The sequence below is a fragment of the Halosimplex amylolyticum genome, assembly GCF_051414035.1.
GTDB classification, from domain to species: Archaea; Halobacteriota; Halobacteria; order Halobacteriales; family Haloarculaceae; genus Halosimplex; species Halosimplex amylolyticum.
Genome location: NZ_JBLKNW010000004.1, coordinates 226,062 through 325,445 on the forward strand (window position 1 = coordinate 226,062; position 99,384 = coordinate 325,445).

Genomic DNA, 99,384 nt, shown 5'->3' on the forward strand with positions numbered 1-99,384 from the left:
GAGGGAGAGATTTGAACTCTCGAGTCCTTGCGGAGACCTGCTCTCGAAGCAGGCGCCTTGGCCAGGCTAGGCTACCTCGGCTCGTATACCCGTACACGGAAGCCGACTTTATCGGTTACGGTTTGCGGGAGGGCGTGGGGGTGAGTGTCGGGGTCCCCGATCGTGACGAGGAACGCCGAGTCGCGACCGCGCGGCGCCGGTCGTCTCGGCAACCAAACACCTAAAGTGTCGGCAGACTCACCGGAATCCATGGACGTCACCGAAGCGAGCGCGGAGTGCGAGCGGGTCCTCGACGAGATCGGCTCGGCCGTCATCGCCGACCGCGAGTTCCTCGAAACCGTGTTGCTGGGCTTCGTCGGCCGCGGCCACGTCCTCATGGAGGACGTCCCCGGGACCGGCAAGACGCTCACCGCCCGCAGCATGGCGACCGCCCTCGGCCTCGACTTCTCCCGCGTACAGTTCACGCCCGACCTGCTGCCCGCCGACATCACCGGCACCCACGTCTTCAACGAGCGCGAGCGCGAGTTCGAGTTCAACGAAGGTCCCCTGTTCGCCAACGTCGTGCTCGCCGACGAGATCAACCGCGCGCCCCCGAAGACCCAGTCCGCCCTCCTCGAAGCGATGGAGGAAGAGCAGGTCACCGTCGACGGCGACACCTACGACCTGCCCTCGCCCTTCTTCGTCCTCGCAACGCAGAACCCCGTCGAGATGGAGGGGACCTTCGAGCTCCCGGAGGCACAGGTCGACCGCTTCCTCGTCAAGACCTCCATCGGCTACCCCGACGAGGGCGGCGAGGAGGAACTGCTCCACCGCCGCCTCGCGCGCGACGAGCAGAGCCCGTCGGTCTCGCCCGTCCTCGACCAGGACCTAGTCACGAGCCTGCGCGCGTCGCCCGAGACGGTCCGCGTCGACGACGACCTGGTCACCTACGTCGCGGCCATCGCCCGCGCGACGCGACAGGACCGGCGCGTCGCCGTCGGCGTCTCACCGCGCGGGACCCAGCGCCTGCTGGAAGCGACCCGCGCCCGGGCCGCGATGGTCGGCCGGGAGTACGTCACCCCCGACGACGTGAAGCGGGTCGCCCAGCCGGTGCTGGCCCACCGCGTCGTCCTCACGCCGGACGCGCGCGTCGACGAGGTCCAGAAGTCGACCGTCGTCGAGGCCGTCCTCGACGAAGTGCCCGTCCCGACCGTCTGATCTGTCCCGTCTCAGTCACTCGGAGCCGCGCTCTCGCTCCTGCGCTTCGTTGTCTTCCTGCATCTCCCCCTGGTCGATGTCGTCCTGATCCGACCCGCCGCGGTCGGAGTAGCGCTGGCGGCCGACCGACTCGGCGGGCATCATGTTGAGCATCCCCTGCCTGAGTTCCTCGTCGGACTCGTAGGTCTGGTCGCCCATCCCCTCGAAGAGGTCGCGGATCGCGATCGGGTCGGCGCTTGTGCGCTCGATCTCCTCGTCGCCGTAGCGCTCGACGAGTTCGTCGGCCGAAACCGGATACGAGAGGTCGTCGAACACCGACTCGATAGACCCGAACTCGACGCCCATCTCGTGGTCGCTCTCGTCTTCGCTCATGGCAATGCTGGGGTCGGCCGGTGCAACTTCCTTGACCTTGCATTTCCCGGGCAGCGGACGGCGGCTGAGCCGCCCGCTCGGCGCTCGTCGGCGAGGGCGGATCGACAGCCCGCGAGTTCGAGCACCCCGTAAGAGTCGGGTGGTGTCGGGTCGGTCGCGTCGGCGGCTCGCGGTCGGTTACGGTCCGGCCCCGGCGTCGTCGGGCGCGTCCCCCAGGAGTTCCTCGGCCTGTTCCCGGAGCGAGTCGGGGATCGCGTCGCTCTCGTGGAGGGTCTCTAGCGTCGCTTCGCACTGCGGGCGGCCGAGCTTGGTCATCGCGAGTTCGCGGTACTGGCTCGCGACGTCGTCCCGGCGAACGACCTCCGCGAGCATGTCACACTCGTTGGCGGCCTGGAGCCCGTCGATCGCCTGCTCCCGGGATTCCGACTCCCGGGCGTCGTCGAGCGCGATTTCGAGGTTTTCTTCGGGTGTACTCATCTGCCGACGATTCGCCAGCCAGGCGCAAAGGCGGTCGGCTTTCAGTAGCGCCCCAGCGGTCGCCGGGTTCGCGACCAAAACAGTGATGTCGGGCGACTGGGAATCCGGGACAACCGATGGCCCCGAGCCGACCGGATCTCACTGGCGGATGGTGCTGGTTCCAGGAACCGAGAGTCGTCGCGACGCCGACTGACACGTTCGTCGGCTGGACCGAGTACGACGAGCAGGGAACGATAGGCGTCGCGCGGTTCGACCACGACGACATGACCTTCGCGGTCAACCGCGAGGTCGGTACCACGCCCGCGCTGGCGCCCGACGACCACAACTCCCCGGCGGTGTACGTCCGACGCGACGGGCGGATCGTCCTGTACTACACGGCGCACAACCGACCCGACGGCAACCGCTATCGCGTCTCCGACGAACCCTATCGCATCGACAGCTTCGGCGAGGAGCGGTCGGTCCCCGACCACAACCAGTCGACGTACCCGATGCCGTTCCGGCTCGCCGACCCGGAAGAGCTGTTCTACTTCTACCGGGACGCGCCCGACGACGGGAGCCCGAGCACGTTCTACTTCTATCGCTCGTCCGACGACGGCGAGACGTGGTCCGAGCGCGAGCGACTGTTCCAGATCGAGGGCGACGACTACTCCGGGTACATCAAGGTCGCCCGGAGCGACGAGCGGCTGGACATCTGTTACTCCCGGCACCCGCGACCGGCCCCGCTGGGCAAGTGCGACGTGCGCCACTTCTACTACGACGCCGCCGCCGACCAGTTCAGGGACAGCCAAGGCAACCCGATCGAGACGCCGATCCGCGAGGAGGAGATGACGAAGCTGTTCGACGCGGAGGACCGGGGCGAGCGCGGCTGGATCTGGGACGTGATGACCGACGGCGAGGAACCCGCCATCGTCTTCTCGTCGTTCACCGACGGCGACGAGGCCGACCAGCGCTTCTACTACGCCAAGTACGTCGACGCGTCGTGGCGGGTCAGCGAGGTCGTCGAGACCGACCACGTCTACGCGACGAACACCGACACCGCGGTGAACGAACAGGAGTACGCGCCGGGCATCTCCCTCGGGCACGTTCAGGGCGACGACGTGCTGTACCTCTCGCGGGGACCGAAGTCGAGGGAAGACAAGCAGCAGGGTCTCGACGTCGAGCGGTGGCGCGTCGGCGACGACCACGAGACGTTCGAGCGCGAGCGCGTGGTCGAGCGGGGGACCGAGAGCAACCAGTTCCGGCCGGTCGCGCCGCGGTCCGTCGGCACCGACGAGCACGACTCCCCGATCCGCGCCGTGTGGATGTGCGGCCAGTCCCGCGCGCCGTACAACTACCACGACGACGAGGAGACGCTCCAGCTGAAGGCGGAAATCGAGACGGAGAGCGGTCTGGAGACGGTGCGGATGGACGAGTGGGCGACGTACGAGGGGTAGCTCGCGGGGCCGGAAGGCGGATTTTTCACGGCCGGCGGTCGCCGTTACGGCTCCAGCGCGTAGAGCAACAGCGCGCTCCCGACCAGCAGGAAGACGAGGACGCTCGTGGGGAGCGAGGCCGAGGCGAACAGGTAGACGGCGAGCGCGAGCGTGCCCGCCGCGAGCGTCGTGACCATAGCGCCGCCCATGTGGACGAGCACCGAGCGACGGACCGGGGCGTCGCGGCCGAGGTGGCCGGCGAGGCCGACGACGTGCTGGGCGGTCGTCCACGTCACGAGCGTCGCGGCGGTGACCAGCAGCAGGACGGCCGGCGGCGCGCCCTGGGCGCCGGCGTACAGCAGCGCGCCGAAGATGAGGCCGCTCCCGAGCGTGACGCCCCGTCGCGAGGCGCGGTCGGTCGCGACGCCGACGATCGCGAGGCCCGCGAGCGCCGCTGCGGCGGCGACGAAGTTGACCGTCAGCCCGAGCACCGCGACGACGCCCGGGGCGACGGCCAGCCAGACCGAGTCCCGTGCCGGCCGGCGGACGACGCTCACGCCGACCACCTCCGATGGGCGGCGTCGAGCGCGGTTTCGAGCGGCCGGTCGGTGTCCCAGTCGACGACGCGCACGCCCGAGCGACGAAGGCGGGAGACGCGCATCGCGCGCTCGACGGCGGCGAGGCGCTGGCCCGTCGTCGCGCGGTCGGTCACGTCCGGGCTGATCACGGTGACGGGGAACCCGCGGGCGTGGAGCTGGCGGGCGATGGCGACGGCGCCGTCGTCACACAGCGGCGAGCAGAGGAGGAGTTGCGCGTCGCTCGGGAGCTCGCGGCGGAGCCTGCGCTCCTCGATCTCGCCGTGGAAGTCGCCGCTGGGCGGTCGGCCGTCGAAGGCCGCGTGCGTCTCCAGCAGTCGACGGGCGCGGGCGCCCTGGCCGGCGCCGCCGCGGGGTTCGAGCCAGCACCACTCCGGGGAGAGCGCGGCCAGCCCCACCGAGTCGCCGGCGCCGATCAGCGACGAGACGACCACGTCGGCGGCGGCGACGGAGTGCTCGACGGCGGAGCGGGCGTCGACGCGCGGGGCGGCGTAGGCCTGCTTCCGGGCGTCGACGAGGAGGACGACCGTCGCTGCGTGCTCCTCGCGGAAGAGGAGGGTGGCGAACTCGCCGGTGGCGGCGACGCGGTTCCAGTCGATCCGGCTCATCGGGTCGCCGCGCTGGTACTCCCGGACGGAGTGGAGTTCGACGCCGCTCCCGCCCGTGTCGGTGACGACGCGGCCGACCCGCCGGGCGGTGTGGGGGTGGACCGGGATCGATTCGTCGGCGGCGAGTTCGAGATCCGTCGCGAGGACGGCGCCGGACTCCGCGGCGACGTGGCGCTCGCGTTCGAGCGCGCCGCTGAAGTCGCGGACGACGACGTGGACGGGGTCGAAGGCGTGCTCGCCGCGGACCGCCTCCACGGTGTACGAAAAGGAGACCGTCTCGTCCGGCCGGAGTGCGGTCGCGAAGCGCGGGGAGCCGTCGACGACGCGGATCGCCGGCGGGACCCCGTCGACGAGCCGGAGGTCGGGCACGAGCGAGTCGCCGGTGTTGGTGACGCTGACGCTGACCGTCACCTCGTCGCCGGGCGCGGGGTCGTCGGGGACGAGGTTGCGCTCGACGGACAGCGAGACCGGGGGCGGCGAGGAGAGGTAGACGTAGCCGGCGGCACCGACGACGACGGCGGTGGCGACGACGAGCCCCGGCGGGACGTTCGCGTGGCTCGCCCAGAGGCCGACGCCGATGGTGAGCAGTCCGAGTCCCGCCAGGCCCGTCCAGCGGTCGGTGCGCCGGTCGACCTGGCGACGCGTCGGCGTGACCGTCCGGTGGATCGCCGGGCGGTCGCGCTCGGTGTCGTCGCGACCCGCGTCGTCGTCCGGGACGTTGCCGTCCGGGGCGTCGCCCCGGTCACCGTCGGTCGTCCCCGCGGTCAGGTCAGCGGCGGAGAGGCCCGGTGCGAGTTCGGTGAGTTCGGCGATCACGCGGTCGGCGTGGGCGGCGAGTTTCGACCCGCGGCCGACGAGCGTGCGGACCTGGTCGCTGGTCGACGAGACGCGTGACTCGCCGGTCAGGAATCGGGCGGCGACGGCGTCGTCGGTCCAGGTGCCGTCGTCGACGCGCTCGCGGGCCTCGCGCTCGGGGATCCGCTCGGCCTGGGCGTAGATGGAGATGGCGGCGTCGCGAAGCCGCTCGACGACGGTCTGACGAGCGGAGAGGCGCCGCCCGCCCATCCCGTGGACGGCGTCGTGGAGCAGCGTGTCGAACTCGGTCCCGGGGACGAACACCGACTGACGGTACTCCACGTCGGCGGTCTCCGCGGTGGACACCGCGGCGAACGCGCGGCGCACCAGGACGAACGCGCCGAGCGCGAGCGTCAACCCGGCGACGAAGGTCACGAGCGTCGCGTCGAAGGGGAGTTCGGGAACGGCGTCGGCGCCGACGACTGCCCCGAGTCCGAGGACCACCGCGACCAGGCCGAGCGCCGTTCGGATCGGGTGGTCCCGGATCGACGGCGCCTGCAGGTCGATGTCGCCGGAGACGGCCGCGTCGACGGCGTCCATCGCCGCGCTCGTCGCGTCGCCACGCTGGAGTCGCTGGTCCGTGACGCTCCCCGGATCCGGGTCGACGTCGTCGGGACTCACGCGTCGTCACCCCCATCGTCGTTCTCGTCAGCCGTCTGCACGCTTCCGTCGGGCGAGTCCGACCCCGCATCGCTCGCGTCGGGCGATTCAGCGGCGGCGGAGCCGGTGGCGGCCGCCTGGACGGGGTCGCTCGCCGCCGTCGCGTCGACGCCGTCGTAGTCGGCCTCGATGGCGCGGAGCGTCTCGGCCGCCTGGCGCTCGTGGGCCTCGGTGACGGGTTCGTGGCCGTAGCGGACGCGCTCGAAGAGGTCCGTCAGGTCGTCGACGCGGGCCTCGTCCATGCCGGCGGCGACGGCGGTGTCGGCGAACTCGCCGGGCGTGCTCGTCGCCGGGTCGGGAACCTGCAGGGCGGTCGTCATCTCCTCCCAGGCCGCGTAGACGGCGTTCGACGCGTCGCCCTCGTGGTCGTCGATGCGGTCGGCCGCCCGGCCCGCCGCCTCGGCGACGGCCGGCGAATCATCCGGGTCGGACTCCGCGGCCGGTTCGGGGTCGACCGACGCGTCGACGCCGGCGCTGGCGTAGTAGACCAGCCCGACCGCCATCGCCAGCGCGAGACCGATGATCCCGAACGTGAACACCGAGGGCATCTCCCGGTTCTGTTCCTGAGAGGACTCGTCGGCGCTCCCTAGCTCGCCCCCGCCCTGGAGCCCCTCCGAGACGTTCTCGACGGGGGACTGGACGGGCTGGAGGGCGTCCATGCCGGAGACGAAGTAGATGACGGCGAACAGGACGACGAAGAAACCGATACCGAGGAGCGCGCCGAGCAGGCGCGACCGCCCGAGGACGAGCACCCCCGGTATCGCGAGGACGACGAACGCCGCGATCAGGAGCTCGACCCAGTCGCCGTTCAACCCCAGCGGTTCGCCGCCCGTCTGGTTGGAGTCGACGGGCGGGCTCTGCGGCTGGTCGCTCGACCCCGGCCCGGACCCCTCGCCCGGCCCGCGCTCGATACCGCCCGTGGCCGCGAGCGTGGAGGCCGCGAGGGCGAGCGCGACCACGCAGAGGACCACCACCACCGCCGCCAGCGCTCTGTCTGCCATGAACTGAACGGTCAGTCAGCGCGAACTTAATCGTTGCCGTCGTCCGATTTCCCGCGGCCGTCGACCGCGTCGTCGCTGGCCGCGGACGACCGGGACGCCGCGGGTTCGCCGTGGCCGCCGCCGCCCGGCGTCTCGACGGTGACGGTCGTCCCGGCGTCGACCTCCCGTGTCACCTTGGACGGGACGCGCTCGCCGTCGATCCGGTTGATCCCGACCGCACCGTCTTCGCCGCCAGCGATCCCGCGCGGTGCGTGCCGACGCCGTTCGGTCAGCAGGGAGACCGTCGCTCCGAACTCGACGCGGATGGAGCGGACGAGGCCGTCGCCGCCGCGGTGTCGTCCGTCGCCCCCGCTGTCGCCGCGGAGCGCGTACCGCTCGACGCGGAGCGGGTAGGCGGCTTCGAGCGCCTCGACGGGCGTGTTGAGCGTGTTCGTCATCCCGACCTGGACACCCGAGAGGCCGTCGCCGTCGGGGTTCGCGCCCGCGCCGCCGCCGACCGTCTCGTAGTACGCGAAGTCGGCGTCGCCGACGACGACGTTGTTCATCGTCCCCTGCCCGCCCGCCGGCACCCGCCCGGGCGCCGCGTCGGCCAGCGCCGCGAAGACGACGTCCGTGACGCGCTGGCTCGTCTCGACGTTCCCGCCCACGACTGCGGCCGGCGGGTCGGGATTCAGGAGCGAGCCCTCGGGCGCGGTGACGCTGACCGGCTCGTAACAGCCGTGATTCGGCGGTATCTCCGGGTCCGTTATACACCTGATCACGAAGTATACGGCGCTCTTGGCGACCGTGAGCGGGGCGTTGACGTTGCCGGCGACCTGATCCGCGGTGCCCGAGAAGTCCACCTCCACGGTGGCGCCGTCGACGGTGACGGCGACTTCGATCGGGATATCCTCGTCGGTGACCCCGTCGCCCTCCATGGCGTCGCTGGCGCGGTAGGTGCCGTCCGGGAGGTCTCGGAGTTCCGCCGCGACGCGCTCGCGGGAGTAGTCGACGACCGCGTCGAAGGCGGCGAGCAGACGGTCGCCGTGGTCGGCGAGGAGGTCGGCGATCCGCGCTTCTGCTCGCTCGTTCGCGGCGATCTGTGCACGGAGGTCGGCCCGTCGTTCGTCCGGGTTCCGGACGTTCGCCAGGACCAGCGACTCGACGCCGTCGTCGATCTCGCCGCCGTCGACGAGTTTCGTCGGTGGGATGCGAAGCCCCTCCTGCTGGATGTCGCGGGCGCCGGCGGGCATGCTCCCCGGCGCCATCCCGCCCACGTCGGCGTGGTGGGCGCGCGAGACGGCGTAGCCGAGGACGGTGTCTTCGGCGGAATCGGGATCGACGTGATCGCCGTCAGCGTGGGTCGCGTCTGTGTCGGTTCCCGGTGCGATCGGCGAGACCAGCGTGACGTCCGGCAGGTGCGTCCCGCCGGCGAACGGGTCGTTGAGGACGAACACGTCGCCGGGTTCCGGGTCGTGGTCGAGGACTGCATCGACGGCCTCGGGCATCGCCCCGAGGTGGACCGGGATGTGCTCCGCCTGCGCGACCATTCGTCCGTCGGCGTCGAACAGCGCCGTCGAGCAGTCGCGGCGCTCCGTGATGTTCGGGGAATACGCGCCCCTGATGAGGACCTGCCCCATCTCCTCGGCGACGCTCTCCAGTTGGTTTCTGAGGATCTCCAGTTCGACCGGATCGAGATCGTGGTTCTGGGCGCTCATGTGTCGGTGAACTCGGATCTGGTTGTGTTCGAGTCGAGGTTGGTGTCGAGCAGGGCAACAGCGACGGCAACGAGAGGTGAAAGCCCCCGACTGCTGCGGTCCCGGGGCTCGCTGCGCTCCTCGGTCAGTCGCTTCGCTCCGTCCCTGCGGTGCTTGCTTCGCCCGGGTTCCCGCACCAGTCGGCCCCTTTCAGTCCCGCCCCGCGGACGGCACCGCCAGCAACCACACGCCTCCCCAACCGACTGCGGTGTCTGCGGGCGACCCGCGAGTCGCCCGCATGGCCCGAGGGACCGAAGGTCCCTCGCTGCTCGCTGCGCTGCGCTCCTCGTCCACCGGAAGACTCGCTCCGCTCGTCTTCCGAGCCTTCGCTCGTTCCACTCGCGAAGACCTCGCACGGCTACGTCGCGCACATGAAAGCGCGCTCCAGCGCGCGCCGTTCGGTTGGTCAGACTGCGGACAGTCATTCCTCGCTCGCCTCCAGCACGAGCGTCCCGTCAGCGTCCGCGTGGGCCGACCAGTCCGGGGGGAGGACGACGGTGCTCTCGCCGCCGGCGAATATCGCGGGACCGTCCACGTTCACGTCGACGGGCACCCGGGCGCGGTCGTACACCGGCGCGCGGTAGAACCCCGACGGGAAGAACACGTCGCGCTTGCCCAGCAACGGGTCGCCCGCTGGCTCGTAGACGATCTCGGGCGGCTCCCCCGGGACGGTCGCAGTCGCCCGACAGGTGATCAGGTCGACCGGTTCGTCCATGCGGTAGCCCCGGACGCGCTCGTGTTCGGCGTGAAACCGCTCGCTGACCGCCTCGGCGTCGAACGGGACGGGGGCGTCGACCGGGAGTTCGAAGCTCTGACCCTCGTACCGACACTCGACCTGCCGCTCGACGGCCGCGGCGTCGGGGTCGCTCGCCTCCGCGAGCACGTTCTCGGTCAACTCCTCGAAGACTCCCTCGACGGCCTCCGTGTCGACGTCCGCGAGCGACCCTCGGTGCGTGCGGGTCGCGTCGTGGCGCTCGTCGGCGGCGAGCAGGCCCAGCGCCGAGAGGACGCCGTTGCCGGGCGGGACGAGCACCGTCTCGATCCCCAGTTCGTCCGCCAGCGCCGCGGCGTGCATCGGCCCGGCGCCGCCGAAGGCCGCGAGCGCGAAGGCCCGGGGGTCGTGGCCCCGCTCGACCGTCACCCCCCGGATGGCGCGGGCCATCGTCGCGTTCGCCACCCGGTAGACGCCCTCTGCGGCGTCGATCACGGTGTCGAGCCCCGCCTCGTCGGCCAGATCCTCCATGACCGCTTCGGCGCTGTCCGGGTCGATCGCCAGGTCTTCCCCCAGCGTCGTGTCCGCGCCGAGATACCCGAGCACGGCCGCCGCGTCGGTGACGGTGGGTTCCTCGCCGCCCGTGCCGTAGCAGACGGGGCCGGGATCGGCCCCGGCCGACTTCGGCCCGACGCGGAGCGCCCCGCCCTCGTCGACCCAGGCGATCGACCCGCCGCCCGCACCGACCGTGTGCACGTCGACCATCGGGACGCCGACCGGGTGACCGCCGACCGTCGCGTCGGTCGTCCGCTCGACGCTCCCCTCGCGGACGAGACTCACGTCCGAGGAGGTCCCGCCCATGTCGAACGTGACGAGCCCGTCGTGGTCCGCTCGCTCGAAGCGCGCCGCACCGACGACGCCCGCCGCCGGCCCCGAAAGGAGCGTCGTGACCGCGCGATCGCGGACCGTCGCCGCGTCGGCGATGCCGCCGTTCGACTGCATCACGCGCGGCGCTGGGACGTCCATCTCCGCCGCCCGCTCGGCCAGCCGCGCGAGGTAGTCGTCGACGACGGGCGTCACGTATGCGTCCGCGACGGTCGTCGCCGTCCGCTCGTACTCGCGGAACTCGGCGAGCACCTCGTGGCTCGCCGAGACGGGTACGTCGAGCTCCTCGCGGAGTATCGCTGTCACCCGTCGTTCGTTCTCGGGATGGGCGTACGCGTGCAGCAGGGAGACGGCGACGCTCTCGCAGTCGCCGTCGAGCCGGTCGGCGAGGTCGCGGACCGAATCGGGGTCGACCGGCGTCTCGATCCCCTCGGTCGTCGCCCGCTCGGCGAGTTCGAAGCGCCGCTCGCGCGGGACCAGCGGATCCGGTTTCGTCGCCGAGAGGTCGTAGAGGTCGGGCCGGTCCTGGCGACCGATCTCCAGGGCGTCCCGGAAGCCCTCGGTCGTCACGAGCGCGGTCCGTGCCCCCTCGCCTTCGAGGACGGCGTTGACCGCGGCGGTCGTCGCGTGACGGAACCCCGCGACCGCCGACGGGTCCACGCCCGCCGCCTCGCAAGCGACGTCGATCCCCCGGACGACGCCGCGGCTCTGGTCCCCCGTAGTGGGGACCTTCGCGGTCGTCAGGTCGCCGTCGACCAGCAGCGCCACGTCGGTGAACGTCCCGCCGACGTCGACGCCGAGCCGAGCCCCCCGGTCTGCCGCGTCGTTCGCGTCCATAATCGACAGTGGACGGGCGCGCCGATAAACGTGCTCTGTCGCCGCCGCCGCGAGGACGCGCGTCCACCGCTCCCGGGCGACGGAAACTCGCGTCCTCCCCGGACACGTCCCATCGGGACCGACCGGGAGCGTAGACTTTTGCCGCTGGCTCCCGCAATTGGCCCGTGAGACTGACCGTCGCGGTCGTCGCGCTGGTCCTCGTCCTCGCCGGGTGCAACGCCCTCCCGACCGGCGGGAACGACCGCCCCGAGACGGCGACGCTGACGCCCGTCGAGGTCCCCGACGCCGAACCCGTCCGGACGGCGACCCCGACGCCGACCGACTGCCTGGCGCCGCGGGTGGCTCCCGCCGAGCGAACGCCCGAACCGACGCCCGCCACGCCGGTCCCCTTGCCGACCGAGAACGGGACCGTCGACGGGTCGGCGCTGGTCGCCCGCCACGCCGCGGCCCTCGAAAACCGGAGCTTCGCGGCCCGGATCGGCCCCACTCGCATCGAATCGATGCCGGGCGCGACGGCGTTCACCTACGAGGGCGTCTCCCTCGGCTTCGAATCCGTCCGCGTGTTCGCCGTCGCCGGGACGATCTACCGACTGCACGAGACGGAGGCGGGCGTGAGCGTCAGCCAGCAGCCCTACCGACCCGACTCGCCGGAGACCGACTGGTACCTCGACGCGCTCACCGGGCGCGACTGGCTGGCCGAGCGCCTCGGCCGTCTGGACTACAGACGGGTCGACACGCGAACGTGGAACGGGACGGAGGTACGCGTCTTCAACGACACCTTCGACGGGGAGGCGCTCGTGGGCGCCGGCGAGACCCTCTCGATCGACTCCACCGTGTTCGTCGACCGCCGCGGCGTCGTCCGGTACGTCCGTCACGTCCGTACCGTCCGCTCCGACGAAGGCGACGAGATCGTCGCCACTACCGATATCGAGACGTTCTCCGTGCCCGCGGTCGGGTCGGTCACCGTCACGCGACCAGACGCGTTCTGCGTCCCCAGTGCCGACGTGGTCGCCGTCTCGACGCCCGCGAGTGCGACCGCGAACGCCACCGCCGGCCCGTTCACCGCGATCCGCGATCCGACCGACTCGGGGACGGCCGGCGAGTCGGCGACGGTGACCCGGGACTCGCCCGCGGCGACCGTCGATCCGTCGACGGCGACGGCCAGCGGGTTCGCACTGACGATGGAGGAGCCACCGGAGGGAACCGACCTGTCCGGGCCGTCGAACGCGACGGGATGATCCCCGAACGTGGGTGATGACGCCCGACCGCTCCCGGCCCGGGACTACAGTCCGAGGAACCGCTCGGCGTTCTCCCAGAGCAGTTTCCGTTGGACGTCCTCGGGGAACTCGCAGTGGGTCTCGAACTGGTCGAGCCACGTCTCCGGCCGGATCATCGGGTAGTCGGTGCCGAACATCACCTTGTCCTGCAGCACCGTCTTCGCGTAGTGGAGCACCTGGTCGTCGACGTACTTCGGGAGCCACCCCGACAGGTCCATGTAGACGTTCCCCTTCTGCTGGCAGATAGCCAGTTGCTCTTTCTCCCACGGGAACGCCGGGTGGGCGATCAGGATGTCCATGTCCGGGTAGTGCGCGGCCACGTCGTCGATCAGCATCGGGTTCCCGTACTTGATCTGCAGGCCCCGCCCGCCCGGCGCGCCCGCGCCGAGCGTGGAGTTGCCGCCGTGGAAGACCACGGGGACGCCCAGGTCCTCGATAGTCGCCCACAGTTCGTCGTGGGCGGGGTCGCTCGGGTCGAACCCCTGGGCGATCTGCTGGAACTTGAACCCGGAGAGGGCCAGGCCCTCCACGCAGCGGCGGGCTTCGTCGACGCAGTCGTCCTTGAGCGGGTCGACGCTTCCGAACCCGACGAAGAAGTCGGGATACTCGTCGCGCACCTCGGCGACGTGCTCGTTCGGGACGGGCGGGTTCCCGGTGTTCGTCTCGGCGTCCCACCCCAGCAGGACGGCGCGACCGACCCCCGCCTCGCGGTACTCCGCGACCATCTCCTCGTAGCTCCAGGTCTCCAGGTCCGTCCCGAACTTCCCGGCCGCGTCGCGCATCAGCTGGCCGCCCGCGTCTTCGAGGAAGACCGACGTGGGCTGGTGGGCGTGCGTGTCGACGGCGCGGGCCTCGTCGGCGAGGATGTCGATGGGCATACGTGAACGTGACGCTCCAGCGACTTATCTGGGACGGCGGACCGACGGGTCACCGCAGGGTCGCTCCTCTCCGGAAGGTCACTCGTCGTCGACTGTCACTGCACTTCCCTCCCGTTCGCGCGGCGGGTCGACGACGGTCCGCTCGGGGATCGCTGGCGGCTGTGTCGGTTGCCGGGTGACGAGTCGTTCGAGCAGCGTCTCGTCGTTCGGGTCCGGTTTGTCGATAACCTCGTACTCGACGCGGACGCCGCCGCCGTCGGCCGCAGTGAGTCGGAAGTAGTTGAGACGGAACGACGAGTAGTACACGGGCGGGAGGACGCCGACGACCGGTTCGGCTCGATGGAGCCGTTTCAACCACGTCCCGGTGTTGACGACGAGCCGGTCGTTCACCTCGGTCGTCGAGGGTCGGTGCGTGTGGCCGTAGACGTACACGGCCACTGCGGGGTCCGCCCGGAAGACCTCCCGTGCGCGGTCGAGGTACTTCTCGACCGGGTCCTCGCCGGGCCCCTCCCGGACGAGTCCGAACCGCCGGAGCGTCTTTCGGACGTCCCTGAAGAAGACGTACAGCGGGACCGAGACGACGAGCAGTAGACCGACTATCACGAGGTTGGCCGCGAGGAGGAAGTCGGCGAGCCGGCCGACCGGTCCGAACAGCCCGAGCACGTCCTCGACGACCCGCATCGGCAGCGACCAGATGCCGGTCACGTCGAGCGCGAAGATGCCGACGGAGAGCACCCCGGCGTTGAACAGGAGGAGGAAGGGGACGACCGCGAACCTGAGCCACGCGCTCATCTCCCGGTAGAAGTAGTTCGACATCAACCAGTCCGGGATCTGCGTCATCGGCGTCACCGCCTGGATGTCCCTGAGCCAGTTGTACTTGCCGCGCCCGGACAGGCGCCCGGCGCGGCTCGTGATCTGTCGGTTCACGAAGTACCCAGGTGGGTTCGCGTAGGGGTTTCCGAAGTCGGGGATCCGGTTGTTCGGGTCCTCTTGCATCCCGTGTTCGACGTGGACGACGGCGTCGCCGACCTCGCGCGTGAGCGACACCGACTGGTCGAGCGTCACGTTGTACTCGGCGAGGCGGTCGACGTACTCCTCGTAGGCGGCGAGTTCGTAGTCGTGGTTTCCCGGGATGAGCGTGATCGAGACCCGCTCGCCCGTCGCCCGCAACTGCGCGAACAGGTCCGGATAGTCGGCCACCAGTGCGTCGAACTTCTCCGGCCCCTCCACTTCCGTGAACTCCCACAGTCCGAACGCGTCGCCGTTGATCAGCAGCTCCGCCTCCTCGTCGCTGTGCTCTAGCTCACGGAGGAAGTCGATTAGCTCCTCGCGGAAGTCGACGTGTCGTAACTGCTCGTCGCCGCCGATGTGGAGGTCGCTGACGAGATAGTACGCGTCGGTCACTCGCTCCCCCTCCTCCGCTCGACCGCCGGCCCGACGCCGGCCGCGAGGTGGTCGTCGAACCGACGCCGCACCGCCGCGCTCGCCGGCCTCCGGACCCCCGCGAGGCTCGGCGGCGACGAATCCCGTCCCATCTCGGTTCCGGGAGAGGGCCGGCCGCGACAAATCTGTTCTTCCCAGTTGGAACCCGGTCTGTAACCAGCCGCGCGAGCACCGGTCGACGGCAGCCCCGACCGGCCCGGCCCTCCGCAACGCACCGCGAGCGCGCCCCGTCCGCCGTCACCGAACGCCACCGCCGGCCGGGAAAGCCACGCTTTCTCGGGTAGCCGTATTCAACCCTCGGCAATACTGTTCGAACGGATAACAATATCACCACAGTATCACGAATACGGTTATGATGGGAGGTAACCTACGTGCTAGCGAGAGACAATGAGTACAGACACATCCTCGATGGTTACGGCGGACTCACAGCGGAGCTGGCGGTACCTGATGGGCGTCGGCGTCCTGATCACCGTTCTCGGCGTGTTGGCGATCGCGGCACCGTTCGTCACCGGCGTCACGGTCTCGATCCTGCTCGGCGCGTTGCTCGTCTTCGGCGCGCTCGGACACGTCGTCAACGCGTTCACGGTCGGCGGAGTAGCTGGGATGGCCTGGCAGCTCATGCTCGCGATCCTCTACGCGGTCGCGGGCATCTCGCTGCTGGCCAACCCCGTGCTCGGCCTCGCGACGGTGACGATCCTGCTTATCGCCTACTTCGCGGTCGAAGGCGTCATCGAGGTCGCGATGGGCGTCCAGCGACGGGCCGAGCCGCACTGGCTCTGGTACGTCGCGAGCGGCGCCGTCTCGCTGGTTCTGGCGGGTCTGCTCTGGGCGGGCTTCCCGAGCACCGCGGCGTGGGCCGTCGGGCTCCTGACCGGGCTCCACCTGCTGTCGACCGGCCTCCTGCTGGTGTACGTCGGCTACGTCGGCCGCCACGGCGGCGTCGCGAGCGGTGGCGAGGCGATGGGCGAGCCCAGGAGCGGGTGAGCGGGCTCGCACCGGGCGGTTTTTTCGGTCCGTGAAGTCTCGATAGCGCGAACGTACCGACGAGAACGCGCCCGTGCTCGGTTGCGTCTACTGGATGGCCCAAGCAGTGGCCGTCGACGAAAGCCCAACTTACGAGGTGACATTCCATTGTACACTCAATTACACTGATGTTTCTCGGCGGTGGCCTGTCTATTACTACGTGGGAACGACCCACACGGTCGACCGAATGAGTTCGCTCGTAGTACTGGCGTTCGACACCATGGACGGCGCAGAACAGATGCGCGAGAAGATGTACGACTTCCAGCGTCGCGAGCTGATCTCACTTGAGGACGCCGCGGTGGTGGTCCGGAAGGAGAACGGCCGCGCGAAGGTCAAACAGGCCCACAGTCTCGTCGGTTCGGGCGCCCTCGGGGGCGCCTTCTGGGGCATGCTGATCGGGCTTGTCTTTTTCGCCCCGTGGCTCGGGCTGCTCGCGGGCGCGGCGGGCGGAGCGCTCTCCGGGAAACTCGGGGACATCGGCATCGACGACTCGTTCATCACGGAGGTCAGTGAGACGGTCGAGCCGGGCCACTCGGCGCTGTTCCTCCTCACGCGTGACGCCAACCTGGATCGCATCGCCGAAGAGACGGAGGACACGGACTTCGAGATCATCGAGACGAACCTCTCGCCCGAGGACGAGACGCAGCTCCGCGAGACGTTCGCCGCCGAAGAGGTCGCGGGGTAACGCAACTTCGCCGCGGCGCGACCGGTCGAGCGCCGCCGTCCCTTCGGATCGCGACACACAGACTCCCGGCGGTCGTCGCCTGGGTACCCCCGCCCGAGGACCTCGACTCGGTCCGCCGACGATACCACCCCATATGGCCATGCGACTCGTCCAAGTCCTGATCCCGGAGGGGAATCGCTCGCCAGTCCTCGACGCGCTCGACGAGCAGGGTATCGACTACGCCGTCTTCGACGAGGTCGGCCGCGGCGACTTCGAGGCGATGGCACAGTTTCCCGTGCCGCCCAGCGGCGTCGAACCGGTGCTGGAGGAACTCGTGGCGGCCGGGATCCGGGAGGATTCGTATACGATCGTCGTCCCGACCGAGACCGTCATCTCCCAGCGGCTCTCGGCGCTTATCGAGCGGTTCCCCGGCCTCCGGATCTCCCGCGAGGAACTGTACGCCCGGGCGCAGGACCTCGCGCCCGCGAACTCCACCTTTTTCGCCTTCCTCCTGTTGAGCACCGTCATCGCGACGACGGGGCTGTTGCTCGACTCGTCGGCGACCATCATCGGCGCGATGGTCGTCGCCCCGCTGATGGGACCCGCCATCTCGGCGTCCGTCGGGACGATCCTCGACGAGCCCGGGATGGCCCGACGGGGCGCCGTGCTCCAGGCGACCGGGCTGGTGGCGGCGATCCTGACGGCGGCTGTCATGGGGTGGCTCCTGCAACAGACCATCCTCATCCCGCCGGAACTCGACATCACTGCGATACCGCAAATCGCCGAACGGACGAGCCCGAACTTCCTGTCGCTGATCCTCGCGCTCGGGTCCGGCATCGCGGGGTCGCTGAGCGTCATGCGCGGGTCGGGGTCGACGCTCGTCGGCGTCGCCATCGCCGTCGCGCTCGTCCCGCCCGCGGCGACCGCCGGGCTCGGCATCGCTTTCGGTCTCCCGGGCGTGGCGCTCGCCGCGTCCGTGCTCGTCGTCGTCAACCTGCTCGCAATCAACGTCTCGGCGCTGGTCCTGTTCTACTTCGCCGGGTTCAAACCGATCGACGCGGGACAGTTCGAGGGCGTTCGCGCGTCCGTGTTCTCCCGCGCCGTCACCCTCACCGTCGCCATCGCCGTCCTCTCGATCGCCCTCGGCCTCGTCACGTGGACGACGTTTCAGACCCAGTCGTTCGAAGAGCGGGTCACCGACGAACTCGAACAGGGCTTCGAGGAGGCCGACGTCGAGGGAGTCGAACTCCTCTCAGTCACCGTCGACTACGAGCCCATCGACACGCTCCTCGAGACGGAACCGCAGGTGAACGTGCTTGTGGGGCTCCAGCGGAACGAGACGGTCCCCCCCGACCTCGCCCAGCGGTGGGACGACCGGCTGACCGCGAAGTTCGACCGCGACGTGGTGGTCCGCGTCGGCTTCGTCGAGGAGCAACTCTCCGAGGGCACGTCGCCCGAGCGCGGACCGTCGGCAGGCGACGGGTCGGCGTTCGGGAGCGCGGTGGCACTGGGAGCCGACACGCCGAACGCCGGTCGCCACACGGTTTCTGCTGTCCCTCGTCCGGCGGACGGTTCCGCGTCGACGTCCGGTGAAACCAGGCGGACCGGGACCGCCTTCGGATGGCACTGGATAACAAAACAGGCCACGCCCGAAACGATCGGGCAGTGACGACCAAATGACCGACCGAACAGTGACAGGGAGATGACCGACGGAAACACCGGTTCGCGACCGTTCCTCCTGGCGCTCGCCCTCGTCGTCGGCGTATTGTCGGTCCTGATGATCGTCCCGTTCTTTCAGGCGGTCGTGCTTGGGGGGTTGCTGGCCTACCTCGTCGCCCCCGTCAACGCGCGGGTCTCGCGCCGACTGAACGCGACCGTCGCCGCGCTCGTCACGACGGTCGCGACCACCGCAGTCGTCGTCGCGCCGCTGGCGCTGTTGGTCGCCGTCGCCGTCCGGCAGGCGATCACGGTGGCCAGCGGCGTCGAGTTGCCGGACGCTGAGAGCCTCTCCGCCGTCCTCCGGCAGTGGTCCGGGACAGCCGCCCTGCCCACGATGCCGGCCGGTTCGGTCGGCGACGTCGTCAGGACCGTGATCGGCGGCCTCACCGGGCAAGTCACGGCGTTCGTCGGCCTGCTCCCGGCGGCCGCCATCGGCATCGTGGTCTTCCTGTTCACGTTCTTCTACCTCCTGCGCGACGGCGACGAACTGCTTTCGTGGCTCCGGACGACGAGTCCGCTCACCGAGGCCGACACCGAGGCGCTGTTCCGGCGCACGGACGACCTGCTGTGGGCGGCCGTCGTCGGCAACGTCATCGTCGCCGCCCTGCAGGCGGTCCTGACGGTCCTCGGCCTGCTGGTCGTCGGCTTCGACAACATCGTCTTCTGGGGGGTGCTCACGTTCGTGCTGTCGCTGCTGCCGCTCATCGGCGCGTCGCTGGTCTGGATCCCCGCGGTCGCGTACCTCGCGATCACGGGGCAGACGGTCGCGGCCGCGGGACTGGCAGTCTACGGCGCCGTCGTGGTGAGCGGGTCGGACAACGTGGTCAGGCCGCTGGCGATGCGCCGGGGGGCGCGGCTCAACCCGGCGCTGCTCGTCCTCGGCATCTTCGGCGGGATCGCCGTGTTCGGCTTTCTCGGCCTGTTCGTCGGCCCCGTCGTCCTCGGCCTGTTGAAGGCGATCGTGGAGCTGCTGGCCGCCGAGCGGGCCGACGCGGCCGGCGCCTGACGACCGTGGCTCGCGAGCGACCCACCGGTTCGGGCCTCGTTCATCTCCCGCAGGTGAATCTCGGGAGCCATCGGCGGTCTCGGGCGGCATCATCGCTCGGTAGGGCCGATCGCCATTGCCAACTTACTTGAGCCGAGGATCACTCTATAGAGATACACGTGTTTTCTCACCCATTCGGTCGGCAGCAACGGGCTCTCGCGACTGCATCGCTCGGAGACGGTTCGGGTGAACGGTGAATCCGAGCCGCGTCGACTCGATCGTCGACCTCGTGTACGGGCTGTTGATAGCGCTCTCCGTAGGCCTGATCGTGGTCGTCAACAACGCCGTCGGGCTGGCCTTCGGCTTCGGTGTCCTGCTATCGTACCTCATCCACGTCGTCTGGAAGATGGCCCGGTTCGACCCCGACTGGATGACCACCGCCGTCAAGGAAACGGTCGAGGAGACCGTCGACGAGACGGTCGAGCAGAAAGTCGGCGAAACCGTCGAAGAGACCGTGGAGGAGACCGTCGGCGAAACCGTCGAGGAAACCGTCGGTGAGACTGTCGAAGCGACCGTCGGCGAGACTGTCGAAGCGACCGTCGGCGAAACCGTCGACGAGACGGTCAGCGAAACCGTCGAGGAGACCGTCCAGGAATCGGTCGGCGAAGCGGTCGAGGAGAAGGTCGGTGAAACCGTCGAGGAGAAGGTCGGCGAAACCGTCGGTGAGACGGTCGAAGCGACCGTCGGCGAAACCGTCGAGGAGAAAGTCGAGGAAACTGTCGAAGAGAAGGTCGGCGAAACCGTCGAAGAGAAAGTCGGTGAAACCGTCGAGGAGACCGTCGGCGAGGCGGTCGAGGAAACGGTCGAAGAGAAGGTCGGCGAGACTGTCGAAGAAACCGTAGAGGAAACCGTCGGCGAGACGGTCGAGGAGACGGTGGAGGAAACCGTCGGCGAAACCGTCGAAGAGAAAGTCGGCGAAACCGTCGAGGAGACCGTCGAAGAGAAGGTCGAAGAGCAGATGGACGCGAAAACCGGGGACGAGTGGGAGGACAGGGACGAAGAAGAGGTGTGGGAAGACGAGAAGGCAGACGGTGAGTGGGAGGACGAAGCCGAGGAGGAAGTGTGGGACGACGAGACTGACGGGGACGACGAGACTGACGGGGACGACGCGACCGAGACGACCGGCGGGGGCGACTGATGGCTGAAATCCTGCTCGTGGTCGGAGTCCTCGTCGCGATGTTCGTCGCCTACAACATCGGCGGGTCGACGACCGGCCCGGCGTTCGGCCCGGCCGTCGGCGCGGACGCGATCTCGAAGACGGCCGCCGCGGGGCTGATGGGCGTGTTCTTCTTCCTCGGCGCCTGGACCATCGGGCGCAACGTCGTGACGAAACTCGGGTCGGAACTGGTGGTCGACAGCGGCGTGTTCACGCTCGAATCGTCCATCGTCGTCCTCTTTTTCATCGGCGTCGCGCTGTTGATGGGCAACATCTTCGGCGTGCCGGCGTCGACGTCGATGACCGCCGTCGGCGCCATCGCGGGGCTGGGCCTCGCCGGCGGCGTCCTCGACCTGGCCGTCATGGGCGAGATAGTCACCTGGTGGGTCGTCTCGCCGATCATCGGTTTCTGGGTGTCGCTGATCATCGGCCGGTACTTCTACGCACGACTCAACCGCCTGGTCGCGATGGAGCGCAGTACTGGCCCGCTGTTAGACGTCGATCGCTCTGGCCTCGTCCCGATCCCGAGCGTCCACAAGACCACCAACCGGCGCGAGCTCGGCGGAACGATCACGGTCGTCGCGATCGGGTGTCTGATGGCCTTCAGCTCCGGGACCTCGAACATCGCCAACGCCGTCGCGCCGCTGGTCGGCAGCGGCGAACTGAAGATGGACCCCGCCATCGTCCTCGGCGGCATCGCCGTCACTATCGGCGCGTTCACGATCGCCCGCCGGACGCTGGAGACGATGGGCAGCGACATCACGGAACTGCCGCTGACGGCCGCTATCGTCGTCGCCGCGGTCAGTTCCACGCTCGTCGTCTTCCTCTCCGCGCTCGGCATCCCCGCGAGCTTCGTCATCATCGCGACGATGAGCATCGTCGGCCTCGGCTGGGGGCGAGCGACCCGGCCGATGACCGTCCCCGAGGCGGTCTCCGCCGATGAGGCCCCGCCGGTCACCGTCAACGCGCTCGCCGCCGACGAAGCGGGCGAGGAGTTGCCCCCCATCGGCGAGGAGGACCCCGAGGACATCCCCGCCGCGGGCGACCTGTTCAACCCCGCGACGACCGCCCGGGTCGTATTCATGCAGAACGTCGTGCCGGCCATCGCGACGGTCGGCGCCTACCTCACCTTCCGGTTCGTCCCGATACCCGGCGTGTAAATCGCTCCGTCTCGGCCGCCCCGGCGGGTTCGAAGTCTACGCGTCGTCGCCGGATTCGAGGCGGCGGCGGAAGAACGCGGTGAGGCCGCCGACGTAGCCGGTCCCCCAGAGCGCGACCACGACCGCGCCGACGGCGTTGAAGATCATATCTGTCACGATGTCGTCGATACCGTACACGACCAGCGGTGCCGCCGATCCGAGCGCGCCGGCCAGGAGTTCGGACGCGAACTCCAGTAGTTCCCAGACCACGCCGACCGCGAGCACGAACACGACGATGAACACCGAACGGAACGCCTGCGGCACGTCGATCTCGTCGGAGTGCACCTCGAACGCGCGAAACGACGCGTAGCCGATCCCCGCGATGATCGTCGCCGAGACCGTGTGGGTGATCTCGTCGTACCACTGGTACTGCTCGTACAGCCCCAGGAATCCCAGGGCGTTCAGGAAGACCGCGATCACGATCCAGAGCACTAGCCCAGGGTCCATCGCGTAGTCGTACTCCCGGCGTATCAGCGCCGGGACGAACGTGATCGCGAGGGCGGAGGCGCCGTTGACGGCCGTCCCCCAGTTGGCGGTCGCGATGCCGTATCCCGCCAGCCCCACCAGTCCGGCCTGCAGCACCCGAGTGAGCAGTCGTTCCTGCGAATCGGACAGGCCGAGCGTCTCCCTCAGCGTCATGTCGATTCAGCCTTCCCCGGCGGTCGCCGGTGGGACCCGACGTGTTCGAATCGGCGGACGTACAGTTCGAACAGCGCGCCGAACGCGAGCGCGACGACCGTCACGACGACGAAGTCCCACTGGAGTTCGGTCTTCGACGTGATGTAATCCGTGGCCAGCAGGCGGTCAGAATAGAACTGCGCGACGGTCCAGACGGCCTGTACCGCCATCGCGGTCAACACGGCGAACGCGACGGCGAACCGTCGACTCAGGTCGACGGACGTGAACACGTCCAGTTCGACGACGACCACGAGCGCGACAGCCGAGACGGCGACGTAGCCCGCGATCTCGTCGGGCAGGCCCGCCAGCGGGCCGATCACCGCGACGGCCGCGAGCAGCGCCAGCGGCCAGGGGACCTGCGCCCGCCAGTCACGGGTCGCCAGCGCGGGCAGTCCGATCGCGACCGCGACGACCACTGCGAGCAGCGCCCAGAGGGCGTTCCCGCTGAGCGCGCTCACGACGGCGGCGAGCGCGAGGGCACCCACCGCCACCCAGCTGACGACGGCGTTGGTCCGCTCGTCGTGGAGGAGCGTCTCGAGGGGTGCCACGTCGGATGTTGGGACGTGAGACGGAAAAGTCGCGGGCCGGCGCGCTGGGTCGACCGGCGACGGTAGCTGCTAGCCGCACGCAACGACACCGAGCGTCCGATTCTCGATCGATATCACACGCGATTCGACCGCTCGCCTCACCGGTTCAGCGCGACGACGAGCAGGCTCGCGGCGACGAGGAGGACGAACAGCGTCGTGACGGGCTGGCGGGTCGGTCCCGCCTCGAAGAGCACGAGTCCCAGTCCCGCGGACACGAGGCCGACCAGCGCGCCCGAGACGGCGTGGAGCGTCTCCGCGCGGGCGGTGTCGGCTTCCGCCCCGAGCTGTCGGCCGAGCGAGACGGCGTTCCCGCCGGCGTCCCAGGCGACGACCGACGCCGCCGTCCCGACGAGGACGGCCGGTGCGGGCGCGTTCCCCAGCGCGGCGATGACCACGCCGAGGAACGCCAGCAGTCCTCCCGCGTCGACGGCGCGGTGATTCGCCGTCCGCACGCCCGCGAGCAAGACGACCGTCCCCACTGCGGTCACGACGGTGCCTGTCGCGCTCCCGGCCAGCCCCGTCGCCGCCGCCGTCGCGCCCGCCACGCCGGAGACGAGCAGCGAGTGCCCGCCCGGCCGGCGGGTGATCTCGGTTCCACTCACGGCCGCCACCTCCTGGCTCGGCGACCGGCCGGTCCGGCGATCACGCCGACCACCGCCTGCGCGCGCGTTCGAGCGCCTCGGCCAGTCGCTCGTTCGCGTCCCAGTCGACGACGCGGACGCTGCTCCCGCGCAGGTCGTTCAGCCGGTTCGAGCGCCCGATCGCCGCGAGCGTCCGCCCCGGCGTGTCGCGGAGCGTCGGGTCCGGACTCACGACGGTGACGGGGTGGCCCCGCACCTGGAGCGACCGGGCGACGAGCGCGCTCGTGTCGTCGGGCATCGGCGAGACGAACACCACCTGCGCGTCGTCGTCGAGGCGCCGTTGCAACCGACGCAGTTGCCACCGGACGTACACCCGCCCCTCGGGCGGCGTCGGCGACAGCGCGGGATGGGTCGTGAGCAACTCCCTGGCGCGCGCCTGGTGGGTCGCCCCTGCGCCCGGCGCCAGCCAGACGGTGTCGCTCGCGAACGCCGCGAGCCCGACGCGGTCGCCCGTGTCCAGCAGCGAGTTGAAGATCCGACGGGTCGCGTCGATGCCGCGGTCGACGGCGTGCAGCCCGTCGTCGCCGGCCTGAAGGTAGGCCGACTGCCGCAGGTCGAGGACGACCACGACCGTCGCCATGCGCTCCTCGCGGAACTCCATCGTCGCCAGGGTCCCGTCGCGAGCGTAGGTGTTCCAGTCGATTCGGCTCAGCGAGTCGCCGTGCTGGTACTCCCGGAGGGAGGCGAACTCGACGCCTTCCCCCGAGCTGTCCGTCGAGACCCGGCCGGTGTACGGCGACGTGAGCCCGCGGAGCGGGACCGCCGCCGTCGCGTCGATCGGCGCCATGCACGTGACCGACGCCGGCGCCGTCTCCAGGTCGAGTTCCCGCTCGCGACTCCCGCTCGCGTTGCGCGCGAGGACGGTCAGCCCGTCGAAGCGGTAGGCGCCCCGGCGCGCGAGCACCGTGTACGAGAAGGTCATCCGCGCGTCCGGCCGGAGCGCGGTCGCCGCCCGCGCCGGTCCGTCGGTGACCGCCAGCGCCTCGGGCACCTGCTCGACGACCCGCAGGTCCGGCAGGACGGCGTCGCCGACGTTCTCGACGACGACCGTCACCTCGACGCTGTCGCCCGGCTCCGGCCGGTCGGTCGAGAGCCGACGCTCGACGGCCAGCCGCGGCTCCGGCGCCTCGGTCGCGTTCGCGTAGGCGAGGTAGCCGACGCCGACGACCGCCGCGAGCAGGAGCGGGCGCGAACTGAGCGCGACGCCCAGGCCCGCGGACAGGAACGAGACCGCCGCGAACCCGGCCCAGTGATTCGTCGACCGTAGCGTCGACGACCGGACGGTCGTCGCCGTCGGACCCGCGGCGGCAGTCGTCGACTGCCCGTCGCCGGCCTGCGTCGGCTGGTCGTCGTCGACGCGGTCTGCCGCCGTGTCGTCGCAAGCAATCTCCGCGGAACGGTCCCGATCGACGCCGTCGCCGGCACCGCTGTCGTCGACGCCGGTCGACGGATCGACTGTCGTCCCGCCGTCGGGTCGCCCGGGTTCGTCGTCGGGCCGCCCGGATTCGTGGTGTGGTCGCCCGGATTCACCGTCCAGTTGCCGGCGCTCGCCGTCCGCCTCCCGGGATTCGCCGTCAGTCATCCTCGCCCTCCAGCAGGCGCTCGACTTCGCCGATGGCGCGGATCGCGCGGCGCTTGAACGGCGACTCCCGGTGGAGCAACTCGCGTACCCGGTCGCTCGCGCTGGCTTCCGGCGCCCGCCCGGTGAAAAACGCCGCCGCGAACGGGTCGTCGGTCCACGTCCCTTCGCTGAGGGCCCGCTCGGCCTCCTCGGCCGAGCAGCGCTCACGGCGCTGGAGCGTCGCCACTGCCACCTCGCCAACCTCGTCGCGGAGCCGGTGGCGCTCGGCTTCGTTGAACCGGGTCAGCGCCAGCCGGTTCAGTCGCCGGTCCAGGTCGTCCCCTGGCGTCGGCAGGTCGACCGCCAGTTCCGCGTCCGCCGTCTCCGCGTACCCGGGTTCGGTGGTCCGGCGCCGCTGGATCTGTCCGAGCGCACCCAGCAGCAGCACCGCGCCGACAGCGACGACGACCCCGTCGCCCGCCGGGAGCGGCGTCGTGATCCCAGGCGCGGCGACCGCGACCAGCCCGACGACGCCGAGGAGCGCGCCCAGCGTCGCGGTGACGTTCCGGCTCACGCCCCGCTCGCCCCCTCGCCGGATTCGTCGCCGTCCGCCGCGTAGGTCGATTCGATCCGCCGCAGCGTCTCGACGGCCGCCTCCTCGCGCTCGGCCGTCGGCTCCTCGCCGCCGTACCGGACGTCCTCGAAGATGCCGGTGAGTCGGGCGACGTCGTCGGCGTCCATCCCCGCGGCCGTCGCCGCCGTCGCGAACTCAGCCGGCGTGCTCGATTCGGGGTGGTCGACCGCGAGGTGGTCGGTCATCGCCGCCCACGCGCGGTAGACCTCGTTCTCGAACTCGTCGGTCTCCTCGATGCGATCGGCCGCCCGGCCCGCCGCCGCGCCGATGGCGCCGACGTCGGTCGCCGGTTCGGGCTCGGGTTCCTCCTCCTCCTCGTCGCCGGTCACCTGCTCGTCACGCTGGTCGTGGTTCCCGGTCAGCACCAGCGCCGCGACGGCGACGAGCGTCCCGACGACGAGCAGGAGCAAGAGTTTCGTCGACAGGCTCGGCGGCGCGATCGTCGTCTGGCCGCCCATCAGTCCGCCGCCCTCCTCGGCCGGTCGCCCCTGGTCGGAGAGACCCAGAAACCCGCGACTTCCGGTCTGGCACGACGTGAACAGCAGATAGAGGAAGAAGCCGGGGTAGCCGAGGATGAACACGACGGCCAGGCCCGTCGCCGCGTCGTCCAGCCAGCGCCCGACCGCGAATACACCGACGAGCCCGAACACGAGCAGCGCCTGGACCAGCGGCTGCTGGAGCCACTGTACGCAGAACTGGAACGGCGAACCGGGCTCGGTGTCCAGGTCGAGCGGAGAGTCGCGCCCCTCCTCGCTGTCGCCGGAGGGGTCGTCTGTCGGCGTCCGTTCGCCACCCAGGTCCTCGTCCGCCCCGAAGTACCCCGATCCGATCGCCGGGTTCGGGTTCGTCGTCGAGTCCAGCGTCGCCGCCGCGAACGCGATGACCGCGACGCAGAGGAGGGCGAGCGCGACCGTCCGCGGGCTCACACGTGACGGATCCACACACGTGTTTGGGAGGTCCGGACCTTATGGGTACCGCCCCCGGAGCGACTTCCCGACCTGCGCTCCCGCTCAGTCCGCCGTTTGCGGCGACTCCAGCGACGGATCGGGAAGGTCGGCCACCGAGAGGTCGACCCGCCGCAGGAGCTGGGCGTTGATAGCGACGATCACCGTGCTCAGAGACATGAGGAGGGCGCCCACGGCCGGCGACAGGAGGACGCCGACGGGAGCGAGTACCCCCGCCGCGAGCGGGATGGCGAAGACGTTGTACCCCGCCGCCCAGACGATGTTCTCCTGCATCTTCCGGTAGCTCGCCCGGCTCAACTCGACGAGCCTGACCACGTCCATCGGGTTGTTCCGGACGAGGATGACGTCCGCGGACTGGACGGCCACGTCGGTCCCGCTGCCGATGGCGATACCGACATCCGCCCGGACGAGCGCCGGCGCGTCGTTGACGCCGTCGCCCACCATCGCGACGAGTTTCCCCTGGTCACGAAGTTCCTGCACTTTCGCGTCCTTGTCCCCGGGCAGCACCTCGGCGAAGACGGTGTCGATCCCCAGTTCGTCGGCCACGGCGTTCGCCACGTCTTCCGAGTCGCCGGTCAACATGGCGACCTCGATACCCAGGTCGTGGAGCGCGTCGACGACCCGGTAGCTCTCCCCGCGGATGACGTCCGCCAGCGCGAAGGCACCGAGCAGTTCGGCCTCGCGGCTCGCGGTTTCACCGCTCGCTCCGTCCGAGGCCTCACCCCGTTCGGCCTCGCGGCTCGCGGTTTCACCGCTCGCTCCTTCCGAGGCCTCACTCCGTTCGGCCTCGCGGCTCGCGGTTTCACCGCTCGCTCCGTCCGAGGACTCATCCCGGTCGTCCTCGCGGCTCGCGGTTTCACCGCTCGCTCCTTCCGAGGCCTCACTCCGTTCGGCCTCGCGGACCAGATAGACGACAGTCTGTCCGTTTTCGCCGGCCTCGTCGGCGAACGACGCGATAGCCGGGGGAACCTCGCTGTCGAGGAGATCGAGCAGGTTCGGCCCGCCGACGTACGTCTCGGCACCGTCGACCGTGGCCCGGACCCCGCGCCCTTTCATCGCCTCGAAGTCGGTCGCGCCCGGTGCTTCGATCCCGCGTTCGGTCGCCGCCTCGCGGATGGCGCGGGCGATCATGTGCTCGGAGTCGCCCTCGACCGCCGCGGCCAGCGAGAGCGCCTCGTCCTCGTCGACCCCGTCGACCGTCGCCACGTCGACGACGCCGTGCTCCCCTTCGGTGAGCGTCCCCGTCTTGTCGAAGATTATCGTGTCCAGGTTGCGCGCCTCTTCCATCGCGATGCGGTCCCGGACCAGCATCCCGTTGCGAGCGGCCAGCGACGTGTTGATCGCGACCACGAGCGGGATGGCCAGCCCGAGCGCGTGCGGACAGGCGATCACGAGGACGGTGACGACCCGCTCGATCACCGTGGCGTCGAACGAGACGGCGACCGTCCACGCGATCGCGGTGACGACGGCCGCACCGAGCGCGACGTAGAACAGCCAGCCGGCCGCCCGGTCGGCCAGCACCTGCGTCCGCGACTCGCTCGACTGGGCCTCCTCGACCAGGCGCATGATCCCCGCGAGCGTCGTCTCCTCGCCCGTCGCGTCGATCCGGACGCGCAGACTCCCGTCGCCATTGACCGTCCCGCCGATGACTTCGTCGCCGGGCTCCTTCGACACCGGTTTCGACTCCCCGGTGATCATCGACTCGTTCACGTCGGAGTCGCCCTCGGCGACGACGCCGTCGGCGGGCACGCTCGCCCCCGGCCGGACGAGGACGAGATCACCCTCGACGAGGGCGCCGACGGGCACCTCTTCCGTGTCGCCCCCGTCCGTGATCCGCTCGGCCGTATCGGGCATGAGCTTCGCGAGTTCGTCGAGCGCGCTGGAGGCGCGGCGCACCGACCGCATCTCGATCCAGTGGCCCAGCAGCATGACGTCGATCAGCGTCACGAGCTCCCAGAAGAACGCCGCCGTCGTCGGGAAGACGACCCCCGCGAGGCTGTAGACGAACGCGACGGTGATCGCCATCGAGATGAGCGTCATCATCCCCGGCGACCGGTCTCGCAGTTCGGGCGCGGCCATCCGGAGGAACGGCACGCCCCCGTAGGCGAAGACTACCACCGCGAAGACCGGGTTGATCCACTCGCTCCCGGGGAACGACGGCGGCGCCGGGAACCCGATCCACGACCGGAGCGCCTCGCTGTAGAGCAAGACCGGGATCGACAGCAGCGTCGAGACGAAAAAGCGCCGCCGGAACATCGCCTCGTGACCGGCGTGCATTCCACCGCCGTCCCCGTGGCCGTCGTGGCCGTCGTGACCGTCGTGGCCGCCGTGCGTATCACCGTCGTCACCGTGGCCGGCGTGGCCGCCTCCGCCGTGTTCGGCGGTTTCCTCGGCCTGTCCGGTCACCGCCGCGTCTTCGAGCATGGCCTCTTCGACGCGATCCCCGTCGCTCGCCTCGCCGGCCTGCGACGCTCGGTGGTCGTCGCGGTCGTGGTCTGCCATCGTCGATACCCGTCGTTCGACCGCCGACACCTTGGACGTTTGGTAACATCTGACAGAACCGAGATCGGCGGAGACGGCCGCCGACACCGCCCCTGCCAGGGCAAGCACGTACCCTACCGCTTCGACGCCCCAAACCGCGCCAGAGACTATGGACCGCTGGAGATCGCTCGCCGTCGTCGTCGCCGCGCTGGTCGCGATCCTGGTCGCCGCCCAGCCGCTGTACGTGGTCGCGCTCACGCTGTTCGACTACGGGCAGACGCCCGACGGCGAGTACGCGACGATGCAGACCAAAGACGTGAGCCGCTTCCACGCGACCGATCCCGCGGCGTTGAGCGCCGACACCGCGCGGGCGGGGCGACCGCCGGGCGCGAATCTCTCCTACGACACCGTCGTTCGCGTCCCCGAGGACGACTGGCAGACCGGTTTCGCCGCGTCGCGGCTGCGCGCCGCCTCCGACGCCGTCGTCCTCGCCGGCGACGCCCCGCCACCGGGTGCCGACGCCAGTGGTGGCGAGAACGACACCGCCGCCGAGGGAGCGAGCGTCGAGACGGTGACGGTCTCGGGCGGGTCGCCCGCCGAGACGGCCGCCGAGATCGCCACGCGAGGGTCGGCGGCCGACGACGTGAGCCCGAACAACGTCGTCATCGTCGGCTCCGAATCGTCGGCGTGGGCCGCGCCCGCGGCCGCCTGGAGCGCCTACAGCGGCGACCCGCTGCTCTACGCGAACCAGAGCGGCGTCCCCGCGGCGACGCGCCAGGCCATCGCGGAGGTGAACGCCACCCACGCCTACGTGCTCGCGCCCGCGAGCCAGGTCCCCCAGGAGGCGCTCGCCGACCTCGACGTCTCGTGGACGCGCGTGGCCGGACGGACGCCCCAGGACCACGCCGTGCAGGTCGCGAAGTTCCGCGACGAGTCGCGCGACTTCGGCTGGGGGATGGACCAGCGCGACACGGTCGGCTACACGAACGTGATGCTCGTCAACCCCGACCGACCGGGCCACGCCGTCGCGACGAGCAACCTCCAGTGGGGGAAGGCCGGCCCGCTACTGCTCACGCACGCGGACGGCGGCCTCCCCGCGATCACCGAGAACTTCCTCTGGCGCAGCCAGTCGGCGTGGTTCTCGACGCCCGCGGAGGGGCCGTTCAACCACATCTTCGTCGCGGGCACGCTCGATCAGGTGTCCTGGGTGAGTCAGGCCCGCGGCGACTACGCCGTCGAGATCACCCCCTATCGCCTCCAGGGCGCCGGGATGAGTCCCCTCGACGCGCTCTCGGCCGTCTGGGCCGCCTTCGGCCTGCTCGGCGCCTCGTTCGTCTTCGTCCACGCGCGCCGCCGGCTCTCGCGGACGAACCGCTGGACGCGGATGGTGTGGCCGCTGTTGACGCTCGTGCTCGGGCCCGTCGGGCTGGCGCTCTACTGGTCCGCGTACCGGGGTCGGGAGGTGATACAGACGGAGAAGGGTCCCCGCGTCGTCAGGCCCTACTGGCTCCGTGCGGCCACCGCGACGGCGATGGGCGTCGGCTTCGCCGGGACCACGATGGTCGCGACGGCGTTCCTGCTGACGTACTTCGGGATGCCGATGGTCGTGTTCGGCGGGCGGCTGTTCGCGCTCGGGAGCCCGATGATACTCCAGATGGCCGTCGTCTACGTCGTCGCGTTCCTCGTCTCGTGGGTCGTCTTCCACATCCCGATGATCGCGGACTCGGCCGGCCTCGACCGCGGGAGTGCCGCCAGGCGCGGCCTGTTCGCGGTCGCCGTCAGCATGACCAGCGTCTCCGTGGGGATGATGACGATGATGTACGTGCTGATGATGGTCAACCTGCCGATGATGCCCGGCGACGACAGCATCCTCTGGTACGGCGTGATGGCGTTCTCGGTCCTGGTCGGCTTCGCCGTCGCGTGGCCGGTGAACGGGCTGCTCGTCCGCCGTAACGTCAAAACGGGAGGTGCGCTGTGACCGACCGCAGTCGGCGGTCGTTCCTCCGTGACGCGCTCGCGCTCCCGGTCGGTGCGAGCGTCGTCGGCGCCGGCGCCGCGCTCGCCCAGGAGGACGACGACGAGCGGAGCGGCCCGGCGACCGCCGACTACGACGAGTGGTCGGCGACGACGATGACCACCCGCCTCGCCGGCGAGTCGATGTACGAAACCGCTGCCGCCTTCTGCCAGAACGTCTACACCGCGGTCAACGAACACACTCGTCCCGGCGCCGTCATCCTCGTCAGCGACGAGGTGCTCGAAGCGTCGCTCCCCGGCGTCGGTCTCATCCACCACCCGATCGACGGTGCGGTCCTGCTCACCCGACGGGACTCGCTCCCACAGGCCACTCGCGACGAGATCGAACGCGCCCACCCCGAAGGCGTCGGCATGGACGGCAACGTCCAGGTGTACCTGATCGGCGGCGAGCGATACGTCGGTGAGAGCGTCCGCCGGGAGGTCGAGGCGATGGGCATGCGCGTCCGTCGCATCCCCGGCGAGGACCCGGTCAGCGTCGCCGCCAACGTCGACCAGTACGTCAGTTCGATGCACGGCAACCACGAGGACGAGGCGCTGATCGCGAGCGTCGACGACGCTCGACGGGCCGTCCCGGTGCAGTCGTGGAACGCCCACGCCGGCGACGGCTTCCTCTACGTCACCGAGGACGAGGTCCCCGAAGCGACCGCCGAGCAACTCGACGCCCGCTACGACAGCGCCTACATGTACCTGCTCGGCGACGAGGACGCCATCAGTTCCACCGTCGCCCGGGACCTCGGGCAGTTCGGCCACGTCACGCGCGTCCCCGACGCGACCGACCCTTACAGCCTCAGCGCCGCCTGGGCGGGCTACAAGGACCTCGGTCGCAACCAGGGCTGGTGGTTCGGCGAGTGGGCCAGGAACGTCGGCTGGGGCATCGCCGAGCCCGGCCACAACTTCATCGTCGCCGACGTCGACCGATGGCAGACCGCCCTCCCCGCCAGCGTCGAGAGCCACCGCGGCAAGCACGGGCCGATGCTCGCCGTCCGACCCGACGAGGTGCCGACGCCCGTCGAGAACTACCTCGACAAGTTCCTCGGCCCGACAGAGGCCGCGCCGTACGACAGCAAGTACAACCACGCCTGGATCGTCGGCCCGCCTGACTCGGTCAGCCGCGGCGTGCAGGCCGAGGTCCACGGACTCCTCGAAGGCGACCGGACCGAGGGGAGCGATGGGGGAGGCGGGGCGGGGAGCGGAGCGAACGGAGGTGAGGGTTCGTGAGGCGCGTCGTCGCCCGCTTCGACGACGAGGAGGCGGCGAGCGACGCGGAGCGGTCGCTCAGGGAGACCGACCGCGAGCCACACCGCCCGGAGATCGACGACGCCTTCTTCGACCCCTCGGCGCGCCCACCCGAGGCGCGCGGCCTGGCGTGGGGCGGCCTCGTCGGTGGCGTCCTCGGGGCCGCGCTCCTGTTGGCGATGGCGATGGACGTGGTCTGGCTCCCCCGGCTCAGTCCACTCATGACCGCGGGCCGCCTGACGCTCGTGGTCTTCGGCTTCGGCGCTGGCGCAGCCGTCGGCGGGTTCGTCGGCGGCCTCGCGGGCACCTATCGGGACGTGCCCGAACCCGACGGCCCCCGCGTCGCCGTCGCCGTCCCCGACCACCGCGTCGACGAGACGACGACGATGCTCCGCGGCCACGGCGCGACCGCCGTCGACCAGACCGTCCTCGTCCACGAACACCCCCACCGTGAGCAGATCCCGACCGTGTCGCCGGGTCGGCAGTCGGCATCGAAGTCGAGCCGGCCGGCCGGTCGTGCCGCGAACGGTGACTCGAATCCAGCGACTGCGGCCGACGCCGAGACCGACGCCAGCGGGACGGTGGACTCGGGGCCTCCGTCCGAGTCGGGACGGAAGTCGAACTCGGAGTGAAGACGGTCGCGGTCGGACGACGATCCGGTCGAACGACGACCCGGTCGAACCGCCGCCGCGAGACGCGCGGGTCAGCGGTTCGTCGACGGCTTCGGCGGCTGGTGGCGCTTGTGCCGGGTCGCCGCGCACCAGTCGGCGAGGCGGGTGACCACCGACCGGTCGATCCCGAGTCTGTCGGCGACCGCGGTCGCGTCGCGGCCCTCGTCGACGTGGAGCCTGAGCGCCCGGTCGACCGTCTCGGCCCCGACGTCGAGTCTGGCCGCGTCGTCGGGGTCGTGATGGCCCCTCCGCGGCGTCTCCTCGAGCATCTCGACCGGCAGGTCCATCGCCCGCGCGAGGGCGTGGACTTCCGTCCGGTAGAGGTCGCCGAAGAGGAAACAGTCGACGCCCGTCTCGCCGTACTTCGTCGCCGAGCCGAGCAGGCGGTCCGTTCGATTCACCGGCCCGACGACCAGCGCGTTTCGCCGGTTGGCGACGTAGTACGCCGTCGCCGTCCGGAAGCGCGCGACGGCGTTGTCCGTCGCGACGAGGTCGTCCGCGGGCCCGCCGGCCTCGCCGACCACTTCGTGGAAGGCCGCGACGACCGGCCGGAGCTGGAGCCGCCGGTGTTCGATCCCGAGCATCTCCGCGACCGCCTCGGCCGTACTCGCCGTCGCTTCGTCGGCCAGCCCCGCGGGCGTGATCAGTCCGAGCACGTCCTCGGTACCGACCGCGTCGACGGCCAGCGCGGCGGCCGCCGCGGCGTCGATCCCCCCGTCTAACGGGACGACGAGGCCGTCCGCGTCGGCGTCGGTCGCGAGGTCGACGAGGAACTCGGGCAGGAGTTCCTGTACTCGACGGAGGGCGACTCGCGTCGCCGCGAGTCCCCGCTCGTCGCGCGGGAGGTCCAGCACCCGCGGATGTCGCGCCGCGTCACTCACGGGCTACCGACCCCCGATCGTTCGATCCGCGTCGTTCGCGTGGCGTCGTGCGTTCACACTCGAATCGCGCGGCCGATTCCTGAAAGAGGTTGTCTATGTACCTATTAGGAGTCTGCCGTAGGCCTGATACACCTAATACGGGGTGCGGGCTGTCGAGGGACTACTCGATCGTGTCCGTGACGCGAATGTCCACGCCGCCGTCGCTCCAGACGCTGACGGTCACGTCGTCGAGGCGGATCTGGACCGACACGTCGACGTCGGCGTCGCTCCTGAAGAGGCCGTCGAGCGCGTCCGGGTCGACGTGCTCGTAGAGGTCCAGGTCGGCGGTGGACAGCGACGCCTCCTCGTGGGCCGCGATCGCCTCGCGGACGGCCTCGCTGAGAGGGACGTTCTCCGCCTCGGGGTAGTACCGCCGGCGCTCCGGATCCGTGGCCATTCGTATCTTCACCATCGACTCTTCGCACGGACGCCGCAACTCGATTCTGCATGAACCTGAAGGCCGGCCCGTCCGTGATCGGAACGCCCGTCGAGCGCCAGTCACCGCGCCCGCTACGTGTGCCGGCCACAGCGTTTTGGCGCCTGCGCCGCTAGAGATCCGCGGATCCCCGACGTCCGGAGACAGTCGGCCCGGAAAACCATGAGCAAGGCCCGCCAGCTTCACGACCGCCTCGTCGAGGGCGACGATCTCACGATCGTCTGTCACAACAACCCCGATCCGGACTGCCTCGCGAGCGCGCTCGCGCTGGGGCAGATCGCCGCCGCCGCCGGCATCGAGGAGCGGCGCATCCTCTACAGCGGCGATATCTCCCACCAGCAGAACCGGGCGTTCGTCACCCTCCTCGACATCGAACCCGAACCGTTCGACCCCGCGGTGGTCCGCGACCGACCCGACGGGGCACTGCTCGCGTTCGTCGACCACTCTATCCCCGGCCGAAACAATCGCGTCCCCGAGGGGACGCCCGTCGACATCGTCATCGACCACCATCCGGCCGAGGAGATCGACGCTGGCTTCGTCGACCACCGGGAGGCCATCGGCGCGACTGCCACCATCCTCACGGAGTACGTCCGCGACCTCGACATCGAGCCCGACGCCGTGCTCGCGACGGCGCTCCTGTTCGCTATCCGTCGGGAGACCCTGGAGTTCCTCCGCGGGACCACCCGCGCCGAGTACGACGCCGCCGGGTTCCTCCACGAGCACGCCGACCTCGACCTGCTCCGCCAGCTCTCCTCGTCGTCGGTCACGGGCGCGACCCTCGACGCCATCGGGACCGCCATCGAGAACCGGCGGACGCGCGGCGCGGTCCTCATCTCGCACGTCGGCCGGACGACCGAGCGCGACGCCCTCCCGCAGGCCGCCGACTACCTCTCGGCGCTTGAAGGCGTCGAGACCGCTATCGTCTTCGGGATCGTCGACGGGGCGATCCACCTCAGCGGCCGCTCGCCCGACCCGCGCGTCCATCTCGGCGACGTCCTCGACGACGCGTTCGGGGACGTCGGGGTCGCCGGCGGCCACTACGACATGGCCGGCGGCGAGATCTCGCTCGGCATCTTCGCCGAGTACACGGCCGACGACGAGCACCTGCTCGCCATGGTCGAACAGGTCATCTCAACGCGGCTCGCCGCCGCACTCAACCTCGGCGAGGAGTCCAACGGGTGAGCGCGCGCCGGGCGGGAGACGCCACCATCGGTTCCGGACGGCGCCACCGACCCGCCGCGTCGCCGAAGCCGCCGCGCGTGCGCTCGACGACGGGGCGGAGCCGACCGGCCACTCGCTCGCCGGCGTCCCGAGGCGACAGCCCGCGGCGGTCGCCGCGGGCGGACCTCAGAGCGGGAGATCCGGCGAGCCGTCGCCCGTCACCTCGTCGAGGTTCCCCCCGAGGAGGTTCCGGCAGAGTATCACGAGTTCGCTGTCGTCGCCTTCGCCCCAGACGGCGGTCTCCTCGAGCGTTCCTCCGTTCTCCCGCATGGACGCGAGCATCACCACCGATCGATCGGCCATCACCAGGCGACTCAGCTGAGAGCCGTCCGTCTCCAGCGTTTGCCAGTCCAGCGACGGACTCCAGATCGTCGCGTCCGGAAAGCGTTCCCGGAGGTCGACGCGGAGGCCCTCGTCGCTGGCGCCGAGCACGACACTGACCCCCCGGTCTATCGCGTACTGCGCCTGACGAAAACAGTCTCTGTCGAACGACGCGGCCGACGTGAAGAAACCGAACAGCTCGGTCTCGGCCCGCGCGGCCACGAACTGTCCCCGTTCTATCACATTCTGCTGCCCTTCGATCCGCCAGGGTCCGCTCGTGGAATCGCTCCGCTGAGGGGTCGCGACGGCCCGGAGCGCGTCGGCCGCGGATTCGAGGTGGTCGCTGTGTTCCCGCCGGAGTTTCTCGACGGCGATGTCGGGGTCGACGGCACGGAACTCGCGAGGACTGCCCTCACGGATCTCCACGAGCCCGCGATCCTGGAGTCGCTCCGCGAGGTCGTACACTCGGGTCCGCGGGAGATCGGAGACCTCGGCGGCGTCCTTCGCCGTCCCGGCCCCGAACCGCGACAGTGCGACGAAACACCTCGCCTCGTACTCCGTCAGTCCGGCTCTCTGAAACGCTTCGACCGCCTTCCGTCTGTCACCGGCGCCACCCATTTATCACAGCGTTAGCCTACATCGATATAAACCACACAGATGTGAACTCGCAGACGTTTGTTACGATAATAAACACAAAATTTCGGACGAATATAAATAATTTCCAGCGTATCAGGTGTTATAACTGGACACTGAACGTTATAACTACCAATTCCTCAGCATCGCCTATGTCACCGAACACGGGGCACTCCGGGAACGGCCCGGGGTCAGATCAGTTGCGCGAGCGGGACCTCGGAGAGACCGCTTCGAACGACCTGGACGACGTCGAAACGGACGTTGACGAGGACATCGACGTCGACCAGGAGTACGACCACGAGGCGGCGAACGACGTCCAGACGTCGATCGCGGAGCTGCACGAGTCGTCGATCGAGATCGCTCGTCGGCTGGGCGACATCCGCGACGGGACGGCCGAGCAGTACGAGGGGATGCAGCAGGTCTCCGACGAGATATCGAACCTCTCGGCGGCCGTCGAGGAGATCGCGTCGTCCTCGGAGGAGGTGTCCTCGGCCAGCCGGGAGGCGAAGGAACTCGCCGACGAGGGACAGGAGTCGGCCACGGAAGTGCGAGCGGCGATGGGAGAGATCCAGGACGCCGCCGGGGACGTCTCCCGGGACGTCCAGGAGATCCACGGGAGCGTCCAGGAGATCGACGAGATCGTCGAGGTGATCAACGACATCGCCGACCAGACGAACATGCTCGCGCTCAACGCCTCCATCGAGGCCGCTCGCGCGGGCGAGGCGGGCGAAGGGTTCGCCGTCGTCGCCGACGAGGTCAAGAGCCTCGCCGAGGAGTCCCAGAGCTACGCCAGCGAGATCGAGTCGGTGGTCGGCGCCATCAAGGACGATACGACGAGCGCCGTCGACTCGCTGGACGCGAACAACGAGCGGATCGACCGCGGCATCGAGTCGGTCGACGACGCCGTCGCGATCCTCGACGACATCCACGGCGCGGTCTCGGAAGTGAGTGACGGCATCACCGAGGTCGCGGCCGCGACCGACCAGCAGGCGGCCTCGACCGAGGAAGTCGCGAGCATGGTCGAACAGACCACGACCGCCGCCGACCAGATCGCGACCGAGACCGCGGTGATCGCCGAGGAACTCGACGCGCAGACGGACCGTATCGCCGACGCCGACGAGGCGATGAGCAGACTCGCCTCCGACCAGAACATCGCGGAGGCCGGGGGTGAGCGGTGAGTGTGGTCGGAGCGAACGTCGACGGGTAGACGCACCCGCTCCGGCGCGAGACCCGGTATCGAGAGTCCGAACAGCGATGGCGGCTTTGCCGGCGTCAGTCACCGCTCGGTCGCCGTTCGACACGGGTAACGAGACACGATGGCACTCCCAGACACCGAGTTCGACGGCGTGGACGAACCGCAGATAACCGTGCTTCACGTGGACGACGAACCGGAGTTCTCCGAACTGGTGGCGCTGCAGCTCGAACGTCTGGACGACTGCTTCACCGTCGTCACGGCGCGCAACGCTCGCGACGGGTTCGAGGCGCTCACCGACGGCGAGGTCGACGCCGTCGTGAGCGACTACCAGATGCCGGTCACGAACGGCATCGAGTTCCTCCGGACCGTCCGCGAAGACTACCCGAACTTGCCCTTCTTCCTCTTCACGGGACAGGGGAGCGAGGAGATCGCCACCGACGCGATAGACGCCGGCGTGACCTCGTACATCCAGAAAGGGGGGACGGAAGTGTACGAGCAACTCGTCAACCGCATCAGAAACGCGGTCGGTTACCGGCGATCAGTGCGCCGCGCGGAGATCACCCGCAACCGGCTGCTCGAGCTCTACGAGCAGACGGACGGCTTCTTCGTCGTCGATTCCGCGTGGACGATCACCTACTGGAACGAGCAGATGGTGCGGCGGACTGGCCGGACGGCCGACGAAGTCCTCGGTCGATCGCTGCTCGACGAGTTTCCGGAAGCGGACGGAACGGAGCTCTACGATAACTACCGGGAGGCGATGACTACCAGAGCGGACGTCGCCTTCGAGACCTACTTCGAGCCCCACGACTACTGGCTGCACGTTCGCGTCTATCCCGTCGACGAGGGGCTGTTCGTCCACTCGCGGGAGATCACCGGCGAGAAAGAACGCGAGCAGGAGCTCCAGCGTCGGAACCACATTCTCGAATCGTTCGCGAACACCGTCTCGCACGACCTCCGGAACCCGCTCAACATCGCCGAGGGGAAGGTGCAACTGGCCCAGAAGACGGGCGACTTCGAACACCTCGACGCGGTCGCCGAAGCCCACAACCGGATGCGCAACCTCATCGACGAGCTCCTGCAGGTCGCACGCGGCGAGGAGTCGGTGGCGACCGGCGTGTCGCTCGCGGGGAGCGCCGAACGGGCCTGGGCGACGGTGTCGTCCGAGGAGATGGACCTCGTCATCGAAGGCGACGCCGCGTTCGAATCGCGAGAGAGCCAGCTCCGCCGCCTGTTCGAGAACCTCTTCTGGAACGCGCTCGACCACGGCGGAGCCTCGACGGTACGCGTCGGCGTGACCGACGGTGACGGATTCTACGTCGCGGACGACGGCGTCGGCATCCCGCCGGCGGACCGCGAGTGCGTCTTCGAGTCGGGCTTCTCGACCGAGGACGGGAATCCCGGATACGGGCTCGCGATCGTCGACCGAATCTGCGAGACGCACGGCTGGGAGATCGGTGTCACGGAGGGCGTCGACGGCGCTCGCTTCGAGATCACGGACGTCGGGATGGAGTCGGTAGCGGCGAGCAGGTCCTGAATCCAGTTTCGTCCGTCCACCACTCGGCGGCGGTCTCCGACCGGGTACGGACGACGTCCCGCCCGAATCTCGACCGGATGGCGAGGTCGACTTCGACGCCGTCAACGAGCGCGCGACGCTCGTCGACCCGCCGGCCGACGACCGGACCCCGTCGCAGTCGGAGCAGTCTGCGTCTCCGGGCGAGTGAACCCCCCACGGGCAACTCACGCGGCGGTATCGGTCGGCAGCGACCCGTACCGCTACGTGCCCGGCGACCGTAGGGACGGTATGCCCGACCGGATCGAGCGGGCCGACGCCGTGGTGGTGGGGTGCGGGCCCGGCGGCGCCGTCCTCGCCTACCTCCTCGCCCGCAGCGGGGTCGACGTCGCGCTCGTCGAGCGGGCCGCGACCTTCGAGCGGGAGTATCGCGGTTTCGGCTGGAACCCGGGGGTCGTCCGCCTGTTCGACGAGATGGACGTGCTCGGCGACGTGCTCGACCTGGCTCACGAGACCGTCACCGACGGCGCGTTCTCGCTCTACGGCCGGCGGGTGACCGTCCTCGACTTCGATCTGCTCGACACCGACTACCCCTACGCGCTCATGATGGAACAGCCCGCGCTGCTCGAACGCCTCGTCGAGCGCGCCGGCGCGTACGACAACTTCTCCTTTCACCCCGCGACGACCGTCACCGGCCTCCGGACGGACGAGTCCGGGGTTATCCGGGGGGTGACGGCACGGGACCGAGCGCCCGACCGACGGGAGGGCGCGGACCGAGCGAGCGGTGAAACCGCGAGCCGCGAGGGCGAACGGTGTGAGGCCTCGGACCGAGCGAGCGGTGAAACCGCGAGCCACGAGGGCGAACGGAGTGAGGCCTCGGACCGAGCGAGCGGTGAAACCGCGAGCCGCGAGGGCGAACGGAGTGAGGCCTCGGACCGAACGAGCGGTGAAACCGCGAGCCGCGCGCCGGAGACGGTCGCGTTCGAGTGCCGCGTCGTGGTCGGCGCCGACGGCCGGTACTCGACGGTCCGTTCGAGCGCGGGCATCGACGCCGGCCTGTTCGACTCGCCGATCGACCTCGTCTGGTTCAAGCTGCCGCGCGGCGCCGTCGACGCCGCCACCCAGGGCCGGCTCGACCGCGACGGCGTCCTCGTCTACTTCGGGCTGGGCGGCGGCGACCTGCAGGTCGGCTACCTGGTCCGGACCGGCGAGTGGCGCGCGGTCCGCGACGCGGGATTCCGGGCGTTCCGCGATCGGGTCGCCGCTGTCGATCCGCAGCTCGGCCCCGCGATCGACGCGCACCTCGACGGGTTCCAGGACACCACGCTACTCGACGTGGCGCCGGGCCTCGCGGACGCGTGGACCCGCGACGGCCTCCTCCTCCTGGGGGACGCCGCCCACACCGCGAGCCCCATCGGCGCGCAGGGCAACCCCCTCGCGGTCGAGGATGCCGTCGTCGCCCACGACGTACTCGTCCGCGCGCTCTCGGACGGGGCGGAACCGATCCCGCGCGAGCGCCTCGACGCGTTCGAGCGGCGGCGGCGCCCGACTGTCGAGCACGTCGTCGCGCTCCAGCGGCGCGCCGCCCGGAACCTCGCGTTCTGGCTCGACTACGGGCAGTATCTCCCCGGATGGCTCGTCCGCGGGTCGGCGTCGGCGTTCGGATGGGCGGTCCCGCGCTCGCGGCTGATCCGCGGACTCGTCGAGTCGTTCGCGCTCGGCGACCGCTCGGTCTCCGTCGCGCGGTCGCACTTCGAGGACTGACGCGTCCGCGCTGGGAGGTCGTCCCGAGGTGGCCGACCGCGCCGGCGTCGCGTCAGCCCTCGCGCTTCCGCAGCACGCTCCGGTCCAGCCCCGCCGCGGACCGCTGGCCGGCGAGCCCGAGCGTCAGGTCGAAGTCCGCGAGGACGTTCTCGCAGACGGCGCGCACGCCGTCGGCGCCGTCGAGCGCCAGCCCGTAGACGTACGGCCGGCCGAGGAGCACGGCGTCCGCGCCGAGCGCGAGCGCGACCAGCGCGTCCGCCCCCCGGCGGATCCCGCTGTCGAACAGCACCGCGCCGTCCTCGCCGACGCGGTCGACGACGTCGGGCAGCGCTTCGAGCGCCGGGATCGCCCTATCGACCTGCCGGCCGCCGTGGTTGGAGACGACGACGCCGTCGGCGCCGCTGTCCATCGCCGCCCGCGCGTCGTCGGGGTGGAGGACCCCCTTCACCACCACCGGCAGGTCCGTCAGGTCCGTCAACCACGCGAGGTCGTCCCAGGTCAGCGACGGATCGCCGAAGATATCGACGAACTCCCGGACCGCCGCGAGTTCGTTCTCCGCGGGGTCGGCGTCGAGCCGGTCGAGGAAGGCGGGGTCCGACAGGTAGTTCGCGATGCCCTCGCCGTCGAGGAAGGGCAGGTAGGCGTCCGCGATGTCCCGCTCGCGCCAGCTCAAAAGCGGCGTGTCGACGGTCACGACCAGCGCTTCGAAGTCCGCCTCCTCGGCGCGTTCGACCATGCTCTCCGTGATCGCCCGGTCGCTCGACCAGTAGAGCTGGAACCAGCCCCGTCCGCCCGCGTCGTCGAGCGTCGCCGCCACGTCCTCCAGTCGCACCGACGACGCCGTGCTGAGGACCATCGGCAGGTCGAGGTCGGCCGCCGCCTCGGCGACCGCCGTCTCGGCGTCGGCGTGGACGATCGACAGCACGCCGATCGGCGCGAGCAAGAACGGTGCGGAGAGTTCCCGTCCCAGGAGTTCGACGGAGCGGTCGCGCTCGGCCACGTCGCGGAGCATCCGCGGGACGATGCGCCACTCCCGGAACGCCTCCCTGTTGGCAGTCATCGTCTCCTCGCCGCCCGCGCCGCCGGCGACGTAGCCCGCCGCGTCGTCGTCGAGCGCCTCCAGCGCCGCCGCTTCCAGGCCCTCGTAGCGGACCGGCAGGTCCGGCGTCACGTCGGCCAGCCCCTGCATGTACACGTCCCGCTGGCGGCTCGGCCCCGGCTGGTCGTCCGGCCCGTCGTCGGTCATGCCCCACGATACCGTCCCCCGCGGCAAAGTAGTTCGCCCCCCTCGCTCACAGCGTCGTGTACCGTTCCTCGTTCCAGGGGTTCGCGGTGTTGGAGTAGCCTCGTTTCTCCCAGTAACCCCGTTCGGCCTCGGTGAGGAAGGTGACGCTGTCCACCCACTTCGCGCCCTTGTACGCGTACTTGTGGGGGGTGACCACGCGGAGCGGTCCGCCGTGGTCCGAGGGGAGCGGGTTGCCGTCGAGGTCGAGCACGAACAGCACCTCCTGACGCATACACTCGTCCAGCGGCAGGTTGGTCGTATAGCCGTCCATCGCGCCGAACATGACGTGGACGGCGTCGTCCTCGACGCCCGCTCGCTCGGCGATCTCGGGGAAGGTGACGCCGCGGAACTCGTTGTCGAAGCGGCTCCAGCCGGTGACGCAGTGGAAGTCCTGGCGCTGCGTGTCGGTCGGTAGCTCCTGGAACTCCTCCCACGAGTAGCGCAGTGGTTCATCGACGGCACCGTGGACCGTGAACTCCCACTCGCCGGGGTCGAAGTCGGGAGTGTCTTTCAGCGAGAGGACGGGGAACCGCTCGGTCTTCCGCTGGCCCGGCGGCAGGCGCTCGCCGTCGAACTCCTCGTGGATGTCGGTCACGTCTCGGACGCCCATGGGTCGGGGTTGGGGCGGAACGTCCCTAAATGGCCGGATGCGTCGGAATCGGCGACGGCGACCGCCCCCTGCAGTGGCCGGGCGCCGATTTATTCCGGTGGCTCCGGTAGGACGTTCCAGAGTTCACGATGCCGGTCATCCGAATCGAAGCCGACTCCCCCGAGCGGACCCAGATCGGCGAGGGACTGGTCCGGTTCGCCGTCCAGGCCGGCCGCCTGGAGACGGGGCGAAAAGAGGGACGGTACTTCCTCAAGCACGCCGACGGCTGCGGCGTCGACGGCCGACGCATCCGCCCGGGCGACCCCTTCGCATTCGACACCGAGAGCGGCGATATCCTCTGCATCGAACACGCCCGAGAGCAGGCAGAGGGTGCATCGGCCGAGAGCGAGTAACCGAGTGCGGTTCCGCGCGGACAGTCACTCCAGCGTCCCGGCCACGGCGTCGAGCACGTCCAGCGCCGCCTCGATCTCGTCCGGCGATTCGACGAACACGAGCGTCCGCGGGGGCCGAACCGCCTTTGGCCGGACGCGCAGGTCGGCGTCCGCCGCCGCTCCGGCCGCACGGTCGGGGGCAGTCAGGAACTCGACGTGGATCCGGTCCGGGTGGACGGCCACCTCGGCGAGTCGGGTCTCGTCACGGTCGATCGCGTACGCGAACGCGCCGTCCGCGGTCGGTTCGACCCCCGTCGCCTCGTCGACGACCGCGAGCGCGTCGGTTTCGCGCTCGCCCGCCTCGACCCCCGCGGCGAGACGTAGCGCGAGCGCCATGCCGTCGGTGCCGTCGACGCGGTCGTCGCCGTCGTCGCTCATGCGCAACCGTCCGTCCGGGAACGGGAAAACTCGCCCGCTGTCCGGGGACACTCCGGAAGCACGGGACGCGAGGGCCACGCCTATATCGGCGGTCTCCGATTGCGGCCGTATGTCACGCGAGAACGTCGAGTTGCACAACGTCGCCGAGCCCCTCCCCGCGGACGACGGCGTCCGGCTGGATCGACTCCCGCCCGCAGTCACGGAGCCGTTCAACGACCGCTCGCAGGAGGAGTACGAGCGCCCCGACGGCGTCGAGATCCGCTTCGTCGGCGAGTCCGCCGAGATCACGCTGTCCTGCCCGGAGGGGTCCTGCGAAGCGACGCCGTTCTGGGGCCCCTTCCAGGGTCGGCCAGCGGAACACGTCACCCTCGGCGCCGAGCCGACGACTATCGAACTGTCGCTCCCGGAGCGCGTCGCGGCGGTCGACCGCGACCGCCTCGACGACCGCTACTTCGACCCGACGGTCGGCCGCCTCGTGCTCTTCGGCAACCCGGTCGTTCTCCACGACGTGTCGGGCGACGTCCGACCGCCGGAACCGGCCGAGCGCCCCGACGGGACGCTGCTCACCTACGGCACGTCGATCACCCAGGGCGCCTGCGCGAGTCGCTACCCGGTGACCTACGGGCACCAGGCCGCGCGACACCTCGGTGCCGACCACCTGAACCTCGGCTCCGGCGGGTCCGCCTTCTGCGAGAACGCCCTCGCGGACTACGTCGCCGGGCGTGACGACTGGGATTGGGCCGTGCTCGCCGTCTCGGTCAACATGATCGCCGCCGACTTCGACGCCGACGAGTTCGGCGAGCGCGTCCGCTACCTGGTCGACACCGTCGCGGGCGCCCATCCCGACAAACCCGTCGCCGCGGTGACGCTGTACCCCTTTTTCGCCGATCTGTGTCCCGATAGCAGCGACGGGGACGAGTGGCCGGCCACGCCGAGCGAGTACCGCCAGGAGCTGCGCGACGCCGTCGCGGCCGCCGACCGCGACAACCTCCACCTGATCGAGGGCCCCGACCTGCTCCAGGACCCGGGCGGCCTCTCGACCGACCTCCTGCACCCGATGGACCACGGCATGACCGAGATCGCCCACCGGCTGGCGGACCGGCTGCGCGAGCGCTGATCGAGGAACGCCAGAAAGCGGCCGGAGAGCAGGCTGTGGAGTCCTATTCGTCGCTGTCAGCGTCGGCCGCGACCATCGCTTCGAGCCGGTCGAGCCCGAGTTCGAGCCGGTCGCGACCGTTCGCGAAACTCAGGCGGAGGTGGCCCTCGCCGCCCGCTCCGAAGGCCGAACCGGGGGCGGTCACCACGCCGTGGTCCGCGAGGAGGCGCTTCGCGACGTCCTCGCTCGATCCAGCGAGCGCGCTCACGTCGACGAACGCGTAGAACGCGCCCTCCGGACGCGTGACCGAGATCCGGGGAATCCCCCGGATGCGGTCGACGACGTAGTCCCGCCGGTCGCGGAACGCCGCCTGCATCTCCGCGACCGGCTCCTGGGGCCCGGTCAGCGCCGCGATGGCCGCGTACTGGGCGGGCGTGTTGACGCAAGAGGTCGTGCTCTCGTGAATCTTCGTCACCTGGGAGAGCACGTCCGACGGCCCGGCGAGCCACCCGACGCGCCAGCCGGTCATCGCGTAGGCCTTCGAGACCGACCCGACCGTGAGCACCCACTCCTCGCGGTCGAGTCGGTCAGCCACCGCGGCGGTCCGCGGCGGGCGCTCGCCGTAGGTGAGGTCGCGGTACACCTCGTCGGCGAGGACGTACGCCCCATGGTCGGCCGCGGCAGCGACCACGCGCTCGACCGCGTCGGGCGAGAACACGCGTCCGGTCGGATTCGACGGCGAGGTCAGCAGGACGGCCGCGGTGTCCGGCCCGATGGCGTCGACGACCCGGTCGGCGTCGGGGGCGAACCCCTCCTCGGCAGGCATGGGCACCTCGACCGGCACGGCGTCGGAGAGTTTCGCCTGCGAGATCGGGTTCGGCCACGCCGGCGTGGGGACGACGACCTCCGCGCCGGGGTCGGCGACCGTGTGGATCGCCAGGTGGAGCGCCTCGACGCCACCGGTCGTGATAGCCACCTCCGAAGCGGGATCGGGCGCTGGCCCTCCGTCGCGACCGAGAGACGCCGCGACGGCCTCCCGGAGTTCGCGGATGCCGGCGTTGGAGGTGTACTTCGTCCGGCCGGCAGTCGCCGCCTCGTGGGCGGCCTCCACGACGTGGCCGGGCGTGTCGAAGTCCGGTTCGCCGAACTCCAGGTGGACCAGGTCGCCGTCGTGTTCGGCGGCGAGTTCGAACATCTCGCGGATCCCGTGGGGCTCGATCGCCCGGACCCGCTCGGTGACGCGGGCGGCCTCGGCCACGGACTCGGACGGATCGGTCATCGGTCGTACGGACCGCGCTGAGCGCCAAGAACGTTGGGATGCGAGCCAACCGGGCGCGTGGCGCGGGCGGAGCGTCGACGGGGACTCACTCGCCCTCCGGCGGAAACTCACTCGCCCGTCGGCGCGTTCGCCGCGAGGTCCGAAAAGTCGATCCGCAGGGAGGGGTACCAGCCGGCGAGCGCCGGGAGGTACGAGCCGAGGAGGCGGTCGAGGAACACCACCGGAACGACGGCCTCGACCGGCAGTCCGAGGGCCACGAACACCGCCGTCGCGCTCGCCTCGGAGACGCCGATGCTCCCCGGCGTGAGCGGCAGGAGCGTCACGCTGTAGGCCGCGACGAGGTACAGCGGCAGCGCGACCAGCGGCTCGAAACTGACGCCGAGGCTCCCGAACAGCAACCAGATGCGCACGCCGGGCACCACCAGCACCGTCACGACGTAGCCCGCGACGTACGGGGCGACCGCAGACGGGCTGGAGAGCAGCGCGCGGAACGCGGCCGCCGAGTCCGCCGTGAACTCGGGGATCTTCTCGGTCAACCCGCCGAGTCGCCCCCCGACGACCGGGACGCGTCGAGCGACGGCGTCGATCGCGCCGGTCACCCGATTGAGAGCACGCATGTGCGCGCCGGCGAGCAACACCAGCGTGCCGGCGGCGAGGTACAGCCCCGTCGACAGCAGGAGCACGAGGACGAGCGCGGTGGGGAGCGCGCCCAGCCCGATCGCGACGCCGACGAGCGCGGTGGCGCCGTAGAGGACGGCGTACAGCCCGGTGTGGACGCCCGAGACCGCGATCGCCTCGGCGTAGGGCATCCCGGTGCGGTCGTGGGCGACGAACGGCGCGACCGCGCGGCCCGACAGCCGCGAGGGGAGCAACTGGTTGACGAACAGCACGACCAGCCCGGTCTGGACGGCGTCGCGGAACCGCGTCGGCGCGGCGCTGTCGAGCAGGACGTGCCACATGTACAGGGACACGACCAGTCCGACGGCGCTCACGGCCACCAGCGCGACGGCCGTCCCGGCCGACACGTCGGCCAGCAGCGACAGCGCGCGCTCCCACTCGACCTGGCGGACGACCCACGCGAGCGCGAGCGCGCCGACGAGGTACTGGACCGCGCGGACCGCCCGCGCCCGTCGCCCCGAGTCGCTCACGGACGCCTCCCGTCGGTCGTCGTTCCCGCGAACGCTCCCGCGGCGGCCGTGGTCGGTGTCAGTGTCACGGGTCGGGGTAGTTCTCGGCGACGGTCCCCGGGAGTTTCCGGAGCACGGCGAGGCCGCTACAGTACGGGCGCTGTTCGAAGACGAACCCGTCCCTGACGGTGACGAACGCCTCCGTCTCGTCGAACGCGCAGGAGAAGTACGTCTCCAGCGCCTGGATGACACCCCGGTCGGCGCGCCGCGAGAGCCCGACCGTCCCGTTCTGGCGCCGGTAGACGCGCTGCATGTTCGTGTCGTGGAACAGCACGACCGCGTCGTCGGCGAGGTGGGGGAACCACGCGTCGATCTCCGCGACGGTGTGTTCGTACTCGTGGCTCGTGTCGACGAACAGCACGTCGATGGCCGGGTCGACGCCGTGGTCGTCGCTCCACGCCTCGAATCGCTCCGCGAACGCGACGTCGTCGGACTGGACGAACTGCCAGCGGTCGTAGTCGCCGTCGTAGGCCGTCGGGTCGACGTCGACGCTGACGAGGTCCGCCTCGGCGAGGCAGGCGACCCGCTCGAAGACGAACGTCGACTCGCCGCCCCTGACGCCGAGTTCGACGACGGTGTCTGGATCGGCCTGCAGCGCCTCGACGAACAGCCGCTGGAGGTGGTCGCTGGTATCGGTATACCGCCGGGCACGGCGCTGGACGGCCCGGAACTCGGGCAGGTCCGTCGGCGGCTCGTACCCCTCCGACCCCCGCACCTCGTTGTAGCGGTCGATGCCGCCGTGGATCAGGTCGAGCGCGCCGCTCCGCCGTAGCGAACGGTGAAACAGGTTACTGCCCCCCATGTCCAGACCGTGGAGTGCCGGCCCGAAAAGTGGTCGGCCGCGAGCGGTCGATCGCGCCCGCGTCGGTGCACCGCGAGCCGTCGATCCCACTCGCGTCGGTGTACCGCGAGCCGTCGATCCGCGCCACGTCAGTGCACCTCCGGCGGGGGCGATTTGGGCTGCGAGCCGGGCACCTCGTGCCGGCGGATGGTCGTCGCTTCGAGCAAGTCCGCTTCCGAGCGCGGGTACGGGGCGCAGTAGACCTGCAGCGGCTGGGTTACCAGACTCACCGCCGAGAGCGCGACCGCCGTGGCCGACACCGAGTTGTTGCTGTGGGCGGCGATCCGGGCCGCGATCGTCCGGAGCAGCGTCCTGAAGTTCTCCACCGACGGGGCGTAGATCTCGCCCTTGTCCGGGTGGATCGAGTGGGTGTCCAGGACGGCCCGCATGGGAACGCCGCGGTCGGCCAGCCTGAGCGAGAGGTCCACGTCCTCGCCGCGGATCGGCATCGACGGGTCGAACACCTCCCCGTCGAGTTCGTCCCGGTAAATCGCTCGCGGGATGATCGCTCCGTCCCCCGGGATGTAGTTCACGTCCGCCGTCCCGGACAGCGGGTCGACGACGTACGGGATCGTGAAGCGATACGGCGACAGGAGCCGCACGTAGGTCCGCTCGGGGTCGACGCGGTAGTTGCGCCGGGCCGTCGTCCACACCGCCTCCGGCGTGACGCGGTCGGCGAGCGTCCGCAGGTACCCCCGCGGGAACAGCGTGTCGTGGTTGTAACAGCAGATGTACTCGCCGCGGCTCTCGCGGATCCCGCGGTTGATCCCGCGGCTGAACCCGCGGTTTTCGTCGTTCTCGAGGACGCGGACGGGCGCGTCGTCCGGGTAGGCTTCCCGCACGCGTTCGGGCGTCCCGTCGTCGCTGTCGTTGTCGACGACGACGACCTCGTAGTCGTCGAACGCCTGCCGGCGCACGGAGTCGATCGCCCCCACGATCGCCTCGCCCGGGTCCCACGTCAGGAAGACGAGCGAGAACGTGGGGCGCGTCCGCGCGCTCGTCATCCGTCCCACCTCCGCTCCGGGACCGGTCGACCGCCTGGGACGGTAGTCGACCAGTTCGCGATCCGGACGTTGGGTCTCTCCCGCCCGGATGCCCCCGCGTGCCTGGGCAGTGCGACTCCGGTCTGTGAGCGGGCGGTCCGTCCGGGGCGCAGCCCGGTCGCGGAGGGCGGTGCTGTTCCGGGTCGAACCCAGCGACGGACAGGCGGTGACATTCTCGGACCTCCTCGTCCGATCGATGGGGCGAACGGTGGTTAACGAACCATCTTGCACACTCAAGCCCCGATTAGCGACGCAAGCGGCCACAGTTCGCCGAAATTCGGCCGGGAGACGAACGCGTGAGGAACGCCGGGTCCGCCCGAGCGATCCCCCGACGAGACGGTCGCTCAGCCCGACGTCCCGCACTGCCCGTCCCGTTCGAGGATCACGGTGTACTGGTCGACGCCCACGTCCTGTGGATCCCCGTACTGGTGCATCCGCGGTCTGAGCCCGACTTCGACGAGTCCCCGCAGCCTCCCGGGCCGCGACTGGGTATCCAGGAACGCCGGCCGACGCCCGAACGTCGCCGCGACGCGGTAGGGGTAGGTGTCCCCGGCGAGCAGGGTCCGGAGGAACCGTTCGCGTCGCTCGCCGGAGAGCCCGCGCGCCCGCTCGCTCCAGTCGTCGGGCGCCAGTACGAGGATGCTCTCGTAGTAGTGCAACTGGACGTAGTCGGGGCAGCGCTCCTCGATGGCGAATAGCCACTCCATCCCCGACTCCTTCGCCCCGCCGGGCGTCGCCTCGCGGTTGGTCGGTCGGTAGACGGTCATCCAGTGGGGCACCGCGGCCTCCTGGGGGTCGTTCGGGTACGTCTCGACGGTCGCGTTCGGCGCCGCGTTCGCGTCGAGCCAGCCGGTCGCCCGGTCGCGTGACTGCGAGGCGTAGCCGAGGTCGCCCACCCCGGCGTACAGCGCGCTCGTCACCAGAAGAGCGGCAATGATCGGCCCTCCCAGGTTCCGCCGGTAGTCGTAGAGCCGCATCAGCGCGACGGCGAGCACGACGACGAGCAGCGGGATCGTCGGGAGCAGGTGATGCGTGCGGACGTACGCCCAGTCCGCGTAGAGGCGGGTGTAGCCCGCGAGAACGATCAGCGCCAGCGCGACGCCGTCGGCCTCCGCCGACCGCCGGAGCGTCCGGGGGACGCTCGCGAGGAGGCCGCCTACCGAAGCGACGAACAGTGGCAGTCCCATGCCGTTGAGGTACCCGCGCAGGACCCACCACCAAGTGGGAGCGACCCGCCAGCCGTGCGGGTCGGTCTTGCCCGTGGTCCCCCGCTGGATGCGAGCGACGAGCGGTTCCAGCCCGCCGGCGACCACGGTCGGGAACCCCAGGTATATCGCCCCCGCGCCGAGCGCAGCACCGACCGCGAGCATCCGCGGGCGGAAGAGCGCCGCTCGCCAGTCGTCGCCGGCGTTCCCCACGCGGAGGACGAACGCACTGGCGATAACCAGCACGCAGACGACGGTCGTGAGTTTCAGCGCGATGGCGATCCCGCCGGCCAGGCTGGCGGCGAGGAACAGGGCAGCGTCCCCGGTCTCGGCGTACCGGATGCAGAAGTACACCACGAGCAGGAAGAAAAACAGCGCCGGCACGTCCTCGCCGACCTCGTGAGCCAGGACGAGAAAGCCCCAGGTGAACGAGAGCAACAGCGCGGCGAGCCGGCCGGCCGCCCGGTCGCGCATCGCCGTCCCGATCCGGTAGGTGACGTAGACGCACCCGACCGCCAGGGCGACGACGACGAGTCGACCGAGCAGGACGCTCCACGTCCAGATCCACGCCGGCGTGCGCTGCCAGTGGGCCCACAGGTCGACCGAGGCGTGCTCCGGCAGCTGTACGAACGCGTCGATCTGCCCGGTGAGGAAGGCGACGACGAAGACCGGCAAGAGGGCCAGCCCGAACAGGTAGAACGTCGCACCGAACGCCCGCCCCTGTTGCATCCCCGCGAGCGCCGACTCGATCCCTGGATCGGCGGCGAAGGTCCCGACGAAGGACATCGGGTCGACGATTCGCCAGCGCTCGTCCCGGGTGGCGAAGTTGGGGACGCGGTGCCAGAACCAGAAGCCCGCGAGGACCGTCGCCAGCCCGAGGATGTACGGGAGGTACGGGTCCGACTCGAAGTCGTCGCGGAGGCACCGCCGCGCTCTCCCGACGAGCCCTCCGGCCACTGGGCGCATGGAGTGGCGTTCGGCGGAGGCCCGGAAAGTCATGACGGCGATATACCCGCCGTCGCGTCGGTAAGCCGGCGTTAACGGCCGGACCGCGGCGGCTTCGAAGTGGACCGCTCCGGCGTCCGATTGGCTGTGTCAGCTAGGGTGCGGGCTGCGCCGGCGGCCGGTCGGACTGTGCCGTCGACCGCTGGGTTCACATCGAGGCGGTCCCGGGCGAGCGCGGAGGTCGCAGTTCAGTCGCCGAGGTAGTACTCGACCGTCCGCTCCAGGCCCTCCTCGAAGGCGTACTCGGGTTCCCAGCCGAGGTCCCTGATCTTCGCCGTCTCCAGGGCGTAGCGCTGGTCGTGGCCCGGCCGGTCCTCGACGAATTCCACGAGGTCCCGCGACGCGCCCACTTGGTCCAGGATCGCTTCCGTCACGTCGAGGTTCGTCCGCTCGTCGCCGCTGCCGACGTTGTACACCTCGCCCGCGACTCCCTCCCGGAGCGCCAGGTCGATCGCCCGGCAGTTGTCGGCGACGTAGGTCCACTCCCGGACGTTCGAGCCGTCGCCGTACAGGGGGAGCGACTCGCCCGCCGCCGCCCGTGTGAGGAACTTCGGGACGAGCTTCTCTTCGTGCTGGCGCGGGCCGAAGTTGTTCGACGAACGGGTGACGACGACGGGAAGCCCGTAGGTCCGCTCGTAGCTCAGCGCGAGGTGGTCGGCGCCGGCCTTGGTCGCGGCGTAGGGGTTGCGCGGGTCGAGCGGGTCGGTCTCGGCGAACGCCCCGTCGACGGTCTGGCCGTACACCTCGTCGGTCGAGACCTGCAGGAACCGGTCGAGGTCGGCGTCGCGGGCCGCGTCGAGGAGCGCGCGCGTCCCGTCGACGTTCGTCTCGACGAACGGCGCCGCGCCGTCGATCGACCGGTCGACGTGCGACTCCGCCGCGAAGTGCACCACGGCGTCGACGTCCGCGACCAGGTCGGCCACCAGGTCGTCGTCGCGGACGTCGCCCTCGACGAACTCGTGGCGGTCGTCCCCGAGCGCGCCGGCGAGGTTGTCCTTCGAGCCCGCGTAGGTCAGCGCGTCGAGCGTGACCACCTCGTCGTCGGTGCGTTCGAGCAGGTGGTCGACGTAGTTCGAGCCGATGAATCCCGCACCGCCGGTGACGAGCGTTCGCACGGTTCAGTCAACGAGTCGACCGCATATTTGTGTTTCCGCTGCGTGGGTGGGCGCATGCGAACGCTGGTCCTCGGCGCGAACGGGCAGCTCGGGAGCAACGTCGTCACCGCCGCGCTCGACCGCGGCTGGGAGGCCCACGGGACGGTCCGGTCGTCGCCCGAGCGCGCACCGGTGGAGTGCTCCCGGCTGGACATTCGCGACGCCGACCGCGCGGCCGCGCTGCTCGACGAGCGCGCGCCCGACCTCGTCGTCAACTGCGCCGCGATGACGGACGTCGACGGCTGCGAGGCCGACCCCGAGCGGGCGCACGCCGTCAACGGCGAGGCGCCCGGCGACCTCGCGTCGGCCTGCGCCGACCGGGGGATCCGGTTCGTCCACGTCTCGACCGACTACGTGTTCGACGGGCGCGACCAGACGCCCTACGACGAGTCGGGCGAGGCGAACCCGCTCCAGGTGTACGGCGAGTCGAAACTGGCCGGCGAGCGCGCCGTGCGCAATCTCGACGCCGACTCGCTGGTCGCCCGCCTCTCGTTCGTCTACGGGACCCACGGGTTCACGGGCGAACCGACTGGGTTCCCGGCCTGGGTCCGCGGCAAACTCGCCGCGGGCGAGTCCGTCCCGCTGTTCACCGACCAGCACGTCACCCCGAGTCGCGCCGGGCAGGCGGCCGCGACCCTCCTCGACCTCGCCGACGCCGGGGAGTCGGGGACCGTCCACGTCGCCAGCCGGTCGTGTCTGACTCCCCACGAGTTCGGCCGCCTGCTCGCCGACCGGCTGGACGCCGATCCGACGCTCGTCGAGGAAGGGTCGATGGGCGACGTCGACCGCGAGGCGACGCGGCCGCCTCACACCTGCCTCGACGTGTCGGCGGTCGAGGCTGCGCTCGATCGCCCGCAGCCCACGACCGACGAAGACCTCGCCGCCATCGACGATGCGCTCTCGCTCGACCGGCGCGCGGACTGACGGGGCCGAGCCAGCGCGCTCGCAGTGCTCGCCGTCACGTAAACTCCTTCAGTCATCACGCAGCGTGCGCTTGGGTCCGCGCCCCCAAACGGACACGTGTCCGAACGACGAAGCGCGGCGCCCGGTGCGGGCCCGGACCGGACGGAATCGGATCCGACTGTCGAGACGTTCTGGTCGGCGCTGAACACGGGAGCGCTGCTGGTCGTCGCCGCTCTCCGCTCGCCCGTACTGCACTCGCTGTCCGGCGAGTGGCCCGCCGGGTTCGGCGGCCGGGGCGCGGCCGCGTTCGCCGTCGTCGGCGTCGGTCTCTTCGGCTACTCGCTCGTGATCGCGTCCTGAGCGCCGGCCCCCGGGGAGTCAGTCGGTCCCGCTCCCCGCGGGCTCCTGTTCGAGTTCGACGTCGGTCCCGTCCCGCGTCTCCCGGCCGACTCGCGTCTTCATCTCCTCGAGTTCCCGGTCGATGCGCTGCTCGGTCGAGCGGCGTTCGAGTTCGCGGTCGATCTCGTCGCCCTCGGCGAGCACGTCGTCGAGAGCGCCGCTCGCTTCGAGTTCTTCGAGCGCGGACGCCCGGGCTTCCATCTGCTCGGTCCGGTCGGTCGCCCGTTCGATCGCGCGGCTCACGTCCTCCATCTCGCCGCCGACGCCCGTGAACGCCTCGGCGACGCGCGCCGACGCTCGCGCCGCCTCGTGGCGGGCTTTCAGCGTCTCCTTGTGCGTCCGGAACCCCTCGATGCGACCGCGGAGCGTGACCTGCCGCTCGGTCAGGCGGTCCTGAGTCGCCTGGAGGCGCTCGATCTGTTCCTCGAGATCGGCCACCTGGTCGACCGTCGCGTGTTTCTTCTCGAGTGCGCGCCGCGCCAGGTCGTCGCGGTCCTGTCGGACCGCCTCCCGGACCTGCTCGTCGTGCTTCTCGGCGGCCGCCTGCAGGCGCTCGCGGTGCATCTCCAGCCGCTTCTTCTGGGTCGTGATGCTCGCGATGCCCCGGTTGATCTCCTGGAGTTCGTCGCGCAACCGCTCGTAGGAGTAGTCGAGTTCCGCTGCCGGGTCCGACGTGCGATTCAGGAGCGCGTTCAGCCACGACTCGATCGTGAACGAGATGCGTCCGAGGAGACTCACTGGTGTCCCTCCGGTTCGAGGCGCCCGTCCGGTCCACTGGGTCCGTTCGATGGCATAGCGGAGGAATCGGGCCAGATCCGGTTAATACCGCTGCGCGCAAACGCCGGTCCGGCGGCCCGCGCTCGTTCGAACCGCTCGCTGCTCGCCCGTGTTCGAAGCGCTCGCTGCTCGCCCGTGTTCGAAGCGCTCGTTGCTCGCCCCCGTTCGATCGTCCTATTCCGGTGCGCCCCGTCTTCGCTCGCCGACTCGAGCTGAGGGTGCCCGAAGCGAGCATCTATCCGCTGCCGACGGCGGCCGTCGCGGCGGTCACGAACGAAGAAGTTCGTCACGGGCGAGCGGCGCGGCTCCGACCCTTGCTGTTTTGGGAGGGGGCGTATGCCTGTCGGTCCCGTACGTCGACGTGAACGATGAGCCTGGACCAGTCCACGCGGCCCCTCGACGTCGAGAACGTGCGGGTGTTCGACTACCGGCGGGACGTGATCGTCGAACTCCACGGCGAGACGCCGGACGGGGAGTTCGACGCGGTCTCGTACGTGTTCCGGGAGGACCCGGACGACGAGACTGGTCTGCGATCGCCCGAGATCGAAGCCGATCACGAAGCGGCCGTCCACGAGGCGCTGGACGAAGCGGACTACACGCTCACCTGAAGCGGTTCGACTTCCGCAGAAACGTCGCGACTGACGCCGGGAGATGTGACTCCGCGATACGAGTTAGCGAACAGAGCGGACCACGGCCGAAAAGCGGCCGTGTGTCGCTCTGAATTGGTCCCCGCTGACGCTTCGGCCCTCCAAGACGAAGCGTCATCTGATACAATGACCTACTGTTAATTAAGCCTGTTGGGCCGACGCCGGAAAGATCGTCGCATTGACACACCAGACGACCGGTTCCCGGGTGGTCGCGGTGGTCGATCGGGCGGGCACCACGTCTGGACTACAGCCGATACTGTTCGCGGTTGTCGAGGAAGTGCCGGCGCTCGCTCTCGGGGAGGTCCGTGAACCGGAGGACTGCCTCGCAGTCGAGCCCCGGACACTTCGTGACGCGAGCGCTCTCGAGTTCGTTCGCCGAGACGATCGTCCCGCAGTCCGGACAGGTGAGGGTGATGACGCGCATGGTCAGAGCTTGATGTCGGAGTTCTCGCCGACGACGAGGCGCTGGCCGTCGGGGAGCACCTCGTCGGCGCTCGTGATCGTGGCACCGCTCCCGACGAGGCTGTCGACGATCCGACCGGAGGCGTCGATATCCGCGTCGCCGATGATCACGCTGTTCTCGACGTGCGTGCTGGCGACCGTCGACCCCGCGCCGACGGAGGTGTAGGGGCCGACGTACGCCCCCTCCTCTACGGCGACGCCCGCTCCGAGCGAGACCGGACCCCTGACGACCGCTCCGGACTCGACCACGGCGCCCTCGTGCATGTCGATTCGACCTGTCGTCTCCGCGCCGTCTTCGACGGTTCCGTCGTCTGCCGGATCCAGGTCTTCGAGGACGAGTCGGTTGGCCTCGAGGACGTCCCCGGGCTTGCCGGTGTCTTTCCACCAGCCCTCGACGACGTGGGAGCTGATCGCCAGCCCGTCGTCGAGCAGCGACTGGATGGCGTCGGTGATCTCGAGTTCCCCCCGCCAGGACGGCTCCAGTTCCTCGATGGCGTCGAAGACCGCGGGCGAGAACACGTAGATGCCGATGAGCGCCAGATCGCTCGGCGGGTCGTCGGGCTTCTCGACCAGCCGGCGCACGTCGCCCGCCTCGTCCACCTCGGCGATGCCGAACGCCCCTGGGTCGTCGACGTGCTGCAGGGCGATCGCCGCGGCGTAGTCGCCCGACTCGAAGTGCTCGACGAGTTCGCCGACGCCCCGGTTCAGGAGGTTGTCGCCGAGGTACATCACGAAGTCGTCGTCGCCGACGAACTCCCGGGCACAGCCCGCCGCGTGCGCCAGCCCGAGCGGGTTCCCCTGGACGATGTACGTGACGTCGACCCCGTAGGCCGACCCGTCGCCGAGGAACGACTGGATGGCCTCGCGGCCCTTGTGGCCGAGGACGACGCCGACGTCGGTGATCCCGGCCGCGCGGAGGTCCTCGACCGCGTACTCCAGGACCGGCTTGTTCGCGACCGGGATGAGTTGCTTGGGGCCGGTGTGGGTGATCGGGCGGAGCCGCGAACCCGTCCCGCCCGCGAGGATGAGTCCCTTCATGGTCCCGCGATTGTATCGCGATCACTCAGTTAGTCGCCGCTTATCGACACCTGTGATTTAGGGTACCATTCGTTCGAAGACAGCGACGAAGACGAGGCAGGTTTCGATTCCAGGTGACGGATCTGACCGCTCAGTCGTCGTCGGCAGTGTACGCGCCGTCGCGCCGCTTGATTCGGGCGACGACCAGACGCTGGTCGTTCCGTCGAAAGGTCACGGACAAGCGGAATCCTCCGACACGTATCTTCTTGTATGGGCTGTTTTGGAGCGGCTCTCCGTAATCGGGTGGATCGCGCCACGGGGAGTCGACGATGTCGTCGAGTTTCTCGATAACGCGGTCCTGTTCAGCCGGCGAAAGCGCGGAGAATCGTCCTGTGCCTTCGAGGAGAGTTCCCAGACCCACCCGTCGTCACTCATCCGTACCGAACTGTTCGCGCGCTTCGTCCGCGCCCATCGTCAGTCCCTCGCGGACGTCCTCCTCGGCTTCGAGGAGCGCGACGAGTTCGTCGCGGTCGAACGTCGGGAACTCGACGGCGTCCCGGAGCGTGTAGCGGATGAACTCGCTCCGGCTGTTGAAGCCACGCCCTTGCCACGTGTCGTCGATCTCCTCGAGGAACGACTCGGTTAGTTTGAAGTTTACCGAGACGATATCGTCTTCGCCGTCACCACCCGTGGTCGCTTCGGACATACGCTGGTAATACTCACGTGTTACCGATAGTCGTTTCGCTGGCGAGCATCGCCATCGACCAGTTGTCGATTACAGCTACTACGCTGCTCAGTGGGGCATCTCGTCCCAGTCCAGCGGGATCTCGTCGGTGTCCGGGGGCAGTCGCTGTTCGTCGGGGTCCTCGTAGTCGTAGAGGTTCGTCGGGAAGTTGATCAGCATCGCCTGTTCGTCGCCGACGACCTTGAACCCGTGCCAGCACGCCCCCGGGATGCGGACCATCCGCTGGTCGTGCTCGCCGATGACGAACGTGTCAAGTTCCCCCTGGGTCGGCGAGTCCTCGCGGTCGTCGTAAACGCCGACCTTAATGCGCCCGCTGGGGCAGACGAAGTGGTCGACCTGGCCGCGAGTGTGGCGGTGCCACGCGCGGACGACGCCCGGGTAGCTCAGCGAGTAGTAGCTCATCGCCGGTTCGGGGTCGTACTCCTCCCAGTCCTCCCTGAACACCTCGACCAGGTGCCCGCGCTCGTCGGCGTTGACCTGTAGCTCCCGCGTCTGGACACCGTCTATCATGTACGGACCCACTCGTCCCAGATTCATAACGTTCCGTGTGGCCGCGGCCGTGGACCCTTTCGCGACCGCCGATCACTCGACGACAGCGACCTCGTCGCCGACGCGGAGCGTCCCACCCCGGTCGCCCTCCGGGACCCTGCCGATGACCATCAGCGTGTAGTAGTGGTCGAACGCGTCCCGGTCGGCCCACTCGGGGAACGTCTCCTCGCGCTTCTGGACGAATCGCTCGCGGAACTCGGGGGTCGGCTCGCCGGTGTCGGGGTCGCGTTGCGGGACGACGCAACGGCCGCAGGGCGTGACGCCCTCGAATCGAACGTCGTCCACCTCGAACGCCGGTGCGTCGACCCCGACGAATCGGTCCTCCCAGAACGCCGGCACGCCCGAGATCTCGACGTTCGCACGGAGTCGCCGGCGCGCGCCGTCGACGGTCATCCCGTCGTACCACGAGGCGACCGTCTCCAGCGTCGCCGTGCTGACGACCGAGGGGCCCATCTCCCGTCGGTCGACGTAGCCCAGCGAGTCGTCGCGCCGGAGTTCGAGGTCCGCGTCGAAGAAGTCGCCGAACCACGCCGCTGCTGGTTCGCGCTCCGCGTCGAGGTCGAACTCCCGCGTCTCGCCGTCGGGCGTCTCGACCGCGAGGCGGCCCGACCCCGGGTCGAATTCGGTCGCCAGGTCGTGGACCCGGTCGGTCCGCTTGCCGTTGAGGACCTCCCCGTCGGCGTCGAACAGCGCGAACTCCCGATCGTGACGGAGCGTCCCTCCGTCGAGGATCGCCGCCGCTTCGACGTCGATTCCGTCTAACCCCTTTACCGGAAACACCCTGAGTCGTTCGAGTCGGGCCATCACCGGGAGGTCGGGCCGCTCCACCAATAGCGGTTCGTTCGAACGTGTGCACCGGACAGTCAGATCTCTCCGTCGTCGGGGACCCTCCGGTCCCACTGCTTGCGCGGTCTACCGACTGAGCAACCCCTCCTACCGGCCGATGGTCCCTTGCCGCGTGACCGGCGCGTCGGGATCGATGCAGAAGGCGACGAGCACCGAGTCTTCACGCGCGGTCACCGTCAGGTCGTCCGGGTCGACGAGCAGCCCGCTCTCTGCCTCGTCGAAGTACGTACCGGCGGCCTCGACCGCTCCCTCGAAGACGTAGAAGTACGTGTCCCGCCCCGAAATCGCGGGGAGGGCGACGCTGGCTCCCCCGTCGAGCCGCGCGTCGTAACAGTCGACGTCGTTGCGCACGGTAAAGGGCGCGTCCGATCCGTCTGCCCCGAAGACGTGCCGCCACTCGTTCGCGACCGGTTCGTCGAGAGGCCCGTGCTGGATACCCGGTTCGAGGTCGAGACTGTGCGGGCGGACGAAGATCTGGAGCATCCGCAGCGGCGGGTCCTCGGCGAGCGTGCGCTCCTCGTGCCAGAAACCGCTGCCCGCGTTCATCACCAGCAGGTGTTCGGGATCGGTGACCAGCTCGTTCCCCTGGCGGTCGTCGTGGCGCATGACGCCCGCGGGGACCCACGAGACGATCTCCTCGTTCTGGTGGGGGTGCATCGAGATGAGCGTGTCCGGGTCCATGAACGACTCGACGACGGTCGCCAGCGGCCCGTAGCCGTGGTCGTCGTGATCCGGGTGGTTCCGGCCGGGGAAGTTGAAGTGGATACGGAACGTGCCCTGGTCCTGAGAGACGTCTGTGCGTGGCGCTTTGTGGAGTTTCGGAGGGGACTCGGATTCCATGACGACGGTCTATCCACGGTACCGGCTCTGTACGGAAAAAGTGCCCGTGCTGACGGACGAGGGTCAGATTCGGTCGGTTCCTTGCTGGAGTAACCGGACGCTACTCGTCGCGCTACCTGGCTGTCCGGCGCAGTTCGTGGCACCCCATTCGTCCGACCCGTACGACCCCTGCAACCGGATACGGGGCCGGACTGGGCCGGGCCGGGACGACCTCCGCGGCGCGACTCGGACTCGCCGACGGATGACTGCGACCGTCGCTCGAGCGTGGGCACCCCTCATCACGAGACCGGCGGGTTTTCCAGTCGACCTCGTGATCGGTCTCTCTCGACAGCGTTGCGGCTTTCCTCTGATACAATAGTATTATATTTAATTTATAATTCTCGCTCTGATCGGAGACGGTGGACGAGCGGTGAGACAGTCTCGGTGAGGACGATCAGAACAGGAAGCTGTCGGGGGAGCTGCCGAATCGAGATGCGACGCCCGCCGGCTCGCTTCGCGGGATTTGATTGGATCATCTGCAATCAACCGACGAATCGCGACAAAATTTCAATCTAACAGGTGATTTCGTTACATTCTCCGTATTCTCGCCTGGTCCTGTATCGGTTCGGCGCGAACAGAGTCGGCCGATCGCGGCTGTTCAGTTGCTTCGTTCCGGGGGCAGAGACTGTGGTCACCGCCTCCGAGTGGCGTAAGTGGAATCGAATTCGACGACACATCACAGAACGAGTAGAACTGTAAAAACACCAGTTTTCATATATTCGGCTGTGTGCGTTCGCCGTCGTGAAACCCGAGTCGAGCGCGCCGCGGTCCGACACGGCGAATGTCGATTGGGCCACGTCGGCATCGTGGGCGGGCCGACGACGAGACGCGCGTTCGCGTGGGAACAGCACCTGTTCGGACAGTTCGGTTACAGCCGAGACCGGAGGTCGGCGACGACGTCCCCGGTCGCAGCCGAGCCGCCGAGGTCGGGCGTCCTGGGGGCAGACTCGTCCGCGAGCTGGTCGGAGACGGCGGTCCAGAGCGCGTCGGCGGCCTCCGGTTCCCCGAGGTCTTCGAACAGCATTGACCACGAGAGTACCGTCGCGAGCGGGTTGGCGATATCGTCGCCGACGATGTCGGGCGCACTCCCGTGGACCGGCTCGAACATCGACGGGTACGCATCGCCGGGGTGGATGTTCCCAGAGGGCGCGAGTCCCATGCTCCCGGTGATCTGAGCGCCGACGTCGGTGAGGATGTCGCCGAAGAGGTTCGAGGCGACGAGCACGTCGAACTCGTGAGGGCGGCGGATCAGGTCCATCGCCGCCGCGTCGACCAGGAGTCGTTCGACGTCGACCGACGGGAACTCCTCGCTCACGTCGTCGACCACGTCGTCCCAGAACACCATGCTGTGGGCCTGTGCGTTCGACTTCGTGATGCTCGTCAGGTGGCCCTCGCGTTCCGTGGCGGCCTCGAAGGCCGCGCGGACGATCCGCTCGGTCCCCTGCCTCGTGAACAGCGCCGACTGGACCGCCGTCTCGTGTTCGAATCCCCGGTGCTCGCGGCCGCCGATATCCGCGTACTCGCCCTCCGTGTTCTCCCGGTAGACCACGAAGTCGATGTCGCCGGATTCGTACCCCCTGAGCGGGCTCTCGATGCCATCGAAGAGGACGTTCGGGCGCTTGCAGACGTACTGGTCGAACCCCTTCCGGATCGGCAACAGGAGGCCGTGGAGGGTCACGTGGTCCGGGACCTCCGGGTGCCCGACGGCGCCGAGGAAGATGGCGTCGAAGTCGGCGAGCCGGTCGAGTCCGTCCGCGGGCATCATCTCCCCGTGTTCCAGCTGCCGTTCGCTACCCCAGTCGAAGCGGGTCGTCTCGATCGAGAAGTCGTACTCGTCGGCAGCGTCCTCGACGAGCGGCATCGCTGCGTCGACGACGTCCGGCCCGATACCGTCTCCCGGAATACTGGCGATCTCGTAGGAGGCCATAGCCGAACTGTTCGTCGGGCCCGCTTTTGAAGCTTGGTACCAGGCGTTCGGTCTCGGAACCGAGAGAGCGAGACGAGAACGAGACGAGAGCGAGACGAGAACGAGACGAGAGCGAGAGCGGGAGCAAGATCACCCGCCTGCTCCCCGGTGAATCAGCGGCCGAAGCCCGCGGAGGGGACGCGGACTGCTCCGTTCCCGGACCTGTTTTTATATGATAACAAGCGTTTTATCCTTCGGCGACGGACATGTGCCAGGAGAGATGAGTAGGGGGGAGAGACCGATCCTGGATTCGCTTCGGCGACACGTGCTTTCTCCGCTATCCGACGCGCAACGTCTCGTCGAGCAGGAGTGCGAGGCGGTCGAAGCGGAACGGGCAGGGTTCCAGCGGTTCAGGGAGCGGGTCGCCGGGATGCGGACCGTGCCGACCCCGGCGACGGCGCCGCAGCGACAGACCCTGGTCCACCAGCCCGACTCGCGCGAGGTGCGACGGCTTCGCAGCGCGTATCGGGAGACGGTGATGGCCGTCGAACACTACGACGACGTTTACGGCGAACCGCTGGTCGCGCACGCCGCCGCGGAGCTCTCGGCCGAGGTCGCGACAGCGCTGCAGCGGGAGGGGACACCGTTCACCGAGACGTGTAAATCGCGGCTTCTCGCCGCCGTGGGCCGGGCCATCGCGCAACGCGAGGAGTTCTGTGGGCAGCTAGCGGAAGAACGGGCATCGATCACAGACGGTCGGGAGACGCTCACCGACCTGCTCGACCAGCTGGACAGGCCGTCGATCCCGGGCTGGTACACGACCGAGTTCGAGGACGAACTCACGGACGTCGCGGAGACGCGACAGGAGACGCTTCGGTCACGGCACCCCTTCGGTCACGTCGACGACCGCGACCTCTGTGCCTTCCTCTACGCCGACCGAGCGTGGACGTTCCCGCTGTTGACTGCCGTCGCTCGATTGCGTGGCTCGGTCGCGTACGGCACCGAACGGGGAGCCTCGGCGGCCGCTGTCGAGTCCCGTGACTAGTTACCCTGGCTGTGAACGACCGGCCGTCGAAGCCGAGTAGTTCGGGGGCGCTGACCTGATCCGTCGGGCCAGGTCGATCAGGAGAACTTGGTGTTGATCTCGACGATGTTCGCGGTGTAGCGGACCAGGTCGGAGAGCTCGCCGTGCATCCGATCCGTGGTGAACCTGCTCGAGGGGCCGGTGATGCTCACCGCGCCGAGCACCCGGTCGTCGCTTTTGACGGGCGCCGCGACGCACCGGAGTCCTTCGACGTTCTCCTCGTCGTCGATGCCGTAGCCCCGTTCCCGAATTCGGGCTAGTTCCGCGAGGAGGTCCTCGGGATCGGTTATCGTGTTCCCAGTTCGCGCTTCGTACTCGCACGAGAAGACGAGCTCCTCGGCCCGTTCGTCCGGGAGGTGCGCCAGGATCGTTTTCCCGAGACCGGTCGAGTGGATCGGTTGCTGGGTCCCGACCGTCGACGCGCTCTTGATGCCGTTCTCGCCGCTCGCCTTGTACAGGTACGATACCCGTCCGTGTTCTTCTATCCCGAACTGCGCGGTTTCTCCGCTCTCTTCGGCGAGGGCGTCGACTTCGCTCCGGACGGCATCGTAGTTCCCGACGCGATCCTTGACGCGATCCGCCATGTCGAGGATGCGAAGGCCCAGTCGGAACTCGTAGCCCTCCCTGACGACCATCCCCTGTTGTTCGAGCGTCCGCAAGTGGCTGTGGATGGTGCTTCTCGAGTAGTCGAGGACCTCGTCCAGTTCCGCCACCGTCGACCGCCCGTTCTCCTGAAGGGCACGCAGTACCTCGAACGCGATCCCCACCGAGCGGATCGTTCGTCCCCTCCCGTTCTCGGACGCCTTTGCCATGATAGTCAATGCCTCGTCAACCGAACTTAATCATTTTCCCGTCGGGAGCTACGAACAGGCTGGCGAAGACGGGCCCGACCCACCAGCCCAGCCCGACGACCGGGGGCTCCCGCTACGCGGGCCTCGTCCCGTCGTTCGGCCCGTCTGTCTCGGCCCACTGCGTCCACAGCGCGTCCCCAATGCCGCACCCTCCACTCGGATCCGCCGGTCTCTGGTCGAACCTCGTCCTGGACGCCCGGGCCGCCTCGCTGTAATTTTCCTCCGGCGACCGTTCACAGCACCGTCTCGTTCCCCTCTACGGAACATCCGGGATGCCGTTCTCGATAGCGGAACAGCCCAGGGAACGGCCGTTTCTGGAAGATATCCAGGTTTCACGGGCCATTTCGTCGATACGTGTCCGATCGGCGCGAGACGTGTGAATTGTTGGCAGTAGTCATTTGGTAGTAGATCGCAAATACGCTGCTATTACGACCATACGTTTGTAAGTGAAAGCGCTCCTGACGCTTCTCCCCAGATGTCCCGAGAGGGGAACGCGAACGAATCGCGGAACGGAACTCTCCTGGACCAAATATTTCGCGTGTAACGGCTTCTAACCGTCAATGAGGGCGTTCGCGTGGGGCGACAGAAAATCTGGCGACGATCGCGCTGGAAGGGACGCGGCCAGAACGACCGAAGCGTCGTCGATTTGCCCGCTGTCGTACCGTGATTTTCGAGGTCTCGCCCGTCCGAAACTCGATCGGGTCCCCGGAACTACGGTCACCGTCACGGTGCATCCGGGACGAAGTATCGTCCGAGAACAGCGTCGACGGCCCACCCGCTCCCGCACGGTCGTGGGTAGTTCAGCAGCAATGCGCGCTCGACGGATATTCGACCGGAAGCGGTCCGCTATCGGCTGGATCGACTCTCACTCATGATGCGGGAGACGCCCGGTCCGGCTCGCCCCAGGTGGCAGGCGCGGGCGCGTCACGCGGAGTTCCCGAACGTCCCCTCGATCCGGTCGTAGTGTCGCTCGACGATCTCGCGGTCACGCGGACCGAGGTCGACCAGGGGCTCGCGAACGGAGCCGCCCTCGAATCCGGCCAGGTCCATCCCGTACTTGACCACGGGGACGTTGTTCCCTCCGGCCACGGAACCTCCCGCGCCCGGGTCGTCGCGGAGGTCTTCGAGCGGCCGGAGCGACCGCTGGATCGTCCGGGCGCGCGCCCAGTGCTCGTTTTCGATCGCTTCGTGGAGCGCGAGCGTCGTTCTGGGGAGGAAGTTCCCGATGCCGGTCGTGTAGCCGGACGCGCCTTCGACGGCGAACGCGAGCGCGTACCGTTCGGCGATCCCGTTCAACCAGGTCACCTCACCGTCGGCGTCCTGGACGGTCTGGGCGAACTCCTTGACGTCGTCGAGCGCGAACTTCACCGCGACCACCTCCTCGCGTTCGCTGAGGTCGACGAGGACCTCCCGCGGCAGGTCGCGACCGCGTTTGTAGATGACGACCCCGAGGTCGGTCTCGTCACAGATGCGGCGATAGTAGGCTTTCAGCCCCTCTTCGTGGACGTACGTGTGGTCGGGATGCATCAGCATGATCGCGTCGGCTCCCGCGTCCGCGTACGCGGACGCGAGGTGTGCCACCTCCGGAACGTTGCCGACCAGGCCGCCGGCCACCACCGCCTCCGGGCCGGTCGCATCGACGTGCGTCTCGACGACCGCGACCCGCTCCTCGTCCGTCAGCGCGTAATACTCCCCCGTGTTCCCACAGGGGATGAACAGGCGAGCGCCGCTGTCGTAGAGCCGTTCGACGTTGTCCGCGAGCGCGGCGAGGTCGACTCCGGACGTATCGTCGGTGAACGGGACCGCTGTGGTGAACGCGACGGTTTCGAAATTCCGGCGAAGTCGCTGTGGCTGCATACAGGGAAGATAACATCGACACTATTAAGTTTACTTCTCGTCTCATCGAGACAGACATTCACGCCTGCCGGCAGCACCTCCACCGAGTGGGCGAGGACGTCAGTGCATCGGCGTGTCGTCGAGGTAGTTACACCGCCAGAACACGAGGCCGATGATCACCAGCAGGACGGCGATGAGCCCGAAGTCCATGAGGAGTACGTAGTAGCTCGCCGATCCCCGTTCGATGGCCGTCGCGGCCATCCCGGCGATGACGAGGTGGACGAGCGTGAGCGCAAGCAGGCTCGTCCAGAGGAACTGTCGGCGGCAGATCCAGTCCATAAACGCTGATCTCGTCGTGTCGTCTGCCATCACTCGGTCAAGTGTCTGCGGACGGGATAACAGTTGGGATGGCACCGGTAGCGGACCTGCCGACCCGTCCGCCCGGTCGCGCTCACCGAGGACGGGAGCGAGGGCCCGATACCCGCCGGAACGGGCACTATAGATAACCGAACTTACAATAATTATATATACCGGAAGTGAAAAGTGGGGAATGGATTCAGCATGATGGAATCAAACAGTAGCGAAGAATCCGACGAGTGGGTCGGCGACGACGAGTGGGCCGATCTGCCGGAGACAACACGGCGACGGCTACTCAAGAAGTCACTGGGTGGCGCCGCGGCGGCCGGGCTGGTCGGCGCCGCCGGCTGTCAGGGCGACGGTCAGGACGGGACGGATACAGTCACACCGCTGGGCAACGAGGGCGACGGCGGTGACGGGAGCGACGGAAGTGACGGAAGCGACGGCGGCGGCGGCGGTGACGGCGGTGACGGTGGCGACGACGCGACCGATACGGCCGGTGGCCAGTACGTCGACGGGACGCTGGACCACATCATCGGTATCGCGCCGGACAACGCCCGTTTCAATCCGTACGGGAGTTCCGCCAACTGGTCGTTCCGGTGGTACTGGGCCATGTTCGACCAGTGGGCCGTCCACGACAAGTACGACAACGCGACGAAGGGGATGATCCTCAAGGACTGGGAGTACCAGGACGACGGGACGGTCATCTTCAACATCCGCGACTCGTACACCTGGCACGACGGCTCCGACCTCACGGCCGAAGACGCGGTCACCCAGCTCAAACTGGGGCAGTTGATGCAGACGGTCAACAAGGGGTACGGTGCGCAGCCGCTGTACGAGAACGTCCAGCAGACCGGAGACTACGAACTCCAGTTCGAACTCAAGGACGCCGAGATCAGTCGGGAGATCTTCGAGTTCGGTCACCTCAAGCGCCGCGGCTGGTTCTGGGCCCACCGGGACCACTGGGGCGAGTTCGCCGAGCGGTTCACGGACGCCTCCAGCGACAGTGAGCGCGACGACGTCCGGGCGGACCTCCAGGAAACGGTCAAGCGACCGCCCTGGGACAACAGCCAGGTTCCCGGCAACTCGATCTGGGAGATGACCGAAGGCGACTCGAACACCGCCCTCATGGAGGCCTACGACGACTACTGGAGCCCGTTCAGCGAACACTCGTGGGCCGACGGCGACATCACGGGCGACATGATCGACTACGACCTGCGCTGGCGTCGCTACCCCAACCAGCAACAGCGCACCCAGGCGATGAAAGAGGAGATCATCGACGTCAGTTACCCGCCGAACTCCGAGTCCGCCCGCCAGGAGATCCGAGAGCTCGGCTGGCGGCCGGCCAACGACCTCACCGAGGACCAGATCGTCCCGACGATGCGGGCCGGCGGCAACGGGCTGTTCTTCAACTGCCAGTCGGACTCGCTCACCGGCGACCGCCGGGTCCGGCAGGCGATCATGCACGTCGTCCCGCGCCAGCAGATGATGTCGTGGCACACCGACTACGGCAACTACTGGATCCACGACCGCCACATCACCGGTCTCGGCCAGGACAAGGAGGTCCCGTGGTTCGGCGGTCCGGAGAACTGGCCCAACGACACGCTCCAGTCGTTCGAACAGTACGCGGCCTCCGAGTCCGACGTCGACACCGACCGCGCGACGCAACTGCTCCAGGACGCCGGGTTCTCGAAGAGCGGCGGTCGCTGGAAGGACCCCGACGGGAACAACGTCACGCTCCGACTGTACACGGCGACCTCCGACGAGGAGCCCATGGCGCTTCGCTACTCCCAGATCGCCAAAGAGTACCTGGACAGCTTCGGCCTCAACACGGAGGTCACCGCGCAGGAGTCGACGATCCGCGCCGGGGAGACGATGGACTCCGGCGACTGGGATATCATGTTCGACGCGTGGGGCGGCGCCAAGAGCGCCCCGCCGACGCTCGACTGGAACACGACCTTCCCGATGACGAAGACGCTCGCCGGCGAGGACGTTCCCAACGCTGGCGCCTGGGCGCTCGAACCGGAGGTCGAAGTCCCGTACCCCGTGGGCGACCCGGACGGGGATCTGCAGACGGTCAACATCAACGACAAGCGCCGCCAGCTCCGGAGGAAGATGTCCGGCGAGGAGCGCCAGGAGCGGGTCAACGAGCTCGCCTGGATCTTCAACCAGACGGTCCCGTGGTTCACCGTCAACGAAGAGGGCGGCTCCGGCGGGTACTGGGTCAACAAGTCCCGCTGGCGCACCTACCCGCCGCAGGGGCAGGACAACCCGGCCTACAAGTACGAGATCATCGAGATCGGCCAGTACTCCTACGCCCACTACATGGGGAAGATGGGCAACGAGTGGTTCGGCCCCGTCCCCGAAGGCGAGGCCGACCAGTGGCCCCAGGGCTGACCCGGTGAATCGAAAACCCGGGCGCCCGGCCCGGTGATCCCGTCCACGTCTCCGTTACTCCGTCCCCGTTTCTGCACCCGCGTCCATCTCGCCAGCGTCCCGCTCGGTAATGTTCGATCGTGATGCCCGCAACCGTTAAGTGTATGTGCCAGGATTCTCCCGGTATGCCGGAGAAGAATTACTATCTCCGACGGATCAGCCAGTCGGTTATCACCGTCTGGGCGGCGATCACCTTCTCGTTCGTCGTGATACGGTTGATCCCGGGTGGCCCGGCCGACTACATCGCCTCACAGATACGCCAGCGGTCGGGGGGACAGGTGTCCTACTCGCAGCTCAATCGCATGGTCGAGCTCTACACGAACGTCAACCCCGACAAGCCGATGTGGCAGGCCTACATCGACTACATGACGTCGATCCTCCAGGGCGACTTCGGGCGGTCGATCTTCTACGCGGACCCCGTCTGGGACGTACTCGGGCCGGCGATCCCCTGGACGATGTTCGTCTCGCTGTTCTCGCTCGTGCTCGGGACGATGATGGTGTTCCTGATCGGCGGGTTCCTCGCCGTCCACGAGGGCGACAAGTGGGACGTCGCCGGGAGTTACTTCGTCATCTTCACCGACTCCGTCCCGTACTACATCGTCGCGCTCATCCTGCTGTTCGTGTTCGGGTTCGGGACGGAGTTCTTCCCGAGCGGGGGGCGGTACAACAACGACCTGACGCCGGGGTTCAACGCCGCGTTCATGGCCAGCGTCCTCAGACACGCCGCGCTCCCGATCATGTCGTTCGCGGTGACCTCCTGGGGCGGGCTCGAGTTCCGCGCTCACTGCACCCGGATCATCGGCGAGGACTACGTCGACGTGGCGGAACTCAGGGGGCTCCCGAAGTCGCGGATACAGCTCCGGTACATCGGCTGGAACTCCACGCTCCCGATGTACACCGGGCTGATGGCCGGGCTGGCCACGATCTTCGGCGGGTCGATCATCATGGAGCAGATCTTCCGCTACCGCGGGATGGGCTTTTACTTCTACGAGGCGACGATGTCGCGCGACTACGTCACGGTCATGGCGGCGGTCATCCTCTTCACCGTCGTCACGGTCCTCGGACTGCTCATCGCGGACCTCACCTACGGCCTCATCGACCCGCGCGCCGGTCACACGGACCGGAACGCCTACTCGTGGTCGTTCCGGGAGTCGGTGCGCCAGTTCGTCCGCAACCTGCGTTCGGACGACGACGCTCGGGCCGGCGAGACGGCCATCGAGAACCGCCTCGACCGGGACCGTCCCCGGACGGACGACTCCGCGCTGAACTTCGAGGTCTCCGACACGGAGTACTCCTGGAAACAACACACCCGCGAGCGAGTCGACCAGAGCTTGCTGACCCCGTTCCGGATCCTCTGGACGTCACCACGAGCGCGCGTCGGCGGGATCATCCTCGCCGTCTTCGCGTTCCTGGGGATCTTCGGTCCCTACATCGTCCCCGAGCCGAAACCGATGCAGGCCGAGCCGATCCTCGGGATGTGGGAGAACATGCGGTACCCGCTCGGGACCGACGACATCGGGCGCGATCTACTGGCGATGAACATCTACGCCACCCGACCGATGCTCGTCATGATGGGGACGGGCGCGCTGGTGACGCTCGGGCTCGCGATCTTGCTCGGCGTCGGGGGCGGGTACCTCGGCGGGCTCTTCGACAAGATCGCGATGACGGTCACGGACATCATGATGAACATTCCCGGGCTCGCCCTGGTGATCGTGCTGGCGGTGATCATCGAACCGAAGAGCCCGGTGTTCGTCGGCGCCATCCTCGCGATCGACAACTGGCCGCGGTTGGCCCGGCAGCTCCGGTCGCAGGTGCTGACGATCCGGGGCGAGTCACACGTCGAGGCCTCGCGCGTCCTCGGCCTCCCGACCAGGAGCATCCTCTCGAAGAACATCATGTCGCGACTCATGCCCCTGCTGATGATGGGGTCGGCTGGCGCGATGCGCGGCGTGCTGATGGAGTCCGTCGGACTGTACTTCATCGGCGTGCTGCCGTTCACGAACCAGAACTGGGGCGTCATCCTGAACGTCGCCCGCAACGGCGGCGCCCTCGCCGGCGCCGACCGGTTCCACTGGATCCTCGCGCCGATGCTGTTCATCGCGACGATGACCTACGGGCTCCAGCTGTTCGCCCAGGGGACCGACCGCCTGTTCAACCCCCGCCTGCGCGCCCGCCACGCGAGGACGGTTTCGAGCGAGGAACTGGAATCGGACGAGGACGCGACGCCGGCCGCCCCGGCCGACGACTGACGGCAACCGCCGCAGCCTCCAGGGCGGCCGACGGTTCTCACCATCGGTTCGACAAACGCGATTCCTGACAGAAACGTTATGACAACTGTTATCACGGCCTCTATCGAACGTTCGTGATAGACCGATGCAAGTGGAAAAAGAAGGCAGTACGACGCGGTACATGATCGGCCTGATCGCGATCGTCCTCCTCCTGATCGGAGTCTACTACGTGTTCACGGTAGCCTTCTGAGCGTGGAGGTCGGTCTCGGTCTTCACGGAGAGAACCCGTTCGACGGCTCAGGATCGAAACCGGACCTGACCGACGGCGTGGACGATCGACGGTAGAACAACGGCGGCGTGCCCGGACGAGAATTGCTTCTCGGGTGTCACAGTTTCTGGTACACCAGGATGAGCCCGCGCGAGACGAGCGCGACGAGCACGAGCAAAATGCCGACGATGCCGAGGATGCCGGCCCAGACCCCGGTGTTCAGTGCTGCGGCCACGGCGACGATCACCAGCCCGATCACGAGAAGCGTCGAGGACACCGCCCCGCCGAAGATGGGCCAGTGTCGCCGTATCGAACGCGTGACTGTGTTCACCTGTGCCATGTTGTTGCATGCATTCGGATCCCCCTTATATCTGCGGGTGACCGGGGCGCCGGAGCGTCGAGCGCGGAAAACTGTTAAGTAGGTGGGTGAGGTCATCTCTACCAGACATGTGCGTCGGAGCATTACTCTCGGAAGTGGTCGGCGCTGCGAGCGCCGAGCGGCCAGGAGACGGCGACTCCGCGAGGGACAATGGCATCGCAAAACGCTGACCGGTCCGACGTGGGCGCGGGCAGGGCCCACGAGAACGTCCTCGAGATCCGGAACGCGAACGTCGGGTTCGCGATGGGTCGGGGGACGTCGAAGGTGCTGGACGACGTCTCGATCGACGTCCACCGCGGCGAGGTGATCGGGATCGTCGGCGAGAGCGGGAGCGGGAAGTCGATGCTCGCGGACTCCGTCCTCGACGCGATCGACCCGCCGGGCCAGCTGACCGGCGAGATCACGTACTACCCGCCTGACGGCGGCGACCCCATCGTCACAAACGAACTCGACGAGGAGGAGATGCGCCAGTTCCGGTGGGAACACATCTCGATGGTCGTCCAGGGCGCGATGGACTCGTTCAACCCGACGCTCTCGCTGCGGAGCCACTTCGAGGAGACGCTCGAAGCCCACGACCACGACGTCGACGAGGGCATGGTTCGGGCACGGAGCCTGCTCGAGGACGTCCACCTGGACCCCGAGCGGATACTGAACTCCTATCCCCACGAGCTGTCGGGCGGGATGAAACAGCGCGCGCTCATCGCGCTCTCGCTCGTCCTCGACCCGGAAGTGCTCATCATGGACGAGCCGACGGCCGCGCTCGACCTGCTGATGCAGCAGTCGATCCTGAAGCTGCTCGCCGACCTCAAGGAGAAGTACAACCTGACGGTCATGATGGTCACGCACGACCTGAGCCACGTCGCCCGCATCGCGGACCGACTCGCGGTCATGTACGCCTTCGAGGTTCTCGAGATCGGCCCGACCGAGGACATCGTCAACGATCCGGCGCATCCGTACACGCGTGGGTTGCTCAACTCGATCCCGGACGTCCACGCGCCGCTGGAGAGCATGGAGTCGATCATGGGAACGAGCCCCGACCCGCTGAACGTCCCCGAGGGCTGTTCGTATCACCCCCGTTGCGAGATAGCAGAGGAAGAGTGCACGCTCGAAAACCCGCCGCTAGAACACGTCACTGACGACCACCGGGCCGCCTGCTTCTACTGGGAAGAATCCCGGGAAGCGATCCCGCTCAAGAAATCACAGCAATGAGCTCAGAACCACTCCTCGAAGTCGAGAACCTCGACGTCCACTTCGGCACCGAACAGGGACTGCTCGACCGCTTTTTCGGCGACGACTCGGTCGTCCGCGCGGTGGACGACGTCTCCCTCGCGATCGGGGAAGACGACGTCGTCGCCCTCGTCGGCGAGTCCGGCTGCGGGAAGACGACGCTCGGGAAGGCGATGATCGGGCTGCAGGAACCCACGAACGGGTCCGTCCGTTATCGCGGACAGGACATCTGGGAAGCGAGGAACGGCGACGGCGAGATCCCGTACCCGAAGATCCGGCGGTCGCTCCAGATGATCCACCAGGACGCGGGGAACTCGCTCGACCCCAACCGGACGGTCTTCGAGAACCTGAGTCCGGCGCTCAAGAAGTGGCGGCCGGAGCTCAACCTGGTCGAACGACGCGAACTCGTCCAGACGATGCTCGAGACCGTCGGACTGACGCCGGCCAGCGACTACGCGTCGCGGTATCCCCACCAGCTCTCGGGCGGCGAGGCCCAGCGGACCGTCGTCGTCCGTGCAATGTTGCTGGAGCCGGACCTGATCCTCGCCGACGAGGCCGTCAGCGCGCTCGACGTCTCGCTCCGCGTGAACATGATGAACCTCCTCCTGGACCTGCAGGACATGTTCGGCACGTCGTTCGTGTTCATCTCGCACAACATGTCCAACGCGCGGTATCTCGCCGGCAAGTCGGACGGGCGGATCGCGGTGATGTACCTCGGCCGGATCGTCGAGATCGGCCCGCCCGACGAGATCATCCAGAACCCCCAGCACCCCTACACCAAGAGCCTCATCTGGGCGACCTCCGGGATCTCTGAGATCCACAAACCCATCGAGAGCCCGCCGATCCGCGAGATCGACGTCCCGGACCCCGAGAACCCGCCGAGCGGGTGCCGCTTCCACACGCGCTGTCCGGAAGCTCGCCAGGCGTGCACGACCGAGAGCCCCGAGTTGACGCCCGTCGGGGAGACGCCCCGACACGAGGCGGCCTGCTACTACGCGCGCGACGACCGGGAGTACTGGGAGAGCGACCCGCTCCCGGGCGTCGAGAGCGAGGGCGGGAGCGAGAGCGATCCGCGGTCCGCCGGCGCGGACTGACGGCCGCGCATCGAGGAATTCCTCTCCGGCAGCCAAAAGCTATTAGTTATCGTATCACAAGCGCCTGTAGATGCACCAGTTACGACGCGACGACCAGTCGACCGTCCGGGTGAAGATCGGCTACGTCGGCGGTGGCAGCCGGTCGTGGGCGACGACGCTGATGAACGATCTCGCGCAGACGACGGACCTCGCGGGCGAGGTCGCGCTGTACGACGTCGACCGGGAGAGCGCGCGGACGAACGCCGAGCTGGGCGAGTGGATCCAGGGCCACGACGCGGCGGTCGGCGACTGGGAGTACACGGTCGCCGAGACGCTGACTGACGCGCTCGCCGACGCCGACTTCGTCATCCTGTCGACGCAGGACCCGCCGGCCGAGACGATGGTCAACGACCTCGAACTCCCCGCGGAGTACGGCATCTATCAGACCGTGGGCGACACCGTCGGGCCCGGTGGGACGCTCAGGGCGATGCGGTCGGTCTCTCAGTACCGCGAGATCGCCGCGGCGGTCCGCGAGCAGTGTCCCGACGCCTGGGTCATCAACTACACAAATCCGATGACCGTCTGCACGCGGACGCTGTACGCGGAGTACCCCGACATCAACGCCGTCGGGCTCTGTCACGAGGTGTTCAAGGTCCAGGAGCTGTTCGCCGACCTCGCCGAGCAGTACCTCGACGCCGACGACGTGGACCGCGAAGAGATCAGCGTGAACGTCAAGGGCATCAACCACTTCACCTGGGTCGACGACGCCCACTGGGGCAACCGGAACGTGTACGACCTCGTCGACAGGTGGATAGCGGACCGCGAGTCGGTCCCGCGGTTCGAACCCGGGGACATGGACGACGAGTCGTACTTCGTCAATCACCGCGACGTGACCCAGGACCTCTACGAGCAGTTCGGGGTCCTGCCCGCCGCGGGCGACCGCCACCTCGTCGAGTTCGTCCCGTGGTACCTCGACGTCGCGTCCGGCGAGCAGATCCAGCGGTGGGGCATCCGCCAGACCCCGAGCGAGTACCGGGTCGACCACTGGCCGGACGGCGAGGACGAGCGCCGCGCCCTGCTGGACGGCGACGAGCCCTTCGAGTTCACCGAGTCGGGCGAGGAGGCCGTCGGCTGGATGCGCGCGCTCCTGGGGCTGGAACCGCTGAAGACCCACGCCAACTACCCCAACCGCGGCCAGTGCCCGGACCTGCCGGACGGCGCGGTCGTCGAGACGAACGTGCTGGTCGACGGCGACGGCGTCACGCCGCTGACGGCCGGTGAACTCCCAGACCAACTGCACGACGTCGTCCTGACGCACGTGAACAACCAGGAGACGCTCGTCGAGGCCGGGCTCGCGGGCGACGTCGACAGCGCGTACCGGGCGTTCCTGACGGACCCGCTCGTCCGGGTCGGCACCGAGCAGGCCCGCGAACTGTTCTCCCGCCTCGTCGACGCGGAACGCGACTACCTCGACGACTGGGACCTCTCGTCGCCCGTGCTGAATCACGAGGAGTCGGCGTTGGCCGCGGACGACTGACCCGGGACGCGCGGCGCACACGTCGTCTCGATCGGAGATCCGGCGCGCACTGCGGTCGAGCGCGTCGGGACGCACCGCGCTGACGGGACCCGCGGCCCCGTCGACGTGTCACCGGTCCCCGGGCTCTTCGCCTCGCTCGGCGGGCCAGATGAGTTTCGTGTCGCGAGTCCGACCGTGACCGTCGAAGGTGCCGTGGACGTACCCGTGTCCGCCCAGGTATTCCGGGACCAGGCCGAGATCGCCGCGCAGCGCCGCGTCGAGCGCGAGAATGGCCAGCGGCTCGACCGCGTCGAATCGCGCGTAGGCGTGGTCCTCGCTCGGGAGGAAGAAACCGCGGTGGTACCGCTGCTCGATCATGCGGTCCGCCACGCGGCGAGCGCGGTTCAGGTAGTCCGTGTGGCTCGCGGTCCGCTGGAGCTCCAGCAGCGCGAATATCTCCATCGGGCTCGCGCCGGGCGCGTTCATATCCAGTGCGACGGCGTCGCCCGGGCGGACGCCGATGTCACCGACGCCGAGCCCGTCGGCGATCTGCCGTGCCGTCTCCCACAGGACGTCCCGCCCGGAGAGGCGATACGCACGGACGTACGTCCGGAGGAACTGCACGTCGGCGTCGAGCGGCTCCCACGTCTGCCCCTTCTCGCCGTAGTACCCGGTGCGCGGGAACGACCGCCCGGTCAGATCCGTCCCGTCGGCCCACATCGGCAGGAACGCGTTCCGCTCGGGGGCGTACCCGTGCTCGGCGAGCGCCGCGAGGCCGGCGACCGTCCACCGGCGTAGCTGCTCGCCGTCCCGGCCGAGCGACTCCCCGAGCGCGAGCTGGACGAACCCGCTACGGGCGTACAGCGTGCGGACCCGACTTCCCCAGACGACCCACCCCTCCCGCGCGACCTCCCCGAACTCGTCGCCGAACTGGTTCTCCGCGCGGTCGCCGTAGTTCGACGTCGTGGGCAACGGCCCGTCTGCGGGCGGTTCGTCGCGCCGTCGCGGTTTGGTGTACTGGTAGGCGCCCAGTCCGGTCTCGGGGTGGCGCGCCTTCACGTACATCTCGGCGAGTCGCTCCCCCCAGGTCCAGGCGTCTTCGTCGCCGGCCAGTGCGGACAGCGCCCCGGCGGCGAGTATCAGGTCGGAACCGACGTTGACGAACGAGAGGCCGTCGCCCTCGAAGAACGGGTCCGGGTCGGCGAACTCGTCGTCCCAGAGGTCGCCCGGTTCCTGGCCGTACTCGCCGTGGCGGTTCATGTCGAGGGTCGCCCAGTCGAGCACGTGCGCGTTCCAGACGGCTCTGAGCAGCTTGGTCGTCGCTTCCGGGTCGACGTCCCATAGCAGCTCGTAGAACGGGAAGTGGTTCTTGAACTCGTGGACGTCGGCGTCGAAGTGGCCGACGGGATCGAGCGTCCGCAGATCGACGAACTGGTGGCCACCCCATCTGAGCAGGCCCCCGTCGTCGACCAGTTCGTCGAAGTGGTAGGCGACCGGCTCTCTGGCGGCGTCCACGTACCGCGGGTCCCCGGTGACGCCGCTCAACCCGGTCAGGACCCGGAACAGGTTCTGCTGGCTGGCCAGGTTGGAGACGATATACTCCTCGCCGTCGTATCGCCAGGTCACGGGGTCGGTCGTCTCGACGTGGACGCCGTCGACGAACAGCGGCGTCGACTCGCCGCTCCACCGGTCGCGCCCGGTCTCCAGCACCCGGTCGACGTACGACTCGACGACCGACAGCCGCTCGCCGTCGCGCTCGTCCCGGCGCGGCGTCCCGGCCGCCGCGCGCTCGGATCCGCGGGTCGCCCCCGAGGGCGCGTCGTCGGCCGGACTGCTCACTCCGGGGATTCGGCTCCCGTCGGACTGATAGATCACGTCCAGACGGTTGCAGGCGACGAATCATAACGTTTCTCCCGGCGAGTCGCTGCTCGGTGTCCCGCGGAGTATCGCGGCGGACGTCGCCGTCACCGGCCGCGCCGGTGACGGGACGCGCGTCGGGATCTGAACTGGGCGGTCAGAACCGCAGTTCGGAGTCGTAGTCTGCGGCCGCGGCCGCGGTCGGTTCGTCCGGATCGACGCGGACGTCGATCAATTCCGGTCCGTCACTGCGTCCGAGCGCGTCCGAGACGGCCGTTCGCACGCCATCGAGCGTCCGAACGGTCGTCCCGCGGCAGTCGAAGCCCTCGGCGATGGCCGCGAAGTCCGGCGACGCCCAGCTGAACCGATGACCGTCCGTGTAGCGGTCGATGTCGGGCGACTTGCTGATGACGCCGTAGTCCGCGTCGTTACAGACGACCGTGACGACGTTCAGGTCCTCCTCCGCCGCCGTGTGCAGTTCCTGCAGGCACATCATGAGGCTCCCGTCGCCGGTCAGGGCGACGACGGGCGTGTCGGGCGCGGCCAGTTTCGCGCCGAGCGCGGCCGGGAGGCCGACGCCCATCCCCGCCCACGACCCGGCCGTGACGTACGTCCCGGGTTCGTAGCTCTCGAAGGTCTGTTTCGCCCAGAGTCTGAACCCGCCGATGTCGGTCGCGACGACCGCCTCCCGCGGCAGGGCCTCCCGGAGCGTCCGCAACACGCCGGCCGTCGCGACCGGCGGCTCGTCGGCGAACAGCCCGCGTTCCTCCAGGCGTGCCTCGTACTCCGCGCGGACGCGCTCGGCGACGGCCGCCCCGTTCCACGCCGCCTCCGGCCGCGCCGTGTCGCCGAGTTCGTCACCGATCGCGTCGACCGCCTCGGCGACGCTCGCCGCGATCGCGACGTCGGCGTCGTAGGCGACGTCGATCCGGCTCGTGTCCCGCGTGACGTGGATCAGCGTCTCCCCCATCGGGAGCGACCAGTCGGCGGTCGTGACGCCGTCGAAGCGCGTCCCGAGCGCGAGGACGACGTCGGCGGCCGCGAGCGCCCGCTTCCCCCCGGCCGGGAGGTGGCTCCCGGTGACGCCGAGCCAGCGGGGATCGTCCTCGGGGAAGAGGCCTTTCGCCTTGTAGGAGGTGACGACCGGCGCGTCCAGCCGTTCGACGAGCGCCCGGATCGCCGACGGGTCGCCGGACCGTCGGGCACCGAGTCCGAGGGCGACGACCGGTCGCTCCGCGCCGGCGAGCGCCGTCGCCGCGGCGCGGTACTCGGCGTCGCCGTCGAACTCGCTCGCCGACGGCGTATCGACGATCCCCGGCGAGCGGAACTCGGCGTCGAGGAGCGGGCGAGCGACGCCGAGCCGGACCGGTCCCCGCGGGGGCGCCAGGGCCGACTCGATCGCCGACCGAACCTTCCGGTGGAACGCCGCCGGCCGGTCCACCGGGACGTTCTCCTTCACCACGTTGTCGAAGGTGTCGGGTTCGATCTCGTGGATCGGGCCCTTGCCGCGGTCGTCGGGGTCGGGGGTCGCCGCGACGTGGATCAGCGGCACGCGGTCGTCGAGGGCGTTCTTCAGCCCGTGCATCGCGTTGGTGTCGCCCGGGCCGGGGACCGTCAGCGTCGCGGCGACGCCGCCGCCCGCCTCGTAGTACCCCCACGCGACGTGCGGGATCGCGGTCTCGTGGCGAGCCATCACGTACCGGACGTCGTCTCGGGCTTCGACGGTGCGGTCGAGCGGGAGCGTCTGCGTCCCGGGCAGGCCGACCAGGAGGTCGACGCCCGCGTCGACCAGCGCGTCGCAGAGCTGTTCGCTTCCCGCCCGGGCCGGCGGTCCATCGACAGGTGGGGTCATTCTATCGGCTCTCGATTACACCGACACCGGCAAATAACTACTCCTCGCCGGCACCGCCGCGCGACCCCTGCGTCACAGGTCGCCCCGGCGCCTCGGGCGTCCCGGGGTCTCGGGTGTCCCGGCGTCACGGGTCGCTACGGCGGTCCATGGCGTCCCCGCAGTGCGACCCGGGGAGCGACGCGCTGTCGCACCAGCGTTTATGGGCCCTGGCGTCACATCCCAACACATGGAGATCACGGACATCGAGACGAGAGTCCTCCGTCGCGACCTCGACGAGCGGTTCGCCAACGCCCAGAAGTGGATCGAGAGCCGGGAGTACTGCCTCGTCAGGGTCGAAACGGCCGAGGGCGTCGTCGGCTGGGGGGAGTGCTGGGGGCCGGCGGCCGGCAACCGGGAGATCGTCGACGAGTACGTCGCGCCGCGAGTGGTCGGCCGGCGCGTCGACGACGTCGAGCGGGTCCACGACGACCTGGTGTTCGAACTCCGCTCGTCGTATCACTCGTACGTCCCGGCCAGCGTCGTCAGCGGCGTCGACATCGCGCTCTGGGACGCCTACGGGAAGTCGGTCGGGCGGTCGGTCTCCCGGTTGCTGGGCGGCCGGCGCCGCGACGAGGTTCGGGCCTACGCGACGGGCCACTTCTTCCGCGACGTCGACGATCTCTCCGAACTCAAACAAATCGTCGCGGAAGAGGCGCAAGGCCACGTCGACGCCGGGTTCACGGCGCTCAAACAGAAGATCGGCCTCGCCCGTCACTTCCCGTGGGGGCCCGACGAGGACCTCGAACTGGTCGCGGCCGTCCGCGAGGCCGTCGGCGACGACGTGGAGCTGATGGTCGACGCCAACCACGCGTACGACCTGGCCGACGCGAGACGCGTCGCCCGCGGACTCGAATCGCACGACGTCCGCTTCTTCGAGGAACCGGTCCGCCCGGCCGTCGATTACTACGCCGACCTCGCGGACGGCGTCGACGTGGCGCTCGCCGGCGGCGAGTGCTGGGCGTTCCAGCACGAGTTCGAGCGCGTGACCCGCGAGACGGGCGTCGAGTACCTCCAGCCAGACGTGACCAGCGCCGGCGGGATCACCTCGACCCGGCGCGTCGCCACGCTGGCCGACAGCGCGAACGTCCAGTGCGTCCCCCACGTGTTCGGGAGTGCGGTCGCCCTCGCGGCCAGTCTCCAGGTCATCGCCGCGACGCCCGGCGACCCCCTGCTGGAGTTCGACCGCACGCCGAACCCGATCCGCGAGGACCTCGCCGTCGACCCGATCACCAACGACGGCGACTCGGTCCAGATCCGCGACGAACCCGGTCTCGGGATCGAGATCGACGAGGACGTGCTGGAGCGGTTCGCGGTCTGAGGGGGCGACCGCCCGGCGTCGCTCGCACCGCCGGCCAAACAGTTCGATCCAGTGAGACCGGGACACGGGGTCACGACAGTTCCGGGAGGCTCTTCCCGGAGACCGGAGACGGAGGTGGTGTGAAGACGTACACCATCGCCCGCGCCGACGCCGACGTGCCGCTGACCGGCGACGTCGAGGGACCGTGGACGGCCGCCGACGTCGCCAGCATCGACGAGTTCAACTGGTACGAGTCGGGCCCGAGACCGGAGACGACGGTCCGGGGGCTGTACGACGACACGTCCCTGTCCCTCCAGTTTCTGGTCGAGGACGACGAGATCGCGTCGCGGACGACGGAACTGAACGGGCCGACGTACGAGGACAGCTGCGTCGAGTTCTTCGCGACGCCGGACCCGGGCAGCAACGCCCGCTACCTGAACTTCGAGGCGAACCCCTGCGGCGTGTTCAAGATGGCGTGGATGGAGCCCGGCTGGTCCGTCAGGGGGATCGGTCGGGACCTCGTCTCGCCCGAACTCGCCGAGGCGATCACGGTCGCGACCTCCGAGCCCGGCCCGACCCGAGAGCCGTCCGCGGACGACGAGTCGTGGTGGCTGGCCGTCCGGTTCCCGTTCGAGGCGCTGTCGGCGTTCACGGGGCTCGACCTGGCGCCCGGGAGCGGCGACCGCTGGCGCGCGAACTTCCATCGAACCGGCGTGGCATCCCGCTCCCAGGAGGCGAGCTGGAACCCGATCGGCACCGCGGAGAAACAGTTCCACTCGCCCGGGCACTTCGGCTGGGTCGACTTCGAGTGAGGACGGGCCGGCGGGGGGATGAACCCGCCGGAGCGGAGAGAAATCGCGTCGCTCGACGACCCAGTCACGCGGACCGAAGGCCGTCCGGCACCTCACGTTTAATGCCGGTTCGCCGTGTTGGAGGAACCATGCCCCTCGTCGAAGCCGAGCACCTCGAATCGTTCTCGCGACGCGCCCTCGAATCGTACGGGACGCCACCGGAGACGGCCGATATCGTCGCGTCGTCGCTCGTCGACGCGGAACTGGTCGGTCACTCCTCGCACGGGGTCGTCAGGATCCCCTACTACGCCGACGACTTCCGCTCCGGGACGATCGATCCGACGGCCGAGCCGACCGTCGAATCGGCCGGGTCGTTCCACCAGGTCGTCGGCGGGGCGGCGATGGGCCAGCTCACCGGCCAGCTGGCGGTCGACCTGCTCGTCGAGACGGCCGACGAACTCGGCGTCGCGGTCGTCGGGATCCGCGACTCGGGACACCTCGGCCGCATCGGCGAGTGGGCCGAACGGGTCACCGGGGAGGGGCTGCTGTTCTCGTCGTGGGTCAACCTCCAGGGCGGCTCCCAGCGGATCGCGCCACCCGAGACGGCCGACAGGCGACTCGGGACCAATCCGACGACGTTCGGCGTCCCGACGTTCGACGCGCTCCCGTTCGACCTGATCTACGACGGCGCGACGAGCCAGGTCGCTCACGGGAAGATCATCGAACGCGACGGGTCCGGCGAACGGCTCCCCGACGCGTGGACTATCACCGACTCCGGCGACCCAGTCGCGCACGCGGCCGACTTCGAGGACGGCGAGGGAGCGCTCCTGCCGCTGGGCGGCCGGGCGACCGGGTACAAGGGGTTCGGCCTCGCGACGATGGCCGAACTCTTCGCCTCGATCGTGGGCGACGGCCCCGTCTCCACCGAGGAGCGCCAGGACTGGAACGGCAACGGCGCCGCCTTCATCGCCGTCGATCCGACCGTGTTCTCGACCCGCGAGGCACTCACCGAGCGCGTCGCCCGATTGGCCGCGCATCTCCGGTCGGCTGAGCCCATTCGCGACGACCGGGAGGTGCTCCTCCCAGGCGAACCCGAGTATCGCGCTCGCCACGAGCGTCGCGAGGAGGGAATCCCCATCGAGCAGCCCGTAGCCGACCAACTATCCGAACTCGCCGCCGAGCGGGATATCGAAGCGCACCTCCCCGACCCGCTCGCCAGGTAGCTCACTCACCGGGCACCGGAAACCCGTTTCGGGGCCTCTTAGCAGGCAATTGCCGCATTTCTACGTTTTGACCGCGTCGATTGTGCAGTCCGACCGCGCCACCAGCACGGAACGGTGAACACCGTCACAGCCACCGGCTTCGCCCGTGCTGATTCCCGTGTCCCGAACATCGCCCGAGAGACAGTGAATCGCCGAATATCTGGCGGAGCGGTGTGATCGATGAACGAAATACGGGTCGTGAGGCGCCACAGCAGTACGAATCGAGCGGGAGATCGGCGACATCGTTCCCCCAGAGAGAACCGCTGGGGCAGTCGCACCGAAACTGTCCCCGTCTTGCGAAACAGACGACGATCGAAAGGTCGCTGTCGTTACGGGTGCCGGCTACAAATTACAGTACTACCATTGTAATTCTGAGTGGTTGCGAAACGATTGCCACTTCGAAACACCGGTTGTAGGCGGTCTCGGTCGCTAATTCAGAATGACGGCCTCACCATGCCGCTTTCCGTGTCCCTTGGGAGTTGTTGGCATACCTCCCGGAAAAGTTCCGCACAAGGGAACAGGCACTGCACCAGCGGACAACAGCGAGACAGCGAAGAGGGGGATTCCAGGCTGGAACCGCCGAAATGCAGCCATACCCGCCACAATCGCCGGGTGACTCCTTCAGGTTGTCCAATGCGGGCACGGACATATCGGCCACGGTAGGTCGGTGAATTCGCTGACGACTACGAGGACACCGCAGCTCGGTGTTCCTCCGATCGCGGAGTGTCAAAACCAGAACACAGCGTGTAGGCACGGAATCGGGGAGAAACAGGAGGCGATACGTCGTGATGAGGACGTCCACCGCCGTTGGGACGGCCGTTCAGACGATGGCGGAACCGTTCGCCAGAGCAGAACATTTTGCGGGGAGAGCCTCCGGTCCCTTCTCCCCTCCGCTCGCGGCCGTGACTGGAGTCGCCGACGGCACGACGTTGGCCTGGTCGAGTAACTCGATGCCGCAGGTTTACAGCGGTGACTCGCCCAGTAACTATCAGATACTCATTGTACATATATCGTTGGTATTTCGAACCTCCAAAGATGAATCCATAAACGAGATAGCGAGAGCTGTCATCAATTACGGTGGAATATTGGGTGTACAAGAGCAGATTCCCCACACTCGTGTTACAACCGATTGAAATCCGACGATGTGACGAAGTAGCTCATAATAGAGAGCTTTCGGCAGATTTTCAGCAAATTTTCCAAAAATTCCTGGAGTTTTCCTCGTAAGTGGAGCCAGCCTGTGTCATTCGTATCTTCTCGCAGCACAGCGAGTCGATCACGAACAGCGTCCGGAGAAACCATTTGAAAGCTTATGATTCGTTCTAACTAGATTTACCTTGATAGGTATCATCGAAATCCCCGCGAGACAAGAGAGGTGCGCTCCCGAACTCACGCTTCCCTCGGTCCCAACGAACGTACTGCCGTGCTGCTCGCTGCGCCGTCGACGCGTGCGCATCGCTGAATACAGCGGACCGTTGCAGCAGACTGCCTCCGCGTGAGATTCTGGAGAATTCTTTTCACGCGGCGTCACAAATGAGTCCGGAGAGCAATGACGGGATCGTCGGTCCTCCGTCGGGTTCGGTCCGTCCGAGGGAGCGATCTGTGGGGATACCTCCTGTTTTCGCACGGATGGACGTGGGCGTGGTGGAGCTTGAACATCGTCGGCGATTACGGAGCGTTCGGGGCCGGGCTCCCGTTCACCGTCGTCGGCGGTGCCGGCCCGCTACTCGGCGGTATCGTCATGAGTTACGTGACCTACGGCCGCCAGGGGCTGTCCGACCTCTGGGCTCGACTGACCGAAATCCGTCGAATCTCGCCGGGATGGGGGATCGTTACGATCGCGTTCTTTCCACTACTGGCCGTCCTCACTGGAGCGGTCGCTGCGCTCGCGACGGACGCGGCGTTCGTCATCGACGTGGGAGAGTTCCGATCCCTGCTGGAAGACCCGTCTGCGTTCGTCCTCACCGCGCTGGTGATTCTCGTCGTCGGCCCGCTCCCGGAGGAGATCGGCTGGCGGGGGTACCTCCTCGACCGGTGTCAGACCCGGTGGTCGGCACTCACTTCCGGCTTCGCCGTCGGCCTCGTCTGGGCGGCGTGGCACGCGCCGCTGTTCCTGATGCCGGGCTATTTCGCCAACTTCGACTTCGCACCAAGCCCTGTCCCGTTCGCACTCAACGTCTTGCTCATCTCGGTCGTCTACACCTGGGTGTACGACAACACCGCCCGGAGCGTTCTCGCGCTGATCGGGTTTCACTTCATGGAGAACTTCGTCGGACAGATGACGTCGCTCCCGCGCACCGCCGAACCGATCGGGCTCGCCATCCGAGTGCTCCTCGTTCTCGGCATCGTCGCCTGGTTCGGTGCACAGACGTTTCGCAGAGACGGACTGCTTCCTTCACCTCCCCCGCGACGCGAACCGTGACCGGCGGCGTGGTGCAGCGGTGGAACGGCGACTTTCCTGCCGTGTCCAGTGAAAGGGGGTGCTACTCGTCGCCGTTCACCGGGTCGACGTTGCTGTCGACAGAGCGACTCGAACCGGCCGAGCGGGGAACGGCGGTGCTGTCGCACCGCCCGTGGCGCCCGTCGACCCGTTCGAACGGGCGAGTCTGCCGACGGAACTGGTGGCCCTGCTCCGGCAGTTCTAGCGGAATCACGGCGGTCAGTTCTGTGGATCGATCGACGTCGGGAAGACAACCCTGATGAACGCCGTTCCGAGTGAAGTCCCTCTACGACGGTGAGATCACAACACCGGACAACTACTAGCGGCCCGGCGACGATGGCAGGAGAGACAGTATAGAAACACTCCAAGAGGATGCTGATGAGATACCTGGAGACCAGGCCTCTGCGCTCTCGATCGCGGATATTAACGGAAACTGAGACACGATCTAATCTGGGTTCTGCCGTTCCCACAGTTATGCGAGGGAACCGGGACCATCAGGTAGGAGGTGTACGGTCTGTGTGCCTCACCGGTCGTCACCGTGTTCGCGCAGCGGGCGAGCCTCGTCGAAATACGTCCCTCTCCGTACCGTCTCTTCAGGTCGGTTAAACTCGATCACCCCGCCAGCCTGTAACTCAGGGAGATGGACGTGATGGAGTTCGTAGACGAGTGTGACGTACTCCTCGCAGGAGAGGGCTTCGTCGTCCCGAATAATCGGTGTCGGATCTATCGTCTCCTCTGCCGCTAGGGCAGCTACCACTCGTTGTTGTTGCTTTCGCAGCACAGTCCGAAAGTCATCACGACACGAAGCGGCCTGCTCACTCATCTTCAGTCGTGCCTCTGACAGTGAAATGCTCGCACCCACACTCCGAGCGCGTGTCCGTATACGGAATGACCGCAGTGTCGGGCGTCCATTTCCGGCCCATTCGAGGCGTTCCACGGCAAGTACACGCAATGTGATACGGAAGCATCGGTACCGATTATGCGTCCTCGATAGGGTCCGCCTCGATAACTCCGTCACCAGTGACTGTGACCTCCAACCCTTCATAAGAGAACGAAATGCTGTCACAGTTCCCGAAACCGGTAGACGACTCCGACGATACTCTGTCAAGCGCGTCTGTATCAATAGCGGACTGGAGGGGCGTTACGGCCCGCGGGTCTTTGCCGAGAACGGTCGTAACAACCGCAACGACTGCGAAACTTGTCGAGTCACGAGTACTGTCGTACGTTGCTCGAATAGATTCGCCCTCCGCATCCAATTCAATGGTGCGCACGGAATCTACGATTTCAAGATTCACAGCCATCGTTCGAGAAGTTTCCATCACCCCAATGAATACCTTCTACGGGGTTGAGAGTGCCTTTTGCTTGCGCAACATACTTTAAACGAAGTTTCTGAATTTACGGCCTTGTTTAGCCGCCAAATTTCGAGAGTTACAGGAGTTCTGATGCACTCCCAGCACGACTGATGCGGACAGTGTTGGGATGACGCACCCCGTCCAAGCCGTTCATTTAACGGATGAAGTCGATTCGTGGCTGATCTCAGGTCTTTCACCGCTTTCTTTTGCCACTTGTCCGAATGCCCATTCGGAAGAGAAACCCTCTACCGACCACTTTCGAGCATCTAAGCAAGACCCAGCCTCTGTATTCAACACGCCCCAGAGCATGAACACGAAGAAGATCAGGACGGCGAGGCCGCCGGCGACGGCCTACCGATTCGCCCCGAATAGCAACCAGAAATTGTACTCGTTGACGTCCGTCCGCTCACGCAGCGTGTTGTCCGTCGAGAGGTCACTCATGGGGGGACTGGCCGTTTGAACACGAGGAGCTTCGTGCCGCCACCGTCGTAGCTGATCGTCTCTGCGAGTTCCCAGCCCTCTGCATCGAGGCAGTTGAGGTCGTCCGTCGGATCGACCCCACCGACGAACTCAATGAGCCAGAGGTCGATACGGATGTATGAAGAATTTCGACAGTATAAACCTCGGCCAGGCTGTCTGGATTCTTCTCGGGATCGCAATCGGGGTCGTGATCGTGATCGGGCTGACCACCTACATCGGCGCGTTTCTCTTTGCGATCTTTCTCTACTTCGCCACGCGACCACTGTACCACCGATTGAACGCTGCTCTCGACCATCCGAACCTCACGGTCACGTTAACAGTGCTTGCGGTCGTCCTGCCACTGTTACTCGTCGTCGGTTACGCGGTTATCGTCGCGCTCCAGGAGTTGGACCAGTTCCTCGCGACGCATTCCCTCGACGGCATTCGTGCGTACCTGCAACCGTACCTCGGCCTCGCGCGTGAGCGGCAATTCCAGCGGCTGTGGGACATACTCGTGACGAACCCCGGGCAGCCACCAAACCCGGCCGCTAGACGACTCTTCCGACGCGTACTTGGACGAGTGCCGACGGTCGCCGGGCTCGTCTTCGCCGTTCTCACGCAGCTATTTCTCGTGAGTATCTTCCTCTTTTATTTTCTCCGCGACGACCACAAGGTACGCGACTGGTTTTTCGAGAGTGTCGACTACGACAGGCGAGCCGTCGAGTTCGTTGCAAAGGTAAGCGACGACCTCGAAACAGTATTCTTCGGGAACCTCGCTATTATCGCGGTGTCGGGGAGTGTCGCCGTTCTCACGTACTACGCGCTCAACCTCGTCGTCCCCGGTGGCGTTGTCGTCGCGATTCCCGTTCTCCTCGGTCTGCTGACCGGGATCGCGACTCTCGTTCCCCTCGTTGGCATGAAGGCGGTGTACGTGCCCTACACCGCGCTCCTCCTCGCCACGACCGGGACGACTGAAACGCCCCTCTGGCACCCGTTCGTCTTCTTCGTCGTCACGCTCGTCGTCGTCGATACGATCCCGGATTTCTTCGTCCGGTCGTGGCTGGCCGCACGCAGCGGCGTCCACATGGGACTCGTGCTCCTGGGGTATGCCCTGGGAACCCTGGCGTTCGGGTGGTCGGGCCTGTTTCTCGGACCGATTATTGTAGTGCTCACAGTCCACTTCGGTCACTTGATATTTCCGCGACTCGCTGGCGACCTCTCGTCTGACTGATCCGCCTCAGTTCACAGCCGGTAGCCGTCGTCTCGGCGCGGATATGGGCTAACGAGAGGAGACGACTCCCCGAATAGAGGGCTCCCGACTACCGACCCTCTGGACAGAGACGAGTACATCTATGTGAATCTGTATACGTCTGGTCGCCGAATTGTTTCTTCTCGCTTACGCGAATGTCTATCCAGCCATCACTCAAGAGAAACAGTACTGGGAATCGCTGTACCGGGCAAAAGCTTCGGGCCCGGTCAGCACGGAGAACGCCTCCGTGACGTCGTCACGGCGGATGTAGAGCACGATGAGTCCAAGGATGAGGAGACCAACTCCCCACCAGACCGAATCTCCGGGGATGAGCCAGAGAACGATGCTCACGATGCCCGAAGACAGGAGAGACCAGCCGATCGTGGTCTGATACGCTATAGCTTCAGTTTGCGTCTGTGACGGTTATGCATGACGCCTCCTCATCAGCGGCGTTACTATTTTTCGTTCGGCGAACTTGCAGGGTCGTCGCAAGAACTTCGAGCGCCCCAAAGTAGCGATAACGCCACCGCTTCAACATCATCGGCAAACCGGCGACTACGAACACCAAGTCACCGAGGGCTAATTCCGGAAAACGCCGAGTGCGGTGTAGCTCGCCACTCCTCTTCAAAGAGAGGGATTGAATCCACGCTACTGGATGAGGGACTCAAGGTACTTGCGGAGGTCTTTTACCGCGTCTGTGACCCGTCGCCGGCGACGTGAGTTGACATCGACTTCTATGCCGTGACTCTCGATCCATTGTCGCATTTTGTTACGACCGGCTTTCCGTTTGATGCCAACCTGCCGGAGGTGTTTGATCGGGTGTCGCAGCCAGTTGTATTCCTCGTGGGCGAAAACGTCGATATACTCCGGCGAGTGGGCGATGAGGATGACGTGGATCTGTCTGTCGGCCAGCAAGGCCCGTCGATACGCCCAGCTACCATTTGGATCCGACCCAACTGACGGCTGGTGATACCACGCTAGCGGGTCCCACTCGAACCCGTGTTTCTGGAGTGTCTCTGTGAACTCGTCCAGCGGCTGCTGGACGGTGCCAACATATTCGGTATCACGAAGGCGGTACTCGGGCTGTCCGAGCGTTCGCCCAAGTCGGGTAATCAAGGGACCGAGCCGCGTTCTCACGCGGTAGGGAACACTTGGTTCGAGAGTCTCAACGATGGACTGCATTTGGTGGTCGTTGGGTTTCCAGCACCTCGAATGTATTGCAGACCCGGCGAAACGCAAGTGAAGTGAGCGGCATCCCGCCACCGTATACTGAGCGGAATCGCCCCATGCTGACTACATCCTCTGTATTCACCACGACCGCTTAAACCGATCACCAATTGAGGGTTTCGACAAGGCCGAAATAGTCCCTCCATCTCGGTGGTGTAGCGGGATATAGAGGGCTGCAGTACCTACTAGGAGTGATGGCCGAAACAGAAGCGACCCAATGGGAGTACGAGACGCTTCGCCCGCCGCGCGATGAGACCCAAAAAGAAGCAGAGGATCCGAAAGCAGAGTTGAATCAACTCGGTGCAGAGGGCTGGGAGTTTGTGGAGACGATCGACTACGAGGGAGGTGGCACCAAGTACCTCGTTTTCAAGCGACCTGCCCGATCGGGTGAGCCAGTATGACTGACGGGACCGGCACCAGTACGGCCAACACGATGCGTGAGCGCGCGGACGAGAGTCGGATTAAACTCTGGTTGCTGCTGCGCGCGAACCGCCTTCTCGTCTCCAGTGCCCTGACCAGTGCCGTGTTCGTCGCATTCGTGTTCGCCGTTGCTGTCCTCCATCCACCGTTTTCACGGCAAATCCAGTCCGGCGATATGATCGACACGATGTTCTCGACGATGATCACGGTCATCGTGACTGGGACGACACTCGTCGTCACGATCGGTCAGCTCGTTCTCACTCAGGAGAACGGCCCGCTCGGCGATCAACGCGAGCGTATGGCCAGTTCGATGGATGTCCGGGACTTTACTGAAGAATTAATTGGGGCTCCAAGTCCTGTCGATCCATCCGAATTCCTCCGGCAGATTATCGGAATCACGGCACAACGGACGACGGCTCTTCGAGAGTCAATTGGCAAGAATGATGACGAGAACCTCCGAGAAGAGGTCGATGAATTCGCTGAGAGCGTCACTGGAAACGCTGACACGGTACGTGACCAACTTGAGGGTGCGCAGTTCGGCTCGTTCGATGTGGTATTCGCCGCACTGAATTTCAATTATAGCTGGAAAATATTCCAAGTTGAACGGCTCGCCCACGAATACGAAGAGAGCCTCACTGAGGAAGAACACGGTTTGCTTGACGATCTCAAAACAGCGTTGTCTCTGTTTGGTCCGGCACGCGAACACATCAAGACTCTGTACTTCCAGTGGGCTCTCATCAATATGTCTCAGATGATTCTCTATGCTGCAGTCCCGGCATTGGCCATTGCGGGTATCATGGTCGCAATCGTCGAAGCGGGGACGTTCCCGGGAAGCACACTCGGTCTCGATCATATCATCCTCGTCGTGGGCGGTGCGTTTGCGGTGACGCTCGTTCCATTCATGCTGTTCGTCTCGTACGTCCTTCGCATCCTCACCATTGCGAAACGGACACTTGCCATCGAGCCGCTGCTCCTCCGCGGATCACAACGCTGAGGCGTTACAGCTCCGCTTGGTGCACGTCTGGGATTTTAATCAATTGTTCACGTCCCGAGTCTCGAATACCAGAGTCGACTCAGTTGAAAATGAGCGGCCCCATCGGAGAGTCTGTTTGGCGAGCGTCGCGAACCAATAGATGTAGGATGTGAACAGGAGAATCGGTTGGTTTGAGATTGTGAACCCAACACTGGCGACCCAGGATTGACATCCTCCTCTGCCTGAAGGCGGAGGAAACCCGAGCGTTGGGATATTAGGGTTTGCAGACTCCCTGTTCTCTCGGTGTGAACCGGCCGCTCTCGCGGTCGAACAGGAAGACTCTGGGCTGTGCCAACCAGCCGTTACTCATATCCCCGGTTGGGGGACTCTGAGGTATCTTTCTACGGATGTTCACCGCACCGTTCACGTCCGCGTTCATCGTCGTCTCGCACGACGAACAGACGTACAAGCCACGCTCCACACGGTTACTATCCCGAATCTGCCCACAACACGAACACGTCTTGCTTGTGTTCTCCTCGTCTAAGCGGTCAACGAGGATGCCGTGTTCCTCGGCCTTGTATTCAAGTAGACGGGCGAATCGGTCGAACTCCCAACCGTGGAGTTTCTTGTTCCCCGACTGGCCCCAGTTCCGTGAGTCACCGTCGCCATCCTCGCGAATGTCGCTGAGGTCGCCGACCGCTATCTTCTCCATGCCTTCTTCGACACACCGATCAACGATGTGTTTCGAGAGTGTGTGGAGGAAGTGATCTTTGCGTCGGGAGAGTTTCTGTCGAGCCTTCTGCGCACGGTTCGACGGCCCGTTCTCGCCTTCAGTCTGGTACTCCTCGCGGGTGAAATAGTGCTTGTCCTCTTTCACCACATTCCCCGGATATAACTCTGAAGGCCCATCCTCGTAGTCGATGGCGAGGTAGTTACTGATACCGAGGTCGATCCCCGCCGTGTTGGCTCCGGGGGCGTCCTCGACTGGAATCTCTTTCTTGCAGACGAGGTGCAGTTCCCACTCGTCGCCGTTCCAGACGGCACGCACCTGCTGGATGTTCTCGACTTCTACGTCGGGTCGGGTTTCGTACTCGGCGAGGATGAAGTCAGACCGGCTCTCTTTCAGATTGAATCCTTTCGAGAGGCGGAGTTGGCCGTGCTTGTCGTCATGCTTGATAGCTCGCTTTTTCCACGTCACGGTGGAGCCCGGGTGTCGGTCGCCACGTTTCCGGTAGCCCGGTGGGTTGGTGCCATCGTCGAAGTTGTACCAGCCATTGAACGCCTCAGCAAGCTCTTCGAGAACTCGCTGACTTGACTGCGAATGCAGGTCACTGTAGCGTTCGTGACATTTCAACTCCGACTTCAGCTCGGCTTCGTCGGGTATCTCACCGTCGTCATCCCACCGTTCTTGAATGTAGTAGCGTCCGACGCTCCACAGTTTGGATGCGGAGAACCCGCACTGGTAAAGGTCGTCACGAACCTGTGAGTGGTTCGTGATTCGGGCGACGTAGGTGCGGGTCGTCTCCAGCATCGTACTGTGTCCATAATCAGTTATGAAAGAGAATATATTAACGCGTATGTTTGACGTGTAATATCCGGCCTTGCCGGTATCGGTGGAATGTGTCACTGAGTGACGGCGCGTATCCACGGTCTGAAGGCCGTGGTATTGCGTCTGTTCCACGTATAATCTCGATCATGATCGTGATAGCCGATGATGCACGAGCACACCGCTCCGTTCTCGATCAGTACACGACGGGAAACAGCCTGTCAGCAGAGTCATCACCGTGAGAGCCGATAACACCTCATGGGTACCGAAATGAACCAGCAATGGGAATACAAGACACTCGATCCGCCAAAGGGATTGACCAAGCGAGAGACAGTCGATCCAACAGACGAACTCAACCGCCTCGGTGCAGAGGGCTGGGAACTCGCAGAGACGATCAGCTACGACGGTGGCGGCACGAAACTACTGCTGTTCAAACGCCCAGTCTCTTATGAGTGACCTCTCGACGGACAACACGCTACGCGAGCGGACAGACGTCAACAAGTACTGGTTCTGGTTGCTACTCGGGGCCAACAGATGGGTCGTCGCCGCTGGCCTCGCTTTCCTGATCTTCCTCGTATTCATGCTCTGGGGTGTGATGAAACCGGTGTCATTGCATTCGACCATGCAGTCGAGCGACATGGTCGAGACGGTGTTCGCCGGGCTCGTCGGCGCGATCATCACGGGAACGACGCTCGTCGTCACGATCAATCAGCTCGTCCTCTCCCAGGAAATCGGCTCGCTCGGGAGTCAGCGTAGTCGGATGGATACGACGATGGATTTCCGCCAGAACACCGACAGCCTCCTCGGGATGACGACGCCCGCCGACCCTGTGGCCTACCTCCACGCGCTCATCGAAACGAGCGAACAGCGAGCACAGACACTGCGAGACACACTCTCCGAGACTGAAAACAAGGAGCTCTACAAGAAGGTGGACGAGTACGTCGACGACCTGGTGGAGAACGCCGACCACGCACGCGACCACCTCGAAGGCGCGGATTTCGGCACCTTCGACGTCGTATCGCCTGCGCTCGATTACAACTACGATCGGAAGATGCACGACGTTCGCCGGCTCGGGATGGAGTACGAAGACGCCCTCACCGACGAAGAACGAAGCGCGTTCAGAAATTTGCTCGAGGTGCTCACAATGTACGGGATAGTCCGCGAGTACATCAAGGACCTATACATCCAGTGGGCACTGGTGAAACTCTCGCGAGCCATCCTCTACGCCGCAGTGATTGCACTCACCGTCGCTGGGGGGATGGTCGTTTTCGTCGATGCAACGACGTTCTCCGGCACGTTTCTCGGCATCGAGAGCGTTCTCTGGGTTGTTAGCGCCGCGTTTGCCATCTCAGCGCTGCCATTTCTCCTGTTCACATCCTACATTCTGCGGCTCGCGACGCTCGCCAAACAGACGCTCTCGATGGGACCGCTCATGCTTAGCTAACTTACTACCAGATTCAAACGCGTACTACGCAGGTCGTCCATGTAGTCCTCGAAAGAGCTTTCCCGGAGTTCGAACGCACGAAGCACGCTCCGAATATCGTCGGCGATGCGAATGACGCGCCATAATCGTCTGAGCAACGGTATACGAGTCCCTTAGGTCCGAGCCACAATGAAGCGCGTGGCTGGTCCGGTCGGCAGGTCGAACTCCCCGTACGCTACTGCGGGGCGTTCGGTTTCCGTGAGTTCGACACCGCACCGGTAGTATCACCTCATCACCTTAGGTCGGTCAACAGCCCCGCGCTCGTAACCCCAGACTCCGGACGCTGGCACATGTTGATTATGCGAACGGGAGCCGTAGTCAGTCGTATGACTGACTCGAATTCAGATGATATCGACCCGACAGCGCGTGACCAGCGCGAGATCGGACGGGAAATGGTCGAACAGAGCACCGGTCTGGGCTCGGTGATGGCACACGCCTACCGGGGCGAGATGGACGAGGCAACCACGTGGCGGCAGCGTCTCGATCAGGCGACCACGTGGGCGGTGACGGTCATCGCAGCAATTCTCACGTGGGCCTTTTCGAATCCGGACAACCCGCATTACATTCTACTCGTCGGAATCGTGATCGTCACCATCTTCCTCGGCATCGAAGCCCGACGGTACCGACATTACGACGTCTACCGGTCGCGCATTCGGATGCTCCAGCAGAACCTGTTCGCGAACGCGCTCGACCCATCCAGGAGCGTCGAACATCCGGACTGGCGAGTCAAGCTCAGTACCGACTACCGGACGCCGACGCTGAAAGTTACCTTCGGGGAAGCACTCGTCAATCGGCTTCGACGCGTCTACCTCGCCTTGCTTGGGGTATTGCTTGCTGCCTGGATCTTCCGCATCACGGCATTCGCACCGCGCCAGGATTGGCTCGCGACCGCCGCGGTAGCCAACATCCCCGGCGTGGTCGTGGTAGGGGTCGTCACCACGTTCTTCGTCGCGGTTCTCGGACTCGCACTCTGGCCCCGAGAACGGCATGCAAAAGGAGAGTTTCGCGAAGGAGATCCAGACGCGTGGAAAGAGGAGGGGAACAACGATAGCTGACAATAGAAATCCAGCACCATTCGTCTTTAGCTAAGACCCACACCTCGGTTGCGTAACGGTAGCGACCCACTCCGAATTTGGAACACACGAACCACCTGCCCCTGCAGCGGAGCAACCATCCCGGTCGGTGGCACAAGACTAACTCGGTAGAACAGCTGTTCCACCTTCAGAAAATGTCATCCTATAATGAGATGGCCTCTTCAAGATCCTGACGCTGACAGACCAACCATCATATTACCTATGCTTCTATGCGAGAGGAAAATCGAAGTTGTTAGAAAGGCCGTCATGCACTTTTCAGGCCCCGTATTGCACGATTTGCGTAGAAAGAGCGGGTTATCAGCAGTTGTAGAATATGTGCCGCTATTTCGCGTCAACCGGTATTGACTAAAACCGTTCTCAAATTTTTCCCTCTATTCCTCGATTTCGACGGTTTCAGCTACTCGTCAAGCACAATTCCCGCCGATTGTCTCCGCTACATCTCGTCGAGGACATCAATAGCACCTTAGAACAGCCCGACGAGCCTATAGTCAAATCTAAGCAGGTTTCACTCCTCCCTGCACCTCCAGATTTGTCCAAAGGAAGGCTAGGGTACAACGGTGCAAATGCCGCTGGCTCTCTCCGGCCGAGGGGCCATCAAACGACGAGAGTCTTTAGCCGATATATCAGAATTCACTCACTGGATAATGATGCGATTCGCGGTGGAGTTTCTCACCCCCAGGAGGGGTGAGGGGGTGCAGTGAGCGCCCACTGAACTACTATGTCTTCAGAACACGAGCGACAGCAATCGCGACTACGTGGCGAACAGAGAGAGCAATCAAGCGAAGCGCCGTGGGCAGATCTCGAACTGACGGTTCCCAACGACAGAAGTCAGCTCTCGATCGTCTCATTCGTCGAGTGTGTCCTCGTGGAGCTCACCCACGAAGAGATTGGTACGGAGTACGTCTCTACGAACGTGTGGGGAGCAAAGCGAACGCAGTTCATCCCTATCGACGACAACGGGGAGATGTTTCGGAAACGGCACTACGATGAACGACTTGGGTGGCACGAGTCGACAGTCAGTCGGCGGGCTGTTCGTGAGGATCTCATCACCCGGCTCACCCGGTCGTCGTCACAAGCAACTGATCGCAGTCACGACGTGCCGGTCGACAACCCAGATACGTTCAGTGTCAAACCTGCTCGGAAGCTCCAGATGCACTGACCTGCGTGGGTTAACCAACAACTCCCGGAGTCCGGGCATGCTGTTGGTTAATATCGTGCTCCTTTCGAAGCCAACAGCCAGTACCCGGTACGCTACACAGCTCAGGAAACTATTCCTCGAAGTAAGGATTATATCCTTCGCCCTACAATCCCGAGTATGTCCGAAACAGACGCTGCCGATGGGCCGCCCCCCTTCGAGGATGCGTTCAGCAGCGACGACGTTGAACAACGCATCTACGGCACCATCCTGCAGACCCGCGAGCCGACGACGGCGAGCGCGATCGCCGACAGCGCCGACTGTGACCCCAAGACCGCCCGGAAGTACCTTGGCTGGTTCGATGATTTGGGAATCGTCACCCGACACGATGGTCATCCGGCCACCTACGAACGGAATGACGCGTATTTTGAGTGGCGACGTATCAACCAGCTCGCAGCCGACCATTCCGTCGAAGACCTGCAGGATCGCGTTCGTGAGCTGACGACACACATCACCGAGTACGAGGCGACGTACGACGCCGCGTCACCGGCCGCAGTCGACGCCGTCGACGCCGCGGAGGCCAGCGACGAGAGGACCATCGACGACGTGTACAGCGACCTCGCCGACTGGGCGACCGCCCGCGAGGAGCGTGACCGCTACGAACGCGCGCGCCAGCAACGCACGGGTGGCGAGCGCGAACAGGCGTCCGGGTAGCCCGCTCAATGGTGCCACCGACAGGCGATGGCGGGAGCCCTTCCCCCATTGATCGCCCCATCCTCGAGTTCCTCCAGTCGCGGCTCCAAGCGACAAGGCAGGTCTCCCGAGCGACCGTCACGGACGCCAGCGGCCATCTGGAACTCCACGTCGTCTGTGCCCCGTCGTACTACCCAGCAGCCGTCGACGAGGCGCAGTTGACGGTCCGTTGGTACACAAACGACGACTTCAAACTCCACTATCGAGAGCAGCACGCGGACCACACCTGGGAGTGCCGGTGGGACCGGCACCCGAATCCGCACAATACACGGGACCACTTCCATCCCCCGCCCACCGCCCCGACGCTCGGCGAGGACGCAGCGTGGCCAGACGACCACCGTGACGTCGTTGCGCTGGTCCTCAACGAGATCGAAGACCGGATCACGGCCCTCTGGAGCGAGTAGGGGCCGCGGTCTCGCGTGGGGTGTTTGTCCGCGCCAGAAGGCGTGCAGCGCGCGACAACGTGCGCGGCGTGACTCATAATGACTACTCCCGATCCCCACGACGACACGAATGCCGACTACAAACAGTTCGAGAAAGCACAGCTCGCCCAAGACCGCGACGTCGCCGGCGTCAACACGGCAGACATCAACGACACGATGGCCCGCAACCTAGTCGACGACCTCATCGACGCAGACGTCGTCACTCCAATTCCAGAGGAGTGCGTCCTAGTCCGCGAACCGAGCGGGACCGCGTTCGACTTGACGACGCAGCTAGCCGTCTATCATCGTGGCTGGACGGCCGCTTGCAACGCCGACGTGGAGGCCGAGTAATGCAGCAAACGCTCGTTGGCTATGCCTTCTGTGACGCCCAATCCGGCGCAGAGACCGGTGAAGCTCATACCTGGGGGAAAGAAGAGTGGGTCACCCACCAGATCTGTGTCGACTGTGCGATCCAGTCGCGATCCGATCCCGATGAGCGCGATCACCACGCCTGCGACGGGTGTGGGCTCGTCGTTGACACGCTCGCAGCGCTCACCCGGTTTCGCGTGGAACTCGGCCATCTCAAGGAGCCGCTGCAGCTTTGTGCTCACTGTAGCCCCGGTGGACCCGCCACGCACTGGACGCGTGACCTCAAGGAGCATCTCGTGGACGGGTGACGCTTGGCCGAGTGAGGCTCACATCGTACACACGAAAACGGCTAAGTGCGTTGGCTCACAATGTACACATCATGAGCACCGATAAGAAGCGCGTGCAGTTTCGGGCCCCCAATCGGCTCATCGACCGGGCCGACGCACTGGCCGCAGTCCTCGGGGAAGACCGAACAGACGTCCTCGTGACCGCGCTTCGGGAGTACCTCCAAGACGCCGCTCACGACGACGCACTCACCCAGGAGATCGCCGCCGCCTATTACGACGACGAGATCACCTTCGATCAACTCAAAGCACTCGTCGGCGCCGAAGAGGCGGCAAACCTCCGAGTGTTGAAACAGCAGTTGGACGAGGACTTCATCGACGAGGTCGCCGACGCATAGATGTCGCGGCTTATCGCAGACGCCTCCGCCCTCGTGAGTCTCGGGATCGTTACTGACGACGACCCCGATCCACTCGCGCTCTGTCTCTCCCGGTACGAGGTCATCGTCCCAACAGCGGTCATCGATGAACTCCAAGAGATCGCCTCGTACGATGACGTGCACGGGCACGCCGCGTCCGCCGTACTCGACCAAGCAGACTTATTCACGACACAATCGGTCGACCTCGATGCCGAGTTCCCCCTCGATGATGGTGAGAACGCGGCGGTCACGCTCGCGAACGATCTCGATGCTGCGCTCTTCCTCTGTGACGAGTTCAACCAACTTGGCTTGATCCACGCCTCACTCGCTGATACCCGACTCGTCACGACACCGACGCTACTCTCGGTTCTCGTTCGAACTGAACACCTATCAGCTGCCGATGCGCGGCTGCTCCTCGATGAGATTAGCAACGCCCGTAGCTGGGGCGCGAACAGTTACGTGCAGCGAGCTCGCTCATTGCTCGAAGAGCCCTGACACCGAGGAGGATATTTCGAAGTGAACAGGAATGCCCGATAACGACGCGCTCTACGACGTTCGTGAACGAACCAAGAATCCCGAGCACGCATCAGTTGACGAGGTAGTCGAACTCGCCAGTGACTGAAGTCTGTATTGTGTATTCCATGTAATATTATACTCCGTCCACGGGGTTAACGGTTGGGTGCCGCAACGGCGGGCGTTGGAAGTGTGATGTATCGGCTGGAACAGCAACTGTTCCAGTCATCCGGTGCGTTCGAGCTGTTTTCGCTGTCGATCGAATTCGTCATCCGAGAGCTCCCCGCGGGCGTAGCGCTCACGGAGAACCGACAGCGACTGCTCTTCGTTCCCACCGGATCCTCGGTTGAGGAGCGCATAGACGAGGTAGAGCGGGACGGCGATGAGGAGCCCTATCCAGAGGAGTCCCCAGAGCCCCATCGCTCCGCCGAAGAGGCCCCAGCCGCCGCCCATCATTCCCCCGCCGTAGCTCCCACTACCGTGGGCAGCAGCCGTTCCAGTCGCCGCGACCAGCAGCGGGACGGCGAGCATCGCGAGTCTACGAGCAGTGCGTCCGATGTGAGTGGTGAGTTGCGTCATTGTCTCGAGTTGGTGAGTTGAGGTATTCGATTCGAGCGATCGAAACGGCCAGGGCCGTCAGCAGTGGCCCTGCCCGTACATCCCGCCGTGGTACTCGTCGTCAGCCCTGTCGTGGTATTCCTCGTCAGCCATGTCCTGGGCCATCTCGTCGACCGTCACACCCATGTGCGACTCCATCCACTCGACAGCACCCGGACCCATGTGTTCGGTCATCTGCGCCTCCATCCAGGTGGCCCAGTCATCTGCGGTGGCATTGTTCGCGGGCGCGTCGTCAGCGGTCGTGTCGTTACCGTGTGCGCTGACCACGGGAGTGGCGAACGCGAGTCCGACGATGGCGAGCGCCACGAGCAGCCAGCGGCCGAGTTTGAAGGTGGTCATTGTCTTTCTCCTCGGTTACTCGTAGGACTGCTCGGGAGTTATCGGCGTGGGTGTGAAT

95 protein-coding genes, 1 tRNA gene and 1 pseudogene (1 of these 97 cut by a window edge) are annotated in these 99,384 nt (G+C 67.4%); 45 read left to right on the plus strand and 52 right to left on the minus strand.

Annotated elements, in window-relative coordinates:
• Window positions 1–81, minus strand: a tRNA-Ser gene (locus tag ACMGFE_RS17880); it reaches 4 nt to the left of the window's first position.
• A gap of 168 nt (window positions 82–249) precedes the next feature.
• Between ACMGFE_RS17880 and ACMGFE_RS17885 the strand changes: the two genes are divergently transcribed.
• Window positions 250–1,197, plus strand: coding sequence for an AAA family ATPase (locus ACMGFE_RS17885; protein ID WP_415380619.1), 948 nt, complete (start codon window positions 250–252; stop codon window positions 1,195–1,197).
• 15 nt (window positions 1,198–1,212) lie between these two features.
• Here ACMGFE_RS17885 and ACMGFE_RS17890 read toward each other — a convergent pair whose 3' ends face one another.
• A complete protein-coding gene (locus tag ACMGFE_RS17890; protein WP_436926593.1) occupies window positions 1,213–1,569 on the minus strand; it encodes a DUF5789 family protein in 357 nt (118 codons plus the stop codon).
• Between the two features lie 177 nt (window positions 1,570–1,746).
• On the minus strand, window positions 1,747–2,046 hold the full coding sequence (locus ACMGFE_RS17895) for a hypothetical protein (RefSeq protein WP_436926594.1): 300 nt from the start codon (window positions 2,044–2,046) through the stop codon (window positions 1,747–1,749).
• A 116-nt stretch (window positions 2,047–2,162) separates the two neighbouring features.
• Here ACMGFE_RS17895 and ACMGFE_RS17900 point away from each other — a divergent pair, with 116 nt between their 5' ends.
• Window positions 2,163–3,479 carry a BNR-4 repeat-containing protein gene (locus ACMGFE_RS17900; RefSeq protein ID WP_436926595.1) on the plus strand — a complete coding sequence of 439 codons (1,317 nt, stop codon included), beginning with the start codon at window positions 2,163–2,165 and terminating at the stop codon, window positions 3,477–3,479.
• 44 nt (window positions 3,480–3,523) lie between these two features.
• Here ACMGFE_RS17900 and ACMGFE_RS17905 read toward each other — a convergent pair whose 3' ends face one another.
• The 5 genes from ACMGFE_RS17905 to ACMGFE_RS17925 form a co-directional block, all read right to left on the minus strand.
• Window positions 3,524–4,015, minus strand: a complete 492-nt coding sequence (locus tag ACMGFE_RS17905) for a DUF7519 family protein (RefSeq protein WP_436926596.1) — start codon at window positions 4,013–4,015, stop codon at window positions 3,524–3,526.
• Complete coding sequence (locus ACMGFE_RS17910; protein ID WP_436926597.1) at window positions 4,012–6,138, minus strand: DUF58 domain-containing protein; 2,127 nt, start codon at window positions 6,136–6,138, stop codon at window positions 4,012–4,014. The genes ACMGFE_RS17905 and ACMGFE_RS17910 overlap by 4 nt, the downstream gene beginning before the upstream one ends.
• Complete coding sequence (locus ACMGFE_RS17915) at window positions 6,135–7,178, minus strand: DUF4129 domain-containing protein (protein ID WP_436926598.1); 1,044 nt, start codon at window positions 7,176–7,178, stop codon at window positions 6,135–6,137. The genes ACMGFE_RS17910 and ACMGFE_RS17915 overlap by 4 nt, the downstream gene beginning before the upstream one ends.
• A 26-nt stretch (window positions 7,179–7,204) precedes the next feature.
• Window positions 7,205–8,875, minus strand: coding sequence for a hydantoinase B/oxoprolinase family protein (locus ACMGFE_RS17920; protein WP_436926599.1), 1,671 nt, complete (start codon window positions 8,873–8,875; stop codon window positions 7,205–7,207).
• 460 nt (window positions 8,876–9,335) lie between these two features.
• A complete protein-coding gene (locus tag ACMGFE_RS17925; RefSeq protein ID WP_436926600.1) occupies window positions 9,336–11,348 on the minus strand; it encodes a hydantoinase/oxoprolinase family protein in 2,013 nt (670 codons plus the stop codon).
• Window positions 11,349–11,512: 164 nt separating this feature from the next.
• Between ACMGFE_RS17925 and ACMGFE_RS17930 the strand changes: the two genes are divergently transcribed.
• Window positions 11,513–12,586: a hypothetical protein gene (locus ACMGFE_RS17930; protein ID WP_436926601.1), complete on the plus strand. Its 1,074-nt coding sequence runs from the start codon at window positions 11,513–11,515 to the stop codon at window positions 12,584–12,586.
• A gap of 44 nt (window positions 12,587–12,630) precedes the next feature.
• Here ACMGFE_RS17930 and ACMGFE_RS17935 read toward each other — a convergent pair whose 3' ends face one another.
• The 3 genes from ACMGFE_RS17935 to ACMGFE_RS17945 form a co-directional block, all read right to left on the minus strand.
• Complete coding sequence (locus tag ACMGFE_RS17935; RefSeq protein WP_436926602.1) at window positions 12,631–13,503, minus strand: amidohydrolase family protein; 873 nt, start codon at window positions 13,501–13,503, stop codon at window positions 12,631–12,633.
• A gap of 78 nt (window positions 13,504–13,581) precedes the next feature.
• On the minus strand, window positions 13,582–14,907 hold the full coding sequence (locus ACMGFE_RS17940) for a metallophosphoesterase (protein WP_436926603.1): 1,326 nt from the start codon (window positions 14,905–14,907) through the stop codon (window positions 13,582–13,584).
• Window positions 14,904–15,038, minus strand: coding sequence for a hypothetical protein (locus tag ACMGFE_RS17945; protein WP_436926604.1), 135 nt, complete (start codon window positions 15,036–15,038; stop codon window positions 14,904–14,906). Before ACMGFE_RS17945 ends, ACMGFE_RS17940 begins: the two co-directional genes overlap by 4 nt.
• Before the next feature lie 295 nt (window positions 15,039–15,333).
• Between ACMGFE_RS17945 and ACMGFE_RS17950 the strand changes: the two genes are divergently transcribed.
• From ACMGFE_RS17950 to ACMGFE_RS17975, 6 genes are all read left to right on the plus strand, one after another.
• Window positions 15,334–15,930, plus strand: a complete 597-nt coding sequence (locus tag ACMGFE_RS17950) for an HdeD family acid-resistance protein (RefSeq protein WP_436926605.1) — start codon at window positions 15,334–15,336, stop codon at window positions 15,928–15,930.
• Window positions 15,931–16,189: 259 nt separating this feature from the next.
• Window positions 16,190–16,654 carry a DUF1269 domain-containing protein gene (locus ACMGFE_RS17955; RefSeq protein ID WP_436926697.1) on the plus strand — a complete coding sequence of 155 codons (465 nt, stop codon included), beginning with the start codon at window positions 16,190–16,192 and terminating at the stop codon, window positions 16,652–16,654.
• A gap of 139 nt (window positions 16,655–16,793) precedes the next feature.
• Window positions 16,794–18,302, plus strand: a complete 1,509-nt coding sequence (locus ACMGFE_RS17960; RefSeq protein WP_436926606.1) for a TIGR00341 family protein — start codon at window positions 16,794–16,796, stop codon at window positions 18,300–18,302.
• Window positions 18,303–18,335: 33 nt separating this feature from the next.
• Window positions 18,336–19,358: an AI-2E family transporter gene (locus ACMGFE_RS17965; RefSeq protein WP_436926607.1), complete on the plus strand. Its 1,023-nt coding sequence runs from the start codon at window positions 18,336–18,338 to the stop codon at window positions 19,356–19,358.
• A 232-nt stretch (window positions 19,359–19,590) separates the two neighbouring features.
• Window positions 19,591–20,535, plus strand: coding sequence for a hypothetical protein (locus tag ACMGFE_RS17970; RefSeq protein WP_436926608.1), 945 nt, complete (start codon window positions 19,591–19,593; stop codon window positions 20,533–20,535).
• Window positions 20,535–21,713, plus strand: a complete 1,179-nt coding sequence (locus ACMGFE_RS17975; RefSeq protein WP_436926609.1) for an inorganic phosphate transporter — start codon at window positions 20,535–20,537, stop codon at window positions 21,711–21,713. Before ACMGFE_RS17970 ends, ACMGFE_RS17975 begins: the two co-directional genes overlap by 1 nt.
• A gap of 36 nt (window positions 21,714–21,749) precedes the next feature.
• Here the strand turns inward: ACMGFE_RS17975 and ACMGFE_RS17980 are convergent, their stop codons facing one another.
• From ACMGFE_RS17980 to ACMGFE_RS18010, 7 genes are all read right to left on the minus strand, one after another.
• Complete coding sequence (locus tag ACMGFE_RS17980; protein WP_436926610.1) at window positions 21,750–22,391, minus strand: DUF2238 domain-containing protein; 642 nt, start codon at window positions 22,389–22,391, stop codon at window positions 21,750–21,752.
• Complete coding sequence (locus tag ACMGFE_RS17985) at window positions 22,388–22,978, minus strand: hypothetical protein (RefSeq protein WP_436926611.1); 591 nt, start codon at window positions 22,976–22,978, stop codon at window positions 22,388–22,390. Before ACMGFE_RS17985 ends, ACMGFE_RS17980 begins: the two co-directional genes overlap by 4 nt.
• Window positions 22,979–23,115: 137 nt before the next feature.
• Window positions 23,116–23,619 (minus strand): DUF7519 family protein, encoded by a 504-nt coding sequence (locus ACMGFE_RS17990; RefSeq protein WP_436926612.1) that lies wholly within the window; start codon window positions 23,617–23,619, stop codon window positions 23,116–23,118.
• A gap of 40 nt (window positions 23,620–23,659) precedes the next feature.
• The gene (locus ACMGFE_RS17995; RefSeq protein ID WP_436926613.1) at window positions 23,660–25,240 is read right to left on the minus strand and encodes a DUF58 domain-containing protein; all 1,581 of its coding nucleotides are present in this window, start codon (window positions 25,238–25,240) and stop codon (window positions 23,660–23,662) included.
• Window positions 25,233–25,793: a DUF7269 family protein gene (locus ACMGFE_RS18000; RefSeq protein ID WP_436926614.1), complete on the minus strand. Its 561-nt coding sequence runs from the start codon at window positions 25,791–25,793 to the stop codon at window positions 25,233–25,235. Before ACMGFE_RS18000 ends, ACMGFE_RS17995 begins: the two co-directional genes overlap by 8 nt.
• Complete coding sequence (locus tag ACMGFE_RS18005; RefSeq protein WP_436926615.1) at window positions 25,790–26,794, minus strand: DUF4129 domain-containing protein; 1,005 nt, start codon at window positions 26,792–26,794, stop codon at window positions 25,790–25,792. The genes ACMGFE_RS18000 and ACMGFE_RS18005 overlap by 4 nt, the downstream gene beginning before the upstream one ends.
• 69 nt (window positions 26,795–26,863) lie before the next feature.
• Window positions 26,864–29,320 (minus strand): heavy metal translocating P-type ATPase, encoded by a 2,457-nt coding sequence (locus ACMGFE_RS18010; protein WP_436926616.1) that lies wholly within the window; start codon window positions 29,318–29,320, stop codon window positions 26,864–26,866.
• A 148-nt stretch (window positions 29,321–29,468) separates the two neighbouring features.
• On the opposite strand from ACMGFE_RS18010, the gene ACMGFE_RS18015 reads away from it, so the two are divergent.
• The 3 genes from ACMGFE_RS18015 to ACMGFE_RS18025 are packed head-to-tail and all read left to right on the plus strand — an operon-like array spanning window position 29,469 to window position 33,201.
• Window positions 29,469–31,277: a DUF4396 domain-containing protein gene (locus ACMGFE_RS18015; protein WP_436926617.1), complete on the plus strand. Its 1,809-nt coding sequence runs from the start codon at window positions 29,469–29,471 to the stop codon at window positions 31,275–31,277.
• Entirely contained in the window at window positions 31,274–32,551 is a 1,278-nt protein-coding gene (locus tag ACMGFE_RS18020) for a cell wall-binding repeat-containing protein (RefSeq protein WP_436926619.1), read from the plus strand. Before ACMGFE_RS18015 ends, ACMGFE_RS18020 begins: the two co-directional genes overlap by 4 nt.
• Complete coding sequence (locus ACMGFE_RS18025) at window positions 32,548–33,201, plus strand: hypothetical protein (protein WP_436926620.1); 654 nt, start codon at window positions 32,548–32,550, stop codon at window positions 33,199–33,201. Before ACMGFE_RS18020 ends, ACMGFE_RS18025 begins: the two co-directional genes overlap by 4 nt.
• Before the next feature lie 71 nt (window positions 33,202–33,272).
• Here ACMGFE_RS18025 and nadE read toward each other — a convergent pair whose 3' ends face one another.
• Both nadE and ACMGFE_RS18035 read right to left on the minus strand, forming a co-directional pair.
• On the minus strand, window positions 33,273–34,121 hold the full coding sequence (nadE, locus tag ACMGFE_RS18030) for an NAD(+) synthase (protein ID WP_436926621.1): 849 nt from the start codon (window positions 34,119–34,121) through the stop codon (window positions 33,273–33,275).
• Window positions 34,122–34,281: 160 nt separating this feature from the next.
• Window positions 34,282–34,557: a HalOD1 output domain-containing protein gene (locus ACMGFE_RS18035; RefSeq protein ID WP_436926622.1), complete on the minus strand. Its 276-nt coding sequence runs from the start codon at window positions 34,555–34,557 to the stop codon at window positions 34,282–34,284.
• 201 nt (window positions 34,558–34,758) lie between these two features.
• Between ACMGFE_RS18035 and ACMGFE_RS18040 the strand changes: the two genes are divergently transcribed.
• Window positions 34,759–35,778, plus strand: coding sequence for a DHH family phosphoesterase (locus ACMGFE_RS18040; RefSeq protein WP_436926623.1), 1,020 nt, complete (start codon window positions 34,759–34,761; stop codon window positions 35,776–35,778).
• Between the two features lie 165 nt (window positions 35,779–35,943).
• Here ACMGFE_RS18040 and ACMGFE_RS18045 read toward each other — a convergent pair whose 3' ends face one another.
• Window positions 35,944–36,756, minus strand: coding sequence for a TrmB family transcriptional regulator (locus tag ACMGFE_RS18045; protein ID WP_436926624.1), 813 nt, complete (start codon window positions 36,754–36,756; stop codon window positions 35,944–35,946).
• A gap of 167 nt (window positions 36,757–36,923) precedes the next feature.
• On the opposite strand from ACMGFE_RS18045, the gene ACMGFE_RS18050 reads away from it, so the two are divergent.
• From ACMGFE_RS18050 to ACMGFE_RS18060, 3 genes are all read left to right on the plus strand, one after another.
• Window positions 36,924–37,949, plus strand: coding sequence for a methyl-accepting chemotaxis protein (locus ACMGFE_RS18050; protein WP_436926625.1), 1,026 nt, complete (start codon window positions 36,924–36,926; stop codon window positions 37,947–37,949).
• A gap of 138 nt (window positions 37,950–38,087) precedes the next feature.
• On the plus strand, window positions 38,088–39,500 hold the full coding sequence (locus ACMGFE_RS18055) for a sensor histidine kinase (RefSeq protein ID WP_436926626.1): 1,413 nt from the start codon (window positions 38,088–38,090) through the stop codon (window positions 39,498–39,500).
• A gap of 267 nt (window positions 39,501–39,767) precedes the next feature.
• A complete protein-coding gene (locus ACMGFE_RS18060; RefSeq protein ID WP_436926627.1) occupies window positions 39,768–41,240 on the plus strand; it encodes an FAD-dependent monooxygenase in 1,473 nt (490 codons plus the stop codon).
• A 52-nt stretch (window positions 41,241–41,292) separates the two neighbouring features.
• On the opposite strand, the gene ACMGFE_RS18065 is transcribed toward ACMGFE_RS18060, so the two are convergent.
• Window positions 41,293–42,486, minus strand: a complete 1,194-nt coding sequence (locus ACMGFE_RS18065; RefSeq protein WP_436926628.1) for an alpha-hydroxy-acid oxidizing protein — start codon at window positions 42,484–42,486, stop codon at window positions 41,293–41,295.
• Window positions 42,487–42,532: 46 nt separating this feature from the next.
• Window positions 42,533–43,135, minus strand: a complete 603-nt coding sequence (locus tag ACMGFE_RS18070) for a sulfite oxidase-like oxidoreductase (protein WP_436926629.1) — start codon at window positions 43,133–43,135, stop codon at window positions 42,533–42,535.
• 128 nt (window positions 43,136–43,263) lie between these two features.
• Between ACMGFE_RS18070 and ACMGFE_RS18075 the strand changes: the two genes are divergently transcribed.
• The gene (locus tag ACMGFE_RS18075; protein WP_436926631.1) at window positions 43,264–43,527 is read left to right on the plus strand and encodes a DUF8075 family protein; all 264 of its coding nucleotides are present in this window, start codon (window positions 43,264–43,266) and stop codon (window positions 43,525–43,527) included.
• 24 nt (window positions 43,528–43,551) lie between these two features.
• Here ACMGFE_RS18075 and ACMGFE_RS18080 read toward each other — a convergent pair whose 3' ends face one another.
• Complete coding sequence (locus tag ACMGFE_RS18080) at window positions 43,552–43,944, minus strand: DUF7993 family protein (RefSeq protein ID WP_436926632.1); 393 nt, start codon at window positions 43,942–43,944, stop codon at window positions 43,552–43,554.
• 109 nt (window positions 43,945–44,053) lie between these two features.
• Between ACMGFE_RS18080 and ACMGFE_RS18085 the strand changes: the two genes are divergently transcribed.
• Window positions 44,054–45,061 (plus strand): SGNH/GDSL hydrolase family protein, encoded by a 1,008-nt coding sequence (locus ACMGFE_RS18085; protein ID WP_436926633.1) that lies wholly within the window; start codon window positions 44,054–44,056, stop codon window positions 45,059–45,061.
• Between the two features lie 43 nt (window positions 45,062–45,104).
• Here the strand turns inward: ACMGFE_RS18085 and ACMGFE_RS18090 are convergent, their stop codons facing one another.
• The 6 genes from ACMGFE_RS18090 to rfbB form a co-directional block, all read right to left on the minus strand.
• Window positions 45,105–46,319 (minus strand): pyridoxal phosphate-dependent aminotransferase, encoded by a 1,215-nt coding sequence (locus ACMGFE_RS18090; protein WP_436926634.1) that lies wholly within the window; start codon window positions 46,317–46,319, stop codon window positions 45,105–45,107.
• 107 nt (window positions 46,320–46,426) lie between these two features.
• Window positions 46,427–47,467 (minus strand): lysylphosphatidylglycerol synthase transmembrane domain-containing protein, encoded by a 1,041-nt coding sequence (locus tag ACMGFE_RS18095; RefSeq protein ID WP_436926635.1) that lies wholly within the window; start codon window positions 47,465–47,467, stop codon window positions 46,427–46,429.
• A gap of 64 nt (window positions 47,468–47,531) precedes the next feature.
• Complete coding sequence (locus ACMGFE_RS18100) at window positions 47,532–48,308, minus strand: class I SAM-dependent methyltransferase (protein ID WP_436926636.1); 777 nt, start codon at window positions 48,306–48,308, stop codon at window positions 47,532–47,534.
• A gap of 128 nt (window positions 48,309–48,436) precedes the next feature.
• The gene (locus ACMGFE_RS18105) at window positions 48,437–49,351 is read right to left on the minus strand and encodes a glycosyltransferase family 2 protein (RefSeq protein WP_436926637.1); all 915 of its coding nucleotides are present in this window, start codon (window positions 49,349–49,351) and stop codon (window positions 48,437–48,439) included.
• A 383-nt stretch (window positions 49,352–49,734) separates the two neighbouring features.
• Window positions 49,735–51,561, minus strand: a complete 1,827-nt coding sequence (locus ACMGFE_RS18110; protein ID WP_436926638.1) for a glycosyltransferase family 39 protein — start codon at window positions 51,559–51,561, stop codon at window positions 49,735–49,737.
• Between the two features lie 227 nt (window positions 51,562–51,788).
• Window positions 51,789–52,715: a dTDP-glucose 4,6-dehydratase gene (gene rfbB / locus ACMGFE_RS18115; RefSeq protein WP_436926640.1), complete on the minus strand. Its 927-nt coding sequence runs from the start codon at window positions 52,713–52,715 to the stop codon at window positions 51,789–51,791.
• A 54-nt stretch (window positions 52,716–52,769) separates the two neighbouring features.
• On the opposite strand from rfbB, the gene ACMGFE_RS18120 reads away from it, so the two are divergent.
• Window positions 52,770–53,678, plus strand: coding sequence for an SDR family oxidoreductase (locus tag ACMGFE_RS18120; protein WP_436926641.1), 909 nt, complete (start codon window positions 52,770–52,772; stop codon window positions 53,676–53,678).
• Between the two features lie 96 nt (window positions 53,679–53,774).
• Window positions 53,775–54,017 (plus strand): hypothetical protein, encoded by a 243-nt coding sequence (locus ACMGFE_RS18125; protein WP_436926642.1) that lies wholly within the window; start codon window positions 53,775–53,777, stop codon window positions 54,015–54,017.
• Between the two features lie 18 nt (window positions 54,018–54,035).
• On the opposite strand, the gene ACMGFE_RS18130 is transcribed toward ACMGFE_RS18125, so the two are convergent.
• A complete protein-coding gene (locus ACMGFE_RS18130; protein WP_436926643.1) occupies window positions 54,036–54,794 on the minus strand; it encodes a PspA/IM30 family protein in 759 nt (252 codons plus the stop codon).
• Window positions 54,795–55,201: 407 nt separating this feature from the next.
• Between ACMGFE_RS18130 and ACMGFE_RS18135 the strand changes: the two genes are divergently transcribed.
• Window positions 55,202–55,441: a hypothetical protein gene (locus ACMGFE_RS18135; RefSeq protein ID WP_436926644.1), complete on the plus strand. Its 240-nt coding sequence runs from the start codon at window positions 55,202–55,204 to the stop codon at window positions 55,439–55,441.
• 283 nt (window positions 55,442–55,724) lie between these two features.
• On the opposite strand, the gene ACMGFE_RS18140 is transcribed toward ACMGFE_RS18135, so the two are convergent.
• From ACMGFE_RS18140 to ACMGFE_RS18175, 8 genes and pseudogenes are all read right to left on the minus strand, one after another.
• Window positions 55,725–55,904: a hypothetical protein gene (locus ACMGFE_RS18140; protein ID WP_436926645.1), complete on the minus strand. Its 180-nt coding sequence runs from the start codon at window positions 55,902–55,904 to the stop codon at window positions 55,725–55,727.
• 2 nt (window positions 55,905–55,906) lie between these two features.
• Entirely contained in the window at window positions 55,907–56,980 is a 1,074-nt protein-coding gene (locus ACMGFE_RS18145) for a glucose-1-phosphate thymidylyltransferase (protein WP_436926646.1), read from the minus strand.
• Window positions 56,981–57,110: 130 nt separating this feature from the next.
• Window positions 57,111–57,394: pseudogene (locus tag ACMGFE_RS18150) on the minus strand (type II toxin-antitoxin system RelE family toxin).
• A complete protein-coding gene (locus ACMGFE_RS18155; protein ID WP_436926647.1) occupies window positions 57,387–57,665 on the minus strand; it encodes a ribbon-helix-helix domain-containing protein in 279 nt (92 codons plus the stop codon). Before ACMGFE_RS18155 ends, ACMGFE_RS18150 begins: the two are co-directional and overlap by 8 nt.
• Before the next feature lie 87 nt (window positions 57,666–57,752).
• Window positions 57,753–58,214 carry a dTDP-4-dehydrorhamnose 3,5-epimerase family protein gene (locus tag ACMGFE_RS18160; protein WP_436926648.1) on the minus strand — a complete coding sequence of 154 codons (462 nt, stop codon included), beginning with the start codon at window positions 58,212–58,214 and terminating at the stop codon, window positions 57,753–57,755.
• Between the two features lie 72 nt (window positions 58,215–58,286).
• Entirely contained in the window at window positions 58,287–59,057 is a 771-nt protein-coding gene (locus ACMGFE_RS18165; RefSeq protein WP_436926649.1) for an MOSC domain-containing protein, read from the minus strand.
• A 129-nt stretch (window positions 59,058–59,186) separates the two neighbouring features.
• A complete protein-coding gene (locus ACMGFE_RS18170; RefSeq protein ID WP_436926650.1) occupies window positions 59,187–59,939 on the minus strand; it encodes a pirin family protein in 753 nt (250 codons plus the stop codon).
• 907 nt (window positions 59,940–60,846) lie between these two features.
• A complete protein-coding gene (locus ACMGFE_RS18175) occupies window positions 60,847–61,905 on the minus strand; it encodes an isocitrate/isopropylmalate dehydrogenase family protein (RefSeq protein WP_436926651.1) in 1,059 nt (352 codons plus the stop codon).
• Window positions 61,906–62,209: 304 nt separating this feature from the next.
• On the opposite strand from ACMGFE_RS18175, the gene ACMGFE_RS18180 reads away from it, so the two are divergent.
• Window positions 62,210–62,929, plus strand: coding sequence for a DUF7260 family protein (locus ACMGFE_RS18180; RefSeq protein ID WP_436926652.1), 720 nt, complete (start codon window positions 62,210–62,212; stop codon window positions 62,927–62,929).
• A 77-nt stretch (window positions 62,930–63,006) separates the two neighbouring features.
• Here the strand turns inward: ACMGFE_RS18180 and ACMGFE_RS18185 are convergent, their stop codons facing one another.
• The 3 genes from ACMGFE_RS18185 to ACMGFE_RS18195 form a co-directional block, all read right to left on the minus strand.
• A complete protein-coding gene (locus ACMGFE_RS18185) occupies window positions 63,007–63,780 on the minus strand; it encodes an IclR family transcriptional regulator (protein WP_436926654.1) in 774 nt (257 codons plus the stop codon).
• 963 nt (window positions 63,781–64,743) lie between these two features.
• Complete coding sequence (locus ACMGFE_RS18190) at window positions 64,744–65,676, minus strand: dihydrodipicolinate synthase family protein (protein ID WP_436926655.1); 933 nt, start codon at window positions 65,674–65,676, stop codon at window positions 64,744–64,746.
• A 99-nt stretch (window positions 65,677–65,775) separates the two neighbouring features.
• Window positions 65,776–66,024 (minus strand): hypothetical protein, encoded by a 249-nt coding sequence (locus ACMGFE_RS18195; protein ID WP_436926657.1) that lies wholly within the window; start codon window positions 66,022–66,024, stop codon window positions 65,776–65,778.
• A 192-nt stretch (window positions 66,025–66,216) separates the two neighbouring features.
• On the opposite strand from ACMGFE_RS18195, the gene ACMGFE_RS18200 reads away from it, so the two are divergent.
• Together ACMGFE_RS18200 and ACMGFE_RS18205 are read left to right on the plus strand one after the other, a co-directional pair.
• The gene (locus ACMGFE_RS18200) at window positions 66,217–68,409 is read left to right on the plus strand and encodes an ABC transporter substrate-binding protein (RefSeq protein WP_436926658.1); all 2,193 of its coding nucleotides are present in this window, start codon (window positions 66,217–66,219) and stop codon (window positions 68,407–68,409) included.
• 164 nt (window positions 68,410–68,573) lie between these two features.
• Window positions 68,574–70,697 (plus strand): ABC transporter permease subunit, encoded by a 2,124-nt coding sequence (locus ACMGFE_RS18205; RefSeq protein WP_436926659.1) that lies wholly within the window; start codon window positions 68,574–68,576, stop codon window positions 70,695–70,697.
• A 365-nt stretch (window positions 70,698–71,062) separates the two neighbouring features.
• Here ACMGFE_RS18205 and ACMGFE_RS18210 read toward each other — a convergent pair whose 3' ends face one another.
• Window positions 71,063–71,284, minus strand: coding sequence for a hypothetical protein (locus tag ACMGFE_RS18210; RefSeq protein ID WP_436926660.1), 222 nt, complete (start codon window positions 71,282–71,284; stop codon window positions 71,063–71,065).
• A 189-nt stretch (window positions 71,285–71,473) separates the two neighbouring features.
• On the opposite strand from ACMGFE_RS18210, the gene ACMGFE_RS18215 reads away from it, so the two are divergent.
• From ACMGFE_RS18215 to ACMGFE_RS18225, 3 genes are all read left to right on the plus strand, one after another.
• Window positions 71,474–72,532, plus strand: a complete 1,059-nt coding sequence (locus tag ACMGFE_RS18215) for an ABC transporter ATP-binding protein (RefSeq protein WP_436926661.1) — start codon at window positions 71,474–71,476, stop codon at window positions 72,530–72,532.
• Window positions 72,529–73,644 (plus strand): ABC transporter ATP-binding protein, encoded by a 1,116-nt coding sequence (locus ACMGFE_RS18220; RefSeq protein WP_436926662.1) that lies wholly within the window; start codon window positions 72,529–72,531, stop codon window positions 73,642–73,644. The genes ACMGFE_RS18215 and ACMGFE_RS18220 overlap by 4 nt, the downstream gene beginning before the upstream one ends.
• Before the next feature lie 70 nt (window positions 73,645–73,714).
• Window positions 73,715–75,160, plus strand: a complete 1,446-nt coding sequence (locus tag ACMGFE_RS18225; RefSeq protein ID WP_436926663.1) for a family 4 glycosyl hydrolase — start codon at window positions 73,715–73,717, stop codon at window positions 75,158–75,160.
• A 108-nt stretch (window positions 75,161–75,268) separates the two neighbouring features.
• Here the strand turns inward: ACMGFE_RS18225 and ACMGFE_RS18230 are convergent, their stop codons facing one another.
• The gene (locus ACMGFE_RS18230; protein WP_436926664.1) at window positions 75,269–77,014 is read right to left on the minus strand and encodes a hypothetical protein; all 1,746 of its coding nucleotides are present in this window, start codon (window positions 77,012–77,014) and stop codon (window positions 75,269–75,271) included.
• Between the two features lie 139 nt (window positions 77,015–77,153).
• The gene (locus ACMGFE_RS18235) at window positions 77,154–78,848 is read right to left on the minus strand and encodes a thiamine pyrophosphate-binding protein (protein WP_436926666.1); all 1,695 of its coding nucleotides are present in this window, start codon (window positions 78,846–78,848) and stop codon (window positions 77,154–77,156) included.
• 226 nt (window positions 78,849–79,074) lie between these two features.
• Between ACMGFE_RS18235 and ACMGFE_RS18240 the strand changes: the two genes are divergently transcribed.
• From ACMGFE_RS18240 to ACMGFE_RS18255, 4 genes are all read left to right on the plus strand, one after another.
• Window positions 79,075–80,205, plus strand: coding sequence for a mandelate racemase/muconate lactonizing enzyme family protein (locus ACMGFE_RS18240; protein ID WP_436926668.1), 1,131 nt, complete (start codon window positions 79,075–79,077; stop codon window positions 80,203–80,205).
• A gap of 119 nt (window positions 80,206–80,324) precedes the next feature.
• A complete protein-coding gene (locus ACMGFE_RS18245) occupies window positions 80,325–80,996 on the plus strand; it encodes a carbohydrate-binding family 9-like protein (RefSeq protein WP_436926669.1) in 672 nt (223 codons plus the stop codon).
• 128 nt (window positions 80,997–81,124) lie between these two features.
• Complete coding sequence (locus tag ACMGFE_RS18250) at window positions 81,125–82,198, plus strand: Ldh family oxidoreductase (RefSeq protein ID WP_436926670.1); 1,074 nt, start codon at window positions 81,125–81,127, stop codon at window positions 82,196–82,198.
• Between the two features lie 1,585 nt (window positions 82,199–83,783).
• A complete protein-coding gene (locus tag ACMGFE_RS18255) occupies window positions 83,784–84,656 on the plus strand; it encodes a CPBP family intramembrane glutamic endopeptidase (RefSeq protein WP_436926672.1) in 873 nt (290 codons plus the stop codon).
• Window positions 84,657–85,197: 541 nt separating this feature from the next.
• Here the strand turns inward: ACMGFE_RS18255 and ACMGFE_RS18260 are convergent.
• Together ACMGFE_RS18260 and ACMGFE_RS18265 are read right to left on the minus strand one after the other, a co-directional pair.
• Window positions 85,198–85,497, minus strand: a complete 300-nt coding sequence (locus tag ACMGFE_RS18260) for a hypothetical protein (RefSeq protein WP_436926673.1) — start codon at window positions 85,495–85,497, stop codon at window positions 85,198–85,200.
• A 154-nt stretch (window positions 85,498–85,651) separates the two neighbouring features.
• Window positions 85,652–85,993 (minus strand): HalOD1 output domain-containing protein, encoded by a 342-nt coding sequence (locus ACMGFE_RS18265; RefSeq protein WP_436926674.1) that lies wholly within the window; start codon window positions 85,991–85,993, stop codon window positions 85,652–85,654.
• A gap of 631 nt (window positions 85,994–86,624) precedes the next feature.
• Here ACMGFE_RS18265 and ACMGFE_RS18270 point away from each other — a divergent pair.
• Window positions 86,625–87,716 (plus strand): AI-2E family transporter, encoded by a 1,092-nt coding sequence (locus ACMGFE_RS18270; RefSeq protein WP_436926676.1) that lies wholly within the window; start codon window positions 86,625–86,627, stop codon window positions 87,714–87,716.
• Between the two features lie 192 nt (window positions 87,717–87,908).
• Here ACMGFE_RS18270 and ACMGFE_RS18275 read toward each other — a convergent pair whose 3' ends face one another.
• The gene (locus ACMGFE_RS18275; RefSeq protein ID WP_436926677.1) at window positions 87,909–88,085 is read right to left on the minus strand and encodes a hypothetical protein; all 177 of its coding nucleotides are present in this window, start codon (window positions 88,083–88,085) and stop codon (window positions 87,909–87,911) included.
• A gap of 297 nt (window positions 88,086–88,382) precedes the next feature.
• Complete coding sequence (locus ACMGFE_RS18280; RefSeq protein WP_436926678.1) at window positions 88,383–88,916, minus strand: hypothetical protein; 534 nt, start codon at window positions 88,914–88,916, stop codon at window positions 88,383–88,385.
• Window positions 88,917–89,155: 239 nt separating this feature from the next.
• Between ACMGFE_RS18280 and sp36 (ACMGFE_RS18285) the strand changes: the two genes are divergently transcribed.
• Together sp36 (ACMGFE_RS18285) and ACMGFE_RS18290 are read left to right on the plus strand one after the other, a co-directional pair.
• Entirely contained in the window at window positions 89,156–89,362 is a 207-nt protein-coding gene (sp36, locus tag ACMGFE_RS18285; protein WP_436926679.1) for a Sp36 family protein, read from the plus strand.
• Complete coding sequence (locus ACMGFE_RS18290; RefSeq protein WP_436926680.1) at window positions 89,359–90,375, plus strand: DUF7972 family membrane protein; 1,017 nt, start codon at window positions 89,359–89,361, stop codon at window positions 90,373–90,375. The genes sp36 (ACMGFE_RS18285) and ACMGFE_RS18290 overlap by 4 nt, the downstream gene beginning before the upstream one ends.
• 253 nt (window positions 90,376–90,628) lie before the next feature.
• On the opposite strand, the gene ACMGFE_RS18295 is transcribed toward ACMGFE_RS18290, so the two are convergent.
• The gene (locus ACMGFE_RS18295; RefSeq protein ID WP_436926681.1) at window positions 90,629–91,885 is read right to left on the minus strand and encodes an RNA-guided endonuclease InsQ/TnpB family protein; all 1,257 of its coding nucleotides are present in this window, start codon (window positions 91,883–91,885) and stop codon (window positions 90,629–90,631) included.
• A gap of 273 nt (window positions 91,886–92,158) precedes the next feature.
• Between ACMGFE_RS18295 and sp36 (ACMGFE_RS18300) the strand changes: the two genes are divergently transcribed.
• From sp36 (ACMGFE_RS18300) to ACMGFE_RS26060, 11 genes are all read left to right on the plus strand, one after another.
• Window positions 92,159–92,356, plus strand: a complete 198-nt coding sequence (gene sp36 / locus ACMGFE_RS18300) for a Sp36 family protein (protein ID WP_436926682.1) — start codon at window positions 92,159–92,161, stop codon at window positions 92,354–92,356.
• Window positions 92,349–93,344 (plus strand): DUF7972 family membrane protein, encoded by a 996-nt coding sequence (locus ACMGFE_RS18305; protein ID WP_436926683.1) that lies wholly within the window; start codon window positions 92,349–92,351, stop codon window positions 93,342–93,344. The genes sp36 (ACMGFE_RS18300) and ACMGFE_RS18305 overlap by 8 nt, the downstream gene beginning before the upstream one ends.
• Before the next feature lie 365 nt (window positions 93,345–93,709).
• A complete protein-coding gene (locus ACMGFE_RS18310) occupies window positions 93,710–94,438 on the plus strand; it encodes a DUF2270 domain-containing protein (RefSeq protein ID WP_436926684.1) in 729 nt (242 codons plus the stop codon).
• A gap of 757 nt (window positions 94,439–95,195) precedes the next feature.
• Window positions 95,196–95,636 carry a DUF8030 family protein gene (locus ACMGFE_RS18315; protein WP_436926685.1) on the plus strand — a complete coding sequence of 147 codons (441 nt, stop codon included), beginning with the start codon at window positions 95,196–95,198 and terminating at the stop codon, window positions 95,634–95,636.
• Window positions 95,637–95,792: 156 nt separating this feature from the next.
• Window positions 95,793–96,326, plus strand: a complete 534-nt coding sequence (locus ACMGFE_RS18320; RefSeq protein WP_436926686.1) for a DUF7342 family protein — start codon at window positions 95,793–95,795, stop codon at window positions 96,324–96,326.
• 8 nt (window positions 96,327–96,334) lie between these two features.
• Window positions 96,335–96,769, plus strand: coding sequence for a toxin-antitoxin system TumE family protein (locus ACMGFE_RS18325; protein ID WP_436926687.1), 435 nt, complete (start codon window positions 96,335–96,337; stop codon window positions 96,767–96,769).
• A 78-nt stretch (window positions 96,770–96,847) separates the two neighbouring features.
• Window positions 96,848–97,138, plus strand: coding sequence for a DUF8069 family protein (locus tag ACMGFE_RS18330; protein ID WP_436926688.1), 291 nt, complete (start codon window positions 96,848–96,850; stop codon window positions 97,136–97,138).
• Complete coding sequence (locus ACMGFE_RS18335; protein ID WP_436926689.1) at window positions 97,138–97,464, plus strand: DUF7558 family protein; 327 nt, start codon at window positions 97,138–97,140, stop codon at window positions 97,462–97,464. Before ACMGFE_RS18330 ends, ACMGFE_RS18335 begins: the two co-directional genes overlap by 1 nt.
• A gap of 71 nt (window positions 97,465–97,535) precedes the next feature.
• Window positions 97,536–97,838, plus strand: a complete 303-nt coding sequence (locus ACMGFE_RS18340; protein WP_136601315.1) for a hypothetical protein — start codon at window positions 97,536–97,538, stop codon at window positions 97,836–97,838.
• Complete coding sequence (locus tag ACMGFE_RS18345; protein WP_436926690.1) at window positions 97,839–98,351, plus strand: PIN domain-containing protein; 513 nt, start codon at window positions 97,839–97,841, stop codon at window positions 98,349–98,351.
• A 31-nt stretch (window positions 98,352–98,382) separates the two neighbouring features.
• The gene (locus tag ACMGFE_RS26060; protein ID WP_495849303.1) at window positions 98,383–98,478 is read left to right on the plus strand and encodes a DUF8158 family protein; all 96 of its coding nucleotides are present in this window, start codon (window positions 98,383–98,385) and stop codon (window positions 98,476–98,478) included.
• 116 nt (window positions 98,479–98,594) lie between these two features.
• Here the strand turns inward: ACMGFE_RS26060 and ACMGFE_RS18350 are convergent, their stop codons facing one another.
• Both ACMGFE_RS18350 and ACMGFE_RS18355 read right to left on the minus strand, forming a co-directional pair.
• On the minus strand, window positions 98,595–98,948 hold the full coding sequence (locus ACMGFE_RS18350) for an SHOCT domain-containing protein (protein WP_436926692.1): 354 nt from the start codon (window positions 98,946–98,948) through the stop codon (window positions 98,595–98,597).
• A 57-nt stretch (window positions 98,949–99,005) separates the two neighbouring features.
• Window positions 99,006–99,326 (minus strand): hypothetical protein, encoded by a 321-nt coding sequence (locus tag ACMGFE_RS18355; protein WP_436926693.1) that lies wholly within the window; start codon window positions 99,324–99,326, stop codon window positions 99,006–99,008.
• Window positions 99,327–99,384 lie beyond the last annotated feature (58 nt).

Excerpts from the sequence above, each read along its gene's own strand:
- ACMGFE_RS17885 (WP_415380619.1), top strand. The coding sequence starts at position 250 with ATGGACGTCACCGAAGCGAGCGCGGAGTGCGAGCGGGTCCTCGACGAG.
- ACMGFE_RS17890 (WP_436926593.1), bottom strand. The coding sequence starts at position 1,569 with ATGAGCGAAGACGAGAGCGACCACGAGATGGGCGTCGAGTTCGGGTCT.
- ACMGFE_RS17895 (WP_436926594.1), bottom strand. The coding sequence starts at position 2,046 with ATGAGTACACCCGAAGAAAACCTCGAAATCGCGCTCGACGACGCCCGG.
- ACMGFE_RS17900 (WP_436926595.1), top strand. The coding sequence starts at position 2,163 with ATGGCCCCGAGCCGACCGGATCTCACTGGCGGATGGTGCTGGTTCCAG.
- ACMGFE_RS17915 (WP_436926598.1), bottom strand. The coding sequence starts at position 7,178 with ATGGCAGACAGAGCGCTGGCGGCGGTGGTGGTGGTCCTCTGCGTGGTC.
- ACMGFE_RS17920 (WP_436926599.1), bottom strand. The coding sequence starts at position 8,875 with ATGAGCGCCCAGAACCACGATCTCGATCCGGTCGAACTGGAGATCCTC.
- ACMGFE_RS17925 (WP_436926600.1), bottom strand. The coding sequence starts at position 11,348 with ATGGACGCGAACGACGCGGCAGACCGGGGGGCTCGGCTCGGCGTCGAC.
- ACMGFE_RS17935 (WP_436926602.1), bottom strand. The coding sequence starts at position 13,503 with ATGCCCATCGACATCCTCGCCGACGAGGCCCGCGCCGTCGACACGCAC.
- ACMGFE_RS17945 (WP_436926604.1), bottom strand. The coding sequence starts at position 15,038 with ATGGGACGGGATTCGTCGCCGCCGAGCCTCGCGGGGGTCCGGAGGCCG.
- ACMGFE_RS17950 (WP_436926605.1), top strand. The coding sequence starts at position 15,334 with ATGAGTACAGACACATCCTCGATGGTTACGGCGGACTCACAGCGGAGC.
- ACMGFE_RS17955 (WP_436926697.1), top strand. The coding sequence starts at position 16,190 with ATGGACGGCGCAGAACAGATGCGCGAGAAGATGTACGACTTCCAGCGT.
- ACMGFE_RS17960 (WP_436926606.1), top strand. The coding sequence starts at position 16,794 with ATGCGACTCGTCCAAGTCCTGATCCCGGAGGGGAATCGCTCGCCAGTC.
- ACMGFE_RS17965 (WP_436926607.1), top strand. The coding sequence starts at position 18,336 with ATGACCGACGGAAACACCGGTTCGCGACCGTTCCTCCTGGCGCTCGCC.
- ACMGFE_RS17975 (WP_436926609.1), top strand. The coding sequence starts at position 20,535 with ATGGCTGAAATCCTGCTCGTGGTCGGAGTCCTCGTCGCGATGTTCGTC.
- ACMGFE_RS17980 (WP_436926610.1), bottom strand. The coding sequence starts at position 22,391 with ATGACGCTGAGGGAGACGCTCGGCCTGTCCGATTCGCAGGAACGACTG.
- ACMGFE_RS17995 (WP_436926613.1), bottom strand. The coding sequence starts at position 25,240 with ATGACTGACGGCGAATCCCGGGAGGCGGACGGCGAGCGCCGGCAACTG.
- ACMGFE_RS18010 (WP_436926616.1), bottom strand. The coding sequence starts at position 29,320 with ATGGCAGACCACGACCGCGACGACCACCGAGCGTCGCAGGCCGGCGAG.
- ACMGFE_RS18015 (WP_436926617.1), top strand. The coding sequence starts at position 29,469 with ATGGACCGCTGGAGATCGCTCGCCGTCGTCGTCGCCGCGCTGGTCGCG.
- ACMGFE_RS18035 (WP_436926622.1), bottom strand. The coding sequence starts at position 34,557 with ATGGCCACGGATCCGGAGCGCCGGCGGTACTACCCCGAGGCGGAGAAC.
- ACMGFE_RS18040 (WP_436926623.1), top strand. The coding sequence starts at position 34,759 with ATGAGCAAGGCCCGCCAGCTTCACGACCGCCTCGTCGAGGGCGACGAT.
- ACMGFE_RS18045 (WP_436926624.1), bottom strand. The coding sequence starts at position 36,756 with ATGGGTGGCGCCGGTGACAGACGGAAGGCGGTCGAAGCGTTTCAGAGA.
- ACMGFE_RS18050 (WP_436926625.1), top strand. The coding sequence starts at position 36,924 with ATGTCACCGAACACGGGGCACTCCGGGAACGGCCCGGGGTCAGATCAG.
- ACMGFE_RS18055 (WP_436926626.1), top strand. The coding sequence starts at position 38,088 with ATGGCACTCCCAGACACCGAGTTCGACGGCGTGGACGAACCGCAGATA.
- ACMGFE_RS18060 (WP_436926627.1), top strand. The coding sequence starts at position 39,768 with ATGCCCGACCGGATCGAGCGGGCCGACGCCGTGGTGGTGGGGTGCGGG.
- ACMGFE_RS18065 (WP_436926628.1), bottom strand. The coding sequence starts at position 42,486 with ATGACCGACGACGGGCCGGACGACCAGCCGGGGCCGAGCCGCCAGCGG.
- ACMGFE_RS18070 (WP_436926629.1), bottom strand. The coding sequence starts at position 43,135 with ATGGGCGTCCGAGACGTGACCGACATCCACGAGGAGTTCGACGGCGAG.
- ACMGFE_RS18075 (WP_436926631.1), top strand. The coding sequence starts at position 43,264 with ATGCCGGTCATCCGAATCGAAGCCGACTCCCCCGAGCGGACCCAGATC.
- ACMGFE_RS18080 (WP_436926632.1), bottom strand. The coding sequence starts at position 43,944 with ATGAGCGACGACGGCGACGACCGCGTCGACGGCACCGACGGCATGGCG.
- ACMGFE_RS18085 (WP_436926633.1), top strand. The coding sequence starts at position 44,054 with ATGTCACGCGAGAACGTCGAGTTGCACAACGTCGCCGAGCCCCTCCCC.
- ACMGFE_RS18090 (WP_436926634.1), bottom strand. The coding sequence starts at position 46,319 with ATGACCGATCCGTCCGAGTCCGTGGCCGAGGCCGCCCGCGTCACCGAG.
- ACMGFE_RS18100 (WP_436926636.1), bottom strand. The coding sequence starts at position 48,308 with ATGGGGGGCAGTAACCTGTTTCACCGTTCGCTACGGCGGAGCGGCGCG.
- ACMGFE_RS18105 (WP_436926637.1), bottom strand. The coding sequence starts at position 49,351 with ATGACGAGCGCGCGGACGCGCCCCACGTTCTCGCTCGTCTTCCTGACG.
- ACMGFE_RS18110 (WP_436926638.1), bottom strand. The coding sequence starts at position 51,561 with ATGCGCCCAGTGGCCGGAGGGCTCGTCGGGAGAGCGCGGCGGTGCCTC.
- ACMGFE_RS18120 (WP_436926641.1), top strand. The coding sequence starts at position 52,770 with ATGCGAACGCTGGTCCTCGGCGCGAACGGGCAGCTCGGGAGCAACGTC.
- ACMGFE_RS18135 (WP_436926644.1), top strand. The coding sequence starts at position 55,202 with ATGAGCCTGGACCAGTCCACGCGGCCCCTCGACGTCGAGAACGTGCGG.
- ACMGFE_RS18140 (WP_436926645.1), bottom strand. The coding sequence starts at position 55,904 with ATGCGCGTCATCACCCTCACCTGTCCGGACTGCGGGACGATCGTCTCG.
- ACMGFE_RS18145 (WP_436926646.1), bottom strand. The coding sequence starts at position 56,980 with ATGAAGGGACTCATCCTCGCGGGCGGGACGGGTTCGCGGCTCCGCCCG.
- ACMGFE_RS18155 (WP_436926647.1), bottom strand. The coding sequence starts at position 57,665 with ATGTCCGAAGCGACCACGGGTGGTGACGGCGAAGACGATATCGTCTCG.
- ACMGFE_RS18160 (WP_436926648.1), bottom strand. The coding sequence starts at position 58,214 with ATGATAGACGGTGTCCAGACGCGGGAGCTACAGGTCAACGCCGACGAG.
- ACMGFE_RS18165 (WP_436926649.1), bottom strand. The coding sequence starts at position 59,057 with ATGGCCCGACTCGAACGACTCAGGGTGTTTCCGGTAAAGGGGTTAGAC.
- ACMGFE_RS18170 (WP_436926650.1), bottom strand. The coding sequence starts at position 59,939 with ATGGAATCCGAGTCCCCTCCGAAACTCCACAAAGCGCCACGCACAGAC.
- ACMGFE_RS18175 (WP_436926651.1), bottom strand. The coding sequence starts at position 61,905 with ATGGCCTCCTACGAGATCGCCAGTATTCCGGGAGACGGTATCGGGCCG.
- ACMGFE_RS18185 (WP_436926654.1), bottom strand. The coding sequence starts at position 63,780 with ATGGCAAAGGCGTCCGAGAACGGGAGGGGACGAACGATCCGCTCGGTG.
- ACMGFE_RS18190 (WP_436926655.1), bottom strand. The coding sequence starts at position 65,676 with ATGCAGCCACAGCGACTTCGCCGGAATTTCGAAACCGTCGCGTTCACC.
- ACMGFE_RS18195 (WP_436926657.1), bottom strand. The coding sequence starts at position 66,024 with ATGGCAGACGACACGACGAGATCAGCGTTTATGGACTGGATCTGCCGC.
- ACMGFE_RS18200 (WP_436926658.1), top strand. The coding sequence starts at position 66,217 with ATGATGGAATCAAACAGTAGCGAAGAATCCGACGAGTGGGTCGGCGAC.
- ACMGFE_RS18205 (WP_436926659.1), top strand. The coding sequence starts at position 68,574 with ATGCCGGAGAAGAATTACTATCTCCGACGGATCAGCCAGTCGGTTATC.
- ACMGFE_RS18210 (WP_436926660.1), bottom strand. The coding sequence starts at position 71,284 with ATGGCACAGGTGAACACAGTCACGCGTTCGATACGGCGACACTGGCCC.
- ACMGFE_RS18215 (WP_436926661.1), top strand. The coding sequence starts at position 71,474 with ATGGCATCGCAAAACGCTGACCGGTCCGACGTGGGCGCGGGCAGGGCC.
- ACMGFE_RS18220 (WP_436926662.1), top strand. The coding sequence starts at position 72,529 with ATGAGCTCAGAACCACTCCTCGAAGTCGAGAACCTCGACGTCCACTTC.
- ACMGFE_RS18225 (WP_436926663.1), top strand. The coding sequence starts at position 73,715 with ATGCACCAGTTACGACGCGACGACCAGTCGACCGTCCGGGTGAAGATC.
- ACMGFE_RS18235 (WP_436926666.1), bottom strand. The coding sequence starts at position 78,848 with ATGACCCCACCTGTCGATGGACCGCCGGCCCGGGCGGGAAGCGAACAG.
- ACMGFE_RS18240 (WP_436926668.1), top strand. The coding sequence starts at position 79,075 with ATGGAGATCACGGACATCGAGACGAGAGTCCTCCGTCGCGACCTCGAC.
- ACMGFE_RS18250 (WP_436926670.1), top strand. The coding sequence starts at position 81,125 with ATGCCCCTCGTCGAAGCCGAGCACCTCGAATCGTTCTCGCGACGCGCC.
- ACMGFE_RS18255 (WP_436926672.1), top strand. The coding sequence starts at position 83,784 with ATGACGGGATCGTCGGTCCTCCGTCGGGTTCGGTCCGTCCGAGGGAGC.
- ACMGFE_RS18260 (WP_436926673.1), bottom strand. The coding sequence starts at position 85,497 with ATGAGTGAGCAGGCCGCTTCGTGTCGTGATGACTTTCGGACTGTGCTG.
- ACMGFE_RS18265 (WP_436926674.1), bottom strand. The coding sequence starts at position 85,993 with ATGGAAACTTCTCGAACGATGGCTGTGAATCTTGAAATCGTAGATTCC.
- ACMGFE_RS18270 (WP_436926676.1), top strand. The coding sequence starts at position 86,625 with ATGAAGAATTTCGACAGTATAAACCTCGGCCAGGCTGTCTGGATTCTT.
- ACMGFE_RS18280 (WP_436926678.1), bottom strand. The coding sequence starts at position 88,916 with ATGCAGTCCATCGTTGAGACTCTCGAACCAAGTGTTCCCTACCGCGTG.
- sp36 (WP_436926679.1), top strand. The coding sequence starts at position 89,156 with ATGGCCGAAACAGAAGCGACCCAATGGGAGTACGAGACGCTTCGCCCG.
- ACMGFE_RS18290 (WP_436926680.1), top strand. The coding sequence starts at position 89,359 with ATGACTGACGGGACCGGCACCAGTACGGCCAACACGATGCGTGAGCGC.
- ACMGFE_RS18295 (WP_436926681.1), bottom strand. The coding sequence starts at position 91,885 with ATGCTGGAGACGACCCGCACCTACGTCGCCCGAATCACGAACCACTCA.
- sp36 (WP_436926682.1), top strand. The coding sequence starts at position 92,159 with ATGGGTACCGAAATGAACCAGCAATGGGAATACAAGACACTCGATCCG.
- ACMGFE_RS18305 (WP_436926683.1), top strand. The coding sequence starts at position 92,349 with ATGAGTGACCTCTCGACGGACAACACGCTACGCGAGCGGACAGACGTC.
- ACMGFE_RS18310 (WP_436926684.1), top strand. The coding sequence starts at position 93,710 with ATGACTGACTCGAATTCAGATGATATCGACCCGACAGCGCGTGACCAG.
- ACMGFE_RS18315 (WP_436926685.1), top strand. The coding sequence starts at position 95,196 with ATGTCTTCAGAACACGAGCGACAGCAATCGCGACTACGTGGCGAACAG.
- ACMGFE_RS18320 (WP_436926686.1), top strand. The coding sequence starts at position 95,793 with ATGTCCGAAACAGACGCTGCCGATGGGCCGCCCCCCTTCGAGGATGCG.
- ACMGFE_RS18325 (WP_436926687.1), top strand. The coding sequence starts at position 96,335 with ATGGTGCCACCGACAGGCGATGGCGGGAGCCCTTCCCCCATTGATCGC.
- ACMGFE_RS18330 (WP_436926688.1), top strand. The coding sequence starts at position 96,848 with ATGACTACTCCCGATCCCCACGACGACACGAATGCCGACTACAAACAG.
- ACMGFE_RS18335 (WP_436926689.1), top strand. The coding sequence starts at position 97,138 with ATGCAGCAAACGCTCGTTGGCTATGCCTTCTGTGACGCCCAATCCGGC.
- ACMGFE_RS18340 (WP_136601315.1), top strand. The coding sequence starts at position 97,536 with ATGAGCACCGATAAGAAGCGCGTGCAGTTTCGGGCCCCCAATCGGCTC.
- ACMGFE_RS18345 (WP_436926690.1), top strand. The coding sequence starts at position 97,839 with ATGTCGCGGCTTATCGCAGACGCCTCCGCCCTCGTGAGTCTCGGGATC.
- ACMGFE_RS26060 (WP_495849303.1), top strand. The coding sequence starts at position 98,383 with ATGCCCGATAACGACGCGCTCTACGACGTTCGTGAACGAACCAAGAAT.
- ACMGFE_RS18350 (WP_436926692.1), bottom strand. The coding sequence starts at position 98,948 with ATGACGCAACTCACCACTCACATCGGACGCACTGCTCGTAGACTCGCG.
- ACMGFE_RS18355 (WP_436926693.1), bottom strand. The coding sequence starts at position 99,326 with ATGACCACCTTCAAACTCGGCCGCTGGCTGCTCGTGGCGCTCGCCATC.